This is a genomic window from Microbacterium sp. MMO-10 (assembly GCF_037148715.1).
In the GTDB taxonomy this organism is placed as follows: Bacteria; Actinomycetota; Actinomycetes; order Actinomycetales; family Microbacteriaceae; genus Microbacterium.
Genome location: NZ_JBBCSV010000003.1, coordinates 505471 through 618373 on the forward strand (window position 1 = coordinate 505471; position 112903 = coordinate 618373).

General features: G+C 70.6%; 104 protein-coding genes and 4 tRNA genes (2 of these 108 running past the window's edge). 68 read left to right on the forward strand and 40 right to left on the reverse strand.

Going from position 1 to position 112903, the window contains the following annotated elements; genetic code table 11:
* From WFJ17_RS11170 to WFJ17_RS11185, 4 genes are all read left to right on the forward strand, one after another.
* Positions 1-191: the 3' end of an AbgT family transporter gene (locus tag WFJ17_RS11170; RefSeq protein ID WP_251438771.1), read on the forward strand. 1468 nt of this gene lie to the left of the window's left edge; only the last 191 of its 1659 coding nucleotides appear in the window; its start codon lies beyond the left edge, outside the window; it ends in the stop codon at positions 189-191.
* A gap of 51 nt (positions 192-242) precedes the next feature.
* The gene (locus WFJ17_RS11175; protein ID WP_336648452.1) at positions 243-1748 is read left to right on the forward strand and encodes a leucyl aminopeptidase; all 1506 of its coding nucleotides are present in this window, start codon (positions 243-245) and stop codon (positions 1746-1748) included.
* A 197-nt stretch (positions 1749-1945) separates the two neighbouring features.
* Positions 1946-2242, forward strand: coding sequence for a DUF2277 domain-containing protein (locus tag WFJ17_RS11180; protein ID WP_251438769.1), 297 nt, complete (start codon positions 1946-1948; stop codon positions 2240-2242).
* Positions 2243-2369: 127 nt separating this feature from the next.
* On the forward strand, positions 2370-3491 hold the full coding sequence (locus tag WFJ17_RS11185) for an AI-2E family transporter (protein WP_251438768.1): 1122 nt from the start codon (positions 2370-2372) through the stop codon (positions 3489-3491).
* A 110-nt stretch (positions 3492-3601) separates the two neighbouring features.
* Here WFJ17_RS11185 and WFJ17_RS11190 read toward each other — a convergent pair whose 3' ends face one another.
* On the reverse strand, positions 3602-5590 hold the full coding sequence (locus WFJ17_RS11190) for a YhgE/Pip domain-containing protein (RefSeq protein WP_336648453.1): 1989 nt from the start codon (positions 5588-5590) through the stop codon (positions 3602-3604).
* Positions 5587-8589 (reverse strand): efflux RND transporter permease subunit, encoded by a 3003-nt coding sequence (locus WFJ17_RS11195; protein WP_336648454.1) that lies wholly within the window; start codon positions 8587-8589, stop codon positions 5587-5589. The genes WFJ17_RS11190 and WFJ17_RS11195 overlap by 4 nt, the downstream gene beginning before the upstream one ends.
* 137 nt (positions 8590-8726) lie before the next feature.
* On the opposite strand from WFJ17_RS11195, the gene WFJ17_RS11200 reads away from it, so the two are divergent.
* A complete protein-coding gene (locus tag WFJ17_RS11200) occupies positions 8727-9347 on the forward strand; it encodes a TetR/AcrR family transcriptional regulator (RefSeq protein WP_251438765.1) in 621 nt (206 codons plus the stop codon).
* A gap of 19 nt (positions 9348-9366) precedes the next feature.
* Here the strand turns inward: WFJ17_RS11200 and WFJ17_RS11205 are convergent, their stop codons facing one another.
* On the reverse strand, positions 9367-10356 hold the full coding sequence (locus WFJ17_RS11205; protein WP_336648455.1) for an o-succinylbenzoate synthase: 990 nt from the start codon (positions 10354-10356) through the stop codon (positions 9367-9369).
* A 232-nt stretch (positions 10357-10588) separates the two neighbouring features.
* Positions 10589-11602 (reverse strand): GNAT family N-acetyltransferase, encoded by a 1014-nt coding sequence (locus WFJ17_RS11210; protein WP_251438763.1) that lies wholly within the window; start codon positions 11600-11602, stop codon positions 10589-10591.
* A gap of 77 nt (positions 11603-11679) precedes the next feature.
* Between WFJ17_RS11210 and WFJ17_RS11215 the strand changes: the two genes are divergently transcribed.
* The 6 genes from WFJ17_RS11215 to WFJ17_RS11240 all read left to right on the forward strand — a co-directional run bounded on the left by WFJ17_RS11215 (position 11680) and on the right by WFJ17_RS11240 (position 17204).
* On the forward strand, positions 11680-12003 hold the full coding sequence (locus WFJ17_RS11215) for a PadR family transcriptional regulator (protein WP_251438762.1): 324 nt from the start codon (positions 11680-11682) through the stop codon (positions 12001-12003).
* Between the two features lie 19 nt (positions 12004-12022).
* On the forward strand, positions 12023-12979 hold the full coding sequence (locus WFJ17_RS11220; RefSeq protein ID WP_336648456.1) for a permease prefix domain 1-containing protein: 957 nt from the start codon (positions 12023-12025) through the stop codon (positions 12977-12979).
* Between the two features lie 39 nt (positions 12980-13018).
* The gene (locus tag WFJ17_RS11225; protein WP_251438760.1) at positions 13019-13936 is read left to right on the forward strand and encodes a 1,4-dihydroxy-2-naphthoyl-CoA synthase; all 918 of its coding nucleotides are present in this window, start codon (positions 13019-13021) and stop codon (positions 13934-13936) included.
* Positions 13937-14056: 120 nt separating this feature from the next.
* Positions 14057-15232: an AMP-binding protein gene (locus WFJ17_RS11230; protein ID WP_336648457.1), complete on the forward strand. Its 1176-nt coding sequence runs from the start codon at positions 14057-14059 to the stop codon at positions 15230-15232.
* A 32-nt stretch (positions 15233-15264) separates the two neighbouring features.
* Positions 15265-16461 carry a sensor histidine kinase gene (locus tag WFJ17_RS11235; protein ID WP_336648458.1) on the forward strand — a complete coding sequence of 399 codons (1197 nt, stop codon included), beginning with the start codon at positions 15265-15267 and terminating at the stop codon, positions 16459-16461.
* A gap of 104 nt (positions 16462-16565) precedes the next feature.
* The gene (locus WFJ17_RS11240; RefSeq protein ID WP_251438757.1) at positions 16566-17204 is read left to right on the forward strand and encodes a response regulator; all 639 of its coding nucleotides are present in this window, start codon (positions 16566-16568) and stop codon (positions 17202-17204) included.
* 18 nt (positions 17205-17222) lie between these two features.
* Here WFJ17_RS11240 and WFJ17_RS11245 read toward each other — a convergent pair whose 3' ends face one another.
* Entirely contained in the window at positions 17223-18092 is an 870-nt protein-coding gene (locus tag WFJ17_RS11245; protein ID WP_336648459.1) for a LysR family transcriptional regulator, read from the reverse strand.
* 85 nt (positions 18093-18177) lie between these two features.
* On the opposite strand from WFJ17_RS11245, the gene WFJ17_RS11250 reads away from it, so the two are divergent.
* The 3 genes from WFJ17_RS11250 (at position 18178) to WFJ17_RS11260 (ending at position 21049) form a co-directional block, all read left to right on the forward strand.
* Complete coding sequence (locus WFJ17_RS11250) at positions 18178-18678, forward strand: carboxymuconolactone decarboxylase family protein (RefSeq protein ID WP_336648460.1); 501 nt, start codon at positions 18178-18180, stop codon at positions 18676-18678.
* A gap of 125 nt (positions 18679-18803) precedes the next feature.
* Positions 18804-19592 carry an ABC transporter ATP-binding protein gene (locus WFJ17_RS11255; protein ID WP_251438754.1) on the forward strand — a complete coding sequence of 263 codons (789 nt, stop codon included), beginning with the start codon at positions 18804-18806 and terminating at the stop codon, positions 19590-19592.
* On the forward strand, positions 19589-21049 hold the full coding sequence (locus tag WFJ17_RS11260) for an ABC transporter permease (RefSeq protein WP_251438753.1): 1461 nt from the start codon (positions 19589-19591) through the stop codon (positions 21047-21049). Before WFJ17_RS11255 ends, WFJ17_RS11260 begins: the two co-directional genes overlap by 4 nt.
* Positions 21050-21062: 13 nt before the next feature.
* Here WFJ17_RS11260 and WFJ17_RS11265 read toward each other — a convergent pair whose 3' ends face one another.
* The 4 genes from WFJ17_RS11265 to WFJ17_RS11280 form a co-directional block, all read right to left on the reverse strand.
* Entirely contained in the window at positions 21063-21581 is a 519-nt protein-coding gene (locus WFJ17_RS11265; protein WP_336648461.1) for a hypothetical protein, read from the reverse strand.
* Positions 21578-22066 (reverse strand): SprT-like domain-containing protein, encoded by a 489-nt coding sequence (locus tag WFJ17_RS11270; RefSeq protein WP_336648462.1) that lies wholly within the window; start codon positions 22064-22066, stop codon positions 21578-21580. Before WFJ17_RS11270 ends, WFJ17_RS11265 begins: the two co-directional genes overlap by 4 nt.
* 453 nt (positions 22067-22519) lie before the next feature.
* A complete protein-coding gene (locus WFJ17_RS11275; protein WP_251438750.1) occupies positions 22520-23047 on the reverse strand; it encodes a hypothetical protein in 528 nt (175 codons plus the stop codon).
* 137 nt (positions 23048-23184) lie between these two features.
* A complete protein-coding gene (locus WFJ17_RS11280; RefSeq protein WP_336648463.1) occupies positions 23185-24051 on the reverse strand; it encodes a spermidine synthase in 867 nt (288 codons plus the stop codon).
* 104 nt (positions 24052-24155) lie between these two features.
* Between WFJ17_RS11280 and WFJ17_RS11285 the strand changes: the two genes are divergently transcribed.
* From WFJ17_RS11285 to rpoC, 3 genes are all read left to right on the forward strand, one after another.
* The gene (locus tag WFJ17_RS11285; RefSeq protein ID WP_336648464.1) at positions 24156-25670 is read left to right on the forward strand and encodes a glycoside hydrolase family 3 N-terminal domain-containing protein; all 1515 of its coding nucleotides are present in this window, start codon (positions 24156-24158) and stop codon (positions 25668-25670) included.
* Positions 25671-25939: 269 nt separating this feature from the next.
* Positions 25940-29440, forward strand: coding sequence for a DNA-directed RNA polymerase subunit beta (rpoB, locus tag WFJ17_RS11290; RefSeq protein WP_251438747.1), 3501 nt, complete (start codon positions 25940-25942; stop codon positions 29438-29440).
* 115 nt (positions 29441-29555) lie between these two features.
* Entirely contained in the window at positions 29556-33422 is a 3867-nt protein-coding gene (rpoC, locus tag WFJ17_RS11295; RefSeq protein WP_251438746.1) for a DNA-directed RNA polymerase subunit beta', read from the forward strand.
* A 167-nt stretch (positions 33423-33589) separates the two neighbouring features.
* Here rpoC and WFJ17_RS11300 read toward each other — a convergent pair whose 3' ends face one another.
* A complete protein-coding gene (locus WFJ17_RS11300; protein ID WP_336648465.1) occupies positions 33590-34192 on the reverse strand; it encodes a hypothetical protein in 603 nt (200 codons plus the stop codon).
* 111 nt (positions 34193-34303) lie between these two features.
* Between WFJ17_RS11300 and WFJ17_RS11305 the strand changes: the two genes are divergently transcribed.
* Together WFJ17_RS11305 and WFJ17_RS11310 are read left to right on the forward strand one after the other, a co-directional pair.
* A complete protein-coding gene (locus tag WFJ17_RS11305) occupies positions 34304-35095 on the forward strand; it encodes a hypothetical protein (protein WP_336648466.1) in 792 nt (263 codons plus the stop codon).
* Between the two features lie 297 nt (positions 35096-35392).
* A tRNA-Tyr gene (locus tag WFJ17_RS11310) sits at positions 35393-35474 on the forward strand.
* A 62-nt stretch (positions 35475-35536) separates the two neighbouring features.
* On the opposite strand, the gene WFJ17_RS11315 is transcribed toward WFJ17_RS11310, so the two are convergent.
* A complete protein-coding gene (locus WFJ17_RS11315) occupies positions 35537-35917 on the reverse strand; it encodes a VOC family protein (RefSeq protein WP_251438743.1) in 381 nt (126 codons plus the stop codon).
* Positions 35918-36016: 99 nt separating this feature from the next.
* On the opposite strand from WFJ17_RS11315, the gene WFJ17_RS11320 reads away from it, so the two are divergent.
* The 6 genes from WFJ17_RS11320 to WFJ17_RS11345 all read left to right on the forward strand — a co-directional run bounded on the left by WFJ17_RS11320 (position 36017) and on the right by WFJ17_RS11345 (position 39619).
* Positions 36017-36508 (forward strand): FBP domain-containing protein, encoded by a 492-nt coding sequence (locus tag WFJ17_RS11320; protein WP_251438742.1) that lies wholly within the window; start codon positions 36017-36019, stop codon positions 36506-36508.
* Between the two features lie 108 nt (positions 36509-36616).
* On the forward strand, positions 36617-37408 hold the full coding sequence (locus WFJ17_RS11325) for an enoyl-CoA hydratase/isomerase family protein (protein ID WP_336629296.1): 792 nt from the start codon (positions 36617-36619) through the stop codon (positions 37406-37408).
* 112 nt (positions 37409-37520) lie between these two features.
* Positions 37521-38549, forward strand: a complete 1029-nt coding sequence (locus tag WFJ17_RS11330) for a hypothetical protein (RefSeq protein WP_292885763.1) — start codon at positions 37521-37523, stop codon at positions 38547-38549.
* On the forward strand, positions 38546-39340 hold the full coding sequence (locus tag WFJ17_RS11335; RefSeq protein WP_442927980.1) for an inositol monophosphatase family protein: 795 nt from the start codon (positions 38546-38548) through the stop codon (positions 39338-39340). Before WFJ17_RS11330 ends, WFJ17_RS11335 begins: the two co-directional genes overlap by 4 nt.
* A gap of 109 nt (positions 39341-39449) precedes the next feature.
* A tRNA-Thr gene (locus tag WFJ17_RS11340) sits at positions 39450-39521 on the forward strand.
* 24 nt (positions 39522-39545) lie between these two features.
* A tRNA-Met gene (locus WFJ17_RS11345) sits at positions 39546-39619 on the forward strand.
* Between the two features lie 453 nt (positions 39620-40072).
* Here WFJ17_RS11345 and WFJ17_RS11350 read toward each other — a convergent pair.
* Complete coding sequence (locus WFJ17_RS11350) at positions 40073-41167, reverse strand: hypothetical protein (RefSeq protein WP_336648608.1); 1095 nt, start codon at positions 41165-41167, stop codon at positions 40073-40075.
* Positions 41168-41259: 92 nt separating this feature from the next.
* On the opposite strand from WFJ17_RS11350, the gene vsr reads away from it, so the two are divergent.
* The 5 genes from vsr (at position 41260) to WFJ17_RS11375 (ending at position 48964) form a co-directional block, all read left to right on the forward strand.
* Positions 41260-42981 carry a DNA mismatch endonuclease Vsr gene (gene vsr, locus WFJ17_RS11355; RefSeq protein ID WP_336648467.1) on the forward strand — a complete coding sequence of 574 codons (1722 nt, stop codon included), beginning with the start codon at positions 41260-41262 and terminating at the stop codon, positions 42979-42981.
* Positions 42974-44593: an Eco57I restriction-modification methylase domain-containing protein gene (locus tag WFJ17_RS11360; RefSeq protein WP_336648468.1), complete on the forward strand. Its 1620-nt coding sequence runs from the start codon at positions 42974-42976 to the stop codon at positions 44591-44593. Before vsr ends, WFJ17_RS11360 begins: the two co-directional genes overlap by 8 nt.
* Positions 44594-44687: 94 nt before the next feature.
* Positions 44688-47006 carry an ATP-binding protein gene (locus tag WFJ17_RS11365; RefSeq protein ID WP_336648469.1) on the forward strand — a complete coding sequence of 773 codons (2319 nt, stop codon included), beginning with the start codon at positions 44688-44690 and terminating at the stop codon, positions 47004-47006.
* Positions 47007-48230, forward strand: a complete 1224-nt coding sequence (locus WFJ17_RS11370; protein WP_336648470.1) for a hypothetical protein — start codon at positions 47007-47009, stop codon at positions 48228-48230.
* Complete coding sequence (locus WFJ17_RS11375; protein WP_336648471.1) at positions 48230-48964, forward strand: hypothetical protein; 735 nt, start codon at positions 48230-48232, stop codon at positions 48962-48964. The genes WFJ17_RS11370 and WFJ17_RS11375 overlap by 1 nt, the downstream gene beginning before the upstream one ends.
* A gap of 29 nt (positions 48965-48993) precedes the next feature.
* Here the strand turns inward: WFJ17_RS11375 and WFJ17_RS18705 are convergent, their stop codons facing one another.
* The 3 genes from WFJ17_RS18705 to WFJ17_RS11385 all read right to left on the reverse strand — a co-directional run bounded on the left by WFJ17_RS18705 (position 48994) and on the right by WFJ17_RS11385 (position 50463).
* Positions 48994-49293, reverse strand: a complete 300-nt coding sequence (locus WFJ17_RS18705; protein ID WP_442927981.1) for a helix-turn-helix domain-containing protein — start codon at positions 49291-49293, stop codon at positions 48994-48996.
* On the reverse strand, positions 49220-49402 hold the full coding sequence (locus WFJ17_RS11380; protein ID WP_336648472.1) for a hypothetical protein: 183 nt from the start codon (positions 49400-49402) through the stop codon (positions 49220-49222). The genes WFJ17_RS18705 and WFJ17_RS11380 overlap by 74 nt, the downstream gene beginning before the upstream one ends.
* A gap of 230 nt (positions 49403-49632) precedes the next feature.
* Positions 49633-50463, reverse strand: coding sequence for a class I SAM-dependent methyltransferase (locus WFJ17_RS11385; RefSeq protein ID WP_336648473.1), 831 nt, complete (start codon positions 50461-50463; stop codon positions 49633-49635).
* A 162-nt stretch (positions 50464-50625) separates the two neighbouring features.
* On the opposite strand from WFJ17_RS11385, the gene WFJ17_RS11390 reads away from it, so the two are divergent.
* Positions 50626-51405, forward strand: a complete 780-nt coding sequence (locus tag WFJ17_RS11390) for a hypothetical protein (RefSeq protein WP_336648474.1) — start codon at positions 50626-50628, stop codon at positions 51403-51405.
* A 101-nt stretch (positions 51406-51506) separates the two neighbouring features.
* Here WFJ17_RS11390 and WFJ17_RS11395 read toward each other — a convergent pair whose 3' ends face one another.
* Complete coding sequence (locus WFJ17_RS11395; RefSeq protein WP_336648475.1) at positions 51507-52730, reverse strand: DNA polymerase domain-containing protein; 1224 nt, start codon at positions 52728-52730, stop codon at positions 51507-51509.
* Between the two features lie 118 nt (positions 52731-52848).
* Between WFJ17_RS11395 and WFJ17_RS11400 the strand changes: the two genes are divergently transcribed.
* The gene (locus tag WFJ17_RS11400) at positions 52849-53736 is read left to right on the forward strand and encodes an alpha/beta fold hydrolase (protein WP_292885177.1); all 888 of its coding nucleotides are present in this window, start codon (positions 52849-52851) and stop codon (positions 53734-53736) included.
* Between the two features lie 55 nt (positions 53737-53791).
* Here the strand turns inward: WFJ17_RS11400 and WFJ17_RS11405 are convergent, their stop codons facing one another.
* The gene (locus WFJ17_RS11405; protein WP_251438735.1) at positions 53792-53971 is read right to left on the reverse strand and encodes a hypothetical protein; all 180 of its coding nucleotides are present in this window, start codon (positions 53969-53971) and stop codon (positions 53792-53794) included.
* Positions 53972-54205: 234 nt separating this feature from the next.
* Between WFJ17_RS11405 and WFJ17_RS11410 the strand changes: the two genes are divergently transcribed.
* A complete protein-coding gene (locus tag WFJ17_RS11410; protein ID WP_251438734.1) occupies positions 54206-54847 on the forward strand; it encodes an MIP/aquaporin family protein in 642 nt (213 codons plus the stop codon).
* Between the two features lie 215 nt (positions 54848-55062).
* Here WFJ17_RS11410 and WFJ17_RS11415 read toward each other — a convergent pair whose 3' ends face one another.
* A complete protein-coding gene (locus tag WFJ17_RS11415) occupies positions 55063-55701 on the reverse strand; it encodes a TetR/AcrR family transcriptional regulator (RefSeq protein WP_251438733.1) in 639 nt (212 codons plus the stop codon).
* A 141-nt stretch (positions 55702-55842) separates the two neighbouring features.
* On the opposite strand from WFJ17_RS11415, the gene WFJ17_RS11420 reads away from it, so the two are divergent.
* The 5 genes from WFJ17_RS11420 to WFJ17_RS11440 all read left to right on the forward strand — a co-directional run bounded on the left by WFJ17_RS11420 (position 55843) and on the right by WFJ17_RS11440 (position 61353).
* Positions 55843-57030 carry a thiolase family protein gene (locus WFJ17_RS11420; RefSeq protein WP_336648476.1) on the forward strand — a complete coding sequence of 396 codons (1188 nt, stop codon included), beginning with the start codon at positions 55843-55845 and terminating at the stop codon, positions 57028-57030.
* Positions 57030-57785, forward strand: coding sequence for an enoyl-CoA hydratase/isomerase family protein (locus WFJ17_RS11425; protein WP_251438731.1), 756 nt, complete (start codon positions 57030-57032; stop codon positions 57783-57785). Before WFJ17_RS11420 ends, WFJ17_RS11425 begins: the two co-directional genes overlap by 1 nt.
* A complete protein-coding gene (locus WFJ17_RS11430) occupies positions 57782-58666 on the forward strand; it encodes a 3-hydroxyacyl-CoA dehydrogenase family protein (protein WP_251438730.1) in 885 nt (294 codons plus the stop codon). The genes WFJ17_RS11425 and WFJ17_RS11430 overlap by 4 nt, the downstream gene beginning before the upstream one ends.
* Positions 58666-60720: a phenylacetic acid degradation bifunctional protein PaaZ gene (gene paaZ / locus WFJ17_RS11435; RefSeq protein ID WP_336648477.1), complete on the forward strand. Its 2055-nt coding sequence runs from the start codon at positions 58666-58668 to the stop codon at positions 60718-60720. Before WFJ17_RS11430 ends, paaZ begins: the two co-directional genes overlap by 1 nt.
* Positions 60721-61044: 324 nt before the next feature.
* Positions 61045-61353 (forward strand): GIY-YIG nuclease family protein, encoded by a 309-nt coding sequence (locus tag WFJ17_RS11440; protein ID WP_336648478.1) that lies wholly within the window; start codon positions 61045-61047, stop codon positions 61351-61353.
* A 204-nt stretch (positions 61354-61557) separates the two neighbouring features.
* Here WFJ17_RS11440 and WFJ17_RS11445 read toward each other — a convergent pair whose 3' ends face one another.
* Genes WFJ17_RS11445 through paaI form a run of 3 tightly spaced genes read right to left on the reverse strand, consistent with a single transcriptional unit; the run spans position 61558 to position 64459 of the window.
* Positions 61558-62679, reverse strand: a complete 1122-nt coding sequence (locus WFJ17_RS11445; RefSeq protein ID WP_336648479.1) for a S1C family serine protease — start codon at positions 62677-62679, stop codon at positions 61558-61560.
* A 41-nt stretch (positions 62680-62720) separates the two neighbouring features.
* Positions 62721-64022: a phenylacetate--CoA ligase PaaK gene (gene paaK, locus WFJ17_RS11450; protein ID WP_336648480.1), complete on the reverse strand. Its 1302-nt coding sequence runs from the start codon at positions 64020-64022 to the stop codon at positions 62721-62723.
* A complete protein-coding gene (paaI, locus tag WFJ17_RS11455) occupies positions 64019-64459 on the reverse strand; it encodes a hydroxyphenylacetyl-CoA thioesterase PaaI (RefSeq protein WP_336648481.1) in 441 nt (146 codons plus the stop codon). The genes paaK and paaI overlap by 4 nt, the downstream gene beginning before the upstream one ends.
* 131 nt (positions 64460-64590) lie before the next feature.
* Between paaI and paaA the strand changes: the two genes are divergently transcribed.
* The 10 genes from paaA to WFJ17_RS11505 all read left to right on the forward strand — a co-directional run bounded on the left by paaA (position 64591) and on the right by WFJ17_RS11505 (position 72539).
* Complete coding sequence (gene paaA / locus WFJ17_RS11460) at positions 64591-65580, forward strand: 1,2-phenylacetyl-CoA epoxidase subunit PaaA (RefSeq protein WP_251438725.1); 990 nt, start codon at positions 64591-64593, stop codon at positions 65578-65580.
* Positions 65577-65882: a 1,2-phenylacetyl-CoA epoxidase subunit PaaB gene (gene paaB, locus WFJ17_RS11465; RefSeq protein WP_251438724.1), complete on the forward strand. Its 306-nt coding sequence runs from the start codon at positions 65577-65579 to the stop codon at positions 65880-65882. Before paaA ends, paaB begins: the two co-directional genes overlap by 4 nt.
* A complete protein-coding gene (gene paaC / locus WFJ17_RS11470; RefSeq protein WP_336648482.1) occupies positions 65879-66730 on the forward strand; it encodes a 1,2-phenylacetyl-CoA epoxidase subunit PaaC in 852 nt (283 codons plus the stop codon). Before paaB ends, paaC begins: the two co-directional genes overlap by 4 nt.
* Complete coding sequence (gene paaD, locus WFJ17_RS11475) at positions 66727-67239, forward strand: 1,2-phenylacetyl-CoA epoxidase subunit PaaD (RefSeq protein WP_251438722.1); 513 nt, start codon at positions 66727-66729, stop codon at positions 67237-67239. Before paaC ends, paaD begins: the two co-directional genes overlap by 4 nt.
* Positions 67239-68480, forward strand: a complete 1242-nt coding sequence (paaE, locus tag WFJ17_RS11480) for a 1,2-phenylacetyl-CoA epoxidase subunit PaaE (protein WP_251438721.1) — start codon at positions 67239-67241, stop codon at positions 68478-68480. The genes paaD and paaE overlap by 1 nt, the downstream gene beginning before the upstream one ends.
* A 29-nt stretch (positions 68481-68509) precedes the next feature.
* A complete protein-coding gene (locus WFJ17_RS11485; RefSeq protein WP_336648483.1) occupies positions 68510-69295 on the forward strand; it encodes an enoyl-CoA hydratase/isomerase family protein in 786 nt (261 codons plus the stop codon).
* 327 nt (positions 69296-69622) lie between these two features.
* Positions 69623-70405, forward strand: coding sequence for a sulfite exporter TauE/SafE family protein (locus WFJ17_RS11490; protein ID WP_251439363.1), 783 nt, complete (start codon positions 69623-69625; stop codon positions 70403-70405).
* A 127-nt stretch (positions 70406-70532) separates the two neighbouring features.
* Positions 70533-71003, forward strand: coding sequence for an FAS1-like dehydratase domain-containing protein (locus WFJ17_RS11495; protein WP_251438719.1), 471 nt, complete (start codon positions 70533-70535; stop codon positions 71001-71003).
* Entirely contained in the window at positions 71000-71401 is a 402-nt protein-coding gene (locus WFJ17_RS11500; RefSeq protein ID WP_336648484.1) for a MaoC/PaaZ C-terminal domain-containing protein, read from the forward strand. The genes WFJ17_RS11495 and WFJ17_RS11500 overlap by 4 nt, the downstream gene beginning before the upstream one ends.
* A 1-nt stretch (position 71402) precedes the next feature.
* Positions 71403-72539 carry a UDP-N-acetylmuramate dehydrogenase gene (locus WFJ17_RS11505; RefSeq protein WP_336648485.1) on the forward strand — a complete coding sequence of 379 codons (1137 nt, stop codon included), beginning with the start codon at positions 71403-71405 and terminating at the stop codon, positions 72537-72539.
* Between the two features lie 55 nt (positions 72540-72594).
* Here WFJ17_RS11505 and WFJ17_RS11510 read toward each other — a convergent pair whose 3' ends face one another.
* Complete coding sequence (locus tag WFJ17_RS11510) at positions 72595-73272, reverse strand: FadR/GntR family transcriptional regulator (RefSeq protein ID WP_285813934.1); 678 nt, start codon at positions 73270-73272, stop codon at positions 72595-72597.
* Between the two features lie 177 nt (positions 73273-73449).
* On the opposite strand from WFJ17_RS11510, the gene WFJ17_RS11515 reads away from it, so the two are divergent.
* From WFJ17_RS11515 to WFJ17_RS11535, 5 genes are read left to right on the forward strand one after another with little or no spacing between them, the layout of a single operon-like run.
* Entirely contained in the window at positions 73450-74667 is a 1218-nt protein-coding gene (locus WFJ17_RS11515; protein ID WP_336648486.1) for an aminotransferase class V-fold PLP-dependent enzyme, read from the forward strand.
* Positions 74668-74713: 46 nt separating this feature from the next.
* Positions 74714-76030 carry an ABC transporter substrate-binding protein gene (locus WFJ17_RS11520; RefSeq protein ID WP_251438715.1) on the forward strand — a complete coding sequence of 439 codons (1317 nt, stop codon included), beginning with the start codon at positions 74714-74716 and terminating at the stop codon, positions 76028-76030.
* Between the two features lie 4 nt (positions 76031-76034).
* A complete protein-coding gene (locus WFJ17_RS11525) occupies positions 76035-77021 on the forward strand; it encodes a carbohydrate ABC transporter permease (protein WP_251438714.1) in 987 nt (328 codons plus the stop codon).
* 8 nt (positions 77022-77029) lie between these two features.
* Positions 77030-77911 (forward strand): carbohydrate ABC transporter permease, encoded by an 882-nt coding sequence (locus WFJ17_RS11530; protein WP_336647309.1) that lies wholly within the window; start codon positions 77030-77032, stop codon positions 77909-77911.
* A gap of 56 nt (positions 77912-77967) precedes the next feature.
* Entirely contained in the window at positions 77968-78366 is a 399-nt protein-coding gene (locus WFJ17_RS11535) for a VOC family protein (protein ID WP_251438712.1), read from the forward strand.
* Positions 78367-78498: 132 nt separating this feature from the next.
* Here the strand turns inward: WFJ17_RS11535 and WFJ17_RS11540 are convergent, their stop codons facing one another.
* The 4 genes from WFJ17_RS11540 to aceB form a co-directional block, all read right to left on the reverse strand.
* Entirely contained in the window at positions 78499-79701 is a 1203-nt protein-coding gene (locus WFJ17_RS11540; protein WP_292885106.1) for a pyridoxal phosphate-dependent aminotransferase, read from the reverse strand.
* 102 nt (positions 79702-79803) lie between these two features.
* Positions 79804-80253 carry a hypothetical protein gene (locus tag WFJ17_RS11545; protein WP_336648487.1) on the reverse strand — a complete coding sequence of 150 codons (450 nt, stop codon included), beginning with the start codon at positions 80251-80253 and terminating at the stop codon, positions 79804-79806.
* Between the two features lie 55 nt (positions 80254-80308).
* Entirely contained in the window at positions 80309-80773 is a 465-nt protein-coding gene (gene rraA, locus WFJ17_RS11550) for a ribonuclease E activity regulator RraA (protein WP_336648488.1), read from the reverse strand.
* Positions 80774-80941: 168 nt separating this feature from the next.
* Positions 80942-82609 (reverse strand): malate synthase A, encoded by a 1668-nt coding sequence (gene aceB / locus WFJ17_RS11555; RefSeq protein WP_336648489.1) that lies wholly within the window; start codon positions 82607-82609, stop codon positions 80942-80944.
* Between the two features lie 179 nt (positions 82610-82788).
* Here aceB and WFJ17_RS11560 point away from each other — a divergent pair, with 179 nt between their 5' ends.
* Positions 82789-84225, forward strand: coding sequence for a helix-turn-helix transcriptional regulator (locus tag WFJ17_RS11560; RefSeq protein WP_251438707.1), 1437 nt, complete (start codon positions 82789-82791; stop codon positions 84223-84225).
* A gap of 79 nt (positions 84226-84304) precedes the next feature.
* Here WFJ17_RS11560 and WFJ17_RS11565 read toward each other — a convergent pair whose 3' ends face one another.
* Positions 84305-85030, reverse strand: coding sequence for a TetR-like C-terminal domain-containing protein (locus tag WFJ17_RS11565; protein WP_295033749.1), 726 nt, complete (start codon positions 85028-85030; stop codon positions 84305-84307).
* Between the two features lie 23 nt (positions 85031-85053).
* Here WFJ17_RS11565 and WFJ17_RS11570 point away from each other — a divergent pair, with 23 nt between their 5' ends.
* On the forward strand, positions 85054-85752 hold the full coding sequence (locus tag WFJ17_RS11570; protein WP_336648490.1) for an MBL fold metallo-hydrolase: 699 nt from the start codon (positions 85054-85056) through the stop codon (positions 85750-85752).
* 66 nt (positions 85753-85818) lie between these two features.
* Here WFJ17_RS11570 and WFJ17_RS11575 read toward each other — a convergent pair whose 3' ends face one another.
* Positions 85819-87315, reverse strand: coding sequence for a helix-turn-helix domain-containing protein (locus WFJ17_RS11575; RefSeq protein WP_251438704.1), 1497 nt, complete (start codon positions 87313-87315; stop codon positions 85819-85821).
* A gap of 112 nt (positions 87316-87427) precedes the next feature.
* On the opposite strand from WFJ17_RS11575, the gene gabT reads away from it, so the two are divergent.
* The 5 genes from gabT (at position 87428) to WFJ17_RS11600 (ending at position 94178) form a co-directional block, all read left to right on the forward strand.
* Positions 87428-88789 carry a 4-aminobutyrate--2-oxoglutarate transaminase gene (gene gabT / locus WFJ17_RS11580; protein ID WP_251438703.1) on the forward strand — a complete coding sequence of 454 codons (1362 nt, stop codon included), beginning with the start codon at positions 87428-87430 and terminating at the stop codon, positions 88787-88789.
* Between the two features lie 120 nt (positions 88790-88909).
* Positions 88910-90325 carry a flavin monoamine oxidase family protein gene (locus tag WFJ17_RS11585; protein WP_251438702.1) on the forward strand — a complete coding sequence of 472 codons (1416 nt, stop codon included), beginning with the start codon at positions 88910-88912 and terminating at the stop codon, positions 90323-90325.
* The gene (locus tag WFJ17_RS11590; RefSeq protein WP_336648491.1) at positions 90325-91206 is read left to right on the forward strand and encodes a universal stress protein; all 882 of its coding nucleotides are present in this window, start codon (positions 90325-90327) and stop codon (positions 91204-91206) included. The genes WFJ17_RS11585 and WFJ17_RS11590 overlap by 1 nt, the downstream gene beginning before the upstream one ends.
* Before the next feature lie 56 nt (positions 91207-91262).
* Positions 91263-92726 (forward strand): NAD-dependent succinate-semialdehyde dehydrogenase, encoded by a 1464-nt coding sequence (locus WFJ17_RS11595; RefSeq protein WP_251438700.1) that lies wholly within the window; start codon positions 91263-91265, stop codon positions 92724-92726.
* A gap of 90 nt (positions 92727-92816) precedes the next feature.
* On the forward strand, positions 92817-94178 hold the full coding sequence (locus WFJ17_RS11600) for an NAD-dependent succinate-semialdehyde dehydrogenase (protein ID WP_292885072.1): 1362 nt from the start codon (positions 92817-92819) through the stop codon (positions 94176-94178).
* A 154-nt stretch (positions 94179-94332) separates the two neighbouring features.
* Here the strand turns inward: WFJ17_RS11600 and WFJ17_RS11605 are convergent, their stop codons facing one another.
* Together WFJ17_RS11605 and WFJ17_RS11610 are read right to left on the reverse strand one after the other, a co-directional pair.
* Positions 94333-97140, reverse strand: a complete 2808-nt coding sequence (locus tag WFJ17_RS11605; protein WP_336648492.1) for a hypothetical protein — start codon at positions 97138-97140, stop codon at positions 94333-94335.
* Positions 97140-99056 (reverse strand): HSP90 family protein, encoded by a 1917-nt coding sequence (locus WFJ17_RS11610; protein WP_251438697.1) that lies wholly within the window; start codon positions 99054-99056, stop codon positions 97140-97142. The genes WFJ17_RS11605 and WFJ17_RS11610 overlap by 1 nt, the downstream gene beginning before the upstream one ends.
* Before the next feature lie 223 nt (positions 99057-99279).
* Between WFJ17_RS11610 and WFJ17_RS11615 the strand changes: the two genes are divergently transcribed.
* The 5 genes from WFJ17_RS11615 (at position 99280) to rplA (ending at position 102255) form a co-directional block, all read left to right on the forward strand.
* Positions 99280-99352: transfer RNA gene (locus WFJ17_RS11615), tRNA-Trp, on the forward strand.
* A 39-nt stretch (positions 99353-99391) separates the two neighbouring features.
* Positions 99392-99667 (forward strand): preprotein translocase subunit SecE, encoded by a 276-nt coding sequence (gene secE / locus WFJ17_RS11620; RefSeq protein WP_045272112.1) that lies wholly within the window; start codon positions 99392-99394, stop codon positions 99665-99667.
* 55 nt (positions 99668-99722) lie between these two features.
* A complete protein-coding gene (nusG, locus tag WFJ17_RS11625; protein WP_251438696.1) occupies positions 99723-100835 on the forward strand; it encodes a transcription termination/antitermination protein NusG in 1113 nt (370 codons plus the stop codon).
* Between the two features lie 287 nt (positions 100836-101122).
* Positions 101123-101554 (forward strand): 50S ribosomal protein L11, encoded by a 432-nt coding sequence (rplK, locus tag WFJ17_RS11630; protein ID WP_045250755.1) that lies wholly within the window; start codon positions 101123-101125, stop codon positions 101552-101554.
* Positions 101555-101565: 11 nt separating this feature from the next.
* Positions 101566-102255, forward strand: a complete 690-nt coding sequence (gene rplA / locus WFJ17_RS11635) for a 50S ribosomal protein L1 (RefSeq protein ID WP_045250756.1) — start codon at positions 101566-101568, stop codon at positions 102253-102255.
* A gap of 109 nt (positions 102256-102364) precedes the next feature.
* Here the strand turns inward: rplA and WFJ17_RS11640 are convergent, their stop codons facing one another.
* The 7 genes from WFJ17_RS11640 to idi are packed head-to-tail and all read right to left on the reverse strand — an operon-like array spanning position 102365 to position 107983.
* Positions 102365-103258 carry a prenyltransferase gene (locus WFJ17_RS11640; RefSeq protein ID WP_251438695.1) on the reverse strand — a complete coding sequence of 298 codons (894 nt, stop codon included), beginning with the start codon at positions 103256-103258 and terminating at the stop codon, positions 102365-102367.
* The gene (locus WFJ17_RS11645) at positions 103255-103617 is read right to left on the reverse strand and encodes a lycopene cyclase domain-containing protein (protein ID WP_336648493.1); all 363 of its coding nucleotides are present in this window, start codon (positions 103615-103617) and stop codon (positions 103255-103257) included. Before WFJ17_RS11645 ends, WFJ17_RS11640 begins: the two co-directional genes overlap by 4 nt.
* Positions 103614-103943, reverse strand: a complete 330-nt coding sequence (locus WFJ17_RS11650) for a lycopene cyclase domain-containing protein (protein WP_251438693.1) — start codon at positions 103941-103943, stop codon at positions 103614-103616. Before WFJ17_RS11650 ends, WFJ17_RS11645 begins: the two co-directional genes overlap by 4 nt.
* The gene (crtI, locus tag WFJ17_RS11655; protein ID WP_336648494.1) at positions 103940-105490 is read right to left on the reverse strand and encodes a phytoene desaturase family protein; all 1551 of its coding nucleotides are present in this window, start codon (positions 105488-105490) and stop codon (positions 103940-103942) included. The genes WFJ17_RS11650 and crtI overlap by 4 nt, the downstream gene beginning before the upstream one ends.
* Positions 105487-106380 carry a phytoene/squalene synthase family protein gene (locus WFJ17_RS11660; protein ID WP_336648495.1) on the reverse strand — a complete coding sequence of 298 codons (894 nt, stop codon included), beginning with the start codon at positions 106378-106380 and terminating at the stop codon, positions 105487-105489. Before WFJ17_RS11660 ends, crtI begins: the two co-directional genes overlap by 4 nt.
* A complete protein-coding gene (locus WFJ17_RS11665; protein ID WP_251438690.1) occupies positions 106377-107432 on the reverse strand; it encodes a polyprenyl synthetase family protein in 1056 nt (351 codons plus the stop codon). Before WFJ17_RS11665 ends, WFJ17_RS11660 begins: the two co-directional genes overlap by 4 nt.
* Positions 107429-107983 (reverse strand): isopentenyl-diphosphate Delta-isomerase, encoded by a 555-nt coding sequence (gene idi, locus WFJ17_RS11670; RefSeq protein ID WP_295032845.1) that lies wholly within the window; start codon positions 107981-107983, stop codon positions 107429-107431. The genes WFJ17_RS11665 and idi overlap by 4 nt, the downstream gene beginning before the upstream one ends.
* A gap of 72 nt (positions 107984-108055) precedes the next feature.
* Here idi and WFJ17_RS11675 point away from each other — a divergent pair, with 72 nt between their 5' ends.
* Positions 108056-108658, forward strand: coding sequence for a MarR family winged helix-turn-helix transcriptional regulator (locus WFJ17_RS11675; protein ID WP_336648496.1), 603 nt, complete (start codon positions 108056-108058; stop codon positions 108656-108658).
* A gap of 18 nt (positions 108659-108676) precedes the next feature.
* Here the strand turns inward: WFJ17_RS11675 and WFJ17_RS11680 are convergent, their stop codons facing one another.
* On the reverse strand, positions 108677-109309 hold the full coding sequence (locus WFJ17_RS11680) for a LysE/ArgO family amino acid transporter (RefSeq protein ID WP_442927984.1): 633 nt from the start codon (positions 109307-109309) through the stop codon (positions 108677-108679).
* A 100-nt stretch (positions 109310-109409) separates the two neighbouring features.
* Between WFJ17_RS11680 and WFJ17_RS11685 the strand changes: the two genes are divergently transcribed.
* Complete coding sequence (locus WFJ17_RS11685; protein WP_336648497.1) at positions 109410-110300, forward strand: LysR family transcriptional regulator ArgP; 891 nt, start codon at positions 109410-109412, stop codon at positions 110298-110300.
* 64 nt (positions 110301-110364) lie between these two features.
* Positions 110365-111426: a non-homologous end-joining DNA ligase gene (ligD, locus tag WFJ17_RS11690; RefSeq protein WP_336648498.1), complete on the forward strand. Its 1062-nt coding sequence runs from the start codon at positions 110365-110367 to the stop codon at positions 111424-111426.
* Positions 111427-111435: 9 nt separating this feature from the next.
* On the opposite strand, the gene WFJ17_RS11695 is transcribed toward ligD, so the two are convergent.
* Both WFJ17_RS11695 and WFJ17_RS11700 read right to left on the reverse strand, forming a co-directional pair.
* Positions 111436-112479: an ATP-dependent DNA ligase gene (locus WFJ17_RS11695; protein ID WP_336648499.1), complete on the reverse strand. Its 1044-nt coding sequence runs from the start codon at positions 112477-112479 to the stop codon at positions 111436-111438.
* A gap of 27 nt (positions 112480-112506) precedes the next feature.
* Positions 112507-112903, reverse strand: the 3' portion of a protein-coding gene (locus WFJ17_RS11700) for a phytoene desaturase family protein (protein WP_336648500.1). 1082 nt of this gene lie beyond the right edge of the window; the window shows 397 of its 1479 coding nt (coding positions 1083-1479); its start codon lies off the right edge, out of view — the gene reads right to left on this strand; it ends in the stop codon at positions 112507-112509.

Below are 112903 nucleotides of genomic sequence, written 5' to 3' on the forward strand. Positions count from 1 at the left end.
CCCCGCTCATGGTCTATCTGCCGTTCATGGTGACGGTGGCGCAGCGCTACAAGAAGGACGCGGGCATCGGCACGATCATCGCGCTGATGATCCCGTACGCGCTGTGGATGCTCGTCTCGTGGGCGGCACTGTACATCGTCTGGTTCCTCCTCGGCATCCCGTGGGGACCGGGCTCACCCGTCCAGATGTGACCGCGTCGACCGCATGACCCCGATGGCCCGAAGGATGAAGGAGCAGAACCCATGACCCGAAGCCCGAACAAGCTCATCCCCGCCGGCTTCCGCACCGTCCCCGGGCTCGACGCGCTCGACGCGGCCGTGGTGACCGCGGGTCCGCCCGCCGCGGACGCGCAGGCGCTCGGCGTGGGCGTCACGAGCGACGGCGCCGTGCCGCCCGAGCTCGGCTTCGACCGTGCGGCGCTCGCCGATGCCGGCTTCGAGGCGAAGGCCGGATCCGTCCTCGTGCTGCCGCAGGCGGCCGGCCCCGACCTCATCGCCGTGGGACTCGGCCCGAGCGCGGAGCTGAGTGCGGCCGTGCTGCGCGATGCGGCGGCGGCTTTCGTGCGGGCCGCGGCGACCCGCGCCCGGCTCGCGCTGCGTCTCGCCGCGATCGGCCCCGTGGCCGCGGCCGACGCGGTGCGGGCCCTCGCCGAGGGCGCGCTGCTGGGCCGCTACCGCTACACGGAGCTGAGCGCGACGTCGAAGCACGTCGCGCTCGAGGCGCTGTCGCTCGAGGTGCCGGGGGCGGATGCCGCGGATCAGGCGCTCGCGGCCGCCGTGACCTCGGCGCGTGCGGCGATCGTCGCGCGCGATCTGGCGAACACCCCGCCCGGGCACCTGACCGCCACCGATCTGGGCGACATCGCGGTCGCCCTGGGCGAGCGCTTCGGGTTCGCCGTCGAGCTCTTCAACAAGCAGGCGCTCATCGAGCTCGGCTGCGGCGGGCTGCTCGGCGTCAACCAGGGCTCGGTGGAGGAGCCCCGGATGATCCGGCTGGAGTACGCGCCGGAAGGGGCGACGCGACACCTGGGCCTGGTCGGCAAAGGCATCATGTACGACTCCGGCGGTATCAGCCTCAAGCCGAGCGACCCGATGCACCTGCTCATGAAGATGGACATGGGCGGGGCCGCCGCCGTGCTGGGCGCGTTCACGGGCCTGCGCGACGCCGGGGTCGATGTGCGCGTGACGGGCTGGCTCATGTGCACCGACAACATGCCCTCGGGCACCGCGTACAAGCTGGGCGACGTGCTCACGGCGCGCGGCGGCACCACGGTCGAGGTGAAGAACACCGACGCCGAGGGGCGCCTGGTGATGATGGACGCGCTGGTGCTCGCGAACGAGGCCGAGGTCGACGCGATCGTCGACATCGCGACCCTCACGGGGGCGGCACTCGTCTCGCTCGGACCGGCGACCGCCCCGGTGTTCGGCAACGACCAGCGCATGATCGATGCGGTGCGCGACGCGGCCGCGGCGGTCGATGAGCCGGTGTGGCAGCTCCCGCTCGAGAAGAAGTACCGACCGCAGCTCGACTCGGCGATCGCCGACATCGCCAACCTGGGCGGCCCCTTCGCCGGCGCCACCACCGCCGCGCTGTTCCTCGCGCACTTCGCCGGCGACACCCCCTGGGCGCACCTGGACATCGCCGGGACCATGCAGACCGAGAAGGACGACTCCTGGCGCACCGCCGGCGCCACCGGCTTCGGTGCGCGGATCCTGCTCGAGACCGCCCGCGCGTTCGGCACGGAGTAGGGCGCATGACCCCTCCCGCAGCGCCGAGGCCGCCCGGATCCTGACTGGAGCGGGTCTGCTTCCCTCCCCAGGGCAGGCCCGCTCCGCCGATCCCGGATCCTGCAGCTGCAGGATCCGGCCCACGTGCCGCAGGGCGACCGTCGCGTGCCGCGGGGTGACCGTCGCGCGCAGCGGGGTGACGGGGTTATCGTCGCTGCATGTGCCGGAACATCCGCTGTCTCCACAACTTCGAGCCTCCGACCAGCGATGACGAGGTGCGGGAAGCCGCCCTCCAGTTCGTCCGGAAGGTGAGCGGCTCCACGCATCCGTCCCGGGCGAACACGCCGGCGTTCGAGCAGGCGATCGATGAGATCGCGCAGGCCACCCGGCGCATGCTGGATCAGCTCGTGACCACCGCGCCGCCCAAGAACCGCGAGGCCGAGGCGGTCAAGGGCAGGCAGCGTCACGAGAAGCGCATGGAGCGCGAGGTCAGGATCCGCACGGCGACGCCCTGAGGTCGCCGCTCAGGCCGTGCGTCCGCATGGCGAGACGCCGAGTCGGCCGGCAGCGATGCGCGCGCTCCTCGTGATCCGGGCCCTCCGTGACATACGCTCGACGCGGAGCACGACACGAGGGGGCACCATGCGCAGACGTCAGGTCACGATCATCACGGGGGAGCCGGGCGCGTCGGCCGGAGGGTGGAAGATCGAGCCGTTCACCTTCGGTCTCGTCGGCGCCCTGGGCGTCCTCGTCGCCCTGCTGATCGGCGCGATCGTCGGGCAGCTCTCGACCGTTCTGGTCTACATCGGGATCGCGCTGTTCCTCGCCCTCGGACTCGACCCGATCGTGCGGCTGATCGAGCGGAAGCTCCCGCGCGGTGCCGCGGTGGCGATCGTGGTGGTCGTGGTGGTGCTCCTGTTCGCGGGCGTCCTGCTGGCGATCGTGCCGATCGTGGTGCAGCAGATCGCGCACCTCATCGAGACCGGTCCGAAGATGATCGACGACCTGCTGAACAGCGCCTGGTACACGCAGCTCGCCGCCCAGTACGGCGACTCGTTCAGCCAGGCCGTGGACGGGATCGCCAACTTCTTCAAGGATCCGGGCAACCTCACCAAGATCGGCGGCGGCGTGCTCGCGGTCGGCGCGGGCATCGCCGGCGGGTTCACCGGCTTCACGATCGTGCTGATCCTGACCCTGTACTTCATGGCCTCGCTGCGCGGGATGAAGCGCACCGCGGCCCGGTTCGTCCCGGCCTACCGTCGTGCCCGGTTCACCGAGATCGTCGAGGACGTGTCCGGCGCGGTCGGCCGCTACGTGATCGGTCAGGCGAGCCTGGCGCTCATCAACGGCGTGCTGAGCCTGATCTTCCTCACGATCATCGGGGCGCCGCTGCCGGCGCTGCTCGCCCTGATCGCGTTCATCGGCTCGCTCATCCCGCTCGTGGGGACGCTGTCCGGATCCATCATCAACTCGCTCATCTGCCTGTTCGTCTCGCCCCTGACCGCGCTGATCGCGTTCGCGTACTACCTCGTCTACATGCAGATCGAGGCCTACGTCATCAGCCCGCGCATCATGAGCAGGGCGGTGGCGGTGCCGGGCGCGCTCGTCGTGATCGCGGCCGTCGGCGGCGGCGCGCTCGGCGGGATCCTCGGGGCGCTCGTCGCGATCCCGGTCGCCGCGAGCGCGATCATCATCATCCAGAAGGTGGTGTTCCCCGCGCAGGATGCGAAGGTCGTCCCGCCGGATGAGGCGCGCACGGCCTGAGCCGGAGTCACCGACCGCGAGACCGATCCTCCGTCCCGAGACCGCACGATTCTTGCGCGGTCTCGGGACGGAGGATCGGTCTCGCGGCTCAAGGCGGGGGCAGGCGACGGTCAGGCCGCGAGGGCGAGGACCGCCTTCGCGCTCGTGGTGCGCCGGGCCGTCACGGCCAGGGTCGTCGCGACCAGCGCCAGCACGGTCCAGACCAGGAGTGCTGCGATCGCCGAGCCCGTGCCGTCGCCGCCGAGCAGGCCCGTCGCCGCGGGCGATGTGGGCAGGAACCCGGCGATCGCGGCGAGCCAGCCGGGCAGCGTCGAGATGATCCCCGCGCCGAGCGCGGCCACGCCGATGATCGCCGCGAGCCATCGCCCGATCCCGCCGAGCACGGCGACGAGCGCCTGGTTCACCGCGGCGAAGGCCACGCCCGCCAGCACGGCGACGCCGGCGAAGCCCCACCAGCGCGACGGGTCGTACTTCGCCACGACCTCGACCACGAGCGCCACCAGCAGACCCTGGCCCGCACCGAGGGCGGCGGCCGGGGCGAACGCGCGCAGCGCGAGCAGGGCCGAAGGGCGGCGCGAGGTGAGCGCCCGCGCGGTGAAGGCGCGCATCACTAGGAACGACACGAGACCGCCGAACCACAGCACCACGGCCGCCAGCAGCGGGATCGCGGTGGGGCCGAACATGCCGCCCGAGGTGTCGGCCTTGACCGGATCCGCGACGACCTCGGCGAGCGAGGACGCCTGGCTGTCGGTGCGCTTCGGCAGCGAATCCGCCGCCTGGTGCAGACCCGAGGCGAGGCTCGATGTGCCGGTCGCGAGGGATCCGATGCCGGTGCTGAGCTGGGATGCGCCGTCGGCGAGCTGCGTCGCCCCGGACTGCAGCCCCGTGGCGCCGGTGGCGAGGTTCCCCGCACCGGTCGCGCTCTGAGAGGTGCCGTCGGCGAGCTGGCCGAGCCCTGCGGAGAGCTGGTTGATGCCGTCGGCTGCGGTGCGGAGCTGGCCGGCGACCTTCGAGGTGGCGGCGGTGTTGAACTGGGAGAGCGCGGTGACCGAGGCAGCGGCGTAGCCGCTGGCGGTGCCGGCGGACGTGGCCGCTGTGATCGCATCCTGCGCGGCGCCGCCCACCGACTTGCAGAAGTCTGCGGAGGCGAGCGAAGGAGTCTTGGCGCAGTCCTGTGCCAGCTGGCCGAGTTTCTCGGCAAGTGCCGCAGTCTGGTCCGCCGACGTCTTCGCGTTGCTCGCGGTCGCCGCCGCGACTCCGCTGACGTCGGCCGGCACGAGCCCCTGCGCCTGCAGCGCATCCGCGCCCTGTGCGAGCTGTGCACCCGCCTGGTTCGCACCGGTCTGCGCGGATGTGATGCCGTTCGCGATCGTGCCGAGGCCGTTCGAGAGCTGGGACGCGCCGTCGGCGAGCTGGCCCGCGCCGTCTGCGAGCTTGGTCGCGCCGCCGGGGAGCGCGGCGGCCCCGGTCGCGGCCGACTTCGCGCCGTTCGCGAGCTGGTCGGCGCCGTCGGCGGCCTGACCGATCTTGTCGCCCAGGGTGCTGAACCCGACGAGCACGTTCTGCAGGGTGCTCTTCGAGATCGTCGTGCCCATGGTCGCCGCGGCCGTGGCGGCGATCTGGTTCGCGATGAGGCCGTCCGCGGCGCGCGCCTGCGGCGCCGTCGTGACCGAGATGGTCGCCTGCTCCGCCGAGGCCCCCGGATCCTGGATCGCGCTGCCGCCCGAGACCGCGGCGGCGGAGAAGTCCTTGGGGATCCGCACGACGGCCTGGTAGGTGCCGTCCTTGAGTCCCGCGGCCGCGTCCTTCTCGTTGGAGACGACCCAGGTGAGGTTCTCGTCCTTCGCGCCGGTGCCCTTCACGAGACCCGCGGAGAGCTGACGGCCGAGCGGCGCGAGCTGCCCGTCGACCTTCACGGGCTCGTCGTCGTTCACGATCGCCGCCGTCATGGTGTCGAGATGCTGCGTCGGATCCTGGAGGGCGGCGACGAGCACTCCGCCCAGCACGGCGGGCAGCAGCAGCACGCCGATGAGGGTGAGCGCCGTGATCGGCTTGTGCGTGCGGGCGCGTTCGATCAGCGCGGACAGACGGGAGGTCATGCGGTCACCTCGTCGAGGTCGGTGGCGGGCGCGTCGGAGTCGGCGCGAGACGAGACGCGGTGCCTCGTCAGGGACGGCGTTTCGTCTCGGTCGCCTGCGGCGTCCTCGCTCAACGTCCCCGGGTGAGGGTCGCCTGCGGCGTCCTCGCTCAACGTCCCCGGGTGAGGGTCGCCTGCGGCGTCCTTGCTCAACGTCCCCGGGTGAGGGTCGCCTGCGGCGTCCTTGCTCAACGTCCCCGGGTGAGGGTCGCCTGCGGCGTCCTCGCTCAACGACCGGCGGGCGATGTCCGTCCACCCGGCGTCGGTCAGCAGCCGGGTGGCCGCGGAGGCGTCGGCGGCGGTGGCGACGACGGCGAGAGCCCCGCGTCCCGCCGCGTCCCGCAGCATGGCCGCGGCCTGCTCGCCCTGCGCGAGGGTGAGGCGATCGGCGCCGTCGATCACGACGAGGGAGGTGCGCCCGCGCAGCGCCTCGCGCAGCTCGTGCAGCGGATCCGGCGCATCGGCCGCGGCGTGCGTCGTGTCGTCGACGAGCACCAGGCCGACGTGCGCGCGCACCCAGGCGGCGCGTCCCGGCAGCAGGTGCCCGGCCACGCGCAGAAGGCCCTCGGAGGGGAGGCGTCCGGCGAGCGCCAGCGCCACGGTCCGGCGCACCGCGTCGTCCCGTCCGGTGAGCACGAGTGCCGAGCCCGACGGCACGCGCAGGTCGAGCTTCTCGACCGCACCCGGGACGGTCACGCCGTCGGCGGCGATCACCGAGTCGTCCCCCGGCCAGTCGGCCAGATGCCGTTCGCGCTCGACGGCCTCGCCCTCGATGTCGACGCTCGGCAGGATCCGCTCGAGCCACGCGGGGATCTCCCACGCGCGCTCGCCGAGGATCGCCATGAGCGCCGGGATCAGGGTCATCCGCACGAGGAAGGCGTCGATCGCGATGCCCGCGGCGAGTCCCAGCGCGATCGGCTTGAGCGAGGAGTCGCCCTCGGGCACGAAGGCCACGAACACGGCGAACATGATGAGCCCGGCGGCGGTGACGACCTTCGCGGAGCCGGTGAAGCCCCCGCGCACGGCGCGCAGCGCGGCGGCCCGGCGCTCGGCGCGGTCGGGGCTGCGGGATCCCGCGTCGTGCACATAGTCCTCCCGCATCCGCGAGACCAGGAACACCTGGTAGTCCATGGCCAGGCCGAACAGCACGCCCATGAGGATGATCGGCATGAAGCTGATGATCGGACCGACCCGGGCGACGTGCAGGGCGTCGGCGAACCAGCCCCACTCGAAGACCGCGGAGACCACGCCGAACGCGGCCACGATCGAGAGCAGGTAGCCGAGCGCCGCGGTGACGGGCACCCAGATCGAGCGGAACACGATCGTCAGCAGCACGAGCGACAGGCCGATCACGAAGATGCCGAACGGCAGGAGCGCCGCGCCGAGCTGGTCGGAGATGTCGATCGCGACCGCGGTGAACCCGGTCACCTTCACGTCGATGCCGAACTTCTTGAGCCACTCGTCGTGATGCGAGCGCAGCTCGCGCACGAGGTCGGCGGTCGCGGGGGCGTCCGGCGCGGTGGTGGGGATCACCTGGACGATGCCGGTGTCGGCGGTCTCGTTCGGGGTCGCGAGGGCGATCTCGGCAACGCCCGGGAGCTTGCCGACCGCGTCGCCGAGATCGTTCATCAGCCCGACCGGATCGTTCGAGGTGACGATCGTGCCGGTGAGGATGAGCGGGCCGTTGAAGCCGGGGCCGAAGTGCTCGGCGGTGAGGTCGTAGTTCTCGCGGGCCTCGGATCCCTTCGGCTGCACGCCGGAGTTCGGCAGGGCCAGGGCGAGACTCGCGGCGGGCACGGCGACGACGCCGAGTCCGAGCACGATCGCGATCGCGACGAGCACGGGGTGCTTCGTGACGCCGCCCACCCAGCGCTCCGAGAAGCGGCGGCGCGCGGTCGCGTCCTGCTGGCCCTTGCGCGGGCGACGCGGCCGGACGGGGCGGCCCACGACGCGCCCCTTCAGGAAGCCGAGGATGGCCGGGGTGAGGGTCACCGCGATCAGCACCGCGATCAGCACCGCCACGGCGGCGGCGATCCCCATCGTGGTGAGGAACGGGATGCCGGCGAAGCCGAGCCCGATCAGCGCGATGAGCACGGTGATCCCGGCGAACACCACCGCGGATCCGGCCGTGCCCGTGGCCCGCGAGGCCGACTCCTCCGGATCCACGCCGGCGCGCACCTGATCCTGATGTCGCGCCATGATGAACAGGGCGTAGTCGATCCCGACGGCGAGTCCGAGCATGAGGGCGAGCAGCGGCGTCGTCGAGGACACCGGGGCGAAGGCGGTGGCGGCGAAGATCGCGGCCATCGAGACGCCGACGCCGAGCATCGCGGTGAGCAGCGGCATGCCCGCGACCACGAAGGAGCGGAACGCGACGATCAGCACGAGGAGGGCGACGACCAGCCCGACGCCCTCGGTGATCGAGATCGCCGGGATCGACATCGAGAACAGGTCGCCGCCGATGACCGCCCTGGATCCCTTCGGCAGCTCCTTCTCGAGGTCGCTCACGGCCGTGCGCAGCGTGTCCTTGGTGGCCGCGGACACGTCGGAGGCCTGGCCGTCGAACTGCAGGCGCACGATGGCGGCCGAGCTGTCGTCGCTCACCATCCCGGTGACGTGCGTGTCGTAGGGGCTCGTCGCGGCGAGGACGCCGCGGACCTTCCCGAGGTCGGTGACCGTCTGCTCGATCGGATCCCGGTAGTCGGCGGCGGTGACCCGGTCGCCGGGCGCGGCCACGACGATGAACTGGGCGCTCGTGCCGCTCACCTGGGGGAAGGTGCGCTCGAGCTGCTCGAGACCGGCCTGGGATTCGGTGCCGGGGATCGTGAAGGAGTTGTCGGTGCCCTTGCCGAGCGCCAGGGCGGCGCCGCCGGCGATGCCCAGCACCAGCAGCCAGGCGACGAGCACGCGCCAGGGGTGGCGGAACGACCAGCGTCCGAGCGAGGAGAGCAGAGTCGACACGGTTCCTCCGGAGGGAGTTCAGGCGGGTTCGATACACTGATGTATTCGATACGTGAATGTATCGTAGAACGACGGCACCGGGATAATCTGTGCGCGGGATGTGAATCGCGCACAGCGGCGCGACGACGGAGGTGCAGATGACCGGCAATGCGACCAGGAGCCGGGAGAACACGCGGGCGCGGCTGCTCGAGGCAGCGGCGCTGGTGTTCGCCGAAGAGGGACTGGACGGGGCGACCGTCGAGGCGGTGTGCGAACGCGCCGGCTTCACGCGCGGTGCGTTCTACTCGAACTTCGAGTCGAAGGACGAGCTGTTCCTCGAGCTGGCCGGATCCGTGTCGGCCGAACGGCTCACCGCCGTGCGCGCGCGGGTGAACGAGCTGAACGAGGCCGGCGCGCTCGCCCAGGACTGCGACGCCACCACGCTCGTGCAGCAGGTCATGGACACCGGCAGCGACGACCGCCTGGGTGTGATGCTGCTCAGCGAGATCCGGCTGAGGGCGCTCCGCGACCACGCCTGGGGCCGGGCCTATCTCAAGCAGGAGCAGGAGATGGTCGACGGCATCGCGCGGATCATCGACGACATCGTCGCGACCGGCACGATGTCGCTGCGGGTCGAGCCGGAGGTCGCGGCCCGCATGCTGCTCGTCGTCTGGGAGGGCATGACCGTGCGGGGGGCGATGGCGGGCCAGGACGACGCCCAGCTGCGCCGCACCGGGAGCGTCGAGCTCGGACGGCTGGTGTCCCTGCTGCTCGGCTGAGACCCGAGTCCGGGGCGGCTCAGCTCGGATCCGCGTCCAGCAGCGCGTGGCAGCGGGTGAGCCGCGCGAGCCACCAGTCCCGGCGGGCGGCCGGAGCCTCCAGGCGGGCCAGGGCGGTCGCATCGGGCGTCACCCGGGCGGCGGACACGACCCCGCCGTGCGGGCGGGCATCGGCGACGTCGTCGGCGAAGAGCGACGCCGTGCCGAGGCCGCAGTCGTAGTCGAGCGCCGGCAGCGCCGCGGCCAGTGCCGCCCCGAGGGACAGGCCGACCGCCGTGTCCAGCGCGCTCGAGACGACGACGGGCAGCCCTGCCTCCGCGACGATGTCGAGGGCCCGGCGGATGCCGCCGAGCGGCTGCGCCTTGATCACCAGCAGATCCGCCGCCCCCGCGCGGGCGACCGCGAGGGGGTCCTCCGCCCTGCGCACGCTCTCGTCGGCCGCGATCGGGATGTCGAGATAGCGGATCCGCTCGCGCAGCTCGACGAGCTCGTCGACGCCCGCGCACGGCTGCTCGGCGTACTCCAGGTCGAACGGGGCCAGGGCGTGGATCGCGCGCTCGGCCTCGTCGACGTTCCAGCCGGCGTTCGCATCGATCCGGATCCGCCCCTCCGGCCCCATCTCCGCCCGCACGGCGCGCACGCGGGCGACGTCGTCGGAGAGCCCCTGCCCCGCCTCGGCCACCTTGACCTTCGCGGTGCGGCAGCCGTCGAAGCGCGCGAGCACGTCGGGCACCCGTTCCGCGGGCACGGCGGGGATCGTGGCGTTCACGCGGATCCCGTCGCGCACGGCGTCGGGGCGGGGGTGCCAGGCGTCCGCGATCGCGGCGGCCAGCCAGGTGGACGCCTCGGCGTCGTCGTACTCGGCGAAGGGCGAGAACTCGGCCCAGCCCTGCGGCCCCTCGAACAGCAGCGCCTCGCGGACCTCCACCCCGCGGAAGCGCGTGTACATCGGGAGCGCGACCACCCGTGCGGTCTCGAGGATCTCGGCGAGCGGGGGGACGTCGGTCATGCCCCCATCATGCACCCGTCGGCATCGCCGGCGCGGGTGCGGCAGCTCGACGGCGCGGACTCCGCCGCTCCTTCCGTGACGATCGGCACACCATGTGACGATCAGCACACGAATCGCCCGGATCCCTGTGCTGATCGTCACCGCGTGTGCCGATCGTGGCGGCCCCCGTCGGTCGCGGAGGAGCTCGGCCCGCGGATCCGGCCAGCGGGCTCGGGCCGTCGCCCGGCGCGGCTCAGCCGAGCCGCTTCTGCAGCTCGGCCATGCGCGCCGTCAGGGTGAATCCGAGGCGCGCGTTGACCGCGAGCATGTGCGCGTTCGACTCCGCGTTGAACGTGTAGACGCGAGGCGTCTGCGGGGAGTGCTGCTGCAGGGCGCGCAGGTTCTCGAGCTTGATGCGCAGGCCGATCCCGTGTCCGCGGTCCTCGCGACGCACCAGGGTGCCCCATTGATAGGCGTTCCCGTCATCCTCCGAGACGACGAGCTGCGTGTACCCGGCGACCCGACCGTCCGGTGCGATCGCGATCGTGCCGAACGAGGTGCGGTGCTGCGCCGCCTGCAGCGCCTCGTCCGCGCGGAAGTCCTGCACGTCGGCGGATGCGGCGTCGATGTCGAGATCACCCGTGGGCGCCTCGGTGTCCAGGCTGGCGTCCAGGGCCGCCCACTCGGCCACGAACTCCTCCGGGACCGGTCCGACCCAGCCTCGGATCCGGTACCCCTCCGCCGGGGCCTCGGCGACCAGTGCCGCGATGGCCTCGTCCGCGATCGGCAGGTCGAGCCGGTTCTGCAGGTCGCCGAGCGCGACGTCGTATCCGTGGCGGCGGGCGAACTCCCGATTCGCCGCGCCGGTGCCATCCGCGGGCAGGGACGCCGGCCAGAAGATGTCGGCGCGCATCGTGGTGCGACCCGCTCGTCCCGCCTCGTCCTCGAGCGCGGCGAGGAGCGCGGATCCGATGCCGCGGCGGCGGTGCTGCGGCGGGACGTTCACGCCCACGGCGGCGACGTGCCGATTGTCCTTGAGCGTCAGGGCGAGCGAGGCGGATCCGACGACGACGCCCTCTTCCGCCGCGACGTACGCCCGGCGGCTGAACCGGGCGGACTCCTGCTGCAGCTCGGCGCGGCTCTCCTCGCGGGACCAGACCGTCGCGTCCTCGCCGAGATCGGCCCGGCGGGCTACCGCATACGCGTCCCACCAGGCGTCCACCGCCGCGTGGTCGTAGGGGTCGACGGGGCGGATCTCGATCGTCATGCCTCCACGCTACGGGAGTGCGACAGGCAGGATCGTGCGATTGACAATAGTGTGTGAGACACAATATGGTGTTGACCATGAACGACGAGGAGTTCGACGGGCACCTGCAGGAGCTGCGGCGCGGCACGATCGTGCTCGCGAGCCTGCGGCTGCTGCGCGAGCCCGGATACGGCTACGGCCTGCTCGAGCAGCTGAGCGCCGCCGGATTCCCCACCGACTCGAACACGCTCTACCCCCTGCTGCGCCGCCTCGAGAAGCAGGGATACCTCGTGAGCGAGTGGAACACCGAGGAGGCGCGCCCGCGCAAGTTCTACCGCACCTCCGACGCCGGGCTGCGCCTGGCCGACACTCTCAGCCGCGACGTGCAGGCGATCGCCGCCGCCGCGAAGAAGCTTCCCTGACCTCCTGGAGGAGAACATCATGGACACCGACACGTCGCTCGTCGAGCGATACGTGACCGCGGTCGCGCGGTCCGTCCCCGCCGCCGATCGGGCGGAGGTCTCCGCCGAGCTGCGCGCGTCGATCGCCGACGAGGTCGAGGGCCGCATCGCCGCCGGCGAGGAGCCCGCCGCGGCCGAGTACGCCGTGATCGCCGAGCTCGGGGATCCGATCGCCTACGCCGCGTCGCTCTCCGGCCGCCCGCTCGTGCTGATCGGCCCGCGCTACTACGCCGCGTGGCTGCGGCTGCTGCGCCTGCTGCTCATCATCGTCGTGCCCGTCGCCGCGCTCATCGCGGGGCTCGTCCGGGCGATCGGGGGAGGCGACGTGGGCGCGGTGATCGGATCCATGATCCCGGCGATCATCATGTCCGGCGTGCAGGTCGGGTTCTGGACGACCCTGGTCTTCGCCGTGCTGGAGCGGGTGGGATCCACCGGCGACACGGTGCTCGACTGGACGCCCGACAAGCTGCCGCGCACGGTGATCCCCACCGCGCGGCTCTCGGATCTGATCGGCATCGCCGTCATGACCGTGCTGCTCGTCGGCTCCGTCGTCTGGGACCGGACCATCGGCTGGGGCGACCAGCACGTCCACGTCCTGGCGCCGGGACTGTGGCCGTGGGTGATGACCGCGTGGTTCGGGCTGCTCGCGATCGGTCTGGTCGTCGAGGCGATCGTCGCCGTGCGGGGGCGCTGGAGCGCACCGCTCGCGGCGGTGAGCATCGCGGCGAGCCTGGTCGCGATGATCGGCGCGATCATGCTGGTCTGGCGCGGTGCGGTGATCGCCCCCGACCTGATGGCGCGGATGCAGGCCGCGAGCACCCCGACGGCGGACATCGTGCAGATCGTGAACATCTCGATCACGGCGGTGCTGGGCGGGATCCTCATCGGCCTGCTGTTCGACGCCTACCGCAAGCTCGGTCTCGCCCGGGAGGTATGAGCGGTCCGCTGCGGGCGACAGCCGGAATAGGCTGGATCCGTGACTGACAAGCTCGTCTCCGACCTGTTCGATCCGGCTGAGTGGACGCTCGCCCCTGGCGCGGGGGAGTACACCGATATCACGGCGCACGTCTCGAACGACGGGCGGATCGCCCGCATCGCCTTCGACCGGCCCGAGGTGCGCAACGCCTTCCGCCCGCACACGGTGGACGAGCTCTACCGCGCGCTCGACGAGGCGCGGCAGGACCCCCGGATCGGCGTCGTGCTGCTCACCGGCAACGGACCGAGCCCGAAGGACGGCGGCTGGGCGTTCTGCTCGGGCGGCGACCAGCGGATCCGCGGGCGCGACGGCTACAAGTACTCCGAGGACGAGACCGCGGTGCCGGCCGAGCAGCAGGCTCGGGCCGGTCGCCTGCACATCCTCGAGGTGCAGCGGCTCATCCGGTTCATGCCCAAGGTCGTCATCGCGGTCGTGCCCGGCTGGGCGGCCGGGGGCGGGCACTCGCTGCACGTGGTCTGCGACCTGACGATCGCGAGCGCCGAGCACGGCCGGTTCAAGCAGACCGATGCGGATGTCGGATCCTTCGACGCCGGCTACGGATCCGCGTACATGGCGCGTCAGACCGGCCAGAAGTTCGCCCGCGAGGTGTTCTTCCTCGCCGAGGAGTACTCCGCCGAGCGGGCGATGCAGGCGGGGGCCGTGAACCGCGTCGTGCCGCACGCCGAGCTCGAGCGCGAGGCGATCGCGATGGCCCGCACGATCCTCACCAAGTCGCCCACGGCGATCCGCATGCTGAAGTTCGCCTTCAACGCCGTCGACGACGGACTGGTCGGGCAGCAGGTCTTCGCCGGCGAGGCCACCCGCCTCGCATACGGCACCGACGAGGCCGTCGAAGGACGCGACTCCTTCCTCGAGAAGCGCGAACCGGACTGGTCGCCGTATCCCTGGCACTTCTGATTCGCCGCGAGAAACCACGTCCCGCACGAGACGTCACGCGGGGACGGGATTCTCACGCGGGATCCGGTTTCTCGAAGATCGAATCGTAGGCCCTCGCACGGATCCGGGAAGGCGGTGCGCATGAGACTCGAGGCTCTCGACGGCGGGGACGCCGGTGCGGTGAGCGCCGCCCTCGCGGCGGCGCTCGACGGCACCCGGCCGCTGGCGCTCGGCTTCACGCCCGGAGCCGGCGACGTGGTACCGGAGGGAACGGCGGCGGTCATCGCCACCTCGGGTTCCACCGGGGTGCCCAAGCGCGTCGTGCTGTCCGCGGCGGCCCTGCGGGCGAGCGCCGCGGCGACAGCGCAGCGGATCGGATCCGGGCAGTGGCTGCTCGCCCTCTCGGCGGGATACGTCGCCGGCCTCCAGGTGCTCGTGCGGGCGCACCTCGCCGGCACCGAGCCGGCGCTGCTGGAGGGACGGTTCACCCCCGCGTCGTTCGTCGCCGCCGGCGACGGCCTCGGGCCGGGTCCCCGGTACACCTCGCTGGTGCCCGCGCAGCTCGCGACGCTCCTGGACGCGGCGGGGGATCCCGACGTGCGCCGCGTCCTCCGCTCCTTCGAGGCGGTGCTCATCGGCGGCCAGGCGCTCCCGCCCGCGCTCCGCGAACGCGCGGCGGATCTCGGTGTGCGCATCGTGCGCACCTATGGATCGAGCGAGACCGCGGGCGGTTGCGTCTACGACGGGGTGCCGCTGGACGGCGTGCGCGTCGCGGCGGTCGACGGCGAGATCCGCCTGAGCGGGCCGACCCTCGCGGACGGCTACCTGCGGGACGACGAGCTCACGGCGCGCACGTTCGTCGCCGATGCGACCGGCGCGCGCTGGTACCGCACCGGTGACGCGGGGACCATCGCCGACGGCCGCGTCGCCGTCACCGGCAGGATCGACAACGTCATCGTCTCGGGCGGCGTCAACGTCTCGCTGGACCGGGTCGAACGGGCGGTCCGCACGGTGCCCGGTCTCGAGGGTGCGGTCGTCGTCGCGGTGGACGACGCCCGGTGGGGGCAGGGTTCCGCCATCGTCGCCGCCCGCGCCGCCGACCCCGCCGGGCCGGCCGCTTCCGGCCCGGTCGCGCAGGGAGCCCTCCTCGCCGCCGCCCGGGACCGGGTGGCGGACGAGGTCGGGGCCGCCGCGCGCCCCGGCCGGCTCCTGCTCCTGGACGAGCTCCCGCTGCTCTCCTCGGGCAAGCCCGACCGGCGCGCGATCGCCGCGCTCGCCGCAGCGCACGCCGTGGCGGATACATCTCCCGGCGGATGACCGCGCCGGATCCGGTCGCGTACCGTGAGGGGGTGTTCCGCAGCATCCCGCGTTTCTGGCTCGTGTTCGACATCGTCGGCAGCGCCATCGGCCTGCTGCTCACCCTGCCGCTGACGTACACGTTCGAAGCGGGCACGATGAGCCGCTGGATCCCGGACGGCCCGGCATCGCTGCTGCTGGTGCTTCTGGTGGCGGTGATCCTGTGGGGCGCGGCGGCGATCAGCCGGCTCTCCCCGGTGCTGGCGCTGATCGTCGCGTGGGCCGGCGCCGTGCTGCAGATGGCGTGCGGCTTCTCGCCGGGGGCGTACAACCTCGCGATCCTCGCCGTGGTGTTCGCGACCTCGGCGTGGGGCTCGGTGCGACTGCTGTGGATCGGCGGGGCCTCCGCCCTGGGCGGCGGGCTCCTCGCGGGCGGCTACATGTCGCTCATCAACGAGCAGTCCCTCGTCCAGGACCCCCAGACCGGCCTGCGCGTGGCGCTGGTCGCCGTGCTGCTCGGCACCGTGTCCGTGCTCACCCTGGTGATGGCGTGGGGCGCGGGTCTGCTGTGGCGGGTCGTGCTGCGGGGCCGGAGCACCCGAGACGCGCAGGTGCGCGCCGAGGCGGTCGCGGCGGCCGAGCAGGAGCGGGTGCGGATCGCCCGCGACATGCACGATGTGGTCGCCCACTCGCTCGCGGTCGTGATCGCGCAGTCCGACGGCGCGCGGTACGCCGCGGCGTCCGACCCGGCGCAGGCGACCGCCGCGCTGACCACGATCGGGCAGACCGCGCGGGCCGCCCTCTCCGACGTGCGACTGCTGCTCGCGCAGCTGCGCCACAGCGAGGGGCAGGGGCCGCAGCCCACCCTCGCCGACCTCGAGACGCTGTACGCGCAGGTGCGCGCGGCGGGCATCGAGCCGCGTGTCACCGTCGACCCGATGCCGCCCGGGGAACCTCCGGCCGGCATCCAGCTCGCCGTCTACCGCATCCTGCAGGAGGCGCTGACGAACGCGATCCGGCACGGCTCGGGCGACGTCGACGTCTGGCTCGGTTGGCACGCCGACCGCGTGCAGATCACGGTCCGCAACGGCGTGCCCGCGACGCCGCGGCAGGCGCACGCGGAGCGCGGCCACGGCCTCATCGGCATGCGCGAGCGCGCGCAGCTCGTCGGCGGAACGCTCACCGCGGAGCACGAGGCGGCGGGCTTCGTGGTCCGTGCGGCGCTGCCGATCGGCACCGCGCCCGCGTGACCGCAGGATCGGGTCGCCCCGGCCCTGGTGCGAGGAGCCGGGGGAGCAACGATGACAGACTCTTGTCAGAGGCGCGGCGACTCCGCGCGGAACGAGGAGGCAGGATGATCCGGGTCGTGCTGGTCGACGACCAGGCGCTGTTCCGCGCCGGGATCCGCATGCTCGTCGCGTCCCAGCCTGATCTCGAGGTGGTCGGGGAGGCGGGCGACGGCCAGGAGGCGATCCAGGTCGTCCGCGAGACGCGTCCGGACGTGGTCATGATGGACATCCGGATGCCCGTGATGGACGGACTGACCGCGACGGCGCACATCCTGGAGCAGGCGGATCCGCCCCGCATCGTGATGCTCACGACGTTCGACCTCGACGAGGCCGCGGCGCGCGCGATCCGTCAGGGCGCGAGCGGGTTCCTCCTCAAGGACGCGGATCCGGAGTTCCTGCTGGCCGCGATCCGCACCGTGCACTCCGGCTCCAGCGTGATCGCCGCCTCGGCCACCCGCGACCTGTTCGCGCACTTCGCCGCCCCCGCGCAGGCGCCGGTGCCGCCCAGCTACGACGACCTCACCGAGCGGGAGAAGGAGATCTTCGCGCTCGCCGCCCGCGGGTTGTCCAACGCGGAGATCGCCGCGCGCGAGTTCCTGTCCGAGGCGACGGTGAAGACGCACATCAGCCGCATCCTCACCAAGCTGGCGCTGCGCGATCGCGTGCAGCTCGTGGTGTTCGCGTTCGAGCACGGCCTGAACTGACGCCGCGTGCGCCGCGCGTCACTCCTCGGGGTGCAGCAGATCCCGCAGGGCGCGGGCCGCGCGGGTCGGGGTCGCCCGCCACACCACGCCCAGGCGCGAGCGCACATCGGCGGCATCGATCGGGATCGCGCGGATGCCCTCCCAGCGCCGGCATGTCGCGGCGCTGACGACGCCGACCCCGAGCCCGCGCACGGCGAGCTTCTCCACGGCGGAAGGCGTGGACACCTCCCAGTGCGGCGCTCCCGCTCCGGGGCGCCCGGACAGCAGCGCGTCGAGCGCGGCACGGTCGCCGGTGCCCTCGGGCAGTGCGATGAGGTCCATGCCGACGAGCTCCGCGGGGCGGATCGCGCGCCGCGCGGCCCAGGGGTGGGACGGGGAGACCACGGCGACCATCGGATCGTCGAACACCACCGCGGAGCCCAGATCCGCCGGCGGCTGCTCGGCCCAGGCCGCCAGCGCGAGGTCGATCTCGCCGCGCCGGACCGCGTCGATCAGCCGCGCCGAGGTGTCCTCGCGCAGTCGCAGCTCGAGGCCGGGGTGCGCGGCGCTGATCTCGGCGAGGGCGTCGTAGAACCGCGGCCAGGTGAGGCCGAACACCGTGCCGACGCGCAGGGATCCGAGCAGCAGCCCGCGCAGGTCGGCCGCCGTCGCGCCGATCTCGCCGATCGCCTGGAGCGCCGCGCGGATCGCGGGCATCAGGCGCTCGCCTTCCTGGGTGAGGGCGACACGGCGGGAGGTGCGGTCGAACAGCGCGACGCCGAGCTCGCGTTCGAGCTTCTGCACCTGCGTGCTCACGCCGGACTGACTGACCCGTACGCGCTCCGCGGCCGCGGTGAAGGAACCCGTCTCGACGACGGCCAGGACGTAGCGCAGCTGATGAAGTTCCATCTCTGAGACAGATGATAGCGATGGGAATCAGCTGTTGGACGGATGAATTCCGATCGCCCAGGCTGAAGAGGACGAAAGGAAGACCATGACCCTCACCGACAGCATGACCCCGGCCGAGCCGACCGTCCCCGTCCCCGTCCGTCTCGACATCGACACGGTCGCGCCGCGCTTCTCCCGCGCGCTCGCGGGCCTCGACGCCGCGATGGTGCGCGAGCTCGACGCGGCGGGCATCGACGCCCGGCTGCGCGAGCTGGTGCGCCTGCGGGCTTCGCAGATCAACGGCTGCAGCTACTGCGTCGACCTGCACGCCGGCGACGCCGCGAAGGCCGGAGACACCGCCGCCCGCATCGCCGCGGTCGCCGTGTGGCAGGAGTCGCCGTTCTTCACCGCCCGCGAGCGCGCCGCGTTCGCGCTCACCGAGAGCATCACCCGGCTCTCCGAGACCCACGTGCCGGATGCGGACTGGGCCGCCGCGGCCACGCGCTTCTCGCCGGAGGAGCTCGGCGCGCTCGTCTCGCTCATCGTCGTGATCAACGCCTGGAACGCCGTCGGGGTCTCGACCCACGCCTGGACGGGGTCGATGTAGGCGAAGGGCGGGCGCCGCTGGGCGCCTGCTCGCGGAGCCGCAGGGCCCGGATCATCCTTGCGATGTACGGGGATGGATCCGCAGAGCGACGCGACGGGAGGGGCCGGATCCCTAGCGTCGAAGACATGGAGATCACGACCAGCGACCTGGGACTCGCAGCCCGCGTCCAGCACCTCACCAAGACCTATGGATCCGGCGAGGGCGCGGTGCGTGCCCTCGACGACGTCAGCGTCGGCATCCGCCGCGGCCAGTTCACCGCGATCATGGGTGCCTCCGGCTCGGGCAAGTCCACGCTGATGCACATCATGGCGGGCCTGGACACGCCGACCCGCGGGCGCGCCTGGATCGGCGACACGGAGATCAGCGGACTCGGCGACCTGGACCTCACGATCCTGCGCCGCAGGCGCGTCGGCTTCATCTTCCAGGCGTTCAACCTCGTGCCCACCCTGGACGCGCTCGGCAACATCCTGCTGCCGTTCGAGCTCGACGGACGTCGCCCCTCCGCGATCGAGCGGGCGCGGATCGACTCCCTCGTCGAGATCCTCGGCATCGGGCCGCGGCTCCGGCACCGCCCGCACCAGCTCTCCGGCGGCCAGCAGCAGCGCGTGGCCATCGCGCGGGCGCTGGCGACGGCGCCCGATCTCGTCTTCGCCGACGAGCCCACGGGCAACCTCGACTCCGCGTCGGGGCGCGAGGTGCTGCAGCTGCTGTCGACCGCGAGCCGCGAGCAGGGCCAGTCGATCGCGATGGTCACGCACGACGCGGTCGCCGCGAGCTACGCCGACCGGGTGCTGTTCCTCGGCGACGGCCGCATCGTCGCCGACCACCCGCGCCGCAGCGCCGACGAGATCGCGGGGCTCATGCTCTCCGGCGGCGCACCGGTCGCCGCGGCACGCACGGAGGTGCCGGCATGACCGCCGTCGCTCCGACCCTGCTGGAGACGCCGCTGAGCCCCTCGCGGATCGCGTTCCTGCGCGAGCGCGGGATGGGTTCGAGCGTGTTCGTCGCGGCGCTCACCGCGGCGTTCGGCGTCATCCTCGTCGACACCACGGGATTCCTCGGCGCACTGCTGCAGAGCGACCCGACGATCGGGGACAGCAAGACCCTCGCGTACGTCGTGCAGATCCTGTCGGTGCTGCTCACCGCGGTCGCCATGTACGTGGCCGCGATCGTCACCGCCAACACGTTCTCGACGATCGTCGCCGGGCGCACCCGCCGCATCGCGCTGCTGCGCCTCATCGGCGCCTCGGCCCGGGCGCAGCGCACGGAGGTCGCGGGGCAGGGGCTCGCGGTCGGGATACTCGGGGCGATCCTCGGACTGATCGGCGGGGTGCTGCTGAGCTGGGCCGGGATCGCGATCGGGTCCTCCTTCTTCGCCCATGCGCCGGTCGGGTTCTCGCCCCTGCAGCCGACCGTGCTGATCCCGGCCGTCGGCGTCGCGCTGACCACGTGGCTCGCCGCCTGGGCGGGCTCCCGCCGGGTGCTCACGGTGACGCCGCTGCAGGCGCTCGCGGGATCGGCCGAGCGCAGCGTCGAGGAGACCGGCACGGTCTCCTCCCGCCACCTGGGCGCCATCACGATGTTCGTGCTGGGAGGCGCCCTGCTCGCGGGCGGCGTCGTGTACGGACTGACCTCGCCGCTCGGCGTGGTGGTCGCGTTCTTCGGCGGCGTGTTCTCGTTCACGGGGCTCGCCATCGGCGCGGTGCTCATCATGCCGCCCGTGCTGCGGCTCGTGGGGCGCCTGTTCGGACGCAGCGCGACCGCGCGCCTCGCCGCGGAGAACGCCCTGCGTCACCCCGAGCGCTCCAGCCGGATGGCGATCGGGGTGGTGATGGGCGTGACCCTCGTCACGATGTTCGCCGTGGCGATGGAGTCGGCCAAGGCACTGGTGGTGCGCTCGAGCGCGGAGAAGCTGCCGCCCGAGTACTTCGCCCCGTTCGACGTGTTCGGCACGGTGATGATGGTGCTCGTCGCAGTGTCGGCGGTGATCGCCGCTGTCGGGCTGGTCAACCTGCTGACGATCGGGGTGGTGCAGCGGCGGCGCGAGCTCGGCCTGCTGCGGGCGATCGGGCTGAGCAGCCGTCAGGTGCGCCGGATGGTGCTGCTGGAGGCGGCGCACGTGACGATCGCGGCGACCGCGACGGGTCTCGTGCTGGGCGTCGCCTACGGCTGGATCGCGGCCCAGTCGCTGCTCGGATCCGTGCCCTCGATGCCCGACTTCCATCCGGCGGGGCTCATCCCGCCCGTGATCCCGTGGGTGCCGGTGGTCGCGATCGTCGTGGCGACGGCCGTGCTCACGCTCGTGGCGTCGGTCGCGCCGACCCGGCTCGCGACCCGCGTCGCGCCGGTCGAGGCCCTCGCCGCCGATTGAAGCGCGGCAAGGATCAGGCAGGGCTGCGGGTGCTTCCCGCGGCCCTGTCCCAGCCCCGCGCGAGACGGCGGATCCGCCATCCGCGCCACTGCCACGCCGCCCACAGCACGGGCAGCAGTGCGAGCGACCCCGGACCGCCGAAGACGAGCCGGTCGCGCCAGAGCGCGCGCCCGCCGGGCAGGGCCGAGACGGCCATGCGGTGGTCCCAGACGTCGAGCGAGGAGAGCGGCCCGGTGAGCGGGATCCCGCTGTCGCGCAGGATGCGCACGGTCTCGCCTCGGTGCTCGCGGACCTCGTCGTAGGCGCTGATGAGCTGCGTGCCGACCGGGATCAGGCCGAACAGCCGCAGCCGCACCGCGGTGTGCAGCAGGGAGCCCTCGTCGGCGTGCGTGAGCGGCTCGACCACGATCACGGGGGCATAGAGGGCCGTGAGCACGGCGGGCGAGTGGAGGCAGGCCCAGGCGGCGTCCGCACTCGCCCGGATCCGGAACTTCAGCTGCACCTGCCGCAGCTTCGGGCTCGCCGTCGTCATCGCGGTGTCACCGCCGCCCGGCGATCCGCGGCCGTGATCTCGCGGCGGGTCCAGACCAGCAGGAACCGCTCGTCGTAGCGGCGCGAGCAGCGCGCGCACGACGACGCCCGGGTGGGGCGCCGATGCCGGTACGTCGTGTGCCCGGTCGGGCAGCGACCGACCCAGGGGGCCAGATCGGTCGCGGTCTCGCCGTGGTGCGTGGTCCCGCCCACGTACCCCAGCGCGCGCGCCGTCCGCTTCCAGGCGGCCCCGTGCGCGGCCTGATGGCCGGCGAGGGCGTGCGCCACCTCATGCAGGAGCACCTGGTGGATCTCGTCGTCGTCGAACCGTGCCGCCAGATAGCGGGAGACGGTGATCCGCTTGTCGCGGTAGTTGCAGGCGCCCGCGCGGCGCTTGGCGTTGTCGAAGCCGAACGACCAGGTCGGATCCAGATGCAGCCGGATCAGGGCTTCGCCCCAGATCCGCACTCGTTCCAACTCGGCCATGCACTCACGTTAGGCGATGCCGCCGACATCCGGGCGCGCTCCCCGGCGCGGTGCAGCGAACGGCAGGGAGGTGGTCGTTGTGCAGGGAGGCCGGTGGTTGTGCAGGGAGGCCGGGCTGTTGTGCAGGGAGGGCGGGGTGTTGTGCAGGGAGGGCGGGGTGTTGTGCAGGGAGGGCGGGGTGTTGTGCAGGGAGGCCGGGCTGTTGTGCAGGGACGCCGGCCTCACTCCCCGCAGCGACGGGCGGAAGTCCGCGGCGGACCGGATGGCGTGACGAGCGCCGACGGGTCGTGACCCTGCAGAATGCCGGACGCTCCCTGCAGAACGCCGGACGCTCCCTGCAGAATGCCGGACGCTCCCTGCAGAACGCCGGACGCTCCCTGCGGAACGCCGGACGCTCCCTGCGTAACGCACGGTGGTCCCTGCAGAACGACCGTGGCGCGCGGCCGACGAGGATCAGCCGTTGACGGCCACCGGATCCTGATGCCGCTCGACGGTCTCGATCGCGAGCAGCGCGGCCTCGAGTTCGGCGTCGGCGGCCCCGGCCTCGCGGCGGAGGAACAGGGTGCGCTTGAAGCTCTCCCTCGCCTGCTCGAACTCGCCGGCCTCGAAGGCGTTGCGTCCGCGGTGCTGATGCGCGAACGCCGCGATGGGCACCCAGCCCTGGCCCTCCGCCTCGGCCACGCAGGTCGCGAGCTCATGGTCGGCCGCGCCGTGCATGCGGCGGTACTGCAGCACGGTCGCATGCAGGACGCGAGCGCGCAGGAGGTCCTTCCGGGTGCCCGCCATGCGCGCCTGCCGCACGGTCTCCGCGGCGAGGACGAGCGCGTCGTCGAGGCGGCCGAGCACCTTGAGCAGCCACACCCGCTCGAGCATCGAGGGGAGGCTGCGCTGATCTCCGAGCTCGTCGAGACGTTCCTCGCACTCGGACGGATCCACGAGCTCGCGCAGTGAGTCCGGGTCGTATCCCTTGATGTAGCCCACGCGTCGCCCTCCTGTACCGCTCGCCGTGCCTTCCAGTCTGCCTGCGGATCGCGAGCATCCGCGAAGGCCCCGGGGCGTGCCGTGAGAAACCGGTCGGCGACGTGCGCAACGGACCCGGTCCAGTCGCATCGGCCGGGTCAGCGCAGGAAGAGACCGGCGTCGGGCCGGGGCGAGGCGACCGCCGTCGCGTCGGTGACGATCGCCGCGTCCTTCGCGAACGCCGTGACCTCGGAGCCGTGCGCGAGCTTGGCCGGATGGGGGCCTGCGGCGAGGATGCGCGGCAGTGCGTCGGCGGGCAGGGGAGCGGCCGATGCCGCGAGCACGAGGTTGCCGAACCGGCGGCCCTTCAGGATCTGCGCGTCGGCGAGGATCGCGACCTCGGGCAGGACCGTGCGGATCGTGGCGACCTGGCGGCGCGCGAAGGCGAGCCCCGGACCGTCGGCGACGTTCACGAGGAGCACGCCGGCGGGCGCGAGCAGAGCCGCCAGCTCGGCGTAGAACTCGACGCTGGTGAGGTGCGCGGGCGTCTGCGCGCCGGAGTACACGTCGGCGACCACGAGGTCGACGGTCCCGACGAGGGCGGGCGGCAGCCGCCGCACGCCCTCGCGGGCGTCGCCGATGCGGATGCGGATCGCGGCCCCGCGCGGCAGCGGGAGATGCTCGCGCACGAGCTCGACGAGCGGGGCCTCCAGCTCGATCACCTGCTGCCGCGAGCCGGGGCGCGTGGCGGCGATGTAGCGGGGGAGGGTCAGCGCCCCCGCACCCAGGTGCACGGCTGTGATGGCCTCCCCCGGAGAGCCGAGCTGGTCGATCAGCGCTCCCATCCGCACGATGTACTCGAAGTGCAGGTGCGTCGGATCCGCGGGATCCACGTGCGACTGCGGCGTCTCGTCGATGAGCAGCTCGTACCCGCCGCCGAACTCCGCGGGCACCACCCGTGCGATCCCGCCGGAGCCGAGCCGGGCCGACGGATGCTCGGTGTCCTTCGCGCGCGCTCTGCCCATGCCACGAGGGTATTCCGTGCCCGCCATCGCTTGCACCGGGTTTGTTAGTAGTGGATGCTTAAATGCGGCGCGCCGGCGCCGACGGATTCGACGAGGAGACCTCCATGACCACCGAGCACGCCCCCGCCGGAGCCGACGAGCTCGCCCGCCTCGCCAACGGGGTGCTGTGGCCGGGATTCCTCGGCTCCGAGCTGCCGGATTGGCTGGCCGCGGAGCTGCGGGACGGCCTCGCGGGCGTCGTCTACTTCGCGCAGAACCTCTCGCCGCACCTCGATCGGCTGAGCGCCGCGATCCACGAGGCCAATCCGCGCGCGCTCATCGGCGTCGACGAGGAGGGCGGCAGCGTCACCCGGCTCGAAACGCTCGCCGGGTCGACGGCGCCGGGGGCCGCGCAGCTCGGCGCGCTCGACGACCTCGCCGCCACCCGGGCGACCGGAGCGGAGCTCGCCCGCCGGGTCCGCGAGGCCGGCGCCGACGTGCTGATCGGGCCGGTCGCGGACGTCAACACGGATCCGCGCAACCCGGTCATCGGCGTGCGCGCGTTCGGCGCGCAGACCGCACTCGTGTCCCGCCATGCCGCCGCCGAGGTCGAGGGCATCCAGGGCACCGGGGTCGCGGCGTGCGTCAAGCACTTCCCCGGGCACGGAGACACGGCGCTCGACTCGCACCACGACCTGCCCCGGATCACCGGGGATCCCGTCGAGTTCGACCGGGTGCACATCGAGCCGTTCCGCGCCGCGATCGCCGCCGGCGCGCGTTCGGTGATGACCGCCCACATCGTGGTCCCGGCGTGGGGCGAGGAGCCGGCCACCCTCAACCCGCGCGTGCTGGGGATGCTCCGGGCCGAGGGGTTCGACGGCGTGATCGTGACCGACGCGCTCGACATGGCCGCGATCCGGGAATCGGTGGGGATCGGCGGGGGAGCGGTCCGCGCGCTCGCCGCCGGGGCGGATCTGCTCTGCGTCGGCAACCCGACGAACCCCGGCGACGCCGCCGCGCCCGACCAGGACCAGCGCGACTTCCACGCCGCGAGGGACGCGATCGTGCAGGCTCTCGCCGACGGCACGCTGAGCGTGCAGCGCGTCGCCGAGGCGGCCGCGCGCGTCGCCCGCCTCGCCGACGAGCTCGCCGCCGAGCGCACGGGCTCGTCCGCGGCCGAGCCCGTCGACCTGGGCGGGATCGTGGCCCGCTCGCTCACGGTGCAGGGCGACCTCGGCGCCCCGGCCGCGGGGCTCGTGGTCCTGGACGCCCGCCGCAGGGCCACCCTCGCGGTCGACAGCGCCGCGTCGTACGTCGTCGAGGCGCTGGCGGAGGGGGAGTGGTCGCGGCGGATCGACACCGAGCGCGCGACCGCCGACGAGGTCGCCGCCGCGATCGCCGGGGCCCGGTCGGCTGCCGCGGGCAGCGGATCCCGGATCGTCGTGCTCGTCGACCGCATCGACACCGACCCGTCGCAGCGCGGGTTCGTGGCCGCGGTCGGCGAGGCGGCGCCGGACGCGGTCGTCGTGAACGTGGGGCTGCCCGGGACCGGATCCGGTCTCGCGGTGATCGACGTGCGGGCCAGCAGCCGCCTCGGCGCCCAGGCCGCTCGCGCTCTGCTCGTCGGCCGGGCGGACTGAGTCCCGAACGCGACTCTGAACCGGGCGCGCTCGCGGTTATACCCTCGTTGAGGCGGAAGGTCAAGAATCGCGCTGGACATGTTGCGATTTCGGGCCTATAGTGGATATTTGCGCCTCGCTCCCTCCTGCCCTCATATGGTGGTCGGCAGAAACTCCGTACGTCCTCGCTCCTCTCGGAGCGCTTTCGCGTGCGGTGATCGCGAGAGCGGCGCACTCCACCTGACGACGAGGAATCGAGACGCCCTTCGGGGCTCACGGAGGTTATTCCCTTGGCTGCTGCTCGCAACGCATCCACTCCCACCACCATCAAGAACGGACGCGGCGCATCCCGCCTCTCGTTCGCCAAGATCTCCGACACGCTGACGGTCCCCGACCTGCTCGCCCTGCAGACCGAGTCCTTCGACTGGCTCGTGGGCAACGAGGCCTGGCGCACGCGCGTCGCGGAGGCCACCAAGGCCGGCCGCAAGGACATCGCCACCGCCAGCGGCCTCGAGGAGATCTTCGAGGAGATCTCCCCGATCGAGGACCTGAGCGAGACCATGCAGCTCTCGTTCACGAACCCGTACCTCGAGCCCGAGAAGTACTCCATCGAGGAGTGCAAGGAGCGCGGCAAGACGTACGCGGCCCCGCTCTACGTCGAGGCCGAGTTCATGAACCACCAGACCGGTGAGATCAAGACCCAGACGGTCTTCATGGGCGACTTCCCGCTGCAGACCGCCAAGGGCACGTTCATCATCAACGGCACCGAGCGCGTCGTCGTGTCGCAGCTCGTCCGCTCCCCGGGCGTCTACTTCGACAAGACCGCCGACAAGACGAGCGACAAGGACATCGTGTCCGCCCGCGTCATCCCGTCCCGCGGCGCCTGGCTCGAGTTCGAGATCGACAAGCGCGACCAGGTCGGCGTGCGCATCGACCGCAAGCGCAAGCAGTCCGTCACCGTCTTCCTCAAGGCGCTGGGCATGACCAGCGAGGAGATCCTCGCCGAGTTCGCCGGCTTCGCCTCGATCGAGGAGACGCTCGCGAAGGACACGATCCTCACCAAGGAGGACGCGCTCCGCGACATCTACCGCAAGCTGCGTCCGGGCGAGCAGGTGGCCGCCGAGGCCGCCCGCGCGCTGCTGGACAACTTCTACTTCAACGCGAAGCGCTACGACCTCGCCAAGGTCGGTCGCTACAAGATCAACCAGAAGCTGGGTCTCGACCTGCCGCTGGACGAGTCCGTCCTCACGGTCAAGGACGTCGTCGAGACGATCAAGTATCTGGTGCGCATCCACGCCGGCGTCGAGACCTTCGAGGGGATCCGCGGCGGCAAGAAGGCCGAGATCCGTCTCGCGACCGACGACATCGACAACTTCGGCAACCGCCGGATCCGCGCCGTCGGCGAGCTCATCCAGAACCAGGTCCGCACCGGTCTGTCCCGCATGGAGCGCGTCGTCCGCGAGCGCATGACCACGCAGGACATCGAGGCGATCACCCCGCAGACCCTGATCAACGTGCGTCCCGTCGTGGCCGCGATCAAGGAGTTCTTCGGCACCTCGCAGCTGTCGCAGTTCATGGATCAGAACAACCCGCTCGCGGGCCTGACCCACAAGCGCCGCCTCTCGGCCCTCGGCCCCGGTGGCCTCAGCCGCGACCGCGCCGGCGTCGAGGTGCGCGACGTGCACCCCTCGCACTACGGCCGCATGTGCCCGATCGAGACCCCGGAAGGCCCGAACATCGGTCTGATCGGCTCGCTCGCCACGTTCGCGCGGATCAACTCGTTCGGCTTCATCGAGACGCCGTACCGCAAGGTCGAGGGTGGCAAGGTCACCGAGCACATCGACTACCTGACCGCCGCCGAGGAGGTCGACTTCAACATCGCGCAGGCGAACGCCCCGCTCGATGCGGACGGCCGCTTCACCGAGGCGCACGTCCTGGCCCGTCCCAAGGGCGGATCCGGTGAGGTCGACATGTTCCTCCCCGAGGAGATCGGCTACATCGACGTCTCCCCGCGCCAGATGGTGTCGGTCGCGACCTCGCTCGTGCCGTTCCTCGAGCACGACGACGCGCAGCGCGCGCTCATGGGCGCCAACATGCAGCGCCAGGCCGTGCCGCTGCTCCGTTCCGAGTCGCCGTTCGTCGGCACCGGTATGGAGGGCTACGCCGCCATCGACGCGGGTGACGTGATCACCGCCGACAAGGCCGGCGTGGTCTCCGAGGTCTCCGCGGACCGCGTCGTGGTCATGCTCGACGAGGGCGGCACGCAGGAGTACTACCTGCGCAAGTTCGACCGCTCGAACCACGGCACCTCGTACAACCAGAAGGTCGTCGTCTCGGCCGGTGAGCGCGTCGAGGTCGGCGAGGTCATCGCCGACGGCCCCGCCACGGAGAACGGCGAGCTCGCGCTCGGCAAGAACCTCCTCGTCGCGTTCATGACCTGGGAGGGTCACAACTTCGAGGACGCGATCATCCTCAGCCAGGACCTGGTGAAGGACGACACCCTGTCCTCGATCCACATCGAGGAGTACGAGGTCGACTCGCGCGACACGAAGCTCGGCAAGGAGGAGATCACCCGTGACCTCCCCAACGTCAGCCCGGAGCTCCTGAAGGACCTCGACGAGCGCGGCATCATCCGCATCGGCGCCGAGGTCCGCCCCGGCGACATCCTCGTCGGAAAGGTCACCCCGAAGGGCGAGACCGAGCTGTCGGCCGAGGAGCGCCTGCTCCGCGCGATCTTCAACGAGAAGAGCCGCGAGGTGCGCGACACCTCCCTGAAGGTGCCGCACGGCGAGCAGGGAACGGTCATCGCGGTCAAGGAGTTCAACGCCGAGGATGGCGACGACGAGCTCGGCTCCGGCGTCAACCGCCGCGTCGTGGTCTTCATCGCCCAGAAGCGCAAGATCACCGAGGGCGACAAGCTCGCCGGCCGCCACGGCAACAAGGGTGTCATCGCGAAGATCCTGCCGGTCGAGGACATGCCGTTCCTCGCCGACGGCACGCCGGTCGACGTCATCCTGAACCCGCTCGGCATCCCGGGCCGCATGAACTTCGGCCAGGTGCTGGAGACCCACCTCGGGTGGATCTCGAAGCAGGGCTGGAAGATCGAGGGCAACCCGGAGTGGGCGGCGCAGCTGCCCGAGGACGCGTTCGACGTGGCCCCCGGCACCAAGGTCGCGACCCCGGTGTTCGACGGCGCCCACCAGGAGGAGATCGAGGGTCTCCTCGACTCGACGCTGCCGACCCGTGACGGCGTGCGCCTGATCGACTCGTCCGGCAAGACCACCCTGTTCGACGGCCGCTCCGGCGAGCCGTTCCCGGGGCAGATCTCCGTGGGCTACATGTACATCCTGAAGCTCCACCACCTGGTCGACGACAAGATCCACGCGCGTTCGACGGGCCCCTACTCGATGATCACCCAGCAGCCGCTCGGCGGTAAGGCCCAGTTCGGCGGCCAGCGCTTCGGTGAGATGGAGGTGTGGGCGCTCGAGGCCTACGGCGCCGCGTACGCGCTGCAGGAGCTCCTCACGATCAAGTCCGACGACATCCTCGGCCGCGTCAAGGTCTACGAGGCGATCGTCAAGGGCGAGAACATCCAGGAGCCGGGTATCCCGGAGTCGTTCAAGGTGCTCATGAAGGAGATGCAGTCGCTCTGCCTGAACGTCGAGGTCCTCTCGGCCGACGGCACCGCGGTCAACCTCCGCGACACCGACGACGAGGCCTTCCGCGCCGCCGAGGAGCTGGGGATCAACATCTCCAGCCGCTTCGAGTCCGCATCCATCGACGAGATCTGAGCCCTCGGGGGATCCGGATCCGCTCCGGGTCCCCCGAGGCCCTGACTTTTTGATTTCGGCAGTTCGGCTCCGCCGACCTGCTCAATCATCAGTTTTCATTGACACAGGAGAACTAGTGCTCGACGCAACAACCTTCGATGAGCTTCGCATCGGCCTCGCCACCGCAGACGACATCCGCAAGTGGTCGTACGGTGAGGTCAAGAAGCCCGAGACCATCAACTACCGCACGCTGAAGCCGGAGAAGGACGGCCTCTTCGGCGAGCAGATCTTCGGCCCCTCCCGCGACTGGGAGTGCGCCTGCGGCAAGTACAAGCGCGTCCGCTTCAAGGGCATCGTCTGCGAGCGCTGCGGCGTGGAGGTCACCAAGAGCTCCGTCCGCCGCGAGCGCATGGGCCACATCGAGCTCGCCGCGCCCGTCACCCACATCTGGTACTTCAAGGGCGTGCCCTCGCGCCTCGGCTACCTGCTGGACATGGCGCCGAAGGACCTCGAGAAGGTCATCTACTTCGCCGCGTACATGGTCATCTCGGTCGACGAGGACGCGCGCCACCGCGACCTGGCGACCCAGGAGAACAACATCCGCCTCGAGCTGAAGACGCTCGGCGACCGCCGCGACGCCAAGATCGCGGAGCGCCTGGCCAAGCTGGAGACCGAGCTCGCGGCCCTCGAGGCCGAGGGCGCCAAGGCCGACGCCAAGAAGAAGGTGAAGGACGCCGCCGAGAAGGAGATGTCCCTCATCCGCAAGGGCGCCGACGAGGCGATCGTCAAGCTCGAGCGCGTGTGGGAGGACTTCCGCACCCTCGAGGTCGGGGCCCTGCGTCCCGAGGACGACGTGTTCCACGAGCTGCAGGACCGGTTCGGCCAGTACTTCGAGGCGCACATGGGCGCCGAGGCGATCCAGCGCCGCCTCGCGGCCTTCGACCTCGCCGCCGAGTCGGAGAAGCTGCACCTGCAGATCTCCGAGGGCAAGGGTCAGCGCAAGATCCGCGCGATCAAGCGCCTCAAGGTCGTCAACTCGTTCCTGGAGACCGGCATGAGCCCGGCCGCCATGGTGCTCGACGTCGTGCCGGTGATCCCGCCGGAGCTGCGCCCGATGGTGCAGCTGGACGGTGGCCGCTTCGCGACCAGCGACCTGAACGACCTGTACCGCCGCGTGATCAACCGCAACAACCGTCTTCGTCGTCTGATCGACCTCGGCGCCCCCGAGATCATCGTGAACAACGAGAAGCGCATGCTGCAGGAGGCCGTCGACGCGCTGTTCGACAACGGCCGCCGCGGTCGTCCCGTCACGGGCACCGGCAACCGCGCGCTGAAGTCCCTCAGCGACATGCTGAAGGGCAAGCAGGGTCGCTTCCGTCAGAACCTGCTCGGCAAGCGCGTGGACTACTCGGGCCGTTCGGTCATCATCGTCGGCCCGCAGCTCAAGCTGCACCAGTGCGGTCTGCCGAAGACGATGGCGATCGAGCTGTTCAAGCCGTTCGTGATCAAGCGCCTGATCGACCTGGGCCACTCGCAGAACATCAAGGCCGCCAAGCGCGCCGTCGAGCGCATGCGTCCCGAGGTCTGGGATGTGCTCGAGGAGATCATCCGCGAGCGCCCCGTGCTGCTGAACCGCGCCCCCACCCTGCACCGCCTGGGCATCCAGGCCTTCGAGCCTCAGCTCGTCGAGGGCAAGGCCATCCAGCTGCACCCGCTCGTGTGCGCGGCGTTCAACGCCGACTTCGACGGTGACCAGATGGCCGTGCACCTGCCGCTGTCGGTCGAGGCCCAGGCCGAGGCCCGCGTGCTGATGCTCGCCTCGAACAACATCCTCAAGCCGTCCGACGGCCGCCCGGTCACCCTGCCCTCGCAGGACATGATCATCGGTCTGCACCACCTGACCACGGTCAAGTCCGGTGCGCTCGGGGAGGGTCGTGCGTTCGGCTCGGTGGGCGAGGCGATCCTCGCGAAGGACGAGGGCACCCTCGATCTGCAGGCGAAGGTCCGCATCCGCATCCCGGGTCTCACGTTCCTCGAGGGCGAGGCCCCCGAGGGCTACGACGCCCACGGTCTCGTGGACGCGTCGCTCGGCCAGGCGATCTTCAACGACACCCTGCCGAAGGGCTACCCGTTCGTGCGCGAGGTCGCCGACAAGGGCAAGCTGTCGCAGATCGTCAACAAGCTCGCCGAGGAGTACCCCAAGGTCGAGACCGCCGCGTCGCTGGACCGCATCAAGGACGCCGGCTTCTACTGGGCCACGCGTTCGGGTGTGACCGTCGCGCTCAGCGACGTCATCACCCCGCCGAACAAGGCGGAGATCGTCGCGGGCTACGAGAAGCAGGCCGAGAAGATCCAGGCGCAGTACGACAAGGGTCTGACCACCGACGCCGAGCGTCGTCAGGAGCTCGTCGAGCTCTGGACGAAGGCGACCAACGAGGTCCAGGCCGAGATGCAGGCGAACTTCCCGGAGGACAACACCATCAACCGCATGGTGTCCTCGGGAGCGCGTGGTAACTGGCTGCAGATCCGTAACATCGCCGGTATGCGCGGTCTGGTGAACAACACCAAGGGTGAGTTCATCCCGCGTCCGATCATCTCCTCGTACCGCGAGGGCCTGTCGGTGGCGGAGTACTTCATCGCCACGCACGGTACCCGTAAGGGTCTCGCCGACACCGCTCTGCGTACGGCCGACTCGGGCTACCTGACCCGTCGTCTGGTCGACGTCTCGCAGGACGTCATCATCCGTGAGGACGACTGCGGCACCTCGAAGGGCCTGGAGCTGCCGATCGCCGCGCCGAACAGCGCCGGCGAGCTGGTGCGCGACGCGAACGTGGAGAACTCCGTGTTCGCCCGTACGCTCGCGTCCGACGTGGTGAACGCGGCCGGAGAGGTCGTCGCGACCGCCGGTGAGGACGTCGGCGACGTGCTCATCGACAAGCTGGTCGCGGCCGGCGTGGAGTCGATCAAGGTCCGCTCCGTGCTGACCTGCGACTCGGCCGTCGGCGTCTGCGCGCAGTGCTACGGCCGCTCGCTGGCCACCGGCAAGACGGTGGACATCGGCGAGGCCGTCGGCATCATCGCGGCCCAGTCGATCGGTGAGCCCGGTACCCAGCTGACGATGCGTACCTTCCACCTCGCCTCCGCGGGTGACATCACGCAGGGTCTGCCCCGTGTGCAGGAGCTCTTCGAGGCCCGTACCCCGAAGGGCGCCACCCCGATCGCCGAGGCCGACGGCCGCATCACGATCGAGGAGACCGACAAGTCGAAGAAGGTCATCCTCACGCCCGACAACGGCGACGAGGAAGTGGTCTACCCTGTGCTGAAGCGTGCGACGCTCCTCGTCGAGGACGGCCAGCACGTCTCGGTCGGCGACCCCCTGCAGGTCGGCACGCTCGACCCCAAGGAGGTCATGCGCGTCATGGGCGCCCGCGAGGTGCAGCGCTACCTCGTCAGCGGCGTGCAGGACGTGTACCGCTCCCAGGGTGTGCCGATCCACGACAAGCACATCGAGGTCATCGTGCGCCAGATGCTGCGCAAGGTCACCGTCGTCGACCACGGCGACACGACCCTGCTGCCCGGTGAGATGCTCGACGCCCGTCGTTACCAGGACGTCAACCGCGAGGCCGTCGCGGCGGGCAAGCGCCCCGCGTCCGGTCGCCCGGAGCTGATGGGTATCACGAAGGCGTCGCTCGCGACCGAGTCGTGGCTGTCGGCCGCGTCGTTCCAGGAGACGACCCGCGTGCTCACGCAGGCCGCCATGGAGGGCAAGAGCGACCCGCTGGTCGGCCTCAAGGAGAACGTCATCATCGGAAAGCTGATCCCCGCGGGGACCGGCCTGCGCCGTTACCGCGACATCACGGTGGAGGCGACCGAGGAGGCCAAGAGCGAGCGCTACCCGAACCGGATCTTCGCATCCGACGGCGCGTACGCCGAGGGCGACTTCGGCTACGTCGACTTCGACGCGTTCTCGACCGACGACATCACTCCCGGCACCTACAACTGATCGAGGCGAGAGCCTGATCGCTTGACGAAGACCCCCGGATCCGCACGGATCCGGGGGTCTTCGCGTATCCGGGTCCGGGCTTCCGTTCCTCGCTCCGGTCGCAGAAGATGTCGTTCCGACCGCGTCTCAGCGACATCTTCCGCGACCGGAGCGAGACGGCGGGCGGGTCAGGATCCGAAGATGCTCGCCACGATGCTCGAGGTGTAGCCGGTGGGCGCGAGGTTCGAGTACCGGGTGTCGATCAGGACGTCGTCGCGCCAGAACAGGGTGCGTCCGTCGGTGACCGGATAGGTCGGATCCGCCCACTCCTTCTCGCAGCGCGTGCCCTGGGACGGGGTGTAGCAGCTGAAGCCCTCGGTCTTCACGAGTCCGTTCAGCATGTCGAGCGCCTCGCCGCGGTACTTCCGGGAGATCGTCGTCGTGATGCTCGTCGTGTCGGCCTTCGGATCCGCCCAGATGCAGATGAGGCTGCCGTCGGACTGCACGCCGCTCGGCCCGAACACGGGCGAGTTCAGCGGAGTGTCGCCCAGCTGCGAGAGCACATCCGCGGAGAGGAGCGCCTTGCAGTCGGCGGGAAGCGCCGCGGACGTCGCCGACGGGCTCGGCGACGGGGACGTCTTCTGCGGCGTCGGCGTGCTCGAGCCCGAGGTCGAGCCGCTCGTCGCGCCGCCGCCCGTGGGCGAGCTCTCCGGGGCGGTCGGGGAACAGGCGGTGAGCGCTGCGGCAAGGCTGAGGGCGGCGAGCACGACCGCGACGCTGCGAGTCTCCATGGCGCAAGGATAGGCCTCGCGATGCCGGCGACGCCGCAGCGACGGAACGGCGGCGGGCGTGTGCCGCGCGCCGGAGTAGCCTTGGGGGGATTTACCGGGAGAGGGGGCGGCATGACCGAGCACCGGGTGGTGATCCTGGGGGAGGCCCGGATCGACGAGATCCGCGACCCCGGCGGAATGCGCGAGGGCGTGGGCGGGGACGCGATCGACCTCGCGAGCGCCCTGCTCGGGCACGGGCTTTCCCTCACCGTCGTCGCGCCCGTCGGCGAGGACGCCGATGGCGAGCGCATCCGTGACGTGCTGAACGATCGCGGAGTGCGGCTCGTCGCGGTGCCGGCGCCGGAGGGCACGCTGCGGCGTGCGCTGGTGCGCGACCGCAGCGGCGCCGAGATCGAGGTGCGCCGCGAGGAGCGCGCCTTCGCCGACACGCGGCGCTCGCTCGCGGCCGAGGCCGAGGCCGACGTGGTCGTCGATCTCCGTCAGGGCATCGCGAGCACGGTCGTCGAGGAGCGGGACGAGGTGCTGCGCGCTCTGGGGCTGACCGATCCCGGGGCGCACGCCGACGCGGGCGCTCCCGCCGGCGCGTCGACCGACGCGGACGCCCATGCCCCGGTCGACACGACGCACCTGCCGGAACCCGAGGAGGGAGCCTCCGCCGTGCCCGATTCCGAGGACTCGGCGGAGCGGGGCGAGGCGGAGGCCGCGGGGACGCACTCTCCGGCCGGAGAGGCGGACGGGATCCTCGCCTCGCCGCCGCCATCCGTGCCGCTGCTTCCGGCGCCGATCGTGGCAGGCACCGCGCGCCATGCGCCCGTGCGGCTGCTTCCGGACCCTCCCGCGGCGCACGCACCCGCGCCCGACTGGCACGGACTCGAAGCGCGCATCTCCCGCATCGCCACCTGACGGCGGCGCAGGGGCGGACTTCCCGCACCGAGTGCACGGGAAGCCGCCGAGTGCACGACGTGTTCGCGCGAATTCCCGGTGCACTGGGCACGAAGCCGCGCACTCGGCGAGTTGTGCGCATCCTCAGATCGCGGAACGGGTGCTCCACCGCCCGGAACTGGCCGCGCGCGTCCATCCGGGGTGCGTGAGCCGACGCGTCGGCACGCGGTGACCCCTCGATTTCTCCCGGACGGATCCGCCGGGTATGCTTGATCTTCGCGCCCCCGGTCGGCTGAAGAAGCGGGGCGGGCGTGCATTGGCAAGTTGCCCGAGCGGCCAAAGGGAGCTGACTGTAAATCAGCCGCGTTATGCTTCGGGGGTTCGAATCCCTCACTTGCCACCCATGACGGAAGGCCCTCGCGATGCGGGGGCCTTCCGTCGTTTCCGCGGGGCGGACGGCGGTCAGGAGCCCGGTGCGGGGCGGCTGAAGAGATTGACCAGGTTCCCGTCCGGGTCGCGGAAGAGGACGGACCGGTTTCCCCATGGCATCGTGGTCGGCTCGAGCACGACGTCGTCGAGCACATCCCGCAGTCGTGCGAACTCCTGGTCGACATCATCGACGAGGAACTCGACGATGACCGAGTCGTTGCGGCCTGGATGAGGGGCGCGGTCGCCCAGCATGGCGACCGTCGCGGTGCTTCCGATCGCCAGGGTTCCGCTCGTGGTGCGCAACTCGGCGAAGACCGGCGCGGGCCGCGCCGCGGTCGCCCCGGTCACCTCCTGGTAGAAGGCCGCGAGCCGGTCGACGTCGTCGGTGATGATGCGGATCGATGCGAGATCCAAGGCTGTCCCTTCCGTCGCGCCCGTGCAGCCCGACGAATCGATCCTGCAGGGGACCACCGACATCGCCGCCCGAGCCCCGGCCTTCCTAGACTGGTCTTCATGCGTGCCCTCACCGAAGACCAGATCCGGGCCTCGTTCCGCAACGCCGAGCCCGACGAGGTCGCCGAGATCGCGATGCCGCACGACCTGCTCCTCGCGGAATGGGACTACCTCGACTTCTTCGCCTGGCGGGACCCGATCGCGTCCCGCAGCGGCTACATCCTGATCGAGCAGGACGGCGAGGCCGTCGGGATCGTCCTGCGCGCGGCGGATCCGTCGCGTGTGCGCTCCGGCATGTGCAACCTCTGCCACACGATGCAGCCGGGCAACCAGGTCGCCCTGTTCGCCGCGCGCAGGGCCGGGGCGGAGGGGCGGAAGGGATCCGTCGTGGGCACGTACATCTGCGCCGACCTCTCCTGCCACGAGAGCGTGCGGCTCGCTCCGCCGCTCGCACCGAACGAGATCCGCGCGGAGCGGCTCGCCGACCGGCGTCTGGACGGCACGCATCGACGCGTCTACTCCTTCGTCGCATCGGTCCTCGGCGACAGCTGATCCTGAGACTCATGCATTCTGATACTCAGTGCCACGCTGCGGCCTCGCGCAGGTAGGCTGATCGGGCGGCCAGCGCCGCACGATCGCCGCCGATCCCGAGGGAGTCCGATGTCCGAGCCGCTGCTCTACCGTGTCGAGGACGGGCTCGCCCGGATCACCCTGAACCGCCCCCAGCGGCTCAACGCCTTCAACGCCGATCTCGCGCACGCCTGGGCTGAGGCGACCGCCGCGGCCGTGCGCGACAGCGCCGTGGGAGCGATCCTGATCGAGGGGGAAGGGCGCGCGTTCTGCGCGGGCGGCGACGTCATCGACATGGCCACCGGCATGGGCGGTTCCGCCGACATCCAGCGCCTCGCCGACGTGATCCACTCCGGTATCGCCTCCCTGGTCTCCTCGTCGGTGCCGGTCGTGGCCGCGGCGCACGGCACGACCGCGGGCGGCGGCCTGGGGATCCTGCTCGCGAGTGACTACGCGGTCGTCGGATCCGACTCGCGCTTCGGCAGCCTCTACGCCAACATCGGACTCACACCCGATCTCTCGGTCAGTGCGCAGCTGGCCGCCGCGGTCGGCGAACGGCGCGCGCTGCAGCTCCTGCTCACCGATCGCATGCTGACCGCCGCGGAGGCCGTGGAGTGGGGCATCGCGGCGGAAGCGGTGGGGGAGGGCGATGCGGCGGCGATCGCCGCGGCGGTCCGCGCCCGCGCCGAGGAGATCGCGCGCTTCTGGCTCGCTGGGGCGTTCGGCGCGTACGGGCAGGCCAAGCGTCTCGTGCGCTCCCGCCCCGAGCGCACCTTCGCCGGGCAGTTGGACGAGGAGGCGCGCAGCATCGCCGCCGCTTTCGACGGTGCCGAGGCGCAGGGCCTGATCGCTGCGTTCGCGAGTCGCTCGGCCGCACGCTGACACCTCGCTCCGCACAACAGCCGCGAGCGAGCGGTTCTCCACCGTCTCCGCCGCGTCCCCGGTCACCTCCGGCCGGCATGCGAGGATGAAGGCACGACAGACGGGGGATCCCATGGCGAACACGACGACGCCGGCGAAGTCCGGCCCGAACACGTCCCTGCTCATCCGCGGGGCCATCTGGATCGCGATCGGCGCGCTCATCGCGGCTGCGCTGGTGTGCGTGGTCTGGGTGCTGATCGGCGACCAGCAGGGCCTCATCGGCCGGGCCTTCCTGACGATCCTGCTGCTCGCGGGATTCGCGGCGATCGCGATCCTCGAGGCCAGCCTCGCCCCGAACCGCGAGGACTGGCTCGCCCTGCTGAGCATGATCTCGTGGATCCTCGCCCTGCTCGTAGGCGCGGTCAAGATCTGGCTGCCCGACGACGACATCCCGTTCGCCTACTTCACCGGACTGGAGCGCTTCTTCCAGCTCGTGCTCGTGGTCGGCATCCTGCAGCTCGCCCTGCTGCATGTGCGCCTGTTCCAGAAGGCGGCGGCCCGTCATGAGACCGCGTTCACCCGGGCGATCGTCTGGGTCACCTACGCCTTCCTCGCGGGCCTGGTGGCGATGCTGGTGTTCTACCTGACGTTCCCGCACACGTTCCACTACGACGAGCTGTACTGGCGGATCGTCGTCGCGCTCACGATCCTCACCGCCGTCGGGACGATGCTGATCCCGCTGCTGAACGCCCTGTTCGCTCCGAAGCGGCCCGCTCCCGCTACGGCGGTCGGCGGGGGCTACGGGACGCCCGCCGCGGTCGCCCCGCTCGTGGGCCAGCCGCAGCCGTGGCCGACGTTCGCCGACGGTCGTACCCCGCTGCCGATGCTTCCCGACGGCGCTCCCGACTGGAACGCCTACTACACGGGCGTGCCGTCTCCGGGTGCGACGATCCCCGGGCAGCTCCCGCAGCCCCCGGCGTCCGCGGCTGCTCCCGCCGGATTCCCGGCGATCGCCACCGTCGCCTCGCCCCCGACGGACCCGCTGTCCGGCGGGCACGGCTTGAACGACGCGAGGCCGTCGGGCGTGGATCACCCGAGCGAGATGACCGGGTTCCCGCAGGCTCCGCCGGCGCCGCCGTCCGCACCCTCGTCGGCATCGTGAGCGCCGTCGAACTCCGCGAGCTCGCGGTCGACATCGCCCGGGAGGCGGGAGAGCTCGCGCGCCGACGACGCGACGAGGGCGTCTCGATCGCCGCGAGCAAGTCGACGCTCGCCGACATCGTCACCGAGGCCGACCGCGAGGTGGAGTCGCTGATCCGCGCCCGTCTCGCGGCGGAGCGTCCCGGCGACGGATTCCTCGGTGAGGAGTCCGGAGCAGGCGAGGGCACCACCGGCATCACCTGGGTCGTGGATCCGATCGACGGCACGGTCAACTACGCGTCCGGCATCCCGCTGTGGGCCGTGAGCATCGCCGCGGTCGAGGGCGGAAGCGACCCCGACGCCTGGACCGCGCTCGCCGGCGTGGTGCGGTCGCCTGTGGTCGGCGAGACGTTCTCGGCGGCGCGCGGCGAGGGTGCGCACATGAACGGGGCGCGGCTGCGCGTCGCCGAGCCCGGCCCGGCCGGCGCGCTGCTGGCGACGGGCTTCGGGTACGACCCGAGCACGCATGCCGGCGACCTCGCCGTCGTCGGGCGGGTGATGCCGATCGCGCGCGATCTGCGCCGAGGCGGAAGTGCGGCCACCGACCTCGCCTACGTCGCCGCCGGTCGTCTCGACGGCTACTTCGAGCGCGGACTCTCGCCGTGGGACTACGCGGCCGGTGCCCTGCTGGTGCAGGAGGCGGGCGGGGTGTTCCGTCGTCCCGAGGGGCGTGATGTGGCTCGCCGGCTGAATCTCGCGGGCGGCGCCGGTGTCGTCGAGCAGCTGCGGCGCCGGATCCTCGAGACCGCCTGACCGGCCGGCATTGGCGCGGGACACGCCCGTGTGACGCGGGAGCCGCGTCGATTCGGTAGCGCGCGGATTCTTTGGTATTCTCGTCTGGTTGCCCGCTCGCGGGCGGCACGCCCCGATAGCTCAGTGGCAGAGCACTTCCATGGTAAGGAAGGGGTCGTCAGTTCAATCCTGACTCGGGGCTCGCAGTATCCATCGGATGCCGTGCGGCAGGGTAGCTCAGTTGGTGAGAGCGCACGACTCATAATCGTGAGGTCGCGGGTTCAAGCCCCGCTCCTGCTACAGATGAAGACCCCCGGATTTCCGGGGTGTTGTCGTACCCTGGACCTTCCCTGTCTCACCTGCCTGTAGGCGTGAGATTGCTATTGGTGGCGTCGAAGTCACGTTCGCGACGATGACGACGAGGGCAACGTTCTTCGATCCAGTTTGTGTGTGTTGCTTCGTCGTCGTGATCGACTCATGGCCCGTGAATCACTGCGGGATGCCTGGTATTGGAGTGCCACCGCGAGCCTCGAACGTGCGACTCGGGCCGCAGCGCCTGCCATCCGCGTATGACGATGAAGCGTCCGAATCTCCCCCCAGAGCACGCGTGTCGAGGTGGCGCCGTCGGATAGCGAGTGCGGTGAGCCACTACCGAAGTATGTGAAGTCCTCGGACAAAATTACATGCCCGCGGCACCACCAGACCAGATGAAGTGAACGATCGCGGCGCCCTGGGTCTCGCGAGATCGTGAAGTCAAATCTCGTCGTAGAGATTCCTCCGACCCACGTCGCCGTTACCAGCGCGAGCAAGACTCTCTGCGTCTGCGAGAAGATCGCGAGCGCGTTCATGACGAGTGATCGGGGAATTGTCCAGAACGTGCCGGATCATGTGGGTCAGGAATCTTGCGGGGGTCAGTTCTTCTGGGACTCCATCGTGGCTGAGCTCGATCGCTGCCGTCGTCTTCAGGCGAGCGAAGAGCTTATCGGCGTCTGAGTCGCTCGATGGCACGGGCTCGTGTGTCGGCGGCGGAAGTAGTTCGACTTCAATGAGCGCAGATTCAGGTTCGTCGCCAGCGTCGGAGGCGTCAGTGCCTTGTCCATCGCCACTGCCACTTGGCTGCTCGGGATAGCGAGGAACGACGAGGGCGACGGCATCGTATGCGTCATCTTCGCGCCCGAGCTTCGCCAATAGGTCAAGGATCCAATCCGCGACGCGGGGGGCTTCGATGAATGCGTTTGCGTTGAGGCTGAAGACGAAGCCGAGCGCTGCGCGTGGATGTCTGCTCCGTAGGTTCTTCGCGTCGCCGTAGCTCTCTTCCATGCGATTAGGCGCGTTATTTCCGTACGAGTCATCCATCCGCTTCGTTGAGATGAGCAGCTCCGGCCCTGTATTCCAGTCCGACATGACGACGTCGACTTGCTTCATGTAGTTCTTGCCGAGGACCTTGGCGCTGGCTCCCACTGTTCCCCCGAAGGTCTTGCCTGAAGTTAGGAGCTCTCGAAGGCGTGCAGCGTCGGGCTGGTTTAGATTCTCAAGCAACGTCGCGATCGGGCCTGGGAGGATGCGAGGGACATCGGCGCGCGGCCACACCGAGTCGGGCCCGAAGCCTGCGCGTCGAAGCTCATACGCAGTCCAAACGTCGAGGGCCAACGCAGGGAGACCCGAAGCCGATCTCGAACCGAGCATCCATGGGACCCGGAGGAGTAACTCAAGCGTGTCGAAGTCAGGCGAGTAGCGGACCTCTCCGGCTTCGACTCTCCAGGGCGTCGTGTCGCGAAGCGATGCCTGACCGACGACGCGGTCGAACAGGCTCCAACCCTCGGATTTCACTAACCTCTTGGCCTTCATCACGTCCCAGAACCCCTCTTCAGCCCGAGTTCACAGAATATCTGTGGACAGGCGGCCCCAGGACCTCAAGCGCTCGAGTAAAGTCGCCTGTGATGACCGAAGTTGCCCCCCACGCGGCCGATCGTCCGCTGGCAGCGCAACCCCTGCAGCGGGCGGTCCATGCGCTACCCTTTGTCAGCCTGTTCAGCGGAATTGCAGGTATGGATTCCGGACTAGTCGCTGCTGGCGCCACCTTGGTTGAGCTTTGCGAGTCTTGGGAACCTGCTCGTCGGGTGCTAGCTCTCCGCGAACCGGGCGTCACTCTGTCCGGCGATGTGCGTGATTTCACGCCCACCCACGACCACCGCTTGCTCGCAGCCGGGTTTCCCTGCGTCGACCTGTCTCATGCCGGTAGGCAAGCCGGCATTTTCGGAGCGAGTTCGGGCCTGGTGTCGGAAGTGTTCCGCATCGCAGAAGCAACGCGGCCAGAATGGCTCGTGCTCGAGAACGTTCCCAATCTCCTGCGGCTCGGTCGCGGGGCGGGCATCCAGTTGATCATCGAGAAGCTCGAAGCGCTTGGATACAGCTGGGCTTATCGAGTGCTCGATTCGCGCGCCTTCGGCGTCGCGCAGCGACGCAATCGCGTGATCGTGCTGGCTTCGACTGCTCCTGGTCTCGCTGCTCAAGCGCTCCTCGGGGACGACACTCGCGGTGTTGAGCCGTTTGAGGAGCCTGCGCAGGCGGAGGCGTCCGGGTTCTACTGGACCGAAGGCCGCCGCGGCGTCGGACTCGTCCGCGGTGCGGTTCCGACGCTGAAAGGCGGATCAACGGTCGGCCTGCCGTCTGCGCCGGCGGTCTGGAGACCAGGAGCCCCGCTCGGTCAACGTATCGTTCTGCCCTCGATCGAGGACGCCGAGGTGCTCCAGGGGTTCGAACGAGGATGGACCGCCGATGCCGATCGTCCTGGCGAACCGTCGGCGAGGTGGAAGCTCGTCGGCAATGCGGTGACGGTTCCCCTCGCCCGTTGGGTCGGTGAACGAATTGTCGCGGCCGACGTCGGCAGGTTGCGGACGGTTGGCGTGGGCGGAGCTCCGAGAGATGCGCGGCGTCCCTGGCCCGATGCTGCGTACGGCGAACCCGGCATGCAGGTGCACGCGGCTCTGGCATCGAAATGGCCGATTGAGACTGCCATTGCACCGCTTGATGAGGTCCTAGATCACGAGGGACTTCGTCCGCTCTCGTATCGTGCGACGAGGGGTTTCCTCTCCCGTATTGAAGAGTCTGGGATCACTCTCGACAATCATTTCCTCGATGATCTTGAGAGTCATCTTTCGACGATGCGAACCGATGCGAGCCGGGTAGTTTCGTGGGCGTCGTCTGATGTTGCTCGTACCCGCATGCAGGCCGTGAAGCATCAGAACACGACGCCGGAGCTGAAGCTGCGGCGCGCTCTCAGCGACCTCGGACTTCGGTACCGCCTGCAGATCAGACCCGAAGCAGACCTTCGGTGGAGAGCGGACATCCTCTTCAAGGGCGCGAAAGCGATCGTCGACGTTCGCGGCTGCTTCTGGCATGTCTGTCCCCTCCACCAGACTCATCCCAAGGCAAATGCGGCGCGCTGGGAAGCCAAGCTTCGAGGAAACCAGGAGCGTGACCGGCGGATGGAGTCTGAGCTTTCGGCACGGGGGTGGAAGGTCATCACGGTCTGGGAACACGAAGACGCAGGTGAGGCCGCGTCGCACATCGCGGAGCAGGTGCATCTTCGGCGCGGGCAGCGGAGACAGCGGAGGGTGCCCACGCTGGACGTCACGCCGGAGGAGTTGGCAAGTGCCTAGACCGCAGGCCGACAGAGGCGCAGGCGTCGTTTACACCAGGGCCTGGGTAGTCGACCTGATGCTCGATCTGATTGGCTACGACGTCTCAGCGGACCTCGGCGCGCACACAATCGTGGAACCCGGATGCGGCGACGGTGCTTTTCTGTCGCGCATCGTCCCCCGCCTCGCCGCATCGGCAAAGGAACACGGACGCCCGCTCGACTCGCTGACGGAGGCGGTTCGGGGGTACGAGCTCGACCCGGAGTCGGCAGAGCGGGCGCGCACGGTGGTCGCAAACCTCCTCGTCCAGGCGGGAGCGTCAGAGGAGACTTCGCGTGCGCTCGCCATCGCCTGGGTCGTTCAGGGTGATTTCTTGCTGGATGAGATCGACATAGTGGCGCAGTGGGTCGTGGGAAACCCACCTTATGTGCGGGTCGAAGAGGCAGATCCAGCGGTCTACGCCGCCTATCGTGAGCGATGGACCACCATGTCCGGAAGGGCTGACATCTACATCGGGTTCTTTGAAGCTGGGCTGTCCCTCCTCGCTGAAGGAGGCAAACTCTGCTTCATCTGCGCTGACCGCTGGATGCACAACCAATACGGTGCGGGACTTCGTCGACACGTTGTAGACAACTTCGCCTTAGAGCTCCTTCTTGAGCTCCACCAGAGCGATGTCTTTGACGTACCAGTCGCCGCCTACCCGGCCATCACGGTCATCGAGCGTGCTTCGCATTCGTCGACGGCGCTTGCCACGGCGCGTCCTACCTTTGGAGCGTCAAGCGTGCTGCGGTTTCGTCAGTGGCTCGCAGGCGACGAGAAGAAGGATCTGAGCGAGGGGGACTTCAGCGCGGCAATGCTGGAGGGGCGGTTGCGCGCTGATGGCAGTTGGCCGTCGGGCCCGCCCGAACGACTCCGCCTGATCGCGGACCTTGAGGCGAGGTTGCCCTCCTTGAGTGAGGTCGGGATCTCCATTGGAGTCGGCATCGCGACTGGCGCGGACAAGGTCTACGTTGTCTCCGAGCCCGGGGGAGTGGAACCAGAGCTTTTGAAGCGCGCGATCGGGCCGGCGGATCTCCGCGACGGCGTCGTGAAGTGGGCCGGACGGCAGATCGTGAGCCCTTGGAAGGGCTTAGACCTGGTCGACCTAGCTGAGTATCCAGGCGCCAAGGCCCACTTCGAGAAGCACGCTGAGGCGCTCAAGTCACGCTACGTCGGGAAGCGCAACCCGAACGCCTGGTGGCGGACGATCGACCGGCCGCCTTCCGATGACTACAAAGGACCGAAGCTGATCGTCGCTGACATCAACGACAAGATCGAGCCGGTGCTCGATACCAAGGGATATTGGCCTCTACACAGTGCCTACTACATCACTTCGTCGGAGTGGGACCTCGAAGCGCTTGGTGGATACTTGCTGTCCGACATCGCTGGTGCCTTCGTGGAGGCGTACTCGGTGAAGATGGCGAATGGTCACCTGCGTGTGAGCGCGCAGTATTTGAAGAAGATCCGGATGCCCAAGTACTCCGATGTAGGCGAAGAGAATCGACTCGCGCTTGCTAAGGTCTTCGCGGATCGCGACCGTAGAGAGGCAACGTCGGTGGTCGCGCGCATACTAGACGTCGAGCCGGGCGAGTAACCAGCGGTCGCCGACACGGAGATGTCCCGCGTCCGCGGTCGTTGGGTATGTTGGGTCGAGGTATCGGCGGGTTGTCGATCGATAGGGGGAGTTCGTGGGTCGTCCCATTCGGTTCACCGTCGATGCCCGCCTGCTGCGGGAACTGGGCGAACGGCTCGTTGGGCGCCCGCACATCGCGCTGGGTGAGCTGATCAAGAACTCATACGACGCGGACGCCACCGTCGTGGAGATCACGTTCCGTGACGACCTCATAGAGGTGACGGACAATGGCAACGGCATGAACGAGTCAACGTTCATCGAACGCTGGATGCGTATCGGAACGACGCACAAAGCAAGAGAACAAGCCAGCCCCTATTTCAGACGTCCACTCACTGGCTCGAAAGGCGTGGGTCGGCTCGCGGCGCAACTGCTGGCGACAGGTTTGTCGATCCAGAGTGTGGCCCTGAGCGATCCAAAGCGACCGAAAGGTCAGCCGATCAGACTTGACCCGAGCATCAGCGCGGGCATCTCCTGGGCGGACGCAGTGCGCGAGAAGGATCTCACGAGCGTAACCGTAGACTTCACCGAAGGGGCAGGCGTCCCACCCTTTGCCAACGGCTCTGCTCACGGGACTCGAGTTAGCCTTTCCGGTCTCCTAGCGGAATGGGGGTCGCAGGAGTTTCGCGGTCTCGCGCAGGAAATCTGGGCCTTGAGGCCTCCTTTTGAAACTACCGATGGTCGTTCGTTCTCGGTCGTCCTCAATACTCCGTACGAAGACGTTCAAACCAGCTTTGACGACCAAATGGATGCTCTGTTCGACATCGCCAATGCAACGATAACGGGACGCCTGGCTCGCCCCGGGGAGGATCTTCCCCCGAATGCAGAGCGCATCATTCTGGATAGCGCTGAGCGGTATGAGGACGAAGAAGGAGCTCTCGATCTAGAGATAGATGACATGGCAGCACGGGTGCCAAGCCAGGTTGATCCGGCGCGATATGCGATTCTGGCTTTGGATCTCGAAGGGTACCCGAGGCGGAGCTATGTCGTCGAGATTCCGGACTGTCAAATTGACGAATTCAGCTTTGAAGTAAAGGTGTTTGATCTCGTGCGTCGTCAGCCGCGCGGAATCAAAGTTAGCGATGCCAGAAAGTACCTCGCGACTTTCGGGGGCGTTCACCTCTATGACAACGGTTTTCACCTCCCCTACTACGGGCCGGACAATGACTGGCTTCGGCTTGAGCTAGATCACGCACGCCGGATCTCGCGAAGCAGACTCTTGCCCGAAGCGCTGCAGGTGAAAGACGGAATGCAGGATCTTCCGTCCAATAAGCGGGTCTTCGGCGCGGCGAACATCTGGACGTCGCGAGAGCAGCGGGTAGCAGCCAAGGTAGGCCGAGATCCCATGAAGGCTCTTGCGATTCAGATCTCGCGCGATCGGCTCTCTACGAATCAGGCATTTCGACAGCTTGCAGCCACCGTGCGCTTGGGGATGGACCTTTATGCAGCCGCTCGTGCTCGATCTAAGGTCCGACGTGCCCTGGACAAGCCGCGTGTGCCACGCCGTCAGGCTACGGAGGCTTTAGGCGCGGCTTCGCAGGTTGTCGAGAACGTTCGTGACAGCCTTCCCGCCGAGAGCTACGAAGTTCTTCGGGAAGCTATCAATGTCGCGACCGTCGAACTAGCCACTCGTGAGTCGGAAGCGCGGGCATACGCATCCCTGCTTGGTTCGCTTGCAACTGCGGGGATGACTTCGCTGGCGTATGAGCATGAAGTGGCTGCTCAGCGAGGCCAGATCGACGAGGTTGCCAGGCAATTGCGCCGGATTGCTGCGACGACTGAGCCTCGTGTGGCAGAAGAGCTAGGCGGCGTTGCTCTTGCGCTTCAGGAGTGGGGGCGGCGATCAGAACGGATTCGTTCGCTCTTTCGTCCGTTGCTGGAAGAGGAGAACAGGACGGAGATCGGACGGTACCGCGCTCGCGCAGTGGTTGAGGACGTTGCGGACACGTTGGGAGTTCTTGCCCGACGGACCGCAGTCGACACCGGCAACCTGCCCAAGGATCTCATGCTGCCGCCGGCTACGTATACCGCTTGGTCCTCGGTAATGCAGAACATCCTAATGAATGCCTTCCGTGCAACGTTGGAGAGTAGACCAGGCATCGTGTGTGTTGATGGAGCTGCCAACGATGGCGGTGGGAGTATTCGCTTCCAGGACAACGGTGTCGGTGGAGTGGACTTGTCGCGCGCGGATCGCCTGTTTCTACCGTTTGAGCGAGCCGCCGCTGTGACCGAGCGAGCGGCAGCGCTAGGACTTGGCGGCACAGGCCTCGGCCTGACGATTGTGAAGATGATCGCAGATGAAGTTGGATGCCGGGTTGGTTTTGAGCAACCGGATGATGGATGGTCAACAGCAATTAGAATCTCATGGGGTAAGTAGATGTCGAAATCGAGTAGTTACCCGTTCAACATTCTTGTTTGTGACGACGACAGGCGTCGTGCAAATGGCTGGGCGGAGCAGCTAAGAGAACTACTGCCGGGCGATGAATACCACGTGGAAGCACTACCCACCGTTGAATTTGCGAACGCCGTTGCCGCGCTGCACCTACGAGTTCAGGCAAGCAAACGCGGCGAGGAAATCTTGCATGACAATGCTTTCAAATTTGACAAAGCGGATCTGGTTATTCTCGATTCCGATCTGACTCCGGATTTGGGCGCGGAAATCGCTGGCGAAGAGATCGCTGTGATCAATGATCACCTCGTCGGTGAATACGGAAGTAATGTAGCCTGGCTTGCAAGAAACTTCTCGTCCGCAGGAGTTCTTGTCGTCGTGAACCATATCTTCAAGGAACGTACGTTCGACCTGACCATGGAGCGCTTCGCGGACTTGCCTGCGGATGTCTACATCGCCTCTCCGGATATCGACAGTCGTGGCCTGTGGTTTGGCGAGATCGATGGCACGTTCAGGCCTTGGAGCTGGCCGGTCCTCTCCAACTTTCTCCAGATGGAAGCGAGCCGTGTCGGTAAGGACGCGGTGGCTGAGGTCTTGGACATGACGGTGTGTGAGATGCTCGGACTCGACGCTAACGCGGTCGATGACAAGCAGTGGGAACGTCTTCGGTTCGATGCGGAATCCCCTGCAGGTATAACTCTTCGCGACGTCGCAAGCTCGATTAGCTTTGGCGTGGGGCGTCAAGCAGACGCGAAGCTTCCGGAGCCTCAGCGTCTTAGGGTCGCGCGCGCAGGCCTACGTCGTTGGCTCGACCGCGTCGTCATTCCCGCGCAAAACGTGTTAGTTGACTTTCCTCACTTGATTCAGGATCGACCATGGCTCGTGCCGTCAGAACGCGGTGACGCGGAGAGGTTGACCGCTCTCGTAGCTGGCAACTGGCGAGACGACACGCCGATCCTGGGGGAGGCGCACGCTCAAGCAGTATCGACTCTGGTTGGTAGAAACATCTGGTATCTTGATCGGTTGCCGCAGCCGGGCCCCGGCGAGCGACTGCGGGAAGACGATCAGATCTTCTGCGAGGATGTTTCCGCCTTCCACCCAGCAGAAACCGCCAAAGAGTACATGTCGGACCTCGAGGGTGCCTTCCGGAGCCGATTCGTGCGGCAATTGGTCGGCGTCGAGTACACGCCGAAGCGGCGCTTGTTTGTGTGATGTCTGACGCCTTCGTCCCCTACGGCGACGCCGACAGGAAGCTGATGTGGCGCGTGCTGGCCGAATGGGCCAGGATGGCAACGCCGGGGAGCGACTTCTTGGCTCGGTCCTTGAAGACTGAATTTAGGCCCGCTCAGCCTTCAACGCTTGAGGGCCACATGATGCATAAAGAGCCACCAGTGAAGCTCCAGTCTTCAGGCTGGATCCTTGGACAGCCACTCACCAAGCAGGCGGACGTACTTCCGGTTGTCACGTTCGAGGCTTCAGGGTCGAAGGGCGAAGTTCGAGACGCGGCGTTTCGAGTGGGTCTTTTCCGAGCGCTGGACGGCGGTCGCGTCGCAGAGGGCTGGCGATTCGAGCAAGGTGAACCCGAACGAGACGGAGAAATCGGTGCTCACCCTTACGCCCATGCCCAGGCGATCAAGGGTTGGCGCAAAGATATCAATTGCTTGATCCACTCGCCGCATGCTGATGGAGACGAGTGCTCGGGGGTAATGGACGCTGCGGATGACGTCCTGACGGCTGAGCGTCAGCGGGCGCAAGCGGCAACACTTGTGAAGCACCCTGCATTTCCCTTGGGCGTTGTTACGTTGACTGGGCTAGCACTGGCCGTATTTACAACCCTTTATGGCGCGATCAAAGCTCGTGAGGCCTTCGGCGAATTCCATCCGCTCAAAGCGTCTACTGATGACCTTCGAGAGGATCTGGTGCGTTTGAGTATCCTGACGAGGTGAAGTTCCCGAGATGATGAACGGTCAGCTAGTCAGTTAGTGTTGCTTGCTTGCTTGCTTGCTTGCTTGCTTGCTTGCTTGCTTGCTTGCTTGCTTGCTTGCTTGCTTGCTTGCTTGCTTGCTTGTCCCCTCGGACCCATGCGCACCCCAACTTCTTTCAGTGCTCGTCGGTCTGCGCCATACGAGTGCCCATGTCTGATGACGAGCTCCGCGATGGTGGCCCCAGCTTCGTACTCGGCGGCAAGCTGGGCTTGTTGCTCAAGAGTCGGTGGCTGCCGTCGTACGACGACGTTGTTTTTGCGGGAGGTTGAGGATGGAGTTGCGAGCGACACCGAACTCTGCAGCCAGAGTCTTGGTAGTCTCGCCTTCGTCATACTTGCGGATGATCTCGGCGACGGCGACGGCGACGGCGACGGCGTCCGATGCGGCGCAAGACAGCATGCGGCTGGCGTAACACAGGTGACGCGAAACTTGCTCCGGAGCTTGACTTTTCTACCCATGACCGCTGTTGTTCAGGCGTGACCTGAGTCCCGTCAGACTTCTTTGAATAGAGGTCGACAAGGTCTACAGAATGAGACCCCCGGATTTCCGGGGGTTTTGTCGTATCGGCGGACTTGTGCCCCTCGGTGTCGTCGGACCTGCGGCGATGGAGCAACCGAGCCGGCCCGGGTTCAGCGGTGCGCCGTGACCACGAACGCCCGGATCGGCGTGCGGACCGGGCCGGTGCCGAAGCGCTGCTCGAGAAGCTCGGCCGTGATTGCCTCGATCCGATCGCTGACTTCGGGCCCGTACGGCTCGAGCTCGGCACGCAGGGGAGTGCCGCGGGGAATCGCGGCGGCTGCGGACGCCGCCGATTCCGCCTCCCCGATCAGCTCCACCTCGTCGAGGGCGACGACGACGAGTCCGCCGGCTTCGGCGTCCGCGCGGATGGTCTCGGGATCGTGGTAGCCGTGGGCGACGCGCGTGATCACGTTCGGCGGTGCGTCAGGGAGCACCCGGCGATACGCCTCGTCGACGGCGAGCGCGACGGCGTTGGTCGCGATCGAGTCCCAGACCGAGAACAGGGAGATGCCGCTGGGGCGCAGCACGCGCCGCACCTGCGCGTGGGCGGCCGGTCGGTCCGGGAAGAACATGACGCCGAACTGGCAGACGACCAGGTCGAAGGACTCCGCGTCGAAGGGCAGTGCCTGGGCATCGGCGGCCTGCCAGGCGACGGGGCGGGCGCCCGCGGGGCGGGGCGCGCCGCGCCTTTCGGCGACGGCGAGCATCCCGTCGTTGAGATCCGTCGCAATGAGTGTGCTCTCCGGCGGCAGCGCGGCGGCGAGCCCGCGGGTCACCACGCCGGTGCCCGCCGCGAGTTCCAGCACCGCGGACGGGGTGTGCGAGACCGCTCGCGCGACCAGGTCGTCGGCATAGGGCTGGAACACCAGGGGCACCATGAGCCGCTCGTAGGCATCGGGCACCCCGCCCCGGAACAGCCTCGCTGCGGCGTCGTCGGCCATGTGCGCGCCCCCGTTCTGAGCACTGTTGTACGCCGCCGGCCTCGTGGTGTCCAGTGTGCGGGCGCCCCGGTTCGTCACCTTTTCTCGAGGGGCGACTCCTTCTGCGTGATGGCGGAGACACCCCGGTCCCCGCCACCTTCGGGGGAGAGAAGGAAGCACAGCATGGAAAAGCTCGTTTCAGAGCACAGCCCGTCCCAGGGCCTCTCGCGCCGTACGCTCGTCAAGAGCGCGGCGTGGTCGGTGCCCATCCTGGCGTCGGCGGTCGCGGCGCCCATCTCGGCGGCCTCGACCGCCTGCACCAAGACGATCAGCACGACGACCGCGACGTACTCCCGGGCCAGCGCCACGGCGTCGCAGTTCACCTGGGCCAACCTCTTCGGCGACGGCAAGGACTTCACGCTGAGTCTCGCCGCCGCGCCGCACGGTGCCGCCAACATGACCATCAACCAGCCGAACAACCTGACGCTGTACACCCAGCAGCAGGGCGGCGACTCGCTGCCGAGCGTGCGTCTCTCCCTGGACACGGTCACCCTCGCCAATGCGAACGGGGGCGAGCAGGTCACGTTCTCCTTCGCGCTGGACGGGGACCCCTACACCGTTACGGACCTGTCGTACAAGATCAAGGACATCGACGGCGTCATGGCGAAGGACGGCCTCGGCGGCGCGGAACGGGTCTCCCTCTCCGTCGGCTCCGGGACGTACAACGCGGCATGGGTGCAGGGCAGCGGAACGAGTGCCAGCCCGTGGCGGCTCTCCACGAGCGCGCCGAGCGCCGAGGTCACCCCGGACAGCACCGCGGGGAACGTCGCGGTCACCGCGGCGCTCCTGAGCTCCTTCACCCTCACCTACGACGCCAACAACTCGGGACGCGTCGATCCGGCGAACCAGAACATCTGGATCGGACCGCTCACGTTCACCGTGTCGGGCACCTGCGTGCCGTGACATCGCTGTGTGCGGCTCGCGGATCGCGGGCCGCACACGGGCGCCCCTGTTCTGCACCTCCTCCGCCGCACTGTCGCGCCGACCTGTGCGCGGAGACCGTGTCAGCCCGACCAGCTCTTCCCGGCCCAGGGGTCGTACTCGGCGAGCAGGGGCTCCTGCGGCGGTCGCCGCTCCTCGGGCACGTGCTGCAGGTTGACGCGCACGCGGTACCAGAGCGAGCTCGATCCGCGCATGCCGTCGACCAGGACGTCCGCGGGATGCAGCAGCGCCGCGACCTCCGGGTGCGTCTCGCTCCAGCGCTCGAGTGCGGCGAGCGCCTCGGGCTTCGTCTTCGTGCGCGCGATCTCGATGAGCGGCATCGCGGAGACGCGTCGCCCGGATCCATCCGCGCCCCGGGGCGGCTTCTCGGCCGGCCCCAGCTCGTCGGCCAGCGCGAGCAGCGCAGTCAGCGAGCCGGCCGTCCGGTCGATGCCCTCGTGCGGGTCGCCGATCTCCGCGAACCGGGCGCGCACGGTCGGCACGGTGAACTCCTCCGGCCGGCGCAGTCGCACCTCGTCCCAGGCAAGCGGCGCGGACACGCGTGCGTCGGGCAGCGGACGCACCGAGTACGCCGAGGCGACGGTGCGGTCCTTCGCGTTCTGGTTGAAGTCGACGAAGACGCTCTCTCCGCGCTCCTCTTTCCACCAGCGCGCGGTCGCGAGGCCGGGCGCGCGGGCCTCGACCTCGCGCGCCAGCGTCTCGGCGGCGTGGCGCACCGTGGCGAAGTCCGACTCGGGCCGAATGCGGACGAGGATGTGCATGCCCCGGGAGCCGCTGGTCTTCGGCCAGCCGACGAGCCCGCAGTCGCCGAGCACCTCGCGCACGACGAACGCGGTGTCGACGATCTGCGACCATTCGACGCCGGGCATCGGATCCAGGTCGACGCGCAGCTCATCCGGGTGGTCGAGGTCGTCCGCGCGCACCGCATGCGGATTGAGGTCGAGGCAGCCGAGGTTGACGACCCAGGCGAGTCCTGCGGCGTCTCTGAGGACGGCCTCTTCGGCGGATCCGCCCGACGCGTAGCGCAGCACCGCGGTGGCGATGTAGTCGGGGTGGGCGGGGACCCGCTTCTGGAAGAAGGGCTCGGCGGCGATCCCCTTCACGAACCGCTTGAGCACCATGGGGCGTCCGCCCGCACCGCGCAGCGCCCCCTCCGCGACTGCGAGGTAGTACTCGACGATGTCGAGCTTGGTGAGCCCCGCCTGCGGAAAGACCAGCTTGTCGGGATGCGACACGCGCACCTCGGCGCCGTCGACCTCGATGAACGTCTCGGCTCGCGCTGCCATGGGTCCACGGTAGTTCCTGCGGCGCGGTGCAGCGAGGGGAGCCGCGCACTCTTGCGTCGGCACCCGGAGACCCGTAATGTACAACCAGTCAGTTGTATTTCATCTCCAGGAGGACCGCATGTCGGACAGCAGTGCAGCACGGACCGTCGTCACCCGCACCGTCGGAGAAGGGGATGACGCGATCACGTATGACGTCCACGGCGATCTGGCCGCGGCGACGGCGGAGCGTCCCGCGCTGTTCCTGTTCGGGGCGCCGATGGACGCGACGGGGTTCCAGATCCTGGCCGGGCACTTCGGCGATCGCCCGGTCGTGACCTATGACCCGCGTGGCGCTGGACGCAACCCGGTGGGCACCGCGGACATCACCGTCCAGCAGCACGCGGATGATCTGCACCGCGTCATCGCGGCGCTCGGCGTCGGTGCGGTCGACGCGTTCGGCACCAGCGGCGGAGGTGTGAACCTGCTGGCGCTGATCGCGGCGCACCCGGAAGACGTGCGCCTCGCGGTCGTGCACGAGCCGCCGGTCGCGGAGTTCCTGCCCGACCGCGACGCGGTGCTCGCGGTGACGGCCGACCTCAAGCGCACCTTCGCCGACCAGGGCACCGGTCCGGCGCTGGCGAAGTTCATCCAGTTCGTGATGCTCGACGGAGCCGTGCCGGACGGCTACCTGGACGGCCCCGCCCCGGACCCGGCGATGTTCGGCCTGCCGACGGAGGACGACGGCAGCCGGACGGATCCGCTCTTCCGCAACATGCCGGCGATCCTCTCGTACGTACCCGAGGCGGAGGCCCTCCGGGCCCGGGGTGAGCGCCTCGTGATCGCCGCGGGTGTGGAATCGGGTGAGACGATGCCCGCGCGTGCGGCGCGTGCCGTCGCCGCGGTCGTCGGGATCCCGGCGGCGGAGTTCCCGAGCAACCACGGCGGGTTCACGGAGCAGCCGGGCTTCCCGAGCGATCCGGACGGCTTCGCCGCGCGCCTGCGGGACGTGCTGGACGCCCGGGCCTGACGGTCGACGCGGCGCGAGCGATCTGTGCGGCCGCACGCGCCGCGCGGGCGATCCGTCAGGATGCCTGGGGCAGGATCCGCAGGGCGACCAGCATCCGCGTCAGCGCGCCTTCGCGCCGGGCGGGGAGATGGAAATCCGGGTCGACGTCGATGAGCGGGTAGATCGCGGCACGGCGCTGAGTGGCGTCGCCGTGTGCCGGGCGGTGGTCCTGGGTGTCGGGGGTCTGCGGCATCATCGCCTCTTCTCTCGCGCTATATTCCGAATAGTGGAATTGATCTACCGGATAATGAAATCGTAGGATGATCTCGCCTCGGGGTCAAGAGTTTCCCGCCTTGATCCCACGGAATGCAGCGTCGGTTCCCAGCAGATTGACAGGAACCCGGTATTCTGGGCCGGCAATCCAGGGTGCGCCGGCCGGCGTGCGGGAATCTCCGCCCCCACCCTCGACCTGACAGAAAAGGCATTCGAAATGACTGGTATTGCTGGAAAGGCGCTCACGGAAGCGATCTCCACGTTCCTGTTCGTGTTCAGCATCATCGGCGCCGTCAACAGCGGCAGCCCGCTCACCCCCCTGGCGATCGGCCTCACGCTGATGGTGCTCGTGTACGCCGCGGGCCACATCTCCGGCGCGCACCTCAACCCCGCCGTCTCGTTCGGCGCCCTGATCCGCGGCGCCATCGGCGTCGGCGACTTCGTGGCCTACGTGGTCGCCCAGTTCGTCGGCGGCGCGCTCGCCGCCCTGGTGAGCTTCGCGGTCTGGCCGCACGCCGAGAAGGCAGTCAAGATCGAGCTCGGCGCCGCCTTCCTCGTCGAGGCGCTGGTCACCCTCGCGCTCGTCTGGGTCGTCCTGAACGTCGCGACCTCCAAGGACAACGAGAACAACTCCTTCTACGGCCTGGCCATCGGTGGAACGGTCTTCGTGGGCGCCACCGCGGTCGGCGGCATCTCGGGCGGCGGCTTCAACCCCGCCGTCGCGCTGGGTCTGTCCATCAGCGGCCAGTTCGACTGGGCGAACCTGTGGCTGTACATCGTGGCTCCGCTGGTCGGTGCCGCGGTCGCGGCCGTGCTGTTCCGCGTGCTGAGCAGCAACGACGCGAAGGCTGCGGCCTGACAGCTCCTCTTCCGGAACGCCCCGTGCTCGCTCGAGCACGGGGCGTTCCGTCGTTCCGGGCAGTCGTCATGCCCGATCCGGGGCTCGACCAGGCAGGATCCTTCCAACTCCAGAGGACGGATCCGCGGATGACTTCCTCTGAAAGTGCAGACATCCTGCGGAGGTGAGGGATTCGGGCCGGTGGACGGCAGGCGGCATGCGCCCGGTGGCCCCGCTCAGTGCGCGCGCAGGCCGTCGAAGATCACGCGCGTCACGTCGTCCACGAGCTCGTCGGGGGTCAGTGACGTGTGCGCGGGGCGGTACCACTCGATGATCGAGTTGATCATCCCGAACATGAGCCTCGTGGTCACCGAGGGGCGGATGTCGCTGCGCAGCTCGCCCTCGCGCTGTGCCTGCGCGACCAGGTGCGCGACGCGCTGATCGAACACGCGTCGGCGCTCGAGGGCGGCCCGCTCGATCTCGCTGTTGCCGTGCACGCGCAGCAGCAGCGTGACCTGCGGCAGTCTGCTGGTGAGCACGCGCACGGCGCCTTCGATCACGGCGACGAGCCGCGCCGCCGTGGTCTGCTCGCCCGAGAGGGCCTCTTCGAGCACGGCCTCCAGTCCGCCGAGAGCGTCGTCGAGCGCGATCTCGAGGATCTGCTCCTTGGAGGCGAAGTGGTGGTACAGCGCCGCCTTGCTCAGGCCCAGTTCCGCGGCCAGTGCGGAGACGCTGGTCGCGTCGTAGCCCTGTTCGTTGAACAGCCGCACCGCGATCTCCAGCACCTGGGCGCGGTCGTAGCCGGGGCGTCCACGGCGCGAGCGCGGAGCGGCGGCGTCGGCTGCCTCGGTGGTGCTCGCGGGCGGGTTGCTCATCGGGATCATTCTCTCCCATCCCTGCAGGGCCGCGGACTTGCCCGCGAGGGATCCGTCTGTCATTCTTTTACTGAACGATCGGTCGGGAAAGAACCCACGCCCCGGCCCTGCACCCCGTCGATGACGACCCGGAGGACCAGCATGTCGGAGGCCTATCTCATCGACGGAGCGCGCACGCCGGTCGGCCGTTACGGAGGCGCTCTCGCGGGCGTCCGTCCCGACGATCTGGCCGCGCTCGTCGTCCGCGAGGCCGTCCGCCGCGCCGGCATCCCCGATGACGCGATCGACGAGGTGATCCTCGGATCCGCGAACCAGGCCGGCGAGGACAACCGCAACGTCGCGCGCATGGCCGTGCTGCTTGCGGGGCTGCCCGACACCCTCCCCGCGATCACCGTGAACCGGCTGTGCGCCTCCGGGATGTCCGCGGTGGCCCTCGCCGCACAGGCCATCCGCGCGGGTGACGCCGATCTGATGCTCGCCGGCGGCGTGGAGTCGATGACGCGCGCGCCGTGGGTGCAGGCCAAGCCCGAGCGTCCGTGGGCGAAGCCGGGGGAGGCGTTCGACACCTCGATCGGCTGGCGGTTCACGAACCCGCGCCTCGCCGCGCGTGACAAGGCCACCTTCTCCATGCCGGAGACCGCCGAGGAGGTCGCGCGCCTCGACGGCATCACCCGCGAAGACGCCGATGCCTTCGCACTGCGCAGCCATCAGCGGGCGATCGCCGCGATCGACGCCGGACGCCTCGCCGCCGAGATCGTGGCCGTCCCCACGCCCCGGGGCGGCAGCGTCGACACCGACGAAGGTCCGCGCCGCGACACCACGCTCGACGTGCTCGCCGGGCTGCGTCCGGTCGTGGCCGGCGGCAGCGTCGTGACCGCGGGCAATGCCTCGTCCCTCAACGACGGCGCCTCGGCGCTGGTGGTCGCCGGTTCCGCCGCGGTCGAGCGGCATGGGCTGACGCCCCGAGCCCGCATCGTCGCCTCGGCGTCGGCCGCGCTCGCCCCCGAGATCATGGGGCTCGGACCCGTGCCCGCGACCGAGAAGGCGCTCGCGAAGGCGGGGCTCACGGCGGCGGACCTCGGCGCGGTCGAGCTGAACGAGGCCTTCGCCACGCAGTCGCTCGCTTCGATGCGCCGCCTCGGACTCGACCCCGAGATCGTGAACGCGGACGGCGGTGCGATCGCGCTCGGCCACCCGCTGGGCTCCAGCGGCAGCCGGATCCTGCTCACGCTGCTCGGGCGGATGGAGCGCGAGGGCGCCCGGTACGGCCTGGCGACCATGTGCGTCGGCGTCGGGCAGGGCACCGCGATGATCGTGGAGCGGATGTGATGTCCGAAACGGCGGCAGGTCGGCGCCTGCGCATCGACCGCACGGCGGACCGGGTCACGGCGACCCTGGACCGGCCGGAGACCCGCAACGCGATCGACCAGACCATGATCGACGAGCTCCACGCCCTGTGCGCCGAGCTGGAACAGGAGCCGCGGATCCTGATCCTCATCGGATCGGGCGGGATCTTCGCCTCCGGGGCCGACATCGCGCAGTTGCGCGACCGTCGCGCGCAGGACGCGCGGGCCGGCATCAACACGACGGCGTTCCAGCGCATCCGGCGGCTGCCGATGCCGGTGATCGCCGCGGTCGACGGCTACGCCCTCGGCGGGGGCGCCGAGCTCGCCTATGCGGCGGACATCCGCATCGGCACCCCGGCCACGCGCATCGGCAATCCGGAGGCCGGGCTCGGCATCATCGCGGCGGCCGGCGCGACCTGGCGCCTTCCGCAGATCGTGGGCGAGGCGCGAGCGGCCGAGCTGCTGCTGACCGGACGACAGCTGAGCGCCACGGAGGCGCTCGCCTGGGGGCTGCTGTCGTCGCTGCACGAACCCGACGACCTCCTGGCCGCGGCGCACGCGATCGCGGATCGCATCGCCGCGAACGACCCGCTCGCCACCCGGCACACCAAGACGGCGCTGCTCGCCGCCCCGGACGCGCATCCGGCCATCGAGCTGGAGCTGCAGGCCGAGCTCTTCGAGAGCCCCGAGAAGCACCGGCGGATGACCGCCTTCCTGGAACGGAGGAGCCGCCGATGAGCGGACAGGATCCCACGACGACGGCCGGGGCCGTCGTGCCCGAGCGCGTCGGCGTCCTCGGCGGCGGGAGGATGGGCGCCGGCATCGCGCACGCCTTCCTCCTCGCCGGATCCCAGGTGGTCGTGGTCGAACGGGACGAGACGGCAGCGGGCGCGGCGGGGGAGCGGATCCGCACCAGCCTGCGGCGCTCCGTGGAGCGCGGCAGCACCGAGCGCCCGATCGCCGCGCTGGAGGGTGCCCTGGAGACGAGCACCGATGCGGGCGTGTTCGCCGACGCCGGGCTCGTCATCGAGGCGGTGCCCGAAGACAGGGCTCTCAAGGTCGAGAGCCTGCACCGGATCGAGGCCGTGGTGGCGCGCACCGCCGCGATCGCCTCGAACACGTCCTCGATCTCGATCGACGACCTCGGCGCGGAGCTCGCGCATCCCGAGCGTTTCCTCGGCCTGCACTTCTTCAACCCCGTCCCCGCCTCGGCGCTCGTCGAGGTGGTCGTCGGCGGCTCCACCGATCAGGAGCTCGTCGACGACGCCCGCGGCTGGGTCGCGGCGCTCGGCAAGACGGCGGTCGTGGTGGCCGACGCACCGGGCTTCGCATCGAGCCGGCTCGGCGTCGCGATCGCGCTGGAGGCGATCCGGATGCTCGAGGAGGGCGTCGCCACCGCGACGGACATCGATGCGGCGATGGAGCTCGGCTACCGGCATCCCACCGGTCCGCTGCGCACGACCGACATCGTCGGGCTCGACGTGCGCCTCGGGATCGCCGAGGAGCTGGAGGCCAAGCTCGGCGCGCGGTTCGCGCCGCCGCAGCTGCTGCGCGACCTGGTCGCCGACGGACACCTGGGCCGCAAGACCGGCCGCGGATTCTACGAATGGAGCGAGTGATGACCGAGCTGCTGCCCAGCTACCTGCAGGGATCCTGGTGGACCTCCGCCTCGGAGGGCGGGACGGTCGTGCGCGACGCCTCGACGGGCGAGGAGATCGTCCGGGTCGACTCCACGGGCATCGACCTCGCCGGCGCGGTGGACTACGCGCGCACCGTCGGCCAGGCGAGCCTCGGCGCGCTCACCTTCCACCAGCGCGCGATGCTGCTCAAGCAGATGGCCATGGTGCTCACGGAGCACAAGGAGGAGCTGTACGAGCTCTCCAAGCGCAGCGGATCCACGGTCCGCGACTCCTACGCCGATGTCGACGGGGGCATCGGCGTGCTGTTCACCTATTCGTCGAAGGGGCGTCGTGAGCTTCCGAACGCGAAGGTGCTCCTGGACGGGCCTGTCGAGCCGCTCTCGAAGGACGGATCCTTCCTGGGCCGCCACGTCTACACCCGCCTGCCCGGCGTCGCCGTGCAGATCAACGCCTTCAACTTCCCGATGTGGGGCGCGCTGGAGAAGTTCGCCCCGGCATTCCTCGCCGGAGTGCCCTCGATCGTGAAGCCCGCGACGCCGACCGGCTACGTCGCGGAGGCGTGGGTGCGGATCCTGGTCGATTCCGGGCTGCTGCCGGACGGATCCCTGCAGCTCGTCAGCGGATCCCTCCCGGGGATCTTCGACCTGCTCCGCCTCGGCGACCTCGTCGCCTTCACCGGCAGCGCCTCGACCGCGGCGGGGCTGCGCGCCCAGACCGCCGACGGCGTGCGCTTCACGAGCGAGACCGACTCGATCAACGCCTCGGTGCTCGGCCCCGACGCGACGCCCGACACCCCGGAGTTCGACGCCTACGTGAAGCAGCTCATGATCGAGCTCACGACGAAGGCGGGCCAGAAGTGCACCGCGATCCGCCGGGCGATCGTGCCGGCGCCGCTCGTGGAACCGCTCGTCGCGGCCCTGCAGGCGAAGATCGCCGAGCGCGTCGTGATCGGCGACCCGCACGCGGAGTCCGTCACGATGGGCCCGCTCGTCTCGACCGCGCAGCGCGACGAGGTGCTGCGCCAGGTCGCCGCCCTGCAGGCCGCCGGCGGCGAGCTGCTGATGGGGTCGACGGACGCGCCGTCCGTGGTGCACGCCGACAGCAGCACCGGGCCCGCGCCCGAGGGAGCCTTCGTGGCTCCGATGCTCGTCGGCTTCGCGGACACGACCGCCCCCGCCGTGCACGAGGTCGAGGCGTTCGGCCCGGTCTCGAGCGTGCTCGGGTACTCGACCGTCGCCGAGGCCGCCGAACTCGTCGGGCGCGGCGGGGGATCGCTCGTCACCTCGGTCGCGACGAAGGATCCCGCGGTCGCGACCGAGCTGCTCACCCGTATCGCGGCGTATAACGGCCGTGTGCTCTTCCTGAACCGCGACGACGCGCGCACCTCGACCGGGCACGGCTCGCCCGTACCGCACCTCGTGCACGGCGGCCCGGGGCGGGCCGGCGGCGGCGAGGAACTCGGCGGCATGCGCGCGGTCCGGCACTTCATGCAGCGCACCGCGATCCAGGGCACCCCGGAGATCCTCACCGCGATCACGGGCGTCTGGCACACCGGCGCCGGCACCGACCGCGCCGTGCATCCGTTCCGCAAGTCGCTGGCCGAGTTGCGGCTCGGCGACCAGGTGGAGTCGGGGCTGCGCGCACTTTCACTCGAGGACATCGAGGCGTTCGCTTACTCGACCGGTGACACGTTCTACGCGCACATGGATGAGGAGGCCGCCGAGGCGAACCCGTTCTTCGGCGGGAGGGTCGCGCACGGCTACCTGCTGGTGTCGTGGGCGGCCGGGCTCTTCGTCTCGCCGGACCCGGGCCCCGTGCTCGCGAACTACGGCCTGGAGAACCTGCGGTTCGTGACCCCGGTGAAGCCCGGCGACGCGATCCGGGTGACGCTCACGGCCAAGCAGATCACCCCGCGCGAGACCGACGAATACGGCGAGGTGCGCTGGGACGCGGTGATCCACAACCAGCGCGACGAGGTCGTGGCGACCTACGACGTGCTGACCCTCGTCGAGAAGGAGCTGAGTCCCGCCTGACCTCGTGGTCGCCGCCCCCCAGGGGTCGTTGAGCGAGGACGGCGGAGCCGCCTGTTCTCTTCCTGGGGTCGTTGAGCGAGGACGGCGGAGCCGCGCGTTCTCTTCCTGGGGTCGTTGAGCGAGGACGGCGGCGCCGCCCGAGACGAAACGCGGTGCCTTTGCGAGTGACCGCGTTTCGTCTCGCTCCTCGCTGCGCTCGCTCCTCGCTGCGCTCGGTGCTCGCTCAACGACCCCTGGCAGCCCTCGCTGCGCTCGGTGCTCGCTCAACGCCCACTGTGGAGAAACGGATTCGATGCCGCACGCGCGATCGCTATCGTCCGGCGTATGAGTGGATACGCATACATCCTGCGGTGCAGCGACGGCACGTTCTACGCCGGCAGCACGAAAGACCTCGTTCGTCGACTCGAGCAGCATGCAGCGGGGGAGGGGGCGGCCTACACACGCAGGCGACTGCCCGTCACGCTGGTCTGGCAGCTCGAGTGCGAACGGGTGGATGAAGCGTTCGCCTGGGAGAAGCGGATCCAGGGGTGGAGCCACGCGAAGCGGGCCGCGTTCATCGAGGGCGGGCTCGACGCGATTCGCGGCTGGAGCGCGAACACCCGTCGGATCCCTCTCCCTCCCCGGGGTCGTTGAGCGGGGCCGGCGGAGCCGCCTGTTCTCTTCCTGGGGTCGTTGAGCGGGGCCGGCGGAGCCGCCTGTTCTCTTCCTGGGGTCGTTGAGCGAGGACGGCGGAGCCGCCCGAGACGAAACGCGGTGCCTTTGCGAGTGACCGCGTTTCGTCTCGCTCCTCGCTGCGCTCGGTGCTCGCTCAAAGGCCCCCCGGGGGGCGCCCCGCGGCTACAGCGTGACGGACGCGGTGGCGGTCGTGCCGTCGCGCAGGTAGGTGATCTGCACGGTGTCGCCGGTGCGCGCGGTGCGGGCGAACATGTACAGCGCGTCGGGCTGGACAGCGGGGCTGCCGTTGATGCGGGTGATGACGTCGCCCGGCTGGAGTCCGGCGCGCGCGGCCGCGCCGCCCTCGGTCACCTGGTTCACGTAGAGGCCGGCGGTGCCGCCCAGCGCCTGTGCGACGGCGGCGGGGATCGGCGTGGTGACGAGACCGAAGTCGGGGTGCTGCACGGTGCCGTGCTCGATGAGGTCGTTCGCGATCGACATCGCGCGGTTGCTGGGCACCGCGAAGCCGATGCCCACGGAGCCTCCGCCCGCCGTGCCCTCCGCGTTCGGCACGGTCGCGATCGCCGTGTTCACCCCGATCATGCGCCCCCGGCAGTCCACGAGCGCGCCGCCGGAGTTGCCCGGGTTGATCGCCGCGTCGGTCTGGATCCCGCCGATGATCAGCGCGGGATGCTCGGCATCGGCGGGGACCATCGACGTGCGTCCGAGCGCGCTCACGATGCCCGCGGTGACGGTGCTCGAGAGCCCGAGGGGCGCGCCGAGCGCCACCACCGGCTGACCGACGGCGACCGCATCGCTGTCGGCGGTAGCGATCACGGGCAGGCCGGAGGCGTCGATCTTCAGCACGGAGATGTCGCTCGCGATGTCGCGGCCGACGACCGTCGCCGGGTGCTGCTCGCCGTTCGAGAACGTCACGACGATCCGGCCGCCCTCGCCGGCGCCGGCCGAGATCACGTGGTCGTTGGTGACGATGTACCCGTCCTTGCGGACGATCTCGCCGCTGCCGACACCGGAGGAGGATCCGGTGACGTTGATGGTCACGATGGCCGGCAGCACCCGGGAGGCGACCGCGACGGCGTCGCAGGAGCCCTCGGCACCGGCCCGCACGCTGAATCCGCCGCCCGCGGGCGCGCCCAGACGGGCGCCCAGCCAGCCTCCGCCGAGTCCGAGCACAAGAGCGAGGACGCCCGCGACGGTCCAGATCAGCCACGGCTTCACGGCGGACCGGCGAGGCGGCTCCCCGGGCGAACGGGTCGGCTCGGCGGGGGTGATCGCGGCGTTCATGCCGCTCACTCTAGGGGAGCGGGACCCCGGGGCCGAGGCCCTCAGCGCAGGTCGTAGAGCCGCTTGTACTTGCCTTCGCTGCGGGGGAGGGAGCTGGGCTCCTCGACCTGCACGTCCACCGAGGTGCCGATCGACGTCTTGATCCGCAGCTTCAGCACCTCGGCCGCCGCCAGGCACGTCGCGAGATCGACATCCGGGTGCCGCTCGATCCGCACCTTCAGCGAGTCGAGGTGCCCCTGCCGGGTGAGCTCCAGGATGAAATGCGGTGTCAGCGTCTCGATTCCCAGCGCGATCTCCTCGATCTGGGTGGGGAAGAGGTTCACGCCGCGCAGGATGATCATGTCGTCGTCGCGTCCGGTGATCTTCTCCATCCGGCGCATCGCGGGATAGGCGGATCCGGGCAGGAGGCGGGTGAGGTCCCGGGTGCGGTAGCGGATCACCGGGAACGCCTGCTTGGTGAGCGAGGTGAACACGAGCTCGCCGGGCTCGCCGTCGGGCACGGGCTCGCCGGTGGAGGGGTCGATGATCTCGGGAAGGAAGTGGTCCTCCCAGATGTGCGGTCCGTCCTTGGTGGCCGCGGCCTCCATCGCGACGCCGGGACCCATGACCTCGCTGAGGCCGTAGATGTCGACGGCGTCGATGTCCAGCCGCTGCTCGATCTGATGGCGCATCTCGTTCGTCCACGGCTCCGCACCGAGGATGCCGACCTTGAGCGACGTGGAGCGCGGATCGATCCCGGCCTCCTCCATCGCGTCGGCGATCGTGAGCAGATAGGTCGGCGTGCACATGATCGCGTCGGGCTCGAAGTCGTGGATGAGCTGCACCTGCTTGGCGGTCTGGCCGCCGGACATGGGGATGACGGTCGCGCCCAGGCGCTCGATGCCCGCGTGCGCCCCGAGGCCGCCGGTGAACAGGCCGTAGCCGTACGCGTTGTGCACCCTCCAGCCGGGCCTGACGCCGGCGGCGCTCAGCGACCGTGCGACGAGGTCGGCCCAGTTGTCGAGGTCGGTCTGCGTGTAGCCGACCACGGTGGGGCGTCCCGTGGTGCCGGAGGAGGCGTGGATCCGCCGCACGTCGGACATCGGCACGGCGAACATGCCGAACGGGTAGTACTCGCGCAGGTCGTTCTTCGTGGTGAAGGGCAGCTTCGCGAGGTCGGAGAGCGAGCGGATGTTGTCGGGGAGGATCCCCGCGTTCTCGAAGGCCTGCCGGTAGAACTGCACGTTCTCGAAGGCGTGGCGCACCGACCAGCGCAGCCGCTCGAGCTGCAGGGCCCGCAGCTGCTCCGGATCCAGCCGCACCGCGTCGGCGTTCGAGGTCCGGTCTGGCGCGATCCCGGTCATGCGTCCTCCTCGGTCCGCGGGTCCGCCTGCGGGAAGGGGCGGTTCGTGGTGATCGAGCGTCCGCGGAACTCGGCGACGACATCGCCGGTCTCATCGGTCACCGTGATGTCGTAGAGGCCGGTGCGCCCGTTGCGCGCGCGGCGTGCGCCGGTGGCGGTGAGGACCTGGCCCTCGTGCGTGGACTTGAGGAACGTGATGTCGGCGCCGGCCGCGACCGTCACCTGCTCGTCCTCGTTGCAGACGATCGCGAAGGCCGTGTCGGCGAGGGCGAAGACGAGCCCGCCGTGGGTGATGTCGAAGCCGTTGAGCATGTCGTCGCGCACGGTCATCGAGACCACGGCGCGTCCGGGCTCGTCCACCTCCACGCGCATGCCGAGCGCGCTCGACGCCCGGTCCCGCCGCATCATCGGCCGCAGCACGGCTGTGGGTTCGGTCATCGGTTCTCCTTCGAACGGGACGGGCCGGAACCCGGGGCGAAACCGGATCCGGAAGCTCGTCCTTCTGCGATCGATACGAGTGTGCCATAATTACTGTACGAACGGTAGGTAATTCATTCAGGGAGTCGACGATGACTGTTCCACCCGTGGGGCTGGCCGGGGATCCGGGCGCCCAGGCCTTCGATGCCGACGCTCAGGCGCTCTTCGACGAACTCGTCGAGAACGAGCAGCGCATCGAGCCGCGCGACTGGATGCCCGAGGCGTACCGCAAGACGCTGATCCGGCAGATCTCCCAGCACGCCCACTCCGAGATCATCGGAATGCAGCCGGAGGGCAACTGGATCACGCGCGCCCCGAGCCTCAAGCGCAAGGCGATCCTCATGGCGAAGGTGCAGGACGAGGCCGGGCACGGGCTCTACCTCTACTCCGCCGCGCAGACGCTCGGCATCACGCGCGACGAGATGATGCAGCAGCTCATCGACGGCAAGGCGAAGTACTCCTCGATCTTCAACTACCCGACGCCGACCTGGGCGGACATGGGCGCGATCGGCTGGCTGGTCGACGGCGCCGCGATCTGCAACCAGGTGCCCCTGTGCCGCGCCTCCTACGGTCCGTACGGACGCGCGATGGTGCGCATCTGCAAGGAGGAGTCGTTCCATCAGCGTCAGGGCTTCGAGATCCTGCTCACGCTCATGCAGGGCTCCGAGGAGCAGCGCGCCATGGCGCAGGACGCCGTGAACCGCTGGTACTGGCCCGCCCTGGCGATGTTCGGCCCGCCGGACGACCAGTCGCCGAACTCGGCGCAGTCGATGCAGTGGAAGATCAAGCGCTTCTCGAACGACGACCTGCGCCAGCGCTTCGTCGGGATGCTCGTCCCGCAGGCGGAGATCCTCGGCGTGACGCTGCCGGATCCCGAGCTCCGCTTCGACGAGGAGACCGGGCAGTACGCGATGGGCGAGATCGACTGGGACGAGTTCTTCGAGGTCGTCCGCGGCAACGGCCCGTGCAACGCGGAGCGGCTGCAGCGTCGCCGCGACGCGCACGAGGAGGGCGCCTGGGTGCGCGAGGCCGCGGCGGAGTACGCCCGCAAGCAGGCGCTTCGGCAGGAGGAGGCGGCATGACCACCCCCGGAGCATCCCCCGAGGAGAGCTGGCCCCTGTTCGAGGTGTTCGTGCGGGCGAACCGCGGGCTCAGCCATGTGCACGTCGGATCCCTGCACGCCCCCGACGCCGAGATGGCGCTGCGTAATGCCCGGGACCTCTACACCCGCCGCAACGAGGGCACCTCCGTCTGGGTGGTGCCCGCCGACGCGATCAGCACGAGCGATCCGGGTGACAAGGGCGCCTTCTTCGAGAGCCCCGCCGGCAAGAACTACCGGCACGCCGTGTACTACACGGCATCCGAGGGGGTGCCGCACCTGTGAGCGCGCACGACGAGTTCGACCCGCACGGCGACGTCTCGGTGGACGAGCTCGCGCTCGCCGCAGAGCTCTCGGGCGGCGGCGAGCGCGCCGCCTCGGCAGACATCGCCGAGTATGCGCTGTGGCTCGGCGACGACGCGCTGATCCTGTCCCAGCAGCTCGGCGCGTGGATCACCTACGCCCCCGAGCTCGAGGAGGACGTGGCCCTGGGCAACATCGCGCTCGACCTGCTCGGGCACGCCCGTTCCTTCCTCCGCTACGCCGGATCCTGGGACGGACGCAGCGAGGACGACCTCGCCTACTTCCGCGACGAGGGCGGGTTCCGCAGCTGCTGGCTCGTGGAGCAGCCCAACGGCGACTTCGCGCAGACCATCGCACGCCAGCTGCTCGTGAGCACCTACATGCTCGAGCTCTACTCCGCCCTGCGGTCGAGCACGGATGCGACCTTCGCCGCGATCGCCGAGAAGGCCGTCAAGGAGGTCGACTACCACCGCGACCACGCCGTGCAGTGGACCCTGCGCCTCGCCGGAGGCACCGAGGAGTCGCGCCGGCGCATCGTCCGCGCGTTCGGCGACGTGTGGCCGTACGCCGCCGAGCTGTTCCGGGACGACGCGCTCATCGACCGCCTCGGCGACGCGGCCGTGCGCCCGTCATCGCTGCGCGCCGGCTTCGACACCGTGATCGACGCGGTCTTCGCCGAGGCCGACCTGGACGAGGAGCTGCGCGCGCTGCGGCGCGCGACGAGCACGTCGTCCGGCGGCGGACGGCACGGATCCCACGCGACCCCGCTCGGGCACGTGCTGTCCGAGATGCAGGTGCTCGCCCGCCGGCACCCGGGAGCGACCTGGTGACCGGGCCCGTGCCGGAGGGCGGGATCAGGGAGCGCGCCTGGGCCGTCGCCGCGGCGGTGAAGGATCCGGAGGTTCCGGTGCTGACCATCGAGGACCTCGGGGTGCTGCGCGACGTCGCCGTCTCGGGCGACCGCGTCCGGGTCGACATCACCCCGACGTACAGCGGCTGCCCCGCGATGGACACGATCCGCGACGACGTCGAGCTCGCACTCACCCGCGCCGGCTTCGGCAGCGTCGAGGTGCGCCTCGTGCTCGCCCCCGCCTGGACCACGGACTGGATGAGCGACGAGGGCAAGCGCAAGCTCACCGAGTACGGCATCGCCCCGCCGACGGGGCACGCCGCCCTCGGGCGGGCGCAGGGGCCGGTGCGCATCGCGCTCGGCGTGCGGTGCCCGCGCTGCGGGTCGCTCGACACCCGCGAACTCTCCCGTTTCGGCTCCACGTCGTGCAAGGCGCTCTACGAGTGCCGCGCCTGCCTCGAGCCCTTCGACCACTTCAAGGTGATCTGATGACGCTCTGGCACCTCGCCGCCCGCACCGACGCCCCCGCGACGGGCTCGGAGGCGGAGCGGATCGCCGGCGCACTGCTGAACAGCGTCGTGGGAGGATCCTCGGAAGGCTCCGCGACGTCGCGCCGGCGCGCGCGCTTCCACACGCTCACCGTGCAGGACGTGCGTCCGCTCACGGCCGATGCGATCGAGGTCACCTTCGCGGTGCCCGACGACCTCGCCGGGGAGTTCGACTACCTCGCCGGGCAGCACGTGGCGCTGCGCACCGAGCTCGACGGTCACGAGGTGCGGCGGTCGTACTCGCTGTGCCGTCCGCCCCGGCGCTCCTCGGGAGCCGCATCGGGCCCCTCCGGGGCCACCGTCAGCGTGGCGATCAAGCGCGATCAGGGTGGGCGCTTCTCGACCTGGGCGCAGAGCGGACTGCACGCGGGGGACCGCCTCGACGTGATGAGCCCCCAGGGCACGTTCACCTCCGCGCTCGCCGCGCTCGACGAGGCGCATGTGGCGGGCATCGCCGCGGGGTCGGGCATCACGCCGCTGATGGCGCTCGCCGCGACCGTGCTGTCGCGCTCGGAGAGCAGCCGGTTCACCCTGGTCTACACGAATCGCCGGGCCACGGACGTGATGTTCCTCGACGACCTGGCCGATCTCAAGGACCGCTATCCCACGCGTTTCGCCGTGCACCACGTGCTCACCCGCGAGCAGCGGTCCGCGCCGCTGCTGTCGGGGCGGATCGACGAGCAGCGCCTGCGCGGCATCCTCGACGCCCTGGTCCTGCCGGCCACCGTGGACGAATGGTTCCTGTGCGGGCCGTTCGACCTCGTGCAGCTGTGCCGCGACACCCTCGCCGACATCGGCGTCGAGGCCGGGCATGTGCGCTACGAGCTGTTCACCACCGGGGAGCCGGGGCAGGAGCGGCCGGAGGCGGGACGTCCGGTCGAGGTGCGCGAGGACGAGCCGGTGCGCACGATCGAGTTCACGCTGGACGGCCAGTCCGGCTCGGTGGAGACCCCGATCTCGGCGAACGAGTCGATCCTGAACGCGGCCCTGCGCGTGCGGCCGGATGTGCCGTTCGCCTGCGCCGGCGGCGTGTGCGGCACCTGTCGTGCGCGCCTCGTCGACGGATCCGTGACGATGACGGAGAACTACGCGCTCGAGCAGGAGGAGCTCGACCGCGGGTATGTGCTCACCTGCCAGTCCCATCCCACGTCGGAGCGCGTCGTCGTCGACTACGACGTCTGACCCGCACCGCCGAACGAACGGAGCAGCCTGTGATCGACCTCGACATCGACACGACGTCCGGCGGCGCCGCCGTCGCGCACATCGTGCTCAACAACCCCGCCAAGCTCAACGCGCTCGACGAGCAGGCGGTGCGCGACCTCGGCGACGCGTATGCCGAGGCGGAGCGCGCCGGGGTGCGCGCCCTCGTGCTGCGCGGCGAGGGGCGGGCGTTCTGCGCGGGGCGAGACATCTCCGGCGTGGATCCGCGCGACGACGACGTGATGGGGTATCTCGACGGGCTGGTCACCCCGGTGCTGCAGCGCATGGCGGCGTTCCCCGCCCCGACGTTCGCCGCGGCGCAGGGGGCCTGCCTCGGGGTGGGGCTGGGGCTGCTCATCGCGACGGACGTCGTCTATGTCGCCGACAGCGCGAAGGTCGGATCCCCGTTCGCGGCCCTCGGCGCCACCCTCGACTCCGGCGGCCACGCCCTGTTCGTGGAGCGCCTCGGTGCGCACCGCACGCTCGACCTCATCTACACGGGGCGCCTGATGAGCGGATCCGAGGCCGTCGCCGCGGGACTGTTCTCGCAGGCGCTGCCGGGCGAGGAACTGCTCGAGACGACGCTCGCCGCGGCCGCACGCGCCGCCGAGGGGGCCACCGCGGCGTTCGTCGCCAGCAAGCGACTCGTCGCTGCTCTCCGCGACCAGCGCCTGGGGCTGTGGGAGTCGATGGCGCAGGAGAACGCCGCCCAGGCGGCGCTCTGCGACACCGACGACTACCGCGAGGGGTTCGCGGCGTTCCAGGAGAAGCGCCCGCCGCGGTTCCAGGGCCGCTGACGCGCGACGCCCGGGTCCCGCACCGCGCGACGATCAGCACACCCTGTCACGATCAGCACACGTGTTGACGTGGATCCGTGGGCGGATCGTCGCACCCTGTGCTGATCGTGACGGCGCCTGCTCGGAGCGCCGGCCTGCACATCGTCGCGTCCGGGGGTCGGAGGCCGCAATCCGAGGCGGGGGCAGCAGGGGCCCTGTGGCTCTGCACGATGGGGGATCCCAGTGCGCGCCGCTCTCGGGGAGCGGCGGGTGAGTAGGCTGATCCGTGCTCTGCGTGGGAGGCGCGGGCGGACGGGAGTGGACGTGGGCGACGGCACCGTCGAGCGCATGCGGGGACCGCGGGCCATCGCGGCGTTCATCGGGATCGGCCTCGCCGCGGGCCTCCTCTCCGGCCTCTTCGGCGTCGGCGGAGGCACGGTGATCGTGCCGCTCCTCGTGCTCCTGCTCGGTTTCGACCAGCGTCTCAGCGCCGGCACCTCGCTCGCGGCGATCGTGCCCACCGCGGCCGTCGGGGTGATCTCCTACGCCGTGCACGACGCGGTCGCGTGGATCCCGGCTCTCCTGCTCGCGATCGGATCCGTGGTCGGCGCGCAGATCGGCACCAGGCTGCTGACCCGGATCTCGCAGACGGCCCTGCGCTGGTGCTTCGTCGGCTTCCTCGCGATCGTGATCGTGATGCTGTTCGTCGTCATCCCCTCGAGGGACGCGGTGTTCGAGGTGACCTGGCTGACCGCGGCGCTGCTGCTGGTCGTCGGACTCGGCACCGGGATCCTGGCCGGGCTCATCGGCGTGGGCGGCGGGATCGTGGTCGTGCCGGTGCTCATGCTCGCCTTCGGCACGAGCGATCTGGTGGCCAAGGGGACGTCGCTGCTCATGATGATCCCGACCGCGATCTCCGGCACGATCGGGAACCTCCGGCACCGCAACGTCGACCTGACGGCCGCCGCGTTCGTGGGGCTCTCCGCGTGCACCACCACGGCGCTCGGAGCGTGGCTCGCCACGATCGTGGATCCGCTCGTCGGCAACATCCTGTTCGCCGCGTACCTGACCTTCATCGCCGTGCAGATGGCGCTCAAGGCGATCCGAGGCCGCAGGCCGCGCACCGCCTGACGCCGCGTTCCGGGCGGCGACTGCTCGTTCCCGTCGCAAAAGGTGTCGCTCGGAGGACCTCGGAACGACAACTTCTGCGACGGGAACCAGGAGGACCGCGCTCCGGGCGGGTCGGTAGGATCGGGGGGTGCCCGTGAATCCTGAACTGGTCGGACGTGTGTTCCCGCCGACGCCCGCGTATCTGGTCGGCCGCGAGAAGGTGCGCGAGTTCGCCCGCGCCGTGTTCGCCGATGCTCCCCAGCACACCGACGTGGCCGCGGCCCAGGCGCTCGGCTTCGCCGACGTCGTGGCGCCGCCCACGTTCGCGATGGTCATCCAGGACCTCACGCTGCAGCAGCTGCTGGGCCTGGAGGACTCGGGGATCGTGCTGTCGCGCACGATCCACGCGGAGCAGCGCTTCACCTACACCCGCCCGATCGTCGCCGGCGACGAGCTCACCGCGCAGCTGACGGTCACCGCGATCCGTGCGATGGGCCCCGCCGCCATGATCACGAGCGACGCCGAGATCCGCGACGCCGCGGGCGCGCACGTCGTCACCGCCACGTCGGTGCTGCTCGTCAGCGACGCGCCGGCCGAGACCGAGGAGGCCGCCGCGTGAACGTCGGAGACGTCATCGCCGAGCGCACCGTGCACCTCACGCGCGAGTCGCTCGTCCGCTATGCCGGAGCATCCGGCGACTTCAACCCGATCCACTACCGCGACGACGTCGCCGCCGAGGTGGGCCTGCCCGGCGTGCTCGCGCACGGCATGCTCACGATGGGCATCGCGTCCTCCGTCGCGATCGCCGCGCTCCCCGGCACCGCCCGCGTGCTCGACTACGGCGTGCGCTTCGCCCGCCCGGTCGTGGTCGACCCGCAGGCCGGCGCCGACGTCGCGATCACGGCCAAGGTCGGCTCCGTCGACGAGACCGCGGTGCGGATCGACCTCGTGGTCAAGCACGCCGACACCACCGTGCTCGTCAAGTCGCAGCTGCGCGTCGCTGCGGACTCCCTCTGACATGGGGGAGATCGCACCGATCCGCCTCGCCGAGCTCACCACGCTGCAGACCGGCGCGGCGCCGGCCCGCATGATCGACGCGACCACGACGGACGAGCTGGTCGCGTCCCTCCGCGACGTGTGGGCCTCCGGTGACGAATGGTTCGTGCTCGGCGGGGGATCCAACCTCCTCGCGGGCGACACCGCCTTCGACGGCACCGTGATCCGGATCCGCACCGGCGGCATCGAGGAGCTGCCCTCGCCGCACCCCGGCCGGATCCGGCTGCGCGCGCAGGCCGGCCACGACTGGGACGCCCTGGTCGCCTACGCGGTCGAGCGCGGCTATGCCGGGATCGAGGCGATGTCGGGCATCCCGGGCACGGTCGGCGCCGCACCCGTGCAGAACGTGGGCGCGTACGGGCAGGAGATCCAGGAGACCCTCGTCGAGGTCGAGCTCATCGACGAGCACACGGGCGAGGTCGTCACGACCCCGGCCGCGGATCTCGGCCTCGGCTTCCGCACCTCCGTGCTCAAGCACCACTACGGCTCCGTCGCCGAGCGCCGCGCGGTGATCCTGTCGGTCACGCTCGATCTCGCCGTGACGGGCGATGCGGGGCGGGTCGTGCGCGGCGAGCAGCTGCGTCGCGCCCTCCAGCTCACCGGCGACGAGCCGGTGCCGCTGACCTGGTTGCGTGAGCGGATCCTCGCCACGCGTGCCGCGAAGGGCATGCTCTTCGATCCGGCGGATCCGGACACGCACGGGGCCGGATCCTTCTTCCAGAACGCGATCGTCCCCGAGGCGGTGGCGCGCACGCTGCCGCCCGAATGCCCGCGCTGGCCCGTGGCGCCCGACCTCGACACCGTCACCGTGATCCCGCTGGACTCCTACTACGGTCTCGCGCCGAAGCCCGAGGCGTCCCCGAGCGACGTGAAGGTGAGCGCCGCCTGGCTCATCGAGCACGCCGGCATCGGCAAGGGCTTCCGGCTGCCCCGGTCGCGCGCCGGCGTCTCCACCAAGCACGCCCTCGCGCTCACGAACCGCGGTGGGGCGACGGCGGGGGAGATCGCCGAGCTCGCGCGGTTCATCCAGAGCAGGGTGCACGCCGAGTTCGGGCTGGTACTGCAGCCGGAGCCCGTGCTCGTCGACGTCGAGCTGTAGCGGGCTGCGGCCCGTCGCGACGGCGCTCCGCCGCCGCATCGGCTCGGGGCAGCCGCTACTCCGCCATCTGCTTGCGGAGCCAGTACTCGGTCTGGGCAACGTGCGCGGCGGCCGCCGCGGAGGCCTCCGCGGGATCGCGGGCGATGAGGCCGCGCACGATGGCGCGGTGACCCGCATCCGAGAGCACCTTCAGCTGCACGGCGTCGTCGGGATCGAGGATCCGATACTGCCGGGTGCGGGAGCGAAGCGCTCCCAGCAGGCTCGTGAGCGCCTCGTTGCCGGCGACGGCCGCGATCCCCAGATGGAACTCGTGATCCAGCCGGGACTCCTCTTCGTGCTCCGTGCAGGCGGCGATCCGCTCGACCAGCGCCTCGAGCTCCGCGAGCGCCGCGGCGTCGGCGCGCGCGGCCGCCGCGGCGGCAGCATGGGCCTCCAGCGGGCGGCGGATCTCGACGAGTTCGAGGATCGCGTCGAGCGGGAGCACGTCCACCGTGAGCGAGAGCACCTGGATGAGGTCGGCGGGACGCAGCGCGGTGACGTAGCTGCCGGACCCGTGCCGGGTCTCGAGCACGCCGAGGGCCGCGAGCATCCGGATCGCCTCCCTCACCGATCCGCGGGACACGCCGAGCTGCTCGCAGAGCTCGCCCTCGCTGGGCAGCTTGTCGCCGGGGCGCAGGCTCCCGTCGGCGACGAGCGCCCGCAGTCCGTGCAGGGCGGTCTCGAGTGCGCTCATGGTCCTCCTCGGTGTGCGGCTTCTCTCTTGAGTGTGGGCCAACCTCAGAATCAAGGATAGTTGTCTAACGACATGGGGGATTTTTAGCCGAGATTTGAAGATTCTCGCGAGTATGTGCAAAAGTTGTGCGACAATTTGACCCCGCAGCTTTCTTCGCCCCTCAAGGATGAGACCCGCATGCCCGACCTCCGTACGGACTCCCGCATCGCCCCTGTGCGCCTCGCCTCCTATGACCGCGCCCGCGACGCATGGCCGCTCGACCCCCGGGTCGTGCACCTCAACCACGGATCGTTCGGCGCGGTGCCGACCGAGGTCGTCGCCCAGCAGGACGCCTGGCGCCACGAGGCCGATCTCAACCCGGTCGGCTGGTTCCCCCGGCTCGGGGAGAAGGTCGCCGCCGCCCGGCAGGCCACTGCCCCCTTCGTCGGCGCGGATCCGGACGATCTCGTCTTCGTTCCCAATGCGTCGGCCGCGGCGACCGTCGTGTTCAACGCGCTTCGCCTGGAGCAGGGCGATGAGATCCTCGTGACCGACCACGGCTACGGCGCCGTGACGATGGGAGCCGCGCGGCTCGCGCGACGGTTCGGCGCCCGGGTGCGCACGGTCGGGATCGGCCTCCTGGACGACGCCGAGACCGTGCTCGCGCGGTTCGCCGAGGAGATCGGGCCCCGCACCCGGCTCATCGTCGTCGACCAGATCACCTCGCCGACCGGGCGCGGCCTGCCCACGGCGGAGATCACGGCGCTCGCGCACGAGCGCGGAGCGCGCGTGCTCGTGGACGGCGCGCACGCGCCGGGCCTGATCGCGGACGCGGCCGTCGCCGGAGGCGGCGACTGGTGGTTCGGCAACCTGCACAAGTGGTCGTGCGCGCCGCGCGGATCCGCGGTGCTCGTCACGCAGGCGGCGGACCGGGACGAGCTGTGGCCCCTCATCGACTCGTGGGCGGCGACCGACCCCTATCCCTCCCGCTTCGACACGCAGGGCACGATCGACGCGACGACCTACCTCGCCGCGCCTGCCGCGATCGACTTCGTCGAGCGCGAGTTCGGCTGGCAGCGCGCGCGCGAGGCGATGACCGAGCTCGCCGACGAAGGCGAGCGGATCATCGCCGAGTCGCTCCAGCACGGCGTCGACGACGCGGTGCGGGTCGAGCTGCCGATGCCGGCGCCCTCCCTGCGGCTGCTGCGGCTGCCGCGCGGGATCGGCCGCACGCGCGAGGAGGCCGACGACCTGCGCCTGCGCCTGTTCGACGAGGTCGGCGTGGAGACGGCGTTCACGAGCTTCGCCGGCATCGGCTACTTCCGCCTCTCCGTGCACCTGTACACCGAGGCATCCGACTTCGAGGCGTTCGTCGAGCGCTGCGTCCCGCGGATCCTCGCCCTCGCCCGGTCGTGACCCGACCGGGGACCTGCAACACCCACACGAACGAAAGGACGCCTCAATGGTAAAGCACACCCGACTGACCGCGATCGCGGGGCTGGGCATCGCGGCCCTGCTCTCGCTCACGGCCTGCTCCGGCGCAGGATCCGCCTCCGGCGGCGGATCGGCCGACGGCAAGGTCACCCTGCAGATGGTGGAGAGCCTGACCAACCCCGACCGCACCAAGCTGATCCGCAGCCTCCTCGACGACTTCCAGAAGGAGAACCCGGACATCACGGTCAAGCTCGTCTCCCCGCCGACGGAGCAGGCCGACACGACGATCCAGCAGATGCTGCAGTCCGGCAAGGGCATCGACGTGCTCGAGGTCCGCGATCTGACCGTCGGCCCGTTCGCCAACAACAAGTGGCTGTACGACATGACCGGCGACCTGAAGAACTGGGACGGGTGGTCGGCACTCACCGACAACGCGCGCAACGCCGCGAAGACCGACGGCAAGACCTGGTTCGTGCCCTACGGGTTCTACGGGCTGTCGCTGTTCTACCGCACCGACCTCGTCTCCCAGGCCGGCTTCGACACGCCCCCGCACTCCTGGGACGACCTGCTCGAGCAGGCCTCGAAGATCCAGGATCCGGGGAACAACGTGTACGGCTACGCGTTCCGCGGCGGGAAGAACGCCAACTCGAACGTGGTCGCCGCGATCAACTCGTACACGATCGACGATCTCGACCCGACCAACGCCTTCCTCCTCAAGAGCGGGAAGACCGTCTTCTCCTCGCCCGATGCGCAGAAGGCCGTGGACACCTACTTCGATCTGTTCAAGAAGGCGTCCCCGCCGTCCGCCGTGTCCTGGGGATACCCGGAGATGGTCGCCGGATTCACGAACGGCACGACCGGGTTCCTGCTGCAGGACCCCGAGGTCATCGCGACCGTCTCGGCGTCGAACCTCGGCAAGGACCAGTGGTCCACCGCGCCGCTGCTCGTCGGCCCGAGCGGCAAGGCGGCGCAGCCCTTCGCGACCGCGGGCTGGGGCATCGCCCAGGGCAGCAAGAACAAGGCGGCGGCCGTGAAGCTCGTCGAGTTCCTCTCCTCGGAGAAGCCCGCCACGACGTTCGCGCAGAAGAACAGCCTGGTTCCCATCGTCACCTCGGCCACGAAGGATCCGTTCTTCGCGACGGGCCCCTGGGCCTCCTACGTCACGATGACGAAGGATCCCGACACCTACGTCACGGTGCACCAGCCCCGCGGCGTGGCCTGGTGGAGCGAGTGGAGCCAGAAGGCCGATCAGGACGTGCAGAGCGTGCTGCTCGGGAACATGAGCACCAAGCAGCTGCTCGCCTCGTGGGACGAGTACTGGACCGCGAAGTACAAGAAGGGCTGATGTCGTGACCTCGACCTCTGCTTCGGGTGGTCCGGCGGGCTCCGCCGGCCGGACCACCCGGTCGCGGCCGGGCGCCGGTCCCGCGCCGCGGGGCGCCGCAGGCGCGCGCCGCCCCGCGTTCCGCTCCCGGCACGCCCTCACGATCCTCGCCTTCCTGGCTCCCGCGATCGTGTTCGTGTGCTGGTTCACCTACCTGCCCATGCTGCAGGGCGCCCGGATGGCGTTCCTCGACTACAACCTGTGGGACCTCACCTCGACGCCGTTCGTCGGCTTCGACAACTTCGCGAAGGTCCTCGCCGACCCGGTCTTCCCGACCGTCGCGGGCAACACCGTGCTGTGGGTCGTCGGATCCCTCGTCCCGCAGTTCGTGATCGGATTCCTCATCGCGCTGGCCCTGCGGCAGCGGTTCCGCTTCCGCGGCGTCTACCAGGCGCTCGTGTTCTTCCCCTGGGCCGTCTCCGGATTCCTCATCGGCATGCTGTTCCGCTGGATGTTCAACGCGGAGTTCGGCGTCGTCAACGACCTGCTCATGAAGGCGGGGCTGATCCACGCACCGCTTCCGTGGCTGGCCGACCCGCGCCTCGCGATGATCGCGGTGATCATCGCGAACGTCTGGTACGGCGTGACGTTCTTCGCGATCATGATCCTCGCGGCCCTCCAGTCGGTGCCGGACGAGGTGCTGGAGGCCGCGAGCCTCGACGGCGCAGGCAAGGCGCGTCAGCTGTTCTCGATCGTCATCCCGTACATCTCCACGACGCTGCTGCTCACGGTGCTGCTGCGCGTGATCTGGATCTTCAACTTCCCCGACATCATCTGGGCGATGACCGGCGGCGGGCCCGCCGGGCGCACGCACATCATCACCACCTGGATGATCACCTTCACCCAGCAGGGCAACTACGGCACGGCGAGCGCGATCGGACTGATCGTCATGGCGCTGCTGTTCGTGTTCTGCGGCTTCTACCTGTTCGCGATGCGGAAGGTCACCCGATGAGCGTCACGATGACCATCACCGCGCCGGGCACGGGGGTCTCGCGTCCCGCGCGCGCGTCGCGCCGGCGGATCACCGCGGGCGGAGTCGCCAAGGCCGTGGGGCTGGGGCTCTGGCTGCTGATCACGCTGTTCCCGCTGTACTGGATCGTCCTCACGTCGTTCAAGTCTCCGCAGACCGTGAACAAGTTCCCGATCGAGTACTGGCCGTCGCAGCCCTCCGTGCAGAACTACGCGAAGCTGTTCTCGGACGCGAACTTCGGCGTCTTCCTGGGCAACTCCGCGCTGGTCTCGCTCGTCGCGGGGGCGACCTCCACCCTCATCGCCCTGCTCAGCTCGTACGTGATCGCGCGCTTCGAGTTCCGCGGCAAGGGCACGGTGCTCATCGTGTTCCTGCTCACGCAGATGATCCCGGCGTTCATCGCCCTCGGTCCGCTGTACACGATGATGACGGACCTGGGACTGGTGGACAGCAAGTTCGGCCTGATCCTCGTCTACGTCGCCGTCTGCATCCCGTTCTCCACGGTCATGCTGCGCGGCTTCTTCGAGAACGTGCCCGATGCGCTCGAGGAGTCGGCCATGATCGACGGCTGCTCGCGGCTGGGCGCGCTGTTCCGGATCCTTGTTCCCGTGATGACGCCCGGCATCATCGCCGCGTTCATCTTCAACTTCGTGAACTGCTGGAACGAGCTGTTCCTCTCCGTCGTGCTCATGCAGTCGGAGGAGAACCGCACGGTGCCCGCCGCGCTGAACAGCTTCATCTCGACGTTCAACGTGGACTGGGGATCCATGTCCGCGGCGGCCGTGCTCACGATCCTGCCGACGATGGTGCTCTTCGCCGTCGCGAGCCGCTGGATCGTCGCGGGCCTGACCGCCGGCTCCGTCAAGGAGTAGCGGCGGAGCCGGATCCTCGCTCGTGGCGGGGATCCGGCCCGCGTAGGATCGCGCACATGACCGGACTCGTTCCCTACCTGCTCTTCCCCGGCACCGCCGCCGATGCGCTGCCGTTCTATCAGACGATCTTCGGCGGCGAGGCGGTGCTGCACACCTACGCCGAGTTCGGGCGTGCCGACGGCCCGGGCGATGCGATCGCGCACGGCATGCTCCTCGGCGGCCCGGTCGAGCTCGCCGCGGCGGACGCCGCGCCGGACGAGGACGCCGTGCACATGAACGGGATGTACTTCTCCCTGCTCGGCACGGCCGACGCGGCCACCCTCACGCACTGGTTCGCGCAGCTGGGAGACGGCGGCCGGGTGATCGACCCGCTGCAGGAGCGTCCGTGGGGCGCCCACGACGGCACCCTGGTGGACCGCTTCGGTGTGCGCTGGCTCGTCGGCTACGAGGACTGACCGCGGCCCGTGCGCGTCGGGTGCCGGCCGGATACGTCGACGCCCCCTCCCGCTGCCGAGGCCCCCTCTGAGTTGCGGATCTCAGGAGGGGCGCGGACAGCCCGAGGGGGCGTCGACGTTTGAGCGCGGGCGTCAGGAGGCGAACAGGCGCTGCAGGCGCTGCACGCCCTCGAGCAGCTGGTCGTCGCCGAGCGCGTAGGACATCCGGATGTAGCCGGACGGGCCGAACGCCTCGCCCGGGACCACCGCGACCTCGGCCTGGTCGAGGATGAGGTCGGCGAGCTCGAGCGAGGTCGTCGGGGTCACCCCGCCCCAGGTGCGGCCGAGCAGGCCCTGCACGTCGGGGTAGACGTAGAACGCCCCGGTCGGGTTCGGCACCACGAGGCCGTCGATCTTCGACAGCTCGGAAACGATCAGGCGGCGGCGGCGGTCGAACGCCTCGCGCATCTGCTCGGCCTCGGTCTGCGGGCCGTTCAGGGCGGCGATCGCGGCGCGCTGCGCGACGTTGTTCACGTTGCTCGTGAGGTGCGACTGCAGGTTGCCGGCGATCTTGATCGCGTCGGCCGGGCCCACCATCCAGCCCACGCGCCATCCGGTCATCGCGTAGGTCTTGGCGACGCCGTTGACCAGGATGGTCTGACCGGCGACCTCGGGCACGGCCTCGACGACGGAGGTCGCCTTCACGCCCTCGTAGGTGAGGTTCTGGTAGATCTCGTCCGAGATGATCCAGATCCCGTGCTCGAGCGCCCAGGCCGCGATCGCCGCGGTCTCCTCGGGGGAGTACACGGATCCGGTCGGGTTCGACGGCGAGACGAACACGAGCACGGTCGTGCGGTCGGTGCGCGCGGCCTCGAGCTGGTCGACGGTGACCTTGTAGTCCTGGTCGGCACCGGCGAAGACCTCGACGGGGACGCCGTCCGCGAGGCGGATCGCCTCGGGGTAGGTGGTCCAGTACGGCGCGGGCAGGAGCACCTCGTCGCCCGGGTTCACCACGGCCTGGAACGCCTGGTAGACGGACTGCTTGCCGCCGTTGGTGACGATCACCTGCGAGGGCGAGACCTCGAGGCCGGAGTCGCGCAGCGTCTTCGCGGCGATCGCCTCGCGCAGCTCGGGCAGGCCGGCCGCGGGGGTGTAGCGGTAGTTGGCCGGGTTCGCCAGGGCTTCGGCGGCCGCGTCGACGATGAACTGCGGCGTGGCGAAGTCGGGCTCGCCCGCGGCGTACGAGACGACGGGCTTGCCCTCGGCCTTGAGGGCCTTGGCTTTGGCGTCCACCTTCAGCGTGGCGGACTCGGCGATGGCGGAGAGTTTGCGGGAGAGAGGCGCGCGTTCGGTCACGCTCCCAGCGTACTCGGGGGCCTCTGGCGGGAAATGGCCGTGACGTACAAGAACGGGGCCGATTTGTCCGCCATGGCGAACGATGGCGAGGGGGCGCCGCTGTCAGGTCAGGAACGACGGCGGAACCGCGCAGTAGTCCGCCAGTCGCCGGACGGGGGCATCCGGATCCGTCACGTCGACGAGAGCCGTGGCGGCGGTGTGCGGCACCTCACCGCCGTCGATCAGCCAGACCGAGAAGTGCCAGAGACCCCGGGTGCGCTCGGCGAGCAGCCCCGGGGTGCCGGACACGATCTGCACGGCGTCGGCGCCCGAGGAGCGGAAGGGTGTCACGACGTCGGCACGCAGTGCGTCCTCGCCGCGGCCGTCCTGCTCGGTGATGCGGGCGTCGACGCCTCGGGCGGCGAGCGCCTCGCGGAGGCTCTCGGCGGCCGCCGCGGAGCGCTCCGCGTCGGGGCTCGCGATCGCGACGAGACGCGCGCCCCGCGGGTAGTCGTGCAGGAACTCGTCGGCGACGCCCTCGAAGAGGACCTGCCGTGCGGAGGGGGCGCTCATGCCTCCAGCGTAGGCGCGTCGGCGGCGGGCGGACCCGGATCGGCGACGCGAGCGCTCAGCGCTCGACGAGCACGCCGTCCTGGTCGGCGTACAGCCGGGCGCCGGGACGGAACTCGACGTCGCCGAAGCGCAGCACGACGTCGACCTCGCCGGATCCGGTCTTCGCGCTCTTGCGCGGGTTGGTGCCGAGGGCCTTCACTCCCAGGGGGAGGCGGCCGATCGCGGCGCTGTCGCGGATCGCGCCGTGGATGAGGACGCCGGCCCAGCCGTGCGCGACGGCGCTCTCCGCGATCATGTCGCCCATGAGCGCGGTGCCGAGCGAGCCGGATCCGTCGATCACGAGCACCGCGCCGTCGCCGTCGGTGGCCAGCAGCTCCTTCACGAGCTGGTTGTCCTGGAAGCAGCGCACGGTGCGGAGGGGGCCCTCGAACGCGACGCGGCCGCCGAAGTCGCGCAGCTGCAGGGCGAGGGACTGCAGGGCCTCGCCCTGCTCGTCGTAGAGGTCTGCGGTGGAGGTCATCTGTTCTTCCTGCCTGTGCTCTCGCACCTGCCTGTGCTCTCGCACCTGCCGGTGCTCTTGCGCTCGTGGATGTGCCGAACTCCGTCGATCATGCCGTGCGTAACCGGTGGGAACGCCGCAGGCGCGGAATCGACGGAGTTCGGCACAGGGGGACCGGCGGATGCCGGGTCAGTCCTCCACGAGGTGCTTGGCGTAGGCGCCGAGGGTGAGGAACGCGGGGAACTCCGGACGCAGCGCCACCTCGCGGAAGACGTCAGCCGCGTCGTCGAAGCGGTCGCCCTCCGCGCGCGGGGTCTCGTCCAGCAGCGCCGAGATCAGACCCTCGACGTACTCCGCCGTGATGAGGGTGCCCTCCTGGGTCGTCTGCCCCTGGTGGATCCACTGCCACACCTGCGAACGGCTGATCTCGGCCGTCGCGGCGTCCTCCATGAGGTTGTCGATCGCCACCGCTCCGATGCCGCGCAGCCACGCCTCGAGGTACCGGATCGCCACGGAGACGTTGTCGCGCACGCCGTCGGCGGTGATCGGGCGGCCGATGTGCACGTCGAGCAGGTCCTCGGCGCGCACCTGCACGTCGTCGCGCTGCCGGTCCAGCTGGTTGGGGCGCTCTCCCAGCACGGCGTCGAACTCGGCCTGCGCCGTGGGGATCAGGTCCGGGTGGGCGACCCAGGTCCCGTCGAAGCCGTCGCCGGCCTCGCGCTTCTTGTCGGCGGCGACCTTCTCGACGGCCCGGGCGGTCACCTCGGGGTCGCGCCGGTTCGGGATGAAGGCGCTCATGCCGCCGATCGCGAAGGCGCCGCGCTTGTGGCAGGTCTTCACGAGCAGCTCGGTGTACGCCCGCATGAACGGGACGGTCATCGTGACCTCGCTGCGGTCGGGCAGCACGAAACGGGCGCCGCGGCCGCGGTAGTTCTTGATGATCGAGAAGATGTAGTCCCAGCGGCCGGCGTTCAGGCCCGCGCAGTGCTCGCGCAGCTCGAACAGGATCTCCTCCATCTCGAACGCCGCGGGCAGCGTCTCGATGAGCACCGTCGCGCGGATCGTGCCGCGGGGGATCCCGAAGTAGTCCTCGCTGAAGGTGAACACGTCGTTCCAGAGCTTCGCCTCCTCGCTCGACTCGATCTTGGCGAGGTAGAAGTACGGTCCGCGGCCGGCGTCGATGAGCGTCTGGGCGTTGTGGAAGAAGTGGAGGCCGAAGTCGACCAGGGAGCCCGAGGCGTCCATCCGGCGGCCGGTCCGGTCGGTGAACTCCAGGTGCTTCTCCACGAGGTGCCAGCCGCGCGGGCGCATCACGATGGTCGGCGTCTGCTCGGCGGTGACGCGGTACTCCCTGCCGTCCTCGTTCGTGTATGTCAGGCGTCCGCGGATCGCGTCGCGCAGCGACAGCTGCCCGCCGATCACGTTGCGCCAGGTGGGGCTCGTCGCGTCCTCCTGGTCGGCCAGCCACACCTTCGCGCCCGAGTTCAGCGCGTTGATCGTCATCTTGGGGTCGGTCGGGCCGGTGATCTCGACGCGGCGGTCCTCGAGCCCGGGGCCCGCGCCCGCCACGCGCCAGTCGGCGTCCTCGCGGATGTGCCGGGTGTCGTCGCGGAACCGCGGGTCGTGGCCGTTGCCGATCTCGAAGCGGCGACGCATGCGGTCGGCGAGGCGGTCGTGCCTGCGGCCGCCGAAGCGGTGGTGCAGCTCGGTGACGAAGGCGAGTGCGGCGGGGGTGAGGATCTCGCCGAAGCGCTCGTGCAGCGGCCCGGTGATGCGGATCGAGGGGCCCTCGGCGTTCGCGACGACGGTGCCGATGGTCCGGATCGGGGCGGTCGGTGACGCAGCGGGAATGGTCATGATCTGTCTCCTCCGTGAGTGGGATCCGGTCCGGCATCGGTGCCGGGGTGGCTTGTGACCACTCTGCGTGAAGATCCGGAACGGGAATGACCGAAATCGGGGAGAAGTTTGTCGAGAATTCTGCTTTCGTGACAGAATCGGGCCCTGACGACCCGGAACGAGACCCCGAGGAGCCCCGCATGAGTGAAGAGGTCGACGCCCTCACGATCGGACGCCGCATCCGGCAGTTCCGCACGGCCGCGGGCCTCACCCTGGAGCAGCTCGCGACGGCCATCGACCGGGCGCCGAGCCAGGTCTCCATGATCGAGACCGGCAAGCGCGAGCCCAAGCTCACCCAGTTGCAGGCGATCGCGCGGGCGCTGGACACGACGATCGACCAGATCCTCGCCGAAGGGCCGCTCGACGAGCGCAGCGGCATGGAGGTCGCCGTCGAGCGCGCGATGAAGGGGCAGACCTTCCAGGCGCTCGGGATCGCCCCGTTCCGGATCGCCAAGACCGTTCCCGACGAGGCGCTCAAGGCGCTGCTCGCGCTGCACGGGGAGATCGAGCGGCTGCGCGACGAGCGTGCCGCGACCCCGGAGGAGGCGCGCCGGGCCAACCTCGAGCTGCGCCACCTCATGCGCAGCCAGGACAACCACTTCGCCGACCTGGAGCGGAAGGCGGCCGAGATCCTCGCCGCGGTGCGGCACCCCGGCGGCCCGCTCACCCAGCGCACCGCGAGCGACATCGCCGCACACCTCGGGTTCACCCTGCACTATGCGCCCGACCTGCCGCAGTCGACCCGCAGCGTGGCCGACCTCGCTCACGGGCGGCTGTACCTGTCCAGTCGTGTCCCGGGCAAGGGCGATGCGCGCACGGCGGTGCTGCAGGCGCTGTCGAGCCGGATCCTCGGCCATTCCGAGCCCCGCAGCTATGCCGAGTTCCTGCGTCAGCGGGTGGAGACCAACTACCTCACCGGCGCCCTGCTCATGCCCGAGGAGCACCTGGTCCCGGTGCTGAAGGATGCGAAGGAGCGCCGGGCGATCTCCATCGAGGACCTCCGCGACGCCTATTCCGTGTCGTACGAGACCGCGGCGCACCGGTTCACGAACCTCGCCACCCGGCACCTCGACATCCCCGTGCACTTCCTCAAGGTGCACGAGTCCGGCACGATCACGAAGGCGTACGAGAACGACGACGTGAACTTCCCGACCGATCGGCTCGGATCCATCGAGGGGCAGATGTGCTGCCGCAAGTGGACGAGCCGGGTCGTGTTCGAGGAGGAGGACCGCTTCAACCCGTACTACCAGTACACCGACACCGGCAACGGCACGTACTGGTGCACGGCGCGCGTGGAGCCGTCGAGCGAGGGCCTGCACTCGGTGAGCGTCGGCGTGCGCTTCGACGACACGAAGTGGTTCATCGGGCGGGACACGCCCAACCGCGGTGTCTCGAAGCACTCCGTCGAGGTGTGCTGCCGGCGGGCTCCCGCCGACCTCGAGGCACGGTGGCGCGAGCAGTCCTGGCCGAACGTGCGCACCCCGCGGACGCTGCTGGCCACCCTGCCGACCGGGGCGTTCCCCGGCGTCGACACGACCGATGTGTACGAGTTCCTCGAGGCGCACGCGCCCGCCTGAGCGGCCCCGGCGGGGCTTCGTCGGTCGGTTCCGCTCGACGCCGTGTGCGTAATTCAGGCTGGATGGTCTTAGGCGCGGATCAGAGTCGCGTGTTTCCGCGCCGGCCTGCGGCCTCGGCCTGAAGACGGCCTGAATCGTGCACGGTCTCCCGACGCGGCGTCTCCGGCGCGGCGCGGAGGTCCGTCAGCGCCGCCACGAGGGTCGCGAGGCCGAACTCGAACGCCTCGTCCACGTCGCCGCCGAGCCGGAAGGCCCCGGCCTGCTCCATGGTGCAGAAGCCGTGCGCCCAGGCGGTCAAGGTCCGTGCGGCGGGGAGCGGATCGCCCGGAGTCGAGGCGCGCACGGCGTCGAGGAGCGTCGCGGTCAGCGCGCTCATCGACTCGGACGCCGGCTCAGCGCTGAGCGCCGCCCCGGAGAACAGCAGGGATGCGGCACGGGGGGAGCGCGCGCTGAACGCCCGGAACGCGTGGCCGATCGCGGTGAGGGCGGTGGCGGGGTCTGCGGCGGATCCGGCGAGGGCGGCGATGTCGTCGCCGAGCTCGCGGGCCGCGTCGTCGGCGATGAGCCGGAGCAGGTCGTGCCGGTGCGTCACGTGCTTGTACAGGCTGGGCGCGCGCACGCCGACGGCCGCGGCCACGGCGCTGATGGTGACGGCGTCGATCCCGTCGCGCTCGGCGATCGTGCGGGCGGCGGCGGTGAGGGCGGCGCGGGTGACGCGCTGGGGTGCCGGCATCGGTTCCTCCTCTGCGGTGCGCTTCGGCTCGGTGCGGATGACCTTCATCATAAGGCTATTGACAGTAGCCATGATAGCTATATAACGTAGCCATCATGAACGCAGAACTCCTCCGGATCGGCGACGACATCGTCGCCATGCACGCCGTCGTCACCGACGAGGGCGTCACGCTCATCGACGCGGGACTCCCGGGCGATCGCCGGATCCTGCAGCAGGCGCTCGCGGCCGCGGGGCGCAGCGTCTCCGACATCCGCGGCGTCGTGCTGACCCACGGCGACAGCGACCACATCGGCGTCGCGGAATGGCTGCGCACCGAGCACGGAGTGCCGACCTTCGTGCACGAGGCCGATGCGGGGCGGGCCCAGGGGGAGAAGACGGCGTCGGCCTCGGGCGGGAAGATGCGCCTGGGCCCGACCGTGCAGTTCCTCGCCGCCGCGCTGCGCCGCGGCGGCCTGCGGCCGAAGCACCTCGGCGCGGTGCGCACCGTGCAGGACGGGGAGGTGCTGGACCTGCCCGGATCCCCGGAGATCATCGCCCTGCCGGGGCACTCGGCCGGATCCGTCGCGATCCGCGTGCCCGCGGTGGACGCGATCTTCGTGGGCGATGCGATCACGACGAGGCACGTGCTCAACGGCTCCTCGGACGTGCAGGTCGGTCCGTTCAGCGACGACCCGGCGCAGACCCCGGTCAGCCTGGAGCGTCTGCGCGCTCTGCCCGAACGGTCGATCGTCGTCGGGCACGGCCCGATCTTCTCCGGCACGGCTGCGGAGATGCTGGCGGCGCTGGCGAGGTGACGACCCGCGTGGGCGCCACCTCACCCGCGAACGCCCCGCCTCAGCGGGGCGAGCGCACCACCTGCGTCACTGGTCGCCCGCGGTGCGCAGGGCCGCCCAGAGCTCGGCCCGTGCGGGGAACGACGTGAGGTCGGCGTCGAGGATCATCGCGGCCTGGCCGATCCGGGTGCGCAGCGTGTGCCGATGCACGCCGAGCGCGGCGGCGGCGGGCTCCAGGCGGGTGTCGTGCTCCAGCCACACCCGCAGCGACCGCTCGAGCTCGGCTCCCTCCTGGGCGTCGTGCTGCCGCAGCGGCGCCAGCAGCGACTCCGCGATGAGCCGCGCCTCGTCGGTGGCGAAGGCCGCCAGCACGCTGGTCTCCGCGGTGTCCGCGTAGCGGGCGACGCCGGCGTCGCCCGAGCGCCGCAGGGCCGTGAGCGCCTGGGCGTGCGCTCGGGAGAAGCCGGTGTACTCCTCCGGGGCCGAGGCGCCGATGCGCACGCCGGTGCGCGCCGCGACCTCGTCCAGCAGCCCGGCGTCGCCGACCGCGAGGCACATCACCAGCCCCTCCTCGGACTCGGCGAGGAACGCCGCGGGGGCGTCGGCGGGCTGGCGCTCCCACCACTCCACGACCGCGCTCTGGCGCTGACCGGCGGCGACGGCCACCACGATGGGGGCGGGCGGGAGCGCGCCCAGGACCCGGCGCGCGAGCGTGGGGTCGTCGGCGAGCAGAGAGGCGAGCAGCTGCCGGTGCAGCCGACGCCGGCTGCGCTCGAGCTGCTGGCTCTGCTCGAGCGAGAGCCCGGCCATCGCGATGACGGAGGTCACGACTCCGCGGGTCTCGGGATCCAGGGTGCCGCTCGCGATCGCGACGACCCCGCGCAGGTGCCCGGCCCGTCCCACCGTCAGCAGCGTGTGGGCGGCCTCGCCGGCCTGGACGACGCGGTTCGCGGATCCCCCGCGGACCAGCAGATCGGCTGCGGCCTCGTCGAGCGCGGGGGAGGATCCGTCGGCGGGATGCTCGTGCACGAGCTGCCCGGCGGCGTCGTACATGCCGACCCAGCATCCGAGCCGGCGGGAGAGCTCGGTGAGCGTCGATTCCAGCCCGTGCGGGCGGAGGGCGGCGACCGACAGCGCTCGCTGCGTCTCCAGCGCCCAGGTGCGTCGTGCGTAGGCCTGCGCCGCGATCGCCTCGGCATGGGCGCGCGCGACGGCGATGAACGGGGTGCCGTAGGGAACCTCGAGCAGCGGCAGGCCCCACGCGGCGCAGGCGGCGGCGAGGCCGGCCGGGATCCCGCTGCGGTGCACCTCGGTGCCGAATCCGAGCGCCACCACGCCGCGATCCACCAGGCGGTGCACGTACGCGCCCACGCCCGCCTCGTCGTCGTCGCCGAACTGCGTGCCGGTCGTCAGCAGGGCGATGTCCTCGGCGAGGAACGGCGTGGGATCGGTGAGGTCGGAGTTGTGCACCCAGCGCAGCGGCCGATCGAGGGATCCGGGCGGCAGCGCCGCCTCGTCGCCGACCAGGCGCAGGTGCAGGTCGCGCCTTCCGAGCAGGGTGCGCAGGGTCGGCTGCTGCTCCATCGTGTGCGCTCCTTCCGCGCCGATACCGTTGTGGCCGTTCCGGCGAAATCGTCATCCAGATTGTACGCTTCGGCGAATGCTGTGCGGCGGCGACCTCCGTAGTCTCGAGGCCATGAGCACCATCGACGCATCGGCAGAAACGCTTCCCCTCGGCGGTCCCTCCCTTCCGCAGGAGCGCCGCCTCGTCACCGAGCTCCCCGGCCCCCGGTCGGCAGAGATCCTCGCCCGCAAGGCATCGGCCGTCCCGGCCGGCGTCGGGCACACCGTGCCGGTCGCCGCGGTCGCCGCGGGCGGCGGCGTGGTCGTCGACGCCGACGGCAACTCCCTCATCGACCTCGGCTCCGGCATCGCCGTGACCACGGTCGGCAGCGCGCACCCGAAGGTCGCCGCCGCCATCGCGGCCCAGGCCGCCCAGTTCACGCACACCTGCTTCATGGTCTCGCCGTACGAGTCCTACATCGAGGTCGCCGAGGCCCTCAACCGGCTCACCCCCGGCGCCTTCGCGAAGAAGACCGCGCTGTTCAACTCGGGCGCCGAGGCCGTCGAGAACGCGATCAAGATCGCCCGCAAGCACACCGGCCGTCAGGCCGTCGTCGCCTTCGACCACGGCTACCACGGCCGCACCAACCTGACCATGGCGCTCACCGCCAAGGCCATGCCCTACAAGAGCGGCTTCGGCCCGTTCGCCCCCGAGGTGTACCGCGCACAGGCGTCGTACCCGTTCCGCGACGGCCTGTCCGGCAACGAGGCGGCGGCCCGCACGATCCTGCAGCTCGAGAAGCAGATCGGCGCCGACAACCTGGCCGCCGTCATCATCGAGCCGATCCAGGGCGAGGGCGGCTTCATCGTCCCCGCCGACGGCTACCTGCCCGCGATCCTGGAGTGGTGCCGCGCGAACGGCGTCGTCTTCATCGCCGACGAGGTGCAGACCGGCTTCGGCCGCACCGGGTCGATGTTCGCGAGCGAGATCTTCGGCATCGAGCCCGACCTGATCACCACCGCCAAGGGCATCGCCGGCGGCATGCCGCTGGCCGCGGTGACCGGCCGCGCCGAGATCATGGACGCCTCGCACTCCGGCGGCCTCGGCGGCACGTACGGCGGCAACCCGGTGGCCTGCGCCGCCGCGCTCGCCGCGATCGACGCCTACGAGACCGAGGGCCTGCTCGAGCGCGCCACCGAGATCGGCGCACTGCTCAAGAACCGCCTCGGCGCCCTCCAGGCCGCCGACCCGCGCGTGGGCGACATCCGCGGACACGGTGCGATGATCGCCGCCGAGTTCGTCGACCCGGCCACGGGCGCCCCGGACGCGGCCCTCACCGGCGCGGTCGCCAAGGCCGCGATCGCGCAGGGCGTCATCGTCCTCACCTGCGGCACGTTCGGCAACGTGATCCGCTTCCTCCCGCCGCTGACGATCGGCGACGCCCTCCTCAACGAGGGTCTGGACATCATCGCCGAGGCCCTCGCGGCCCACTGAGACGTCCGGGCGCGATCGGGATCGGGGGATGCTGGATCGCGCCCGGCAACTTTTCCATGAAGAACCGCAGGGAGACCTGCACAGCGCACCGACCGGTGCAGACCGATGAAGGAGTCGAAATTGGCCGATATCACCCGTGACGTGCTCATCGTGGGAGCGGGCGCCGCAGGCACCACCGCCGCGAACGAACTGCGCAAGGCGGGTCTGTCGGTCGTGGTGCTGGAGGCCCGCGACCGGGTCGGCGGCCGGCTCTGGACCGACGTCATCGACGGCGCCATGCTCGAGATCGGCGGCCAGTGGGTCTCTCCCGACCAGGATGCGCTGATCGAGACGATCGACGAGCTGGGACTGGAGACGTTCAGCCGCTACCGCGAGGGCGACAGCGTCTACGTCGGCCCCGACGGCACGCTGCACCGCTTCACCGGCGAGATGTTCCCGGTCTCCGCCGAGACCGAGGCGGTCATCGCCGAGATCACCGAGCGCCTCGACGCCATGGTCGCCGAGATCGACCCGGACCGCCCGTACGCGCACCCGAAGGCGGCCGAGTGGGACTCCGTCACCTGGGACGCGTGGCTGCGCCAGCAGACCGATGACGACGAGGCCGTGCGCAACCTCGCGTTCGCGACCGGATCCGCGATGCTCACCAAGCCGACGCACGCGTTCTCGCTGCTGCAGTCGCTGCTCATGGCGGCGTCCGCCGGGTCGTACTCGCACCTCGTCGACGCGGACTTCATCCTCGACAAGCGCGTGATCGGCGGCCTGCAGCAGGTTCCGCTGCTGCTCGCCGAGCGTCTCGGCGACGACGTGCTCCTCAACCAGCCCGTGCGCTCGCTGGAGTGGGACGAGAGCGGCGTCACGGCGACGACCGACTCGCTCACCGTCCGCGCCCGTCACGCGGTCCTCGCGCTCGCCCCCGTGCTGTACGACCGGATCTCGTTCGTGCCGCCGCTGCCGCGCCGTCAGCACCAGATGCACCAGCACCTCTCGATGGGCTTCGTCATCAAGGTGCACGCCGTCTACGACCGTCCGTTCTGGCGCGAGCAGGGCCTGTCCGGCACCGCGTTCAGCCCCTACGAGCTCTCGCACGAGGCGTACGACAACACCAACCACGGCGACGAGCGCGGCACCCTGGTGGGCTTCGTCAGCGACCAGAACGCCGACGACCTCTTCGAGCTCTCCGCCGAGGAGCGCAAGGAGCGGATCCTGGAGTCGCTCTCGCACTACTACGGTCCCGAGGCGAAGAACCCCGTCGTCTACTACGAGAGCGACTGGGGCACCGAGGAGTGGACCCGCGGCGCGTACGCGGCGAGCTTCGACATGGGCGGCCTGCACCGCTACGGGAAGGACCTCCGCTCCGCGGTCGGCCCGATCCACTTCGCCTGCTCCGACATGGCCGGCGCCGGCTACCAGCACGTCGACGGCGCGATCCGCATGGGCCGCCTCGCGGCGGCGCAGATCCTCGAGGCGGACCGCGGCGAGGACGGCGCCGACGCCCGCGCGGCCGAGGTCGCCTCCGTCGGAGCGGCTGAGGGCTGATGACCACCTCCATCGTCGTCGGCTACACGGCGACGGAGACCGGTGCCGACGCGCTGGCGCTGGGCGTGCGTCTCGCCCGCGCCACGCGGCGGCACCTGCATGTGCTCATCGTCGTGCCCGGCGGCGGCGACAGCGCGCCGGATCATGAGAGCCCCATCCACGGACAGGCGAAGCAGTGGCTCGACGCCGCGGCCGCGATGATCCCGGCCGACGTCGCGCACACCGCGCACGCCCGCGAGAACGACTCCTTCGCGGAGGGGCTCGTGCTCGCCGGCGAGCAGCTCGACGCGGCGCTCATCGTCGTGGGCGCCGCCAACGGCGCCACGATCGGGCTGCACCGGATGGGCAGCGTCGCGCAGGCGCTGCTGCACTCCTCGCCCATCCCGGTCGCGCTCGCTCCGGCGGGCTTCGCGCACAGCGCCGACGTGCAGGCGCCGATCCCGCGGATCACGGCGGCGATCGGCAACCGCCCCGGCGCCGACGCGCTGCTGGAGGCGGCCGTGGGACTGTCCGCCGCGACCGCGGCGACCCTGCGGCTGGTCTCGCTCGTCGCCTTCGACGTGCCCCGCGGGTTCGACCCGCAGGCCATCCGGCTGGTGAGCGGCGCCCACGGAGAGGACGTGCTCGCCCGGGCCGAGATGGAGCTGCCGGCCGGTGTCCGCGCCGAACTCGAGCGGGCGCCGGGCGACACCGTGGAGGAGGCCGTCGCGCGGCTGGAATGGCTGCCCGGGGAGCTGATCCTCGTCGGATCCAGCCGGCTCGCGCAGCCGCGGCGGCTGTTCCTCGGATCGACCGCGGCCAAGATGCTCGACGTCATCCCGGTGCCGATGATCGTCGTTCCGCGCACACGTCTGGACGACAGCGCAGACTCTGGATCCTGATCGGATCCGCACCACCCGATTGCATGAGAATCGAAGCATCTGACAAGGAGGATCGCATGACCGATCTGGAGAAGACCCTGCTGGAGAGCGTCCCCACGGGGCTCTACATCGCCGGTGAGTGGATCGCCGCAGAGGGCGACAAGACCTTCGACGTGCGCGACCCCGCCACGAACGACGTGGTGCGCACGATCGCCGACGCCTCGCCCGCCGACGGCATGAAGGCGCTCGACGCGGCGGTCGCCGCGCAGGACGCATGGGCGGCCACGCCGCCGCGCACCCGCAGCGACATCCTCCGCCGCGCGTTCGACCTGGTGCAGGCGCACAAGGAGGACCTGGCGCTGCTCATGACCGTCGAGATGGGCAAGCCGCTGGCCGAGGCCCGTGGCGAGGTCGGCTACGGCGGCGAGTTCCTGCGCTGGTTCAGCGAGGAGGCCGTGCGCATCTCCGGCCGCTACGGCCTGAACCCCGAGGGCACCGGCCGCATGGTCGTGTCGCAGCGCCCCGTGGGCCCGTCGTTCTTCGTCACGCCGTGGAACTTCCCGTTCGCGATGGCGACCCGCAAGATCGCGCCCGCGCTCGCCGCCGGCTGCACCGTGGTCATCAAGCCCCCGGCACTGACCCCGCTCACCACGATGTACTTCGTGAAGCTGCTCGAGGAGGCGGGTCTGCCCGCCGGCGTCGTGAACGTCGTGCAGACGTCGCGCTCGTCCGCGCTGTCGGCCCCGATCATCGCCGACCCGCGGCTGCGCAAACTGTCCTTCACCGGGTCCACCGAGGTCGGCCGCAAGCTCATCGCCCAGGCGGCGGAGGGCGTGCTGCGCGTGTCGATGGAGCTCGGCGGCAACGCCCCGTTCGTCGTCTTCGAGGACGCGGATCTGGACAAGGCCGTCGAGGGCGCGCTCGCCGCGAAGTTCCGCAACATCGGCCAGGCCTGCACCGCCGCCAACCGCTTCATCGTGCACCGGGACGTGGCAGACGAGTTCGCCCGCCGCATCACCGAGCGCGTGAACGCGATGAAGATCGGCCGCGGCACCGAGGAGGGCGTGACCATCGGCCCGCTCATCGACGACGACGCGGTCGCCAAGGCCGCCGAGCTCGTCGGCGACGCCGTGGAGCGCGGCGCGACGCTGCTCTCCGGCGGCAAGGCGCTCGACGGCGTCGGATCCTTCTACGAGCCGACCGTGCTCGCGAACGTGCAGGCCGGCAGCGAGATCCTCCGCGAGGAGATCTTCGGCCCGGTTCTCGCGATCGCCACGTTCTCGGACGAGGCGGAGGCCGTGCGCCTCGCGAACGACACCGAGTACGGCCTGGTCTCCTACGTGTTCACGCAGGACCTCGCGCGCGGACACCGGATGATCGACGCGCTCGAGACGGGCATGATGGGTCTGAACGTGGGCGTGGTCTCCAACGCGGCGGCCCCCTTCGGCGGCGTCAAGCAGTCCGGCGTCGGCCGCGAGGGCGGCTTCGAGGGCATCCACGAGTACCTGTCGACCAAGTACACGCTGATCCCGGTCGACTGAACGACTCCCGCGGCGGGCTCGGGTTCGGGGATCCCTCGATCCCGAGCCCGCCGAGAACTCCCACAATGATGTGACACCGAAAGGATCGACATGACCGATTACGCCGTCGTCAACCCGGCAACGGGCGAGACCGTCGCCACCTACGACACCTTCACCGATGCGCAGATCGAGGACGCGGTCGCCCGCGCGCACGCCGCCGCAGCGGTCTGGGGGCGCACGTCCGTCGCCGATCGGGCGGCCGTGATCCGCCGCATCGCCGAGGGCCATCGCGCCCACCGCGACGAGCTCGCCGCGATCATCACGCGCGAGATGGGAAAGCCCCTCGCCGCGGCCGTCGGCGAGGTGGACTTCGCCGCCGACATCATCGAGTTCTACGCGGACAACGCCGAGAAGATCAACGCCGACCAGCCCCTGGACATCCTGGGCGACGGCACCGCGGTCATCCGCAAGGCCCCGCTGGGTGTGCTCTTCGGCATCATGCCGTGGAACTTCCCGGCCTATCAGGTCGCGCGGTTCGCGGGTCCGAACCTCGCGGTCGGCAACACGATCGTGCTGAAGCACTCCGAGCAGTGCCCGGAGTCGTCGGCCCTGCTCGAGAAGATCTACGAGGAGGCCGGGCTCCCCGACGGCGGCTACGTCAACGTGTACGCGTCGATCGAGCAGGCGGCCACCATCGTCGCCGACCCCCGCGTGCAGGGCGTGTCCGTGACCGGATCCGAGCGCGCCGGTGCGGCCGTGGCGGAGAACGCCGGTCGCAACCTGAAGAAGGTCGCGCTCGAGCTCGGCGGCTCGGACCCGTTCATCCTGCTCTCCACGGACGATCTGGACGCGACCGTGCAGGCCGCCGTCGACGCGCGTCTGGACAACAACGGCCAGGCCTGCAACGGCGCCAAGCGTTTCATCGTCGTCGACGGCCTCTACGACGCGTTCGTGGAGAAGGCCGTCGCCGCGCTGTCCGCCGTGACGCCCGGCGACCCGACGCAGGAGGACACCGTGCTGGGCCCGCTCGTCTCCGAGGCGGCCGCGGTCAACCTGCAGAACCAGGTGGACACCGCGGTGGCGCAGGGCGCGACCCTGCTCACCGGCGGCACCCGCGACGGCGCGTTCTACACGCCGACGCTGCTCGCCGACGTCACGCCCGAGATGGACGTGTACCGCCAAGAGCTGTTCGGCCCCGCCGCGGTCGTCTACCGCGTCGCGGACGAGGACGCGGCTGTCGCGCTCGCGAACGACACCTCGTTCGGTCTCGGCTCCTACGTGTTCACGACCGACGACGCCCAGGCGGCGCGGGTGGCGAACGGCATCGAGGCCGGAATGGTCTACGTCAACGTCGTCCTCGCCGACAGCCCCGAACTGCCCTTCGGCGGCGTCAAGCGCAGCGGCACGTCGCGCGAGCTCGGTCTGCTCGCCGCGGACGAGTTCGTGAACAAGAAGCTCATCCGCGTGGCCTGATCTCGGCCACGGGATCCCTTCCCGCCGCACTCAGCGGGATTCGAGGGCGGGCGTCGCACACCCTGCGACGCCCGCCCTTCGTCTGTCCCCGCCGGGCCGGATCCGGAACCGCGCGATGCGCGGACGGGAGCGAAGGGGTTCCCGAGGCGGTACCTCAGTCCTCGGCGAGACGGCGCACCTCGGCGGCGTCGGCGTCGTGTCCGAGCCCCTGCAGCACGTCGCCGAGCTCGAGCGCGGCGATCTGGCGCAGCGGCGGGATGCCCTCCGCCTGGTCGAGCACCGCGCGGTACGCCGCGACCGCGTCGGCGGGGCGCCCGCCGCCGTGCAGGGCGCGCGCCGCGAGCAGCGCGGAGCCTCCGGCGGACTGCGCGTCCCCGATCGCGGCGAACGCGTCCGAGGCGGTCAGGGCGGCGGCGACGCCCTCGTCCAGGCGCTCGGCGGCCAGCAGCGCCCGGGCCCGCGAGTCGGTGACGTCGGCCACCACCCAGTCGGCGTCGTTGGCCCGGGCGATCGCTTCGACCTCGTCGAAGAGCGCGAACGCCCGGGGGTCGCGCTGCGCGCCATAGGACTGACCGAGGTTGTGCAGCACCTCCACCAGGGCAGCGGGCGCATCCTCCGCGGTGCGGACGATCTGCGCGGCCTCCTCGAGGGTCGACACCGCCTGCTCCGGCTCCTCGTACTGGGCGAGGATCTGCGCCCGGCTCATCAGGGCCAGGGCCTGATCGGCCGGGTTCTCCGCTTCGCCGAACAGCTCTGCCGCGTAGCCGAACACGCCGTAGGCCTGGCCGGCCTCGTCGGCGGCGCGGAACGCCCGGGCCAGCATGAGGGCGGTCATCGCGCGGCTACCCGCGGGGACGTCGGCGCGCTCCTCGAGCTGCAGCACCTCGCCGAACAGCTCCGCCGCCTCGTCCGCGGCGCCGGTGTTCAGCATCGCGCGGGCGACGCGGTACTTCGCCCCGGCGACGTCCCCGCCGGTCTGCTCGAGCATCCGCGCCCCGACCCGATACCGGGCGAGGGCCTGCTCAGGCTCATCGGCGTCCTCCCAGAGGGCGCCCGCGAGCATCTGCGCTCCGGCGAGCGAGCCGCGACCGCCCAGCTCGGCGAGGATCCGGCTCGTCTCATCGGCGTCGGCGGCGCCCTCGGCGAAGTCGCCCCGTCCGCCGCGGATCCGCGCGCGCAGTTCGAGGGCGCGCGCCCGCACGCCGCGCGGCGCGTCCGAGTCGGCGAGCAGCCGCTCGATCCGGGCGTGCCCCTCCTCGGCACGGTCGCCGCGCAGCAGCGCCATGATCGCGGCGAAGTCCGCGCCGTAGCCCATCCGGGCGTCCTGAGCCTCGACGAAGAGCGCACCGGCCTGCTCGGCGAGTGCGAGGGCGGCGCCGGGGTCGTCGTCCACGAGACCGAAGGCGATCGTGAGCGCGATGTCGCCGCGGGTCTCGGCCGGCAGGGCGTCCGCGGGCTCGGCCGACGCCGTCAGGAGGGCGGCGAGCGCCGCCGTGTCCTCGGGGGTCGCCGTACCGAACAGTGCCAGCCCGAACCGCTCCTCGAGATCGGCCTGGGCGTCTCGGCCGGCGGCCCGCAGCGAGCGGATCCGATCCGGCAGCAGCGCCGCGGCCTCGTCGAGGCGCTCCAGGTTGACCAGGGCCGCGAGGCGCTGGCCCGTCAGCACCGCCCGGCGCTGCGGATCCACGGCGTCGATCACGTGCGGCAGGGTGTCCAGCATCTCGGCGGCCGCGCCGTAGCCGGAGACGTCGAGCGCGCGACGGTACCAGCCGTCCACGTCGAGGGGTGTCTCGTCGGGAGCCGGCGCGGTGAACACGTCGCTGCGGATGGGCACGTCGTAGCGCTCGGCGGCGCGGCGCTTCGCGGTCTGCAGGCGCCGGGCGTGGTTGTCGGTGCCGTCGCGCTCGTCGAATCGCGCGCCCAGGCGCTCGGCGGCGACCCAGGCGACGGGGGCCAGCTCCGCGGCCGTCCAGGCCGTCTCGCGGGCGCCGAAGAACGGCGCGAGCTCGGTCGCGTCCGCGCCGCGCACCGGGGTGGATCCGTGTCCGGCGTCGACCACGGCATCGAGCGTGGTGGCGACCGCGATGAGCATGCCGAAGTGCCCCTGGGAGTTGAGGGCGTCGTGGGCGAGCCACGGCAGGTGACGCTCGACGAGGGCGAGAGCGCGCGCCTCGTTGCCCGTCAGCGCGCAGAAGCGGATGCTGTTCGCGACCGCCCCGAGCAGGTCGGGATTGTCCTTGGCGAGACGGTAGCTGCGCAGATGGGCGGCCTTCGCCTCGTCCCCGCGTCCCAGGCGCAGGTAGGGCAGCAGCGCCAGCGAGAGCGCGTGCTCGGGCTCCTCGCCGCAGGAGAAGCCGCCCTCCACCATCTCCTCGACGAGACGGATCGCCTCCTCGTCGCGGTCGGTGTCGGCCAGGAAGCCGGCGACCTGGCTCCGGCCGCAGGCGTCGCAGTGGCTGTGCGAGTCGCGCGGAGTGGTCTCCAGCTGCACCCGGAGCCGCTCCGCCTCGTCCAGGCGTCCGGCCGCGTGCGCGTCCTCGAAGCGGGCCATGAGCACGCCGCTGGGACCGAGACCGGCGGCGGCGTAGTGGGCCTCCATGTCCTCGAGCACCGCGGCGATCTGCTCCGGCGCGAACGCGGGCGAGCCGCGCAGCGACGACGCCATCCACTTGAACTGCCACATCAGGTCGGCGGCGCCGTTGTCGATGTCGGCGGGGAACCGGGCGGGGTCGGCGTCGTGGCGGGCGAGGCACCAGGCGAAGGAGCTGAGCATGAGGTCGGTGAGTCCGCCCATGTTCGCCGACGCCGTCTGGCGCATGCGGGCCTGGTACTCGAGCTCCTCGTCGCCGAGCTCCTGGGCGATGCCGACGGCCTCCGCGACCAGCGCCTGCTCGTGCGGACCCCACGGCGTGCGGTCGATCTCCTCGAACAGTCGCTTCAGCTGCTTCTTCTGGCCTGCCATCATCCATCCTCGGGGTCGAGAGCGTCGGGAGCGGGGGAATCGTCGTCGGTGAGGGCGACGGGGAGCGGTGCGGGCGCGACCGGGACGACGCCGGCCGACAGAGCGACGAGATCGGCGAGGGCGCCGGTCATCAGCGCACGGTCGGCGTCGCCCAGCGGGCGGTGCCCGGCGAGCAGCGCCTGGATGTAGAGCAGCTGCACGGTGCGCGCGAACACCGCGTCGTCGCCGACGTCGCGCAGCGCGCGCACCACGCGGTTCGCGCCGTTCAGGCACAGCCGGGCGGCGGCCGCGGGCCCGTCCCCGGGCGAGACCGCATCATCGATCCGATCCAGCACGCCGCCCCACAGGGCGCCCGTGATGCCCTTGGTGCGCGTGCGGTCCAGCCGTCGCAGCACGGCCGGGTCGGCGACGTACAGCGACGGCAGCTCGGGCTGATCGATCATCCGCACCACGACCTGGCAGCCCACCTCGGCGAGCACGGCCGAGGCACGGTCCTCCAGCGCCACGGCCTCGGCGCGGTCGTCGAGCGGCGGGGGATCCAGCCGGTCCAGCTCGCCCACCACGTCGACCCGCTCGACCGAGACGGCCGGGTGCAGCTCGGGCAGGCGCCGGATCAGATCGGCGTCGTAGAGGTACCCGCCGTTCACGAGCACCTGCTCGGGGCGGCTGATGCCGGCCACCTGGCGGAACTCGTCGACGCTCTCGGCGTAGCGGATCCTGTCGAAGCGCTCGACGAGGTCGCCCACCGTCATGGTGCCGTGCGTGGTCTCGACGGTGAGCCAGCGCGTGATGAACCGGGCGAGCTCGTCGTCGTGGCGGATGAGGGACTTCAGCCCCACCTCGTGCACCGCCACGAACTGCGCGAGCCGGTGCGGCTCGCGCAGGCCGAGCTCGAGCACCCAGCGCCGGATCGCGGCGCCCAGCTCGTCCCGGACGCGCGCGAGCGCCTCGTCGTCGACCAGCGACTCGCGACTGGCCGTGGGGTTCAGCCCCGTCGAGTCGACGACGGCGCGGACGAAGAAGGCCCAGTCGGGCAGCACGTCGTCGGCCCGCTCGGACAGGAGCATCCGGCCCAGGTACATGCGCGTCGCCTGCCGAGCGCCGGGCGGGGGAGCGTAGGGCAGGACGTAGGCGACGCCGCGGGTGCCCGTGGCGGCGTCGGTCAGCTCGATCACGTCCAGCGGGGTCGCGCCGAGCAGCTCGCGGCCGTACTGCACGACGGCGACAGGATCCTGCGCCGGCTCGAGGAACGGGGCGGCGTGCGTGAGGGGCGTCGTGCCCCCGCCCGTCTGCAGCAACACGGGGACGGGGAGGAACTCCGCGAAGGTCTCGGCGAGCTCGCGGACGGCGGGGGCGCGGAGCAGGTCGGCGGAGTCGAACCGCGGGACGAGATGCACGCTGGTGCCGATCGGCAGCTCCTCGTCCAGCTCCCGCACCCGGAAGGTCCCGTCCGCGGACCCGATCCACTCGACCGGTGCGCCGCCGCGGGCGCTGCGGGAGCGGATCCGGATCGTGTCGGCGACCATGAAGCAGCTGAGCAGCCCGATGCCGAACTGACCGAGGTAGTCGCTGCGGGGGAGATCGAAGATGTCGCGCTTGGAGCTGCGGCCGACGGTGGCGAGCAGCTCGGCGACCTCGGCGGCGGTGAGTCCGACCCCGTCGTCGACGAGCACGAACTCCTCCGCGGTCCCCGATCCCGTCGACGGGGGCGTGGCGGCGAGCGGCGTGATCCGGATCGTGCCTCCGCGGCCGTCGACCTCGTGCCGCGCGGTGATCGCGTCGCGTGCGTTCTGCAGCAGCTCGCGCAGGTACACGCGCGGGCTCGAATAGATGTGCCGGCTGAGCAGATCGACGACTCCGCGCAGATCCACCTGGAACTGCTGCGCCTCCTCGTGCGCGCCGTCATCCGTCCCCATCGGCCCCCCTCGTCTCCGCCTCGGGCCTGCACCCGCGTTCCGAGCCTAACAACCGCGGCGCCGGGCCCGTCCGCCACGCCCGGGCTGCGCGCGGGACGCGCCCGGTTCGGTCCGTCCGTGCGGATGCCGTACACTGGACGAGCAGTTGTTGTCTGCATTCTTTCGCCGTGCCCCGGGTCTCCCGGAGCGCGGAGGGGATGCGGACAGAGATCTCCGGATCTCTAGGGCGGTAGCTCAATTGGCAGAGCAGCGGTCTCCAAAACCGCAGGTTGCAGGTTCGATTCCTGTCCGCCCTGCGCGTCGGCGCGCAGCCGGCACACGAAAGGTACTCGAGGATGGTTCAGGACGCATCGGGCGCTGTGGTTCCCACGGCGAACGGCGGCGCGGGCCGCGACAAGAAGCTCGGCTTCTTCGGTCGCATCGCGCTGTTCTTCCGTCAGGTGATCGCGGAGCTCCGCAAGGTGGTCACCCCCACGCGCAAGGAGCTCGTCAAGTACACCCTGGTCGTCCTGGGCTTCGTCATCGTGATGATGGCGCTGGTGTACGGCCTCGACATGGCCTTCTCGTGGCTGACGACGCAAGTCTTCGGGGTTCCCGGGAAAACCGCGTGATCCCGCGGCCCGGCGGCGTCTGACCCCGGGCCGAACCTGAAGGAGAGAAGAGCAAGTGTCCGAACGATACTCTGGCGACGACGTCGATTGGGCGACCGCCGCTGAGCAGTCCAGCGAAGACGACGAGGCTCAGGAGGGCGATGTCCTCGCCTCCGAGGAGCGCGCCGTCGAGGCCGCCGAGCGGGTCGCCCTGCACATCGAGGGCGACGACGACGCGGACGCGGACGACGAAGACATCGAATTCGAAGAAGACCCGGAGGCAGACGCGATCGTGAACGACGCTCTCAACCTGGACCAGGCGGCCGAGTCCGAGGCCGCCGCGTCGGTCCTCAACGACTCCGTGGCCGAGGAGGCCGCCGACCGCGAGGCCGCCGCTGCCGACGAGGTCACGCCCTACGACGGCCCCGACGTGAACGGCGAGGAGGACGCCCCCGTCCTCGACCCCGAGGAGGTCGCGGAGATCGATGCGGCCGCCGGCGTCGTGGACGCGGTGGAGTCCGAGCTCGACCCGGCCGACGCCGCAAGCGCCCCGGTCGACGCCGACGAGGACCCGTACGAGTCCTTCCGCATGGACCTGCGGATGCTCCCCGGCAAGTGGTACGTCATCCACTCCTACGCCGGCTTCGAGCGCAAGGTGAAGGCCAACATCGAGCAGCGCAAGTCGACGCTCGAGGTCGAGGACGACATCTACCAGATCGAGGTCCCGATGGAGGACGTCGTCGAGATCAAGAACGGTCAGCGCAAGATGGTCACGCGCGTCCGGATCCCCGGCTACGTGCTCGTGCGCATGGAGCTGAACGAGGACACCTGGTCCGTCGTGCGGCACACGCCCGGCGTCACCGGCTTCGTGGGCAACGCCCACAACCCGACCCCGCTGCGCTTCGAAGAGGCGTTCAACATGCTGAAGTCCCTCGTCGAGGTCAAGGACGTCCCGACCGCCAAGGCCGTCGCGGCCAAGGGCGGCACCGCCGTGGCGCGTCCGCTCACCGCCGAGGTCGACTTCGAGATCGGCGAGACCATCACGATCAAGGAGGGCTCGTTCGCGGGTCTTCCCGGCTCGATCTCCGAGATCAAGCCGGAGAGCGGCAAGCTCACCGTGCTCGTCTCGCTGTTCGAGCGCGAGACCCCGGTCGAGCTGTCGTTCGACCAGGTCACCAAGATGATCTGACGCTTCCCCGGAAGCGCTCGCAGAACGGCCGTCCCTCTCGAGGGACGGCCGTTCTCGCGTTCGCGGGCCGGATCCGTCGCGGGATCCTGCATCCGTCGCGGGATCCTGGCGGTGAGCGGCGGGTGCGGGCGGCCCGGAGACCGCCGTGCGCGGACGCGCCCGGGATCGGGTAGACTTCTATGGTTTGTGCGCCGCTTCGTCGTGCGCGCGGACACCACCGCGTTCCGGAGATGCCGGATCCGCGGGAGAGGGACGCCCCAGGGCGTCTGCTCGAGAAAGGAATCACTATGGCACCGAAGAAGAAGGTGACCGGCCTGATCAAGCTCCAGATCAACGCCGGCGCTGCCAACCCGGCGCCGCCGATCGGCCCCGCGCTCGGTCAGCATGGCGTCAACATCATGGAGTTCTGCAAGGCGTACAACGCCGCGACCGAGTCGCAGCGCGGCAACGTCATCCCCGTGGAGATCACCGTCTACGAGGACCGCAGCTTCACGTTCATCCTGAAGACCCCGCCGGCCGCCGAGCTGATCAAGAAGGCTGCGGGCGTGCAGAAGGGCTCCGCCACTCCGCACACCGTCAAGGTCGCGAAGATCACCGCCGAGCAGGTCCGTCAGATCGCCGAGCAGAAGCAGGCCGACCTGAACGCGAACGACATCGACGCCGCGTCCAAGATCATCGCCGGAACCGCCCGTTCCATGGGCATCACGGTCGAGGGCTGAGGGAGATAACAATGGCTACCAAGTCCAAGGCTTACAACGCTGCTGCCGCGAAGATCGAGGCAGACCGCTTCTACACCCCCGCCGAGGCCGTCGCCCTGGCGAAGGAGACCGGCTCCGCGAAGTTCGACTCGACCGTCGAGGTCGCGCTGAAGCTCTCCGTCGACCCGCGCAAGGCGGACCAGATGGTGCGCGGCACCGTCATCCTCCCGCACGGCACCGGCAAGACCGCCCGCGTCATCGTGTTCGCGACGGGTCCGGCCGCTGAGGCCGCGATCGCCGCGGGTGCGGACGAGGTCGGCGGCGCCGAGCTCATCGAGAAGGTCGCCGGCGGCTGGACCGCGTTCGACGCGGCCGTCTCCACCCCCGAGCTCATGGGCCAGGTCGGCCGTCTCGGCAAGGTGCTGGGTCCGCGTGGCCTGATGCCGAACCCGAAGACCGGCACCGTGACCCCGAACGCGGCCAAGGCCGTCGAGGAGATCAAGGGCGGCAAGATCGAGTTCCGCGTCGACAAGCACGCCAACGTGCACTTCGTCGTCGGCAAGGCGTCGTTCTCGGCCGAGCAGCTCGACGAGAACATGAAGGCCGCGCTCGAGGAGATCGTCCGCCTCAAGCCGTCCAGCTCGAAGGGCCGCTACATCCAGAAGGGCGCCGTGTCGACCACGTTCGGCCCCGGCATCCCGCTGGACGTCAACGCCATCTGAGCCTGAACGCCCAGGCATCGCCTGGCGCTCACTCGCGAAGGCCCGCACCGGTTCGCCGGGGCGGGCCTTCGTCGTGCGCGCTCCCCGCGCGGCAGCGGCCCCGGCCGGTTCAGAACGCCGTGCCGCCGAGGAACGCCCACCAGATCAGCAGCATCGTCGCGAGGAAGCCGCAGAGGTAGTTCAGCAGGAGGAAGCGGCGCCAGCCGCGGTTCGTCGTTCCCGACTCCGCATCCGAGACCGAGCGGAACGGCCACACCGCACCGAGATAGGGCAGTGCGAGCAGCGCGCCCAGCGGACCCGGCCAGACCGTGAAGAGCATGAGCGCACCCGCGAGGGTCCACATCGACAGGGCGAAGCGCACGGTGCGTCGCGCGCCCAGCACCGTGGCGATCGAGGAGATCCCCGCCTCCCGATCCGGCACGACGTCCTGCACCGCGCCGAACGCATGGCTCGCGACGCCCCAGGCGAAGAACGCGAGCAGCAGCATCGTGAGCGGGAGGCTCGGCTCCGCGCCGGCGAGGACGAGCCCGTAGACCGCCGGCGAGACGAAGTGCACGCTCGAGGTGACGGAGTCGAGGAACGGGATCTCCTTGAACCGCAGCCCCGGTGCGGAGTAGGCGACCACGGCGAACAGGCTGATCGCGAGCACGATCCAGGACAGCGGGTTCCCCTGCACGACGAGCGCGGCGACGAACGGCACCGGCAGCAGCACGGACCAGGCCAGCACCGCACGATGGCGGGCGGGGGAGAGCACCGCGCCCTCGGCGCCGCCCTTGCGCGGGTTCGCGAGGTCGGAGGCGTAGTCGAAGACGTCGTTGATGCCGTACATCGTGAGGTTGTACGGCACGAGGAAGAACAGCGTCCCGATCACGAACGCCGCGTCGACGCGTCCAGTGGTGAGCAGGTACGCGGCGGCGAAGCCGAAGGCGGTGTTGATCCAGCTCAGCGGGCGCGAGGTCAGCAGCAGGTCGCGGGTCAGGGAGGGGGCGACGGCGGAGCTCATCGGCGCGCCTCCTCGGAGGATCCCGTCCCGTCGCCGTGCAGGGCATCCGGAGCCGGCCGCGGCGCCCGGCGGCCGAGACTCCACAGCGCCGTGCCGAGCAGCGCGGCCGCGAGCGGATAGGCGAGGTCCTCGATCGGGGCGAGACCGATCCGGATCCCGCTGATCCGGTCCGGGTCATAGGTGAACAGGCCCGCCGCGATCATCAGGGAGTCGAAGACGACCGTGAGCGCGACGAGCAGGACGATCGTGGCGAGGAGGGCCGGACCGTGCCCGGGCGGCCTGCGTCGCCAGGCGAGCGCCTGCACGAGCACGCAGGGCACCAGGAAGACCGCGTCGACGATCAGGTAGGCGGCCTTCATGCGCGACGCTCCCTGCGGCTCTCCAGGATCCGCCGCGAGCCCGCGTAGACCACCATCGTCAGCTGCACGAGGAAGAGGAGGAACACGGGCTCCTCGATCGGCAGGTGCGGGGCGAGCAGGATCCCGGTCGAGATCGGATTGCCCTCCCGCGAGAAGATCCCGGTCGCGATGCCCACGACGTCCCAGAGCAGCAGGAACGCCGTCCCCGTCAGGAGGACGGTCCACGCACGACGCGGCGCCGCCCAGAGGAACAGCCGCCAGCGCGCGTCCACGAGCCCCACGCAGAGGATCGAGACGAGCAGCAGGCCGAGGTACAGGAGGCTCATCGCACCGCCTCCGGCACGGGCAGCGGCCCGGTCGTGCGATCGCCGCGGAACGCCTTGAGCACGAGCTCGGCGCTGATCAGGCACATCGGAAGGCCGATCCCGGGAAGCGTCGTCGCCCCCGCGTAGAAGAGCCCGCGCGTGGTCCGGGACCGGGTGCGACCGCGCAGGAACGCGCTCTGCCGCAGGGTGTGCGCCGGGCCCAGCGCCGAGCCGCGCCAGGAGTGCAGGTCGCGGGCGAAGTCCGCGGGCCCGATGGTGCGCCGCACGACGATCCGCTCGGCGAGGTCGGGGGCGCCCGCGTGCGCCGCGAGCGCGGCGATCGCGCGGTCGGCGACGCGCTCGACCGCGGACGCCCCGCCGCCGTCGACGCCCCCGGAGCCGATCGCGGGGTCGGCCGGCACGGGCACGAGCAGGAACAGGTTCTCGTGACCCTCCGGCGCGACGGAGTCGTCGGTCCGGCTGGGGGCGCAGGCGTAGAAGGACGCGGGATCCGGCACCCGGGGCGCATCGCCGAAGATCGCGTCGAAGTTCGCATCCCAGTCCTCCGTGAAGACGAGGTTGTGATGGACGAGCCCGGGGAGCCGGCCCCGGACGCCGAGCATCGCGAGCACGGCGCCCGTGCCGGGGTTGGCGCGCCGCCAGTGCCGGGGCGAGCGCTCGCGCGCCGCACCCGGCAGGAGGGCGGTGTCGCTGTGGTGCATGTCGACCGTGCTCACGACGCGGTCGAACCTCTCCTCGCGCACGAGCCCCTCGCGGGCGACGACGACTCCGCGGACCGCGCCGCCGTCGACGAGGATCCGGTGCACCCGTGCACCCGTGTGCAGACGCGCCCCCGCCTCCCGGGCGAGGCGGGCGAACGCCTCGATCACGGTGGTGAACCCGCCGCGCGGGTAGAGCACGCCCTCGGCGAGGTCGAAGGAGCTCATCAGATGGAACAGCGCGGGCGCGATGTCGGGCGAGCCGCCGAGGAAGACGGCGGGGTACTGCAGGATCTGCCGCAGCCGGCGGTCCGAGAACGACGCCTCGACCATGCTCCGCAGCGAGGTGCCGAGCAGCGTCGCGAGACGGGGCAGCTCGCGGAGCTCGCCGCCGGGCAGGAACGCCTTCGGATGCGAGAAGTCGGTGTAGAGGAAGCGGTGGTTCGCGATCCGCGCCGTGCGGGCGGCCGAGTCGAGGTGGCGCGCGAGGGCCGCGCCGGCCCCGGGCTCGACGGACTCGAACAGCGCGAGCGAGCGCTCGCGGTCCGAGTGCACGTCCAGCGGGGCCGCCCCGTCGGCGAAGAGGCGGTAGGCGGGATCCAGGCGGACGAGGTCGAGCTCCGCCGCGGCGGTCGTGCCGAGCAGCCGGAAGCAGTGCTCGAAGACCTCCGGCATGAGGTACCAGGACGGCCCGGTGTCGAAGCGGAAGCCGTCGCGCTCCCAGCTGCCGGCGCGCCCGCCGAGCTGTGCGGCCTGCTCGAAGAGGGTGACCTCGTGCCCGTCGGCGGCGAGCAGGGCCGCCGAGGCGAGCCCCGAGATGCCGCCGCCGAGCACGGCGACCCGGCTCACCGGTCGCTCCGCCGTGCCGTGCCGCTGCCGACCAGCGCGGCGCGCGCGAGCAACGCGGCCTTGCGCGCCGCCGGAACGCGTACTCGCCGTTCGACGAGCACGCGGGCCGGGGTGCGCCGTAGACGCGCGGACAGCTCGGAGTAGAGCAGGTGCGCGGCGGCGACCGCGCGGCGCGAGGATGACGGCAGCTCGCCGATCACGGCGCCCGCGATCGCGAGCTCCGCATCGATCCCGTCCAGGATCCGATCGCGCTGGGCATCGGTGAACGAGTGCGGATCGACCCCGGGCAGGTAGCGGCGGCCGAGCCCGTCGGCGTCCTCGCCGAGGTCGCGGAGGAAGTTCACCCGCTGGAACGCCGAGCCCAGCGCGATCGCGCCGCGATCCCAGCGGGCGTTCCGCACCGGATCCGGAGCGAGCCCGCGCCGGAACGAGGCGAGGCACATGAGCCCGACGACCTCGGCCGAGCCGTGCACGTACTCGTCGAGCTCGCGCTCCTCGGTGAAGACGAGCGGGCTGAGATCGCGGCGCATCGATGCGAAGAACGGGCGGGTGAGGTCGTCGCCGATCCCCGTCGCCCGCGCGGTCGTGACGAACGCGTGCACGACGAGATTGGCGCTGTACCCCGAGCGGAGCGCGGCCTCCACCTCGCGCTCGAGGCCGTCGAGCACCTCCCGGCACTCCGGCGAGGACAGCCCGGCGTCCGCCGCGCACCCGTCGACGATCTCGTCGGCCACGCGCACGAGGGCGTAGATCGCGGCGAGGTCGGCGCGCACGGCGCGCGAGCAGAGCCGGCTCGCGAGACGGAACGAGGTCGAGTAGCTGTCCAGGACCTGGGCGGATCCGCGGGCCGCGGCGCGATCGTAGAGGGCGAGACCCGCGACGGCCGTCATCGGGTGCGCTCCGTCGCGCGGGCGATGACGCTCTCGAGCTCGGCGATCAGCGGGGCGGGGAGCGCGGAGAACAGGAGGGCGGCACGTGCCTCGGCGACCAGACCGGAGATCGCGGCCTCGGTGCGGGCCAGGCCGCCCGACTCCACGATCGCGGTCCGGAGCACGGCGGCGCCGCGCTCGTCGAGGCCGGGATCGCCGAACAGCGCGGACGCCTCCCGCCAGGACGCATGGCTGCGGGAGTGCGCGACGAGCAGCGTGACCTTGCCCTCGCGGAGGTCGGAGAGCACGGACTTGCCGGTGCGCTCGGGATCGCCGAAGACGCCGAGCACGTCGTCCCTCGCCTGGAAGGCGATGCCGATCGTCGTCCCGATGAAGCCCAGCGTGTCGATCGCGGCGGGGTCCGCCCCGCCGAGCAGGGCGCCCATCCGGAGCGGGGCGCTGAACGAGTAGCGGGCGGTCTTGTGCTCCATGGTGCGCAGGACCGCCTCCTCGTCGGCATCGCCGCGGAGTCCGAGGACGACGTCGGCGTGCTCGCCGACGGCCGCGGCCTCGATCGCGTCGCCCAGGACGGCGAGGAGCGCCCTGCGATGCGCGGTGGGGGCGTCGAGCTCGGCGATGAGGCGATGCGCGGCGGAGAGAAGGAGGTCGCCCGCGAGGATCGCGCAGCTGTCGCCGTAGCGGAGCGCGCCGGCCTCGTCGGCACCCGCCGCCTGCGCGGCGTCTCTCCGGCGGGCGATCAGGTTGGGCTCGCCCCGCCGCAGGACGTCGCGGTCGATCACGTCGTCGTGGAGGAGGAAGGCGAGATGGAGCAGCTCGAGCGCGGCGGCGGCGTGGACGGCGCTCTCCGCGGGCTCGCCGGCAAACGCTCCCTGCGCCGCGAGCAGGAGGCGGGGGCGCAGGAGCTTGCCGCCCGCCGCGCCCTGGCGGGCCTCCTCCCAGACCGCGTCGAAGCCGGCGAGGTCGCCGAGCCGACCTCCCGCGTCCTGGAAGACCCGGTCGATCACGGTCTCGACCTCCGCGAGCAGGTCCTCCGCGACGGCTCTGCCCGTCATGAGGCGAGCTCCTCGAGCCCGCGCCCGCCCAGGAAGGGCAGCAGCTGCGCCTGGAGCACGAGCCAGGGGCTGAACGCCCAGGGGGTGCGGCGCACCGACTCGGCGAGATCGTCCGGATCCACCCAGCGGTGCTCGACGACCTCGTCCGGGTGAGGGCGCGGGGTGTCCGAGGTGACCGCCAGGTACACCGGGCAGATCTCGTTCTCCACGATGCCTGTGGCGTCGGTGGCGCGGTAGCGGAAGAACGGCAGCACCGGGTCGACGGAGTCGAGGGCGATCCCGAGCTCATGCTCGGCCCGGCGGCGCACCGCCGCCACCAGCCCCTCGCCGGGAGCGGGGTGGCCGCAGAACGAGTTCGTCCAGACGCCCGGCCAGGCGGCCTTCGTGAGCGCACGGCGGGTGACGAGCAGCCGGCCGCGAGGGTCGAAGACATGGCAGGAGAACGCGAGGTGCAGGCGCGTGTCGGCGCCGTGCACCGTGCTCTTCGGGGCGGTGCCTATCTGCGCTCCCTCGGCGTTGAGGAGTACGACCATCTCGACGTCGGGGGTCATCGGGGCTCCTTTTGCTAACCGAGAAATTTACTAACCTGGTTAGGAATAGACTCTATGGCATAGAGTCCTCCCGTGGAAGTCCCCGAGTCCCAGCGCCGCATCGACCTCGCCATGGTCGATCCGCGACTCATCGATCCCCGCCGGGAGCTCGTGCACCGCGCCCATCTCTCCGATGGCGAGGTCGACGAGATCGTCGACCTGATGTCGGCGCTGCGCGCCTGGCACCGTGCCGCCGCACGGATGAGCGAGGCCTCACGGCGCTACATGAAGCTGAACGAGAACGACATGCGCGCGCTGCGCCTCCTCATCGCTTCGGAGAACGCGGGTGAACTCGTGACCGCCAGGGCCGTCGCCGACCACCTCGGCATCAGCAGCGCGGCGACGACGAAGATGCTCGATCGCCTCGAGCACGGAGGTCATGTGGAGCGCCGGCCTCATCCGGGTGACCGGCGTGCGATCGTGCTCACGGTCACGCCCGAGACGCGCCTCGCGGCGCGCGAGAGCGTGGGTCGCCTGCATGCGCGGCGTTTCGACGTCGCCGCCCGGCTGTCCTCGGAGGAGCGCGGCGTCGTCACGCGGTTCCTGCGCGAGCTCGCCACCACCGAGGAGAACGGCGGCACCGGGCGGGAGGGGGGCGCGGACGCCCTGGGCGGGACGGGCTCCGAGAACGGCTGACCGAGGGAGTCGCGCCGCTCAGCCGAAGAAGACCGGGAGCACGAGCGCGACGCCCATCACCACGAGCAGCACCGCGATGCCCGTGTCCAGGATCCGCCAGGCGCGCGGGGTGCGCAGCCAGCGTCCAAGGTGGCGCGCACCGTAGCCGAGCGCGAAGAACCACGTGACGCTGGCGAGGATCGCGCCGGCCGCGAACAGCCACCGGCCGTCGCCGTGCGTGGCGGCGATGCCGCCGATGAGCAGGACCGTGTCGAGGTAGACGTTCGGGTTGAGCCAGGTGAAGGCCAGCGTGGCCAGGATCACCGGCGCGAGCGGTGCGGTGCGGGTGAGGGTCGCCGTGCCCCGGCCGCCGGCCGCATCGGTCGCGGGTTCCGCGCCATCGGCGATGAGGGCCTCGCCCCCCGAGGCCCACGCACGCCGCGCGGCGAGGATCCCGTACACGATGAGCGAGATCGCGCCCGCCCACCGGGCCACGACGATCAGCCACGGCAGCGTCTTGACGAGGTAGCCGAGCCCCGCGGTTCCGGCCAGCACGAGTGCGGCGTCCGAGGCCGCGCAGATCAGCACCACGGGCAGCAGGTGCTCGCGGCGCAGTCCCTGGCGCAGCACGTAGACGTTCTGGGCGCCGACGGCGACGATGAGCGAGAACATGAGGCCGAGGCCGGAGAGCAGGGTGAGCACGGAATGACGATACGGGCCGCGGAACTTCAGCACCAGCGAACATTCCTTAAGCCAGATTAGGATCTCTGATGTGCAGGTGGATCCGGAGGCGGCGCGCACCGTGGCCGCCGTGCTCGACGAGGGCAGCTTCGAGGGCGCGGCGCGGAGGCTGCTCGTGACGCCGTCCGCCGTGAGCCAGCGCGTCAAGACGCTCGAGCAGCAGCTCGGCCGGATCCTGCTCGTACGCAGCAAGCCCGCGCGCGCGACCGAGGCGGGGGAGGCGGTGGCGCGGTTCGGACGCCAGGTCGCGCTCCTCGAGCGGGATGCGATCACGGGATCCGGGCTCGCCGGCGAGGCGGAAGGCGCCAGGGTGCGCATCCCCCTCGCCGTCAACGCCGACTCGATGGCGACGTGGTTCCTCGCGCCGCTCGCGCGGCTGTCCGCCCGCCATGACGTGGAGTTCGACCTGCATCGCGACGACCAGAACTTCACGGCCCGGCTGCTCGAGTCCGGCGCGGTGATGGCCGCGGTGACCAGCGAGTCTGAGCCGGTCGGCGGCTGCCGGGTGGAGGCCCTCGGCGCCCTGCGCTACGTGGCCGCGGCATCGCCGGGGTTCGCCCGCCGGTGGTTCGCCGACGGGGTGACCGCCGCCGCGCTCGCCCGGGCGCCCTTCGTCGACTTCGACCGCCGCGACGTGCTGCAGCAGGACTGGCTGCGCGAGCGCGGGGTGGATCCCTGGCCCGTGCCGCGCCACCACGTGCCGGCGTCGGCGGACTTCTCGGTCGCCGTCGAGCTCGGACTGGGCTGGGCGCTGCTGCCCGTGCCGCACGCCGAGGCGGGCCTCGCCGATGGGCGCCTGGTACGGCTCGACGACGGCGAGCTCGCGTCGCCGCTGTACTGGCAGCAGTGGAACCTGCGCTCCGAGCTGCTGGATGCGATCGCGGCGGAGATCCGCGCCGAGGCCGGTCACGTGCTGCGCTGAGGGCGAGGGCACCGCGGCCCGCGGACGCTGGCGCGGCGTCGGCGGCGCGCCCTAGGGTCGACTCATGGCATCCGAGCGCATCACGCTGACCATCCCCGGGCCCGAGGGCGAGCGGTCGCTGGATCTGTCCAGCCCCAACCGCGCGGTCTGGCCGGACGCCGACGGCGGCCCCATCACCAAGGCCGAGCTCGCCGAGTACGTGCAGACGGTCGCGACGCCGTTCCTCGCCTCGACCGGCGACCGGCCCGTCTCGCTCGAGCGGTATCGCGACGGCATCTCCGGGGAGAGCTTCTTCTCGAAGAACCCGCCCAAGGGCACGCCCGACTTCGTGCAGAGCGTGATGTGCACCTACAACTCCGGCCGCAAGCATCCGCAGATCGTGCTCACCGAGGCGGCGGCCATCGTCTGGGCCGTGCAGATGAACACCGTCGTGTTCCACCCCTGGGCCTCGCTCGCATCGGACACGGACAACCCGGTGGAGCTGCGCATCGACCTCGACCCGCAGCCGGGAACAGGCTTCGCCGAGGCCATCCCTGCCGCGCACGAGCTGCGGTCCGTGCTGCGCGAAGCAGGGCTCGAGGCCTTCATCAAGACCAGCGGCAACCGCGGGCTGCACGTGTTCTGCCCGATCGTGCCGGAGTGGGAGTTCCTGACCGTGCGGCACGCCGTGATCGCGGCGGGGCGCGAGCTGGAGAGGCGGATGCCCGACCGCGTCACCACGGCGTGGTGGAAGGAGGAGCGCGGGGAGCGCATCTTCGTCGACTTCAACCAGGCCAACCGCGACCGCACCATGGCCGGCGCCTACAGCCCGCGCGCACTGGCCGGCGCCACGGTGTCGACCCCGATCGAGTGGGACGAGCTCGACGGGGTGGATCCGACCCGGTTCACCGTGCGCACGGTCCCGCAGCGCCTCGCCGACGTCGGCGACCCGTGGGCGCGCATGCAGGACGCCCCGGGCCGCATCGACACGCTCCTGGCCTGGTGGGAGCGCGACGTGGAGAACGGGCTCGGCGAGATGCCGTTCCCGCCGGAGTTCCCCAAGATGCCCGGAGAGCCCCCTCGTGTGCAGCCCTCGAAGAAGGTCGCCGCGCACTGGGACGAGAACGGCGAGCGCGTCGAGGAGTGACCCCCGGCCTCAGTCGATGACGTCGCCGAGGTCGTAGCCGGCGACGGTCTCGAGCTGCTCGTAGGTGCAGGAGCGGGGCTCGCGGTCGTCGCGCCAGCGCTCGAACTGCACGGTGTGGCGGAACCGCCAGCCCTCGAGCTGGTCGTAGCGCACCTCGAGCACCCGCTCGGGACGCAGCCGCACGAACGAGGTGTCCTTGCTGCCGCTGAACCGGGAGCGCTCGCCGTCGCCGGTCAGGGCTGCGCCGGACTCGTCGCGCTCCACGAGGGGCGCGAGGTCGTCGACCAGCTGCTGCCGCATCGCGTCGCTCCAGGCCGCGACGCCGCCGACCTGGCGCAGCACCCCGTCGTCCCCGTAGAGGCCGACGAGGAGGGATCCGACACCGGATCCGCTCTTGTGGATCCGGTAGCCGAGGGCGACCACGTCGGCGGTGCGGGCGTGCTTGATCTTGAACAGGGTGCGCTTGTTGGGCGCATAGGGCTGATCGAGGGGCTTCGCGACGACGCCGTCGAGGCCGGCGCCCTCGAACTCGGCGAGCCAGCGCCGTGCCGTGTCCGGGTCGGCCGTGGTGCGGGTGAGGTGCAGCGGATGCGGGACGTCGGCGAGCAGCCTCTCCAGGCGTGCGCGTCGCTCGCCGAAGGGGAGCGACTGCAGATCCTCGTCGCCCGCGGCGAGGAGGTCGAACGCGATGAACATCGCCGGAGTCTCCGCCGAGAGCTTCTGCACCCGGGACGCGGCGGGGTGGATCCGCTGGCTCAAGGCCTCCCAGTCCAGGCGCTGGGAACCGGTCGGTCCGGATGCGACGACGATCTCGCCGTCGAGCAGGCACGGCCCGGGCAGCAGGCGCGGGATCGCCTCGACGAGCTCGGGGAAGTAGCGCGTCAGCGGCTTCGCGCCCCGTGAGCCGATCTCGACCGACTCGCCGTCCCACGAGATCAGTCCGCGGAACCCGTCCCACTTGGGCTCGTACAGCAGGCCGCCCGGGAACTTCGCCGGTTCGGGCACGGAAGCGGCGGCCTTCGCGAGCATCGGTGAGGGGATCTCGTAGCGCATGGATCCCATCCTGCCGCCCGACAGGCTTCAATCGCCATGGTTCGGACCCGCCGGCGCGGATCCGAACAGGTCTCCGAGGCCGACGCGCTCGCCCGCATCCGCCAGCGCCGTGCGCGCCGCGTGCCAGCCGGCCTGGAAGTTCACCCCGGGGCCGGGCGGGGTCGCCGCGGAGGCGAGATAGACCCCGGGCATCGGCGTGCGCCAGGGGGCGGGCGAGAGCACGGGGCGCACCACGGCCTGGCGAATCGTGAAGGAGCCGCCGAAGATGTCGCCCCCGATCTCCGCGGGATTGAGGTGCACGCGCTCCCGCGCGGGCACCGCGTGGCTCGCCAGGATGCGGTTGCGGAACCCGGGCGCGAAGCGCTCGATCTGCCGCACGACGAGCTCGGTCGGATCCGCGTCCGAGTTCGCCGGCACGTGGATG

Coding starts and splice junctions, on each gene's coding strand:
- paaB (WP_251438724.1), top strand. CDS start 65,577: ATGACCACCCCCGGAGCATCCCCCGAGGAGAGCTGGCCCCTGTTCGAG.
- WFJ17_RS11240 (WP_251438757.1), top strand. CDS start 16,566: ATGATCCGGGTCGTGCTGGTCGACGACCAGGCGCTGTTCCGCGCCGGG.
- WFJ17_RS11220 (WP_336648456.1), top strand. CDS start 12,023: ATGGACACCGACACGTCGCTCGTCGAGCGATACGTGACCGCGGTCGCG.
- WFJ17_RS11640 (WP_251438695.1), bottom strand. CDS start 103,258: ATGAGCTCCGCCGTCGCCCCCTCCCTGACCCGCGACCTGCTGCTGACC.
- secE (WP_045272112.1), top strand. CDS start 99,392: ATGGTTCAGGACGCATCGGGCGCTGTGGTTCCCACGGCGAACGGCGGC.
- WFJ17_RS11230 (WP_336648457.1), top strand. CDS start 14,057: ATGAGACTCGAGGCTCTCGACGGCGGGGACGCCGGTGCGGTGAGCGCC.
- WFJ17_RS11695 (WP_336648499.1), bottom strand. CDS start 112,479: ATGCGCTACGAGATCCCCTCACCGATGCTCGCGAAGGCCGCCGCTTCC.
- WFJ17_RS11210 (WP_251438763.1), bottom strand. CDS start 11,602: ATGACGATCGAGATCCGCCCCGTCGACCCCTACGACCACGCGGCGGTG.
- WFJ17_RS11255 (WP_251438754.1), top strand. CDS start 18,804: ATGGAGATCACGACCAGCGACCTGGGACTCGCAGCCCGCGTCCAGCAC.
- paaK (WP_336648480.1), bottom strand. CDS start 64,022: ATGACCGGGATCGCGCCAGACCGGACCTCGAACGCCGACGCGGTGCGG.
- WFJ17_RS11560 (WP_251438707.1), top strand. CDS start 82,789: ATGAGTGAAGAGGTCGACGCCCTCACGATCGGACGCCGCATCCGGCAG.
- WFJ17_RS11245 (WP_336648459.1), bottom strand. CDS start 18,092: ATGGAACTTCATCAGCTGCGCTACGTCCTGGCCGTCGTCGAGACGGGT.
- aceB (WP_336648489.1), bottom strand. CDS start 82,609: ATGACCATTCCCGCTGCGTCACCGACCGCCCCGATCCGGACCATCGGC.
- WFJ17_RS11490 (WP_251439363.1), top strand. CDS start 69,623: ATGCGGGGACCGCGGGCCATCGCGGCGTTCATCGGGATCGGCCTCGCC.
- WFJ17_RS11545 (WP_336648487.1), bottom strand. CDS start 80,253: ATGAGCGCCCCCTCCGCACGGCAGGTCCTCTTCGAGGGCGTCGCCGAC.
- WFJ17_RS11680 (WP_442927984.1), bottom strand. CDS start 109,309: ATGTTCTCGCTCATCGTCGCCGTCGGCGCCCAGAACGTCTACGTGCTG.
- WFJ17_RS11665 (WP_251438690.1), bottom strand. CDS start 107,432: ATGACGGGCAGAGCCGTCGCGGAGGACCTGCTCGCGGAGGTCGAGACC.
- WFJ17_RS11440 (WP_336648478.1), top strand. CDS start 61,045: ATGAGTGGATACGCATACATCCTGCGGTGCAGCGACGGCACGTTCTAC.
- WFJ17_RS11660 (WP_336648495.1), bottom strand. CDS start 106,380: ATGACGGCCGTCGCGGGTCTCGCCCTCTACGATCGCGCCGCGGCCCGC.
- WFJ17_RS11180 (WP_251438769.1), top strand. CDS start 1,946: ATGTGCCGGAACATCCGCTGTCTCCACAACTTCGAGCCTCCGACCAGC.
- WFJ17_RS11610 (WP_251438697.1), bottom strand. CDS start 99,056: ATGGGGACGGATGACGGCGCGCACGAGGAGGCGCAGCAGTTCCAGGTG.
- WFJ17_RS11505 (WP_336648485.1), top strand. CDS start 71,403: ATGGGGGAGATCGCACCGATCCGCCTCGCCGAGCTCACCACGCTGCAG.
- WFJ17_RS11205 (WP_336648455.1), bottom strand. CDS start 10,356: ATGACCGACGTCCCCCCGCTCGCCGAGATCCTCGAGACCGCACGGGTG.
- WFJ17_RS11410 (WP_251438734.1), top strand. CDS start 54,206: ATGACTGGTATTGCTGGAAAGGCGCTCACGGAAGCGATCTCCACGTTC.
- paaE (WP_251438721.1), top strand. CDS start 67,239: ATGACGCTCTGGCACCTCGCCGCCCGCACCGACGCCCCCGCGACGGGC.
- WFJ17_RS11645 (WP_336648493.1), bottom strand. CDS start 103,617: ATGAAGGCCGCCTACCTGATCGTCGACGCGGTCTTCCTGGTGCCCTGC.
- WFJ17_RS11190 (WP_336648453.1), bottom strand. CDS start 5,590: ATGACCTCCCGTCTGTCCGCGCTGATCGAACGCGCCCGCACGCACAAG.
- WFJ17_RS11400 (WP_292885177.1), top strand. CDS start 52,849: ATGTCGGACAGCAGTGCAGCACGGACCGTCGTCACCCGCACCGTCGGA.
- WFJ17_RS11380 (WP_336648472.1), bottom strand. CDS start 49,402: ATGCTGTCTTGCGCCGCATCGGACGCCGTCGCCGTCGCCGTCGCCGTC.
- gabT (WP_251438703.1), top strand. CDS start 87,428: ATGAGCACCATCGACGCATCGGCAGAAACGCTTCCCCTCGGCGGTCCC.
- rplK (WP_045250755.1), top strand. CDS start 101,123: ATGGCACCGAAGAAGAAGGTGACCGGCCTGATCAAGCTCCAGATCAAC.
- WFJ17_RS11370 (WP_336648470.1), top strand. CDS start 47,007: ATGTCGAAATCGAGTAGTTACCCGTTCAACATTCTTGTTTGTGACGAC.
- rraA (WP_336648488.1), bottom strand. CDS start 80,773: ATGACCTCCACCGCAGACCTCTACGACGAGCAGGGCGAGGCCCTGCAG.
- WFJ17_RS11325 (WP_336629296.1), top strand. CDS start 36,617: ATGTCCGAGCCGCTGCTCTACCGTGTCGAGGACGGGCTCGCCCGGATC.
- vsr (WP_336648467.1), top strand. CDS start 41,260: ATGACCGAAGTTGCCCCCCACGCGGCCGATCGTCCGCTGGCAGCGCAA.
- WFJ17_RS11300 (WP_336648465.1), bottom strand. CDS start 34,192: ATGGAGACTCGCAGCGTCGCGGTCGTGCTCGCCGCCCTCAGCCTTGCC.
- WFJ17_RS11405 (WP_251438735.1), bottom strand. CDS start 53,971: ATGATGCCGCAGACCCCCGACACCCAGGACCACCGCCCGGCACACGGC.
- paaZ (WP_336648477.1), top strand. CDS start 58,666: ATGACCGAGCTGCTGCCCAGCTACCTGCAGGGATCCTGGTGGACCTCC.
- WFJ17_RS11260 (WP_251438753.1), top strand. CDS start 19,589: ATGACCGCCGTCGCTCCGACCCTGCTGGAGACGCCGCTGAGCCCCTCG.
- WFJ17_RS11530 (WP_336647309.1), top strand. CDS start 77,030: ATGACCATCACCGCGCCGGGCACGGGGGTCTCGCGTCCCGCGCGCGCG.
- WFJ17_RS11570 (WP_336648490.1), top strand. CDS start 85,054: ATGAACGCAGAACTCCTCCGGATCGGCGACGACATCGTCGCCATGCAC.
- WFJ17_RS11265 (WP_336648461.1), bottom strand. CDS start 21,581: ATGACGACGGCGAGCCCGAAGCTGCGGCAGGTGCAGCTGAAGTTCCGG.
- ligD (WP_336648498.1), top strand. CDS start 110,365: ATGGCATCCGAGCGCATCACGCTGACCATCCCCGGGCCCGAGGGCGAG.
- WFJ17_RS11445 (WP_336648479.1), bottom strand. CDS start 62,679: ATGAACGCCGCGATCACCCCCGCCGAGCCGACCCGTTCGCCCGGGGAG.
- WFJ17_RS11390 (WP_336648474.1), top strand. CDS start 50,626: ATGGAAAAGCTCGTTTCAGAGCACAGCCCGTCCCAGGGCCTCTCGCGC.
- WFJ17_RS11605 (WP_336648492.1), bottom strand. CDS start 97,140: ATGGCAGGCCAGAAGAAGCAGCTGAAGCGACTGTTCGAGGAGATCGAC.
- WFJ17_RS11595 (WP_251438700.1), top strand. CDS start 91,263: ATGACCGATCTGGAGAAGACCCTGCTGGAGAGCGTCCCCACGGGGCTC.
- WFJ17_RS11395 (WP_336648475.1), bottom strand. CDS start 52,730: ATGGCAGCGCGAGCCGAGACGTTCATCGAGGTCGACGGCGCCGAGGTG.
- WFJ17_RS11270 (WP_336648462.1), bottom strand. CDS start 22,066: ATGGCCGAGTTGGAACGAGTGCGGATCTGGGGCGAAGCCCTGATCCGG.
- WFJ17_RS11415 (WP_251438733.1), bottom strand. CDS start 55,701: ATGAGCAACCCGCCCGCGAGCACCACCGAGGCAGCCGACGCCGCCGCT.
- WFJ17_RS11535 (WP_251438712.1), top strand. CDS start 77,968: ATGACCGGACTCGTTCCCTACCTGCTCTTCCCCGGCACCGCCGCCGAT.
- WFJ17_RS11375 (WP_336648471.1), top strand. CDS start 48,230: ATGTCTGACGCCTTCGTCCCCTACGGCGACGCCGACAGGAAGCTGATG.
- WFJ17_RS11590 (WP_336648491.1), top strand. CDS start 90,325: ATGACCACCTCCATCGTCGTCGGCTACACGGCGACGGAGACCGGTGCC.
- WFJ17_RS11185 (WP_251438768.1), top strand. CDS start 2,370: ATGCGCAGACGTCAGGTCACGATCATCACGGGGGAGCCGGGCGCGTCG.
- WFJ17_RS11320 (WP_251438742.1), top strand. CDS start 36,017: ATGCGTGCCCTCACCGAAGACCAGATCCGGGCCTCGTTCCGCAACGCC.
- WFJ17_RS11250 (WP_336648460.1), top strand. CDS start 18,178: ATGACCCTCACCGACAGCATGACCCCGGCCGAGCCGACCGTCCCCGTC.
- WFJ17_RS11285 (WP_336648464.1), top strand. CDS start 24,156: ATGACCACCGAGCACGCCCCCGCCGGAGCCGACGAGCTCGCCCGCCTC.
- WFJ17_RS11330 (WP_292885763.1), top strand. CDS start 37,521: ATGGCGAACACGACGACGCCGGCGAAGTCCGGCCCGAACACGTCCCTG.
- WFJ17_RS11280 (WP_336648463.1), bottom strand. CDS start 24,051: ATGGGCAGAGCGCGCGCGAAGGACACCGAGCATCCGTCGGCCCGGCTC.
- WFJ17_RS11175 (WP_336648452.1), top strand. CDS start 243: ATGACCCGAAGCCCGAACAAGCTCATCCCCGCCGGCTTCCGCACCGTC.
- WFJ17_RS11430 (WP_251438730.1), top strand. CDS start 57,782: ATGAGCGGACAGGATCCCACGACGACGGCCGGGGCCGTCGTGCCCGAG.
- idi (WP_295032845.1), bottom strand. CDS start 107,983: ATGACCCCCGACGTCGAGATGGTCGTACTCCTCAACGCCGAGGGAGCG.
- WFJ17_RS11385 (WP_336648473.1), bottom strand. CDS start 50,463: ATGGCCGACGACGCCGCAGCGAGGCTGTTCCGGGGCGGGGTGCCCGAT.
- WFJ17_RS11200 (WP_251438765.1), top strand. CDS start 8,727: ATGACCGGCAATGCGACCAGGAGCCGGGAGAACACGCGGGCGCGGCTG.
- WFJ17_RS11350 (WP_336648608.1), bottom strand. CDS start 41,167: ATGAAGGCCAAGAGGTTAGTGAAATCCGAGGGTTGGAGCCTGTTCGAC.
- WFJ17_RS11575 (WP_251438704.1), bottom strand. CDS start 87,315: ATGGAGCAGCAGCCGACCCTGCGCACCCTGCTCGGAAGGCGCGACCTG.
- WFJ17_RS11510 (WP_285813934.1), bottom strand. CDS start 73,272: ATGAGCGCACTCGAGACCGCCCTGCACGGACTGCGGGCGCTCGTCGCC.
- WFJ17_RS11565 (WP_295033749.1), bottom strand. CDS start 85,030: ATGGCTACTGTCAATAGCCTTATGATGAAGGTCATCCGCACCGAGCCG.
- paaI (WP_336648481.1), bottom strand. CDS start 64,459: ATGACCGAACCCACAGCCGTGCTGCGGCCGATGATGCGGCGGGACCGG.
- WFJ17_RS11650 (WP_251438693.1), bottom strand. CDS start 103,943: ATGAGCCTCCTGTACCTCGGCCTGCTGCTCGTCTCGATCCTCTGCGTG.
- rplA (WP_045250756.1), top strand. CDS start 101,566: ATGGCTACCAAGTCCAAGGCTTACAACGCTGCTGCCGCGAAGATCGAG.
- WFJ17_RS11600 (WP_292885072.1), top strand. CDS start 92,817: ATGACCGATTACGCCGTCGTCAACCCGGCAACGGGCGAGACCGTCGCC.
- WFJ17_RS11425 (WP_251438731.1), top strand. CDS start 57,030: ATGTCCGAAACGGCGGCAGGTCGGCGCCTGCGCATCGACCGCACGGCG.
- WFJ17_RS11520 (WP_251438715.1), top strand. CDS start 74,714: ATGGTAAAGCACACCCGACTGACCGCGATCGCGGGGCTGGGCATCGCG.
- WFJ17_RS11515 (WP_336648486.1), top strand. CDS start 73,450: ATGCCCGACCTCCGTACGGACTCCCGCATCGCCCCTGTGCGCCTCGCC.
- WFJ17_RS11420 (WP_336648476.1), top strand. CDS start 55,843: ATGTCGGAGGCCTATCTCATCGACGGAGCGCGCACGCCGGTCGGCCGT.
- paaA (WP_251438725.1), top strand. CDS start 64,591: ATGACTGTTCCACCCGTGGGGCTGGCCGGGGATCCGGGCGCCCAGGCC.
- WFJ17_RS11305 (WP_336648466.1), top strand. CDS start 34,304: ATGACCGAGCACCGGGTGGTGATCCTGGGGGAGGCCCGGATCGACGAG.
- WFJ17_RS11215 (WP_251438762.1), top strand. CDS start 11,680: ATGAACGACGAGGAGTTCGACGGGCACCTGCAGGAGCTGCGGCGCGGC.